This is a genomic window from Candidatus Nitrosopumilus sp. bin_68KS (assembly GCF_054095825.1).
Window position 1 is genome coordinate 162,578 of sequence record NZ_JBSWSP010000009.1, and the last position, 92,922, is coordinate 255,499.

General features: G+C 32.7%; 112 protein-coding genes (1 of these 112 running past the window's edge). 47 read left to right on the plus strand and 65 right to left on the minus strand.

Features of this window, described 5'->3' with window-relative positions:
- Window positions 1–1,297: the 3' portion of a dihydroxy-acid dehydratase gene (gene ilvD, locus ACW9W3_RS04215; protein WP_457764910.1), read on the plus strand. The gene continues 377 nt to the left of window position 1, outside the view; 1,297 of the gene's 1,674 nt are visible here — the last part of the coding sequence; its start codon lies off the left edge, out of view; its stop codon occupies window positions 1,295–1,297.
- Between the two features lie 157 nt (window positions 1,298–1,454).
- On the opposite strand, the gene ACW9W3_RS04220 is transcribed toward ilvD, so the two are convergent.
- Complete coding sequence (locus ACW9W3_RS04220) at window positions 1,455–1,652, minus strand: hypothetical protein (protein ID WP_457764911.1); 198 nt, start codon at window positions 1,650–1,652, stop codon at window positions 1,455–1,457.
- Window positions 1,653–1,707: 55 nt separating this feature from the next.
- Complete coding sequence (locus ACW9W3_RS04225; protein WP_457764912.1) at window positions 1,708–3,393, minus strand: helicase C-terminal domain-containing protein; 1,686 nt, start codon at window positions 3,391–3,393, stop codon at window positions 1,708–1,710.
- 89 nt (window positions 3,394–3,482) lie between these two features.
- On the opposite strand from ACW9W3_RS04225, the gene ACW9W3_RS04230 reads away from it, so the two are divergent.
- Window positions 3,483–3,800: a GIY-YIG nuclease family protein gene (locus tag ACW9W3_RS04230; RefSeq protein WP_457764913.1), complete on the plus strand. Its 318-nt coding sequence runs from the start codon at window positions 3,483–3,485 to the stop codon at window positions 3,798–3,800.
- A gap of 320 nt (window positions 3,801–4,120) precedes the next feature.
- Window positions 4,121–4,387 (plus strand): hypothetical protein, encoded by a 267-nt coding sequence (locus tag ACW9W3_RS04235; RefSeq protein WP_457764914.1) that lies wholly within the window; start codon window positions 4,121–4,123, stop codon window positions 4,385–4,387.
- Window positions 4,388–4,436: 49 nt separating this feature from the next.
- Here ACW9W3_RS04235 and ACW9W3_RS04240 read toward each other — a convergent pair whose 3' ends face one another.
- From ACW9W3_RS04240 to ACW9W3_RS04255, 4 genes are all read right to left on the minus strand, one after another.
- Window positions 4,437–4,970: a hypothetical protein gene (locus ACW9W3_RS04240; protein ID WP_457764915.1), complete on the minus strand. Its 534-nt coding sequence runs from the start codon at window positions 4,968–4,970 to the stop codon at window positions 4,437–4,439.
- Between the two features lie 83 nt (window positions 4,971–5,053).
- Window positions 5,054–5,260: a hypothetical protein gene (locus tag ACW9W3_RS04245; protein ID WP_457764916.1), complete on the minus strand. Its 207-nt coding sequence runs from the start codon at window positions 5,258–5,260 to the stop codon at window positions 5,054–5,056.
- 521 nt (window positions 5,261–5,781) lie between these two features.
- Entirely contained in the window at window positions 5,782–6,684 is a 903-nt protein-coding gene (locus ACW9W3_RS04250; protein WP_457764917.1) for a matrixin family metalloprotease, read from the minus strand.
- A gap of 208 nt (window positions 6,685–6,892) precedes the next feature.
- A complete protein-coding gene (locus ACW9W3_RS04255; RefSeq protein ID WP_457764918.1) occupies window positions 6,893–7,147 on the minus strand; it encodes a hypothetical protein in 255 nt (84 codons plus the stop codon).
- A 63-nt stretch (window positions 7,148–7,210) separates the two neighbouring features.
- Between ACW9W3_RS04255 and ACW9W3_RS04260 the strand changes: the two genes are divergently transcribed.
- The 9 genes from ACW9W3_RS04260 (at window position 7,211) to ACW9W3_RS04300 (ending at window position 12,029) form a co-directional block, all read left to right on the plus strand.
- Complete coding sequence (locus tag ACW9W3_RS04260; protein WP_457764919.1) at window positions 7,211–7,414, plus strand: hypothetical protein; 204 nt, start codon at window positions 7,211–7,213, stop codon at window positions 7,412–7,414.
- A gap of 40 nt (window positions 7,415–7,454) precedes the next feature.
- The gene (locus tag ACW9W3_RS04265) at window positions 7,455–8,045 is read left to right on the plus strand and encodes a hypothetical protein (RefSeq protein ID WP_457764920.1); all 591 of its coding nucleotides are present in this window, start codon (window positions 7,455–7,457) and stop codon (window positions 8,043–8,045) included.
- 33 nt (window positions 8,046–8,078) lie between these two features.
- Window positions 8,079–8,417, plus strand: a complete 339-nt coding sequence (locus tag ACW9W3_RS04270; RefSeq protein ID WP_457764921.1) for a hypothetical protein — start codon at window positions 8,079–8,081, stop codon at window positions 8,415–8,417.
- A gap of 133 nt (window positions 8,418–8,550) precedes the next feature.
- Entirely contained in the window at window positions 8,551–8,700 is a 150-nt protein-coding gene (locus tag ACW9W3_RS04275) for a hypothetical protein (protein WP_457764922.1), read from the plus strand.
- A 453-nt stretch (window positions 8,701–9,153) separates the two neighbouring features.
- The gene (locus ACW9W3_RS04280; protein ID WP_457764923.1) at window positions 9,154–9,387 is read left to right on the plus strand and encodes a hypothetical protein; all 234 of its coding nucleotides are present in this window, start codon (window positions 9,154–9,156) and stop codon (window positions 9,385–9,387) included.
- 120 nt (window positions 9,388–9,507) lie between these two features.
- Window positions 9,508–9,981 carry a hypothetical protein gene (locus ACW9W3_RS04285; RefSeq protein WP_457764924.1) on the plus strand — a complete coding sequence of 158 codons (474 nt, stop codon included), beginning with the start codon at window positions 9,508–9,510 and terminating at the stop codon, window positions 9,979–9,981.
- A gap of 379 nt (window positions 9,982–10,360) precedes the next feature.
- Window positions 10,361–11,401: a hypothetical protein gene (locus ACW9W3_RS04290; protein ID WP_457764925.1), complete on the plus strand. Its 1,041-nt coding sequence runs from the start codon at window positions 10,361–10,363 to the stop codon at window positions 11,399–11,401.
- Between the two features lie 36 nt (window positions 11,402–11,437).
- The gene (locus ACW9W3_RS04295) at window positions 11,438–11,593 is read left to right on the plus strand and encodes a hypothetical protein (protein ID WP_457764926.1); all 156 of its coding nucleotides are present in this window, start codon (window positions 11,438–11,440) and stop codon (window positions 11,591–11,593) included.
- A gap of 43 nt (window positions 11,594–11,636) precedes the next feature.
- Window positions 11,637–12,029, plus strand: coding sequence for a hypothetical protein (locus ACW9W3_RS04300; RefSeq protein ID WP_457764927.1), 393 nt, complete (start codon window positions 11,637–11,639; stop codon window positions 12,027–12,029).
- 135 nt (window positions 12,030–12,164) lie between these two features.
- On the opposite strand, the gene ACW9W3_RS04305 is transcribed toward ACW9W3_RS04300, so the two are convergent.
- A complete protein-coding gene (locus ACW9W3_RS04305; protein ID WP_457764928.1) occupies window positions 12,165–12,401 on the minus strand; it encodes a hypothetical protein in 237 nt (78 codons plus the stop codon).
- Window positions 12,402–12,471: 70 nt separating this feature from the next.
- On the opposite strand from ACW9W3_RS04305, the gene ACW9W3_RS04310 reads away from it, so the two are divergent.
- Window positions 12,472–12,822, plus strand: a complete 351-nt coding sequence (locus ACW9W3_RS04310) for a hypothetical protein (RefSeq protein ID WP_457764929.1) — start codon at window positions 12,472–12,474, stop codon at window positions 12,820–12,822.
- Between the two features lie 63 nt (window positions 12,823–12,885).
- Window positions 12,886–13,023, plus strand: a complete 138-nt coding sequence (locus ACW9W3_RS04315; RefSeq protein ID WP_457764930.1) for a hypothetical protein — start codon at window positions 12,886–12,888, stop codon at window positions 13,021–13,023.
- Window positions 13,024–13,053: 30 nt separating this feature from the next.
- On the opposite strand, the gene ACW9W3_RS04320 is transcribed toward ACW9W3_RS04315, so the two are convergent.
- The 7 genes from ACW9W3_RS04320 to ACW9W3_RS04350 form a co-directional block, all read right to left on the minus strand.
- Window positions 13,054–14,682: a gamma-glutamyltransferase family protein gene (locus tag ACW9W3_RS04320; RefSeq protein WP_457764931.1), complete on the minus strand. Its 1,629-nt coding sequence runs from the start codon at window positions 14,680–14,682 to the stop codon at window positions 13,054–13,056.
- Between the two features lie 191 nt (window positions 14,683–14,873).
- Window positions 14,874–15,275, minus strand: a complete 402-nt coding sequence (locus ACW9W3_RS04325) for a hypothetical protein (RefSeq protein ID WP_457764932.1) — start codon at window positions 15,273–15,275, stop codon at window positions 14,874–14,876.
- Between the two features lie 171 nt (window positions 15,276–15,446).
- Complete coding sequence (locus ACW9W3_RS04330; protein ID WP_457764933.1) at window positions 15,447–15,809, minus strand: hypothetical protein; 363 nt, start codon at window positions 15,807–15,809, stop codon at window positions 15,447–15,449.
- Between the two features lie 71 nt (window positions 15,810–15,880).
- On the minus strand, window positions 15,881–17,233 hold the full coding sequence (locus ACW9W3_RS04335) for an NAD(P)/FAD-dependent oxidoreductase (protein WP_457764934.1): 1,353 nt from the start codon (window positions 17,231–17,233) through the stop codon (window positions 15,881–15,883).
- Window positions 17,234–17,249: 16 nt separating this feature from the next.
- Window positions 17,250–19,424 (minus strand): M20/M25/M40 family metallo-hydrolase, encoded by a 2,175-nt coding sequence (locus ACW9W3_RS04340; protein WP_457764935.1) that lies wholly within the window; start codon window positions 19,422–19,424, stop codon window positions 17,250–17,252.
- A 290-nt stretch (window positions 19,425–19,714) separates the two neighbouring features.
- Window positions 19,715–20,380 carry a PD-(D/E)XK nuclease family protein gene (locus ACW9W3_RS04345; RefSeq protein ID WP_457764936.1) on the minus strand — a complete coding sequence of 222 codons (666 nt, stop codon included), beginning with the start codon at window positions 20,378–20,380 and terminating at the stop codon, window positions 19,715–19,717.
- A gap of 39 nt (window positions 20,381–20,419) precedes the next feature.
- The gene (locus ACW9W3_RS04350) at window positions 20,420–20,854 is read right to left on the minus strand and encodes a hypothetical protein (protein WP_457764937.1); all 435 of its coding nucleotides are present in this window, start codon (window positions 20,852–20,854) and stop codon (window positions 20,420–20,422) included.
- Between the two features lie 89 nt (window positions 20,855–20,943).
- Between ACW9W3_RS04350 and ACW9W3_RS04355 the strand changes: the two genes are divergently transcribed.
- Both ACW9W3_RS04355 and ACW9W3_RS04360 read left to right on the plus strand, forming a co-directional pair.
- On the plus strand, window positions 20,944–21,369 hold the full coding sequence (locus ACW9W3_RS04355) for a hypothetical protein (protein ID WP_457764938.1): 426 nt from the start codon (window positions 20,944–20,946) through the stop codon (window positions 21,367–21,369).
- A 56-nt stretch (window positions 21,370–21,425) separates the two neighbouring features.
- Window positions 21,426–21,626, plus strand: a complete 201-nt coding sequence (locus ACW9W3_RS04360; protein WP_457764939.1) for a hypothetical protein — start codon at window positions 21,426–21,428, stop codon at window positions 21,624–21,626.
- A 280-nt stretch (window positions 21,627–21,906) separates the two neighbouring features.
- On the opposite strand, the gene ACW9W3_RS04365 is transcribed toward ACW9W3_RS04360, so the two are convergent.
- The 10 genes from ACW9W3_RS04365 to ggt all read right to left on the minus strand — a co-directional run bounded on the left by ACW9W3_RS04365 (window position 21,907) and on the right by ggt (window position 30,119).
- Entirely contained in the window at window positions 21,907–22,338 is a 432-nt protein-coding gene (locus ACW9W3_RS04365; RefSeq protein ID WP_457764940.1) for a hypothetical protein, read from the minus strand.
- An 86-nt stretch (window positions 22,339–22,424) separates the two neighbouring features.
- Complete coding sequence (locus ACW9W3_RS04370; RefSeq protein WP_457764941.1) at window positions 22,425–24,032, minus strand: cation:proton antiporter domain-containing protein; 1,608 nt, start codon at window positions 24,030–24,032, stop codon at window positions 22,425–22,427.
- Window positions 24,033–24,142: 110 nt separating this feature from the next.
- Window positions 24,143–24,358, minus strand: coding sequence for a hypothetical protein (locus ACW9W3_RS04375; RefSeq protein ID WP_457764942.1), 216 nt, complete (start codon window positions 24,356–24,358; stop codon window positions 24,143–24,145).
- On the minus strand, window positions 24,351–24,602 hold the full coding sequence (locus tag ACW9W3_RS04380; protein ID WP_457764943.1) for an Lrp/AsnC ligand binding domain-containing protein: 252 nt from the start codon (window positions 24,600–24,602) through the stop codon (window positions 24,351–24,353). Before ACW9W3_RS04380 ends, ACW9W3_RS04375 begins: the two co-directional genes overlap by 8 nt.
- Window positions 24,603–24,688: 86 nt before the next feature.
- Complete coding sequence (locus ACW9W3_RS04385; protein ID WP_457764944.1) at window positions 24,689–25,123, minus strand: PRC-barrel domain-containing protein; 435 nt, start codon at window positions 25,121–25,123, stop codon at window positions 24,689–24,691.
- A gap of 71 nt (window positions 25,124–25,194) precedes the next feature.
- On the minus strand, window positions 25,195–25,368 hold the full coding sequence (locus tag ACW9W3_RS04390) for a hypothetical protein (RefSeq protein ID WP_457764945.1): 174 nt from the start codon (window positions 25,366–25,368) through the stop codon (window positions 25,195–25,197).
- A gap of 2 nt (window positions 25,369–25,370) precedes the next feature.
- Complete coding sequence (locus ACW9W3_RS04395) at window positions 25,371–25,835, minus strand: SHOCT domain-containing protein (protein WP_457764946.1); 465 nt, start codon at window positions 25,833–25,835, stop codon at window positions 25,371–25,373.
- Window positions 25,836–25,924: 89 nt separating this feature from the next.
- Window positions 25,925–27,709: a cation:proton antiporter domain-containing protein gene (locus tag ACW9W3_RS04400; protein ID WP_457764947.1), complete on the minus strand. Its 1,785-nt coding sequence runs from the start codon at window positions 27,707–27,709 to the stop codon at window positions 25,925–25,927.
- Window positions 27,700–28,497 (minus strand): N-formylglutamate amidohydrolase, encoded by a 798-nt coding sequence (locus ACW9W3_RS04405; RefSeq protein WP_457765017.1) that lies wholly within the window; start codon window positions 28,495–28,497, stop codon window positions 27,700–27,702. Before ACW9W3_RS04405 ends, ACW9W3_RS04400 begins: the two co-directional genes overlap by 10 nt.
- Window positions 28,488–30,119 (minus strand): gamma-glutamyltransferase, encoded by a 1,632-nt coding sequence (gene ggt / locus ACW9W3_RS04410; RefSeq protein WP_457764948.1) that lies wholly within the window; start codon window positions 30,117–30,119, stop codon window positions 28,488–28,490. The genes ACW9W3_RS04405 and ggt overlap by 10 nt, the downstream gene beginning before the upstream one ends.
- A 218-nt stretch (window positions 30,120–30,337) precedes the next feature.
- Between ggt and ACW9W3_RS04415 the strand changes: the two genes are divergently transcribed.
- Complete coding sequence (locus ACW9W3_RS04415; RefSeq protein WP_457764949.1) at window positions 30,338–30,619, plus strand: histone; 282 nt, start codon at window positions 30,338–30,340, stop codon at window positions 30,617–30,619.
- Window positions 30,620–30,744: 125 nt separating this feature from the next.
- On the opposite strand, the gene ACW9W3_RS04420 is transcribed toward ACW9W3_RS04415, so the two are convergent.
- The 5 genes from ACW9W3_RS04420 to ACW9W3_RS04440 form a co-directional block, all read right to left on the minus strand.
- The gene (locus ACW9W3_RS04420) at window positions 30,745–30,963 is read right to left on the minus strand and encodes a hypothetical protein (protein ID WP_457764950.1); all 219 of its coding nucleotides are present in this window, start codon (window positions 30,961–30,963) and stop codon (window positions 30,745–30,747) included.
- Window positions 30,964–31,054: 91 nt separating this feature from the next.
- Window positions 31,055–32,419, minus strand: coding sequence for a hypothetical protein (locus ACW9W3_RS04425; protein ID WP_457764951.1), 1,365 nt, complete (start codon window positions 32,417–32,419; stop codon window positions 31,055–31,057).
- 72 nt (window positions 32,420–32,491) lie between these two features.
- Window positions 32,492–33,217: a plastocyanin gene (locus ACW9W3_RS04430; RefSeq protein ID WP_457764952.1), complete on the minus strand. Its 726-nt coding sequence runs from the start codon at window positions 33,215–33,217 to the stop codon at window positions 32,492–32,494.
- A gap of 43 nt (window positions 33,218–33,260) precedes the next feature.
- Complete coding sequence (locus ACW9W3_RS04435) at window positions 33,261–34,340, minus strand: hypothetical protein (RefSeq protein WP_457764953.1); 1,080 nt, start codon at window positions 34,338–34,340, stop codon at window positions 33,261–33,263.
- 183 nt (window positions 34,341–34,523) lie between these two features.
- Window positions 34,524–35,546: a hypothetical protein gene (locus ACW9W3_RS04440; protein ID WP_457764954.1), complete on the minus strand. Its 1,023-nt coding sequence runs from the start codon at window positions 35,544–35,546 to the stop codon at window positions 34,524–34,526.
- A 193-nt stretch (window positions 35,547–35,739) separates the two neighbouring features.
- On the opposite strand from ACW9W3_RS04440, the gene ACW9W3_RS04445 reads away from it, so the two are divergent.
- Entirely contained in the window at window positions 35,740–36,669 is a 930-nt protein-coding gene (locus ACW9W3_RS04445) for a hypothetical protein (protein ID WP_457764955.1), read from the plus strand.
- 2 nt (window positions 36,670–36,671) lie between these two features.
- Window positions 36,672–37,601, plus strand: a complete 930-nt coding sequence (locus tag ACW9W3_RS04450) for a cation diffusion facilitator family transporter (protein WP_457764956.1) — start codon at window positions 36,672–36,674, stop codon at window positions 37,599–37,601.
- 50 nt (window positions 37,602–37,651) lie between these two features.
- On the opposite strand, the gene ACW9W3_RS04455 is transcribed toward ACW9W3_RS04450, so the two are convergent.
- The 4 genes from ACW9W3_RS04455 to ACW9W3_RS04470 form a co-directional block, all read right to left on the minus strand.
- A complete protein-coding gene (locus tag ACW9W3_RS04455; protein WP_457764957.1) occupies window positions 37,652–38,455 on the minus strand; it encodes an ion transporter in 804 nt (267 codons plus the stop codon).
- A 3-nt stretch (window positions 38,456–38,458) separates the two neighbouring features.
- On the minus strand, window positions 38,459–40,105 hold the full coding sequence (gene corA, locus ACW9W3_RS04460) for a magnesium/cobalt transporter CorA (RefSeq protein WP_457764958.1): 1,647 nt from the start codon (window positions 40,103–40,105) through the stop codon (window positions 38,459–38,461).
- Between the two features lie 84 nt (window positions 40,106–40,189).
- Window positions 40,190–41,500, minus strand: coding sequence for a hypothetical protein (locus ACW9W3_RS04465; protein ID WP_457764959.1), 1,311 nt, complete (start codon window positions 41,498–41,500; stop codon window positions 40,190–40,192).
- 61 nt (window positions 41,501–41,561) lie between these two features.
- Window positions 41,562–42,866, minus strand: coding sequence for a hypothetical protein (locus tag ACW9W3_RS04470; protein WP_457764960.1), 1,305 nt, complete (start codon window positions 42,864–42,866; stop codon window positions 41,562–41,564).
- A gap of 384 nt (window positions 42,867–43,250) precedes the next feature.
- On the opposite strand from ACW9W3_RS04470, the gene ACW9W3_RS04475 reads away from it, so the two are divergent.
- Complete coding sequence (locus tag ACW9W3_RS04475) at window positions 43,251–43,643, plus strand: DUF6659 family protein (protein WP_457764961.1); 393 nt, start codon at window positions 43,251–43,253, stop codon at window positions 43,641–43,643.
- Window positions 43,644–43,701: 58 nt separating this feature from the next.
- On the opposite strand, the gene ACW9W3_RS04480 is transcribed toward ACW9W3_RS04475, so the two are convergent.
- Window positions 43,702–48,804, minus strand: coding sequence for a hypothetical protein (locus ACW9W3_RS04480; RefSeq protein ID WP_457764962.1), 5,103 nt, complete (start codon window positions 48,802–48,804; stop codon window positions 43,702–43,704).
- 205 nt (window positions 48,805–49,009) lie between these two features.
- Window positions 49,010–49,165, minus strand: coding sequence for a hypothetical protein (locus ACW9W3_RS04485; RefSeq protein WP_457764963.1), 156 nt, complete (start codon window positions 49,163–49,165; stop codon window positions 49,010–49,012).
- Between the two features lie 67 nt (window positions 49,166–49,232).
- On the opposite strand from ACW9W3_RS04485, the gene ACW9W3_RS04490 reads away from it, so the two are divergent.
- Window positions 49,233–50,096, plus strand: coding sequence for a hypothetical protein (locus tag ACW9W3_RS04490; protein WP_457764964.1), 864 nt, complete (start codon window positions 49,233–49,235; stop codon window positions 50,094–50,096).
- Window positions 50,097–50,121: 25 nt separating this feature from the next.
- Here ACW9W3_RS04490 and ACW9W3_RS04495 read toward each other — a convergent pair whose 3' ends face one another.
- Together ACW9W3_RS04495 and ACW9W3_RS04500 are read right to left on the minus strand one after the other, a co-directional pair.
- Complete coding sequence (locus ACW9W3_RS04495; RefSeq protein ID WP_457764965.1) at window positions 50,122–50,487, minus strand: response regulator; 366 nt, start codon at window positions 50,485–50,487, stop codon at window positions 50,122–50,124.
- A 54-nt stretch (window positions 50,488–50,541) separates the two neighbouring features.
- Complete coding sequence (locus tag ACW9W3_RS04500; RefSeq protein WP_457764966.1) at window positions 50,542–52,398, minus strand: ATP-binding protein; 1,857 nt, start codon at window positions 52,396–52,398, stop codon at window positions 50,542–50,544.
- Between the two features lie 250 nt (window positions 52,399–52,648).
- Between ACW9W3_RS04500 and ACW9W3_RS04505 the strand changes: the two genes are divergently transcribed.
- Entirely contained in the window at window positions 52,649–53,197 is a 549-nt protein-coding gene (locus tag ACW9W3_RS04505; RefSeq protein WP_457764967.1) for a hypothetical protein, read from the plus strand.
- A 434-nt stretch (window positions 53,198–53,631) separates the two neighbouring features.
- Here the strand turns inward: ACW9W3_RS04505 and ACW9W3_RS04510 are convergent, their stop codons facing one another.
- On the minus strand, window positions 53,632–53,814 hold the full coding sequence (locus ACW9W3_RS04510) for a hypothetical protein (protein ID WP_457764968.1): 183 nt from the start codon (window positions 53,812–53,814) through the stop codon (window positions 53,632–53,634).
- Window positions 53,815–53,965: 151 nt separating this feature from the next.
- On the opposite strand from ACW9W3_RS04510, the gene ACW9W3_RS04515 reads away from it, so the two are divergent.
- Genes ACW9W3_RS04515 through trpA form a run of 7 tightly spaced genes read left to right on the plus strand, consistent with a single transcriptional unit; the run spans window position 53,966 to window position 60,256 of the window.
- Window positions 53,966–55,315, plus strand: a complete 1,350-nt coding sequence (locus tag ACW9W3_RS04515) for an anthranilate synthase component I family protein (protein ID WP_457764969.1) — start codon at window positions 53,966–53,968, stop codon at window positions 55,313–55,315.
- Window positions 55,312–55,914 (plus strand): anthranilate synthase component II, encoded by a 603-nt coding sequence (locus ACW9W3_RS04520; protein WP_457764970.1) that lies wholly within the window; start codon window positions 55,312–55,314, stop codon window positions 55,912–55,914. Before ACW9W3_RS04515 ends, ACW9W3_RS04520 begins: the two co-directional genes overlap by 4 nt.
- A 21-nt stretch (window positions 55,915–55,935) precedes the next feature.
- On the plus strand, window positions 55,936–56,463 hold the full coding sequence (locus tag ACW9W3_RS04525) for a hypothetical protein (RefSeq protein ID WP_457764971.1): 528 nt from the start codon (window positions 55,936–55,938) through the stop codon (window positions 56,461–56,463).
- On the plus strand, window positions 56,460–57,500 hold the full coding sequence (trpD, locus tag ACW9W3_RS04530) for an anthranilate phosphoribosyltransferase (RefSeq protein ID WP_457764972.1): 1,041 nt from the start codon (window positions 56,460–56,462) through the stop codon (window positions 57,498–57,500). Before ACW9W3_RS04525 ends, trpD begins: the two co-directional genes overlap by 4 nt.
- Window positions 57,500–58,276: an indole-3-glycerol phosphate synthase TrpC gene (locus ACW9W3_RS04535; protein WP_457764973.1), complete on the plus strand. Its 777-nt coding sequence runs from the start codon at window positions 57,500–57,502 to the stop codon at window positions 58,274–58,276. Before trpD ends, ACW9W3_RS04535 begins: the two co-directional genes overlap by 1 nt.
- A complete protein-coding gene (gene trpB, locus ACW9W3_RS04540) occupies window positions 58,273–59,463 on the plus strand; it encodes a tryptophan synthase subunit beta (protein WP_457764974.1) in 1,191 nt (396 codons plus the stop codon). The genes ACW9W3_RS04535 and trpB overlap by 4 nt, the downstream gene beginning before the upstream one ends.
- Window positions 59,450–60,256: a tryptophan synthase subunit alpha gene (trpA, locus tag ACW9W3_RS04545; RefSeq protein WP_457764975.1), complete on the plus strand. Its 807-nt coding sequence runs from the start codon at window positions 59,450–59,452 to the stop codon at window positions 60,254–60,256. The genes trpB and trpA overlap by 14 nt, the downstream gene beginning before the upstream one ends.
- A gap of 180 nt (window positions 60,257–60,436) precedes the next feature.
- Here the strand turns inward: trpA and ACW9W3_RS04550 are convergent, their stop codons facing one another.
- The gene (locus ACW9W3_RS04550; RefSeq protein WP_457764976.1) at window positions 60,437–61,252 is read right to left on the minus strand and encodes a copper-binding protein; all 816 of its coding nucleotides are present in this window, start codon (window positions 61,250–61,252) and stop codon (window positions 60,437–60,439) included.
- Between the two features lie 78 nt (window positions 61,253–61,330).
- On the opposite strand from ACW9W3_RS04550, the gene pyrG reads away from it, so the two are divergent.
- Window positions 61,331–62,932, plus strand: a complete 1,602-nt coding sequence (gene pyrG / locus ACW9W3_RS04555; protein ID WP_457764977.1) for a glutamine hydrolyzing CTP synthase — start codon at window positions 61,331–61,333, stop codon at window positions 62,930–62,932.
- Between the two features lie 78 nt (window positions 62,933–63,010).
- On the plus strand, window positions 63,011–63,166 hold the full coding sequence (locus ACW9W3_RS04560) for a hypothetical protein (RefSeq protein ID WP_457764978.1): 156 nt from the start codon (window positions 63,011–63,013) through the stop codon (window positions 63,164–63,166).
- Here the strand turns inward: ACW9W3_RS04560 and ACW9W3_RS04565 are convergent, their stop codons facing one another.
- Together ACW9W3_RS04565 and ACW9W3_RS04570 are read right to left on the minus strand one after the other, a co-directional pair.
- A complete protein-coding gene (locus ACW9W3_RS04565) occupies window positions 63,167–64,165 on the minus strand; it encodes a sugar kinase (RefSeq protein ID WP_457764979.1) in 999 nt (332 codons plus the stop codon).
- A gap of 145 nt (window positions 64,166–64,310) precedes the next feature.
- Window positions 64,311–64,511 carry a hypothetical protein gene (locus tag ACW9W3_RS04570; protein ID WP_457764980.1) on the minus strand — a complete coding sequence of 67 codons (201 nt, stop codon included), beginning with the start codon at window positions 64,509–64,511 and terminating at the stop codon, window positions 64,311–64,313.
- Between the two features lie 130 nt (window positions 64,512–64,641).
- On the opposite strand from ACW9W3_RS04570, the gene ACW9W3_RS04575 reads away from it, so the two are divergent.
- A complete protein-coding gene (locus ACW9W3_RS04575) occupies window positions 64,642–64,851 on the plus strand; it encodes a hypothetical protein (RefSeq protein ID WP_457764981.1) in 210 nt (69 codons plus the stop codon).
- A gap of 43 nt (window positions 64,852–64,894) precedes the next feature.
- Here ACW9W3_RS04575 and ACW9W3_RS04580 read toward each other — a convergent pair whose 3' ends face one another.
- On the minus strand, window positions 64,895–65,764 hold the full coding sequence (locus ACW9W3_RS04580) for a PfkB family carbohydrate kinase (RefSeq protein WP_457765018.1): 870 nt from the start codon (window positions 65,762–65,764) through the stop codon (window positions 64,895–64,897).
- Between the two features lie 340 nt (window positions 65,765–66,104).
- On the opposite strand from ACW9W3_RS04580, the gene ACW9W3_RS04585 reads away from it, so the two are divergent.
- Window positions 66,105–66,548, plus strand: coding sequence for a hypothetical protein (locus tag ACW9W3_RS04585; RefSeq protein WP_457764982.1), 444 nt, complete (start codon window positions 66,105–66,107; stop codon window positions 66,546–66,548).
- Window positions 66,549–66,585: 37 nt separating this feature from the next.
- Here ACW9W3_RS04585 and ACW9W3_RS04590 read toward each other — a convergent pair whose 3' ends face one another.
- Window positions 66,586–67,443 carry a TrmB family transcriptional regulator gene (locus ACW9W3_RS04590; protein ID WP_457764983.1) on the minus strand — a complete coding sequence of 286 codons (858 nt, stop codon included), beginning with the start codon at window positions 67,441–67,443 and terminating at the stop codon, window positions 66,586–66,588.
- Between the two features lie 165 nt (window positions 67,444–67,608).
- On the opposite strand from ACW9W3_RS04590, the gene ACW9W3_RS04595 reads away from it, so the two are divergent.
- The gene (locus tag ACW9W3_RS04595) at window positions 67,609–67,896 is read left to right on the plus strand and encodes a 30S ribosomal protein S26e (RefSeq protein WP_109877128.1); all 288 of its coding nucleotides are present in this window, start codon (window positions 67,609–67,611) and stop codon (window positions 67,894–67,896) included.
- Window positions 67,897–67,898: 2 nt separating this feature from the next.
- On the opposite strand, the gene ACW9W3_RS04600 is transcribed toward ACW9W3_RS04595, so the two are convergent.
- Complete coding sequence (locus ACW9W3_RS04600) at window positions 67,899–68,471, minus strand: CDP-alcohol phosphatidyltransferase family protein (protein ID WP_457765019.1); 573 nt, start codon at window positions 68,469–68,471, stop codon at window positions 67,899–67,901.
- Between the two features lie 121 nt (window positions 68,472–68,592).
- Window positions 68,593–68,751: a hypothetical protein gene (locus ACW9W3_RS04605; RefSeq protein ID WP_457764984.1), complete on the minus strand. Its 159-nt coding sequence runs from the start codon at window positions 68,749–68,751 to the stop codon at window positions 68,593–68,595.
- A gap of 410 nt (window positions 68,752–69,161) precedes the next feature.
- Between ACW9W3_RS04605 and ACW9W3_RS04610 the strand changes: the two genes are divergently transcribed.
- A complete protein-coding gene (locus ACW9W3_RS04610) occupies window positions 69,162–69,401 on the plus strand; it encodes a hypothetical protein (RefSeq protein ID WP_457764985.1) in 240 nt (79 codons plus the stop codon).
- 249 nt (window positions 69,402–69,650) lie between these two features.
- On the opposite strand, the gene speB is transcribed toward ACW9W3_RS04610, so the two are convergent.
- The 4 genes from speB to ACW9W3_RS04630 form a co-directional block, all read right to left on the minus strand.
- Window positions 69,651–70,526, minus strand: a complete 876-nt coding sequence (gene speB / locus ACW9W3_RS04615; protein ID WP_457764986.1) for an agmatinase — start codon at window positions 70,524–70,526, stop codon at window positions 69,651–69,653.
- 3 nt (window positions 70,527–70,529) lie between these two features.
- On the minus strand, window positions 70,530–72,395 hold the full coding sequence (locus ACW9W3_RS04620) for a threonine--tRNA ligase (RefSeq protein ID WP_457764987.1): 1,866 nt from the start codon (window positions 72,393–72,395) through the stop codon (window positions 70,530–70,532).
- Window positions 72,396–72,529: 134 nt separating this feature from the next.
- The gene (locus ACW9W3_RS04625; protein WP_457764988.1) at window positions 72,530–72,793 is read right to left on the minus strand and encodes a hypothetical protein; all 264 of its coding nucleotides are present in this window, start codon (window positions 72,791–72,793) and stop codon (window positions 72,530–72,532) included.
- A gap of 59 nt (window positions 72,794–72,852) precedes the next feature.
- Window positions 72,853–73,044 carry a hypothetical protein gene (locus ACW9W3_RS04630; RefSeq protein ID WP_457764989.1) on the minus strand — a complete coding sequence of 64 codons (192 nt, stop codon included), beginning with the start codon at window positions 73,042–73,044 and terminating at the stop codon, window positions 72,853–72,855.
- 150 nt (window positions 73,045–73,194) lie between these two features.
- Between ACW9W3_RS04630 and ACW9W3_RS04635 the strand changes: the two genes are divergently transcribed.
- From ACW9W3_RS04635 to ACW9W3_RS04655, 5 genes are all read left to right on the plus strand, one after another.
- Complete coding sequence (locus ACW9W3_RS04635) at window positions 73,195–73,659, plus strand: hypothetical protein (protein WP_457764990.1); 465 nt, start codon at window positions 73,195–73,197, stop codon at window positions 73,657–73,659.
- A gap of 330 nt (window positions 73,660–73,989) precedes the next feature.
- On the plus strand, window positions 73,990–74,151 hold the full coding sequence (locus ACW9W3_RS04640) for a hypothetical protein (RefSeq protein WP_457764991.1): 162 nt from the start codon (window positions 73,990–73,992) through the stop codon (window positions 74,149–74,151).
- A gap of 1 nt (window position 74,152) precedes the next feature.
- Entirely contained in the window at window positions 74,153–74,305 is a 153-nt protein-coding gene (locus tag ACW9W3_RS04645; RefSeq protein ID WP_457764992.1) for a hypothetical protein, read from the plus strand.
- Between the two features lies 1 nt (window position 74,306).
- Window positions 74,307–74,450 (plus strand): hypothetical protein, encoded by a 144-nt coding sequence (locus ACW9W3_RS04650; RefSeq protein ID WP_457764993.1) that lies wholly within the window; start codon window positions 74,307–74,309, stop codon window positions 74,448–74,450.
- A 117-nt stretch (window positions 74,451–74,567) separates the two neighbouring features.
- Window positions 74,568–74,744, plus strand: coding sequence for a hypothetical protein (locus tag ACW9W3_RS04655; RefSeq protein ID WP_457764994.1), 177 nt, complete (start codon window positions 74,568–74,570; stop codon window positions 74,742–74,744).
- 35 nt (window positions 74,745–74,779) lie between these two features.
- Here the strand turns inward: ACW9W3_RS04655 and ACW9W3_RS04660 are convergent, their stop codons facing one another.
- Both ACW9W3_RS04660 and ACW9W3_RS04665 read right to left on the minus strand, forming a co-directional pair.
- Window positions 74,780–75,400: a hypothetical protein gene (locus ACW9W3_RS04660; protein WP_457764995.1), complete on the minus strand. Its 621-nt coding sequence runs from the start codon at window positions 75,398–75,400 to the stop codon at window positions 74,780–74,782.
- A 76-nt stretch (window positions 75,401–75,476) separates the two neighbouring features.
- Window positions 75,477–75,812 (minus strand): hypothetical protein, encoded by a 336-nt coding sequence (locus ACW9W3_RS04665; RefSeq protein WP_457764996.1) that lies wholly within the window; start codon window positions 75,810–75,812, stop codon window positions 75,477–75,479.
- A 111-nt stretch (window positions 75,813–75,923) separates the two neighbouring features.
- Between ACW9W3_RS04665 and ACW9W3_RS04670 the strand changes: the two genes are divergently transcribed.
- Window positions 75,924–76,991: a homospermidine biosynthesis protein gene (locus ACW9W3_RS04670; protein ID WP_457764997.1), complete on the plus strand. Its 1,068-nt coding sequence runs from the start codon at window positions 75,924–75,926 to the stop codon at window positions 76,989–76,991.
- A 9-nt stretch (window positions 76,992–77,000) separates the two neighbouring features.
- Here ACW9W3_RS04670 and ACW9W3_RS04675 read toward each other — a convergent pair whose 3' ends face one another.
- Window positions 77,001–77,213, minus strand: a complete 213-nt coding sequence (locus tag ACW9W3_RS04675; RefSeq protein ID WP_457764998.1) for a hypothetical protein — start codon at window positions 77,211–77,213, stop codon at window positions 77,001–77,003.
- A gap of 124 nt (window positions 77,214–77,337) precedes the next feature.
- On the opposite strand from ACW9W3_RS04675, the gene ACW9W3_RS04680 reads away from it, so the two are divergent.
- Complete coding sequence (locus ACW9W3_RS04680) at window positions 77,338–77,649, plus strand: 30S ribosomal protein S25 (RefSeq protein WP_048116069.1); 312 nt, start codon at window positions 77,338–77,340, stop codon at window positions 77,647–77,649.
- On the opposite strand, the gene ACW9W3_RS04685 is transcribed toward ACW9W3_RS04680, so the two are convergent.
- Window positions 77,631–78,026 carry a cyclophilin-like fold protein gene (locus tag ACW9W3_RS04685; RefSeq protein ID WP_457764999.1) on the minus strand — a complete coding sequence of 132 codons (396 nt, stop codon included), beginning with the start codon at window positions 78,024–78,026 and terminating at the stop codon, window positions 77,631–77,633. The genes ACW9W3_RS04680 and ACW9W3_RS04685 overlap by 19 nt on opposite strands.
- Before the next feature lie 43 nt (window positions 78,027–78,069).
- On the opposite strand from ACW9W3_RS04685, the gene ACW9W3_RS04690 reads away from it, so the two are divergent.
- Both ACW9W3_RS04690 and ACW9W3_RS04695 read left to right on the plus strand, forming a co-directional pair.
- Complete coding sequence (locus ACW9W3_RS04690) at window positions 78,070–78,576, plus strand: DNA-directed RNA polymerase subunit K (RefSeq protein ID WP_457765000.1); 507 nt, start codon at window positions 78,070–78,072, stop codon at window positions 78,574–78,576.
- Window positions 78,577–78,627: 51 nt separating this feature from the next.
- The gene (locus tag ACW9W3_RS04695) at window positions 78,628–78,942 is read left to right on the plus strand and encodes a DNA-binding protein (protein WP_457765001.1); all 315 of its coding nucleotides are present in this window, start codon (window positions 78,628–78,630) and stop codon (window positions 78,940–78,942) included.
- On the opposite strand, the gene ACW9W3_RS04700 is transcribed toward ACW9W3_RS04695, so the two are convergent.
- Entirely contained in the window at window positions 78,939–79,355 is a 417-nt protein-coding gene (locus ACW9W3_RS04700; protein WP_457765002.1) for a transcriptional regulator, read from the minus strand. The genes ACW9W3_RS04695 and ACW9W3_RS04700 overlap by 4 nt on opposite strands.
- A 106-nt stretch (window positions 79,356–79,461) precedes the next feature.
- Here ACW9W3_RS04700 and ACW9W3_RS04705 point away from each other — a divergent pair, with 106 nt between their 5' ends.
- The gene (locus ACW9W3_RS04705) at window positions 79,462–80,406 is read left to right on the plus strand and encodes an asparagine synthase C-terminal domain-containing protein (RefSeq protein ID WP_457765003.1); all 945 of its coding nucleotides are present in this window, start codon (window positions 79,462–79,464) and stop codon (window positions 80,404–80,406) included.
- Here ACW9W3_RS04705 and ACW9W3_RS04710 read toward each other — a convergent pair.
- The 5 genes from ACW9W3_RS04710 to ACW9W3_RS04730 form a co-directional block, all read right to left on the minus strand.
- Window positions 80,403–80,549, minus strand: a complete 147-nt coding sequence (locus tag ACW9W3_RS04710) for a YHS domain-containing protein (protein WP_457765004.1) — start codon at window positions 80,547–80,549, stop codon at window positions 80,403–80,405. The genes ACW9W3_RS04705 and ACW9W3_RS04710 overlap by 4 nt on opposite strands.
- Window positions 80,550–80,648: 99 nt before the next feature.
- Complete coding sequence (locus ACW9W3_RS04715; RefSeq protein ID WP_457765005.1) at window positions 80,649–80,843, minus strand: hypothetical protein; 195 nt, start codon at window positions 80,841–80,843, stop codon at window positions 80,649–80,651.
- A gap of 66 nt (window positions 80,844–80,909) precedes the next feature.
- Complete coding sequence (locus ACW9W3_RS04720) at window positions 80,910–81,275, minus strand: DUF6659 family protein (RefSeq protein WP_457765006.1); 366 nt, start codon at window positions 81,273–81,275, stop codon at window positions 80,910–80,912.
- A gap of 67 nt (window positions 81,276–81,342) precedes the next feature.
- A complete protein-coding gene (locus tag ACW9W3_RS04725) occupies window positions 81,343–82,443 on the minus strand; it encodes an aldo/keto reductase (RefSeq protein WP_457765007.1) in 1,101 nt (366 codons plus the stop codon).
- Window positions 82,444–82,481: 38 nt separating this feature from the next.
- Window positions 82,482–83,366, minus strand: a complete 885-nt coding sequence (locus ACW9W3_RS04730) for a UbiA family prenyltransferase (RefSeq protein WP_457765020.1) — start codon at window positions 83,364–83,366, stop codon at window positions 82,482–82,484.
- An 86-nt stretch (window positions 83,367–83,452) separates the two neighbouring features.
- On the opposite strand from ACW9W3_RS04730, the gene ACW9W3_RS04735 reads away from it, so the two are divergent.
- Window positions 83,453–83,659: a hypothetical protein gene (locus tag ACW9W3_RS04735; protein ID WP_457765008.1), complete on the plus strand. Its 207-nt coding sequence runs from the start codon at window positions 83,453–83,455 to the stop codon at window positions 83,657–83,659.
- 1 nt (window position 83,660) lies between these two features.
- On the opposite strand, the gene ACW9W3_RS04740 is transcribed toward ACW9W3_RS04735, so the two are convergent.
- Entirely contained in the window at window positions 83,661–86,366 is a 2,706-nt protein-coding gene (locus tag ACW9W3_RS04740; protein ID WP_457765009.1) for a hypothetical protein, read from the minus strand.
- Window positions 86,367–86,429: 63 nt separating this feature from the next.
- Window positions 86,430–87,074, minus strand: coding sequence for an archaellin/type IV pilin N-terminal domain-containing protein (locus ACW9W3_RS04745; RefSeq protein WP_457765010.1), 645 nt, complete (start codon window positions 87,072–87,074; stop codon window positions 86,430–86,432).
- 123 nt (window positions 87,075–87,197) lie between these two features.
- Here ACW9W3_RS04745 and ACW9W3_RS04750 point away from each other — a divergent pair, with 123 nt between their 5' ends.
- Window positions 87,198–88,574: a DUF7467 domain-containing protein gene (locus ACW9W3_RS04750; protein WP_457765011.1), complete on the plus strand. Its 1,377-nt coding sequence runs from the start codon at window positions 87,198–87,200 to the stop codon at window positions 88,572–88,574.
- Window positions 88,575–88,642: 68 nt separating this feature from the next.
- Here ACW9W3_RS04750 and ACW9W3_RS04755 read toward each other — a convergent pair whose 3' ends face one another.
- The 4 genes from ACW9W3_RS04755 to ACW9W3_RS04770 all read right to left on the minus strand — a co-directional run bounded on the left by ACW9W3_RS04755 (window position 88,643) and on the right by ACW9W3_RS04770 (window position 92,814).
- On the minus strand, window positions 88,643–90,349 hold the full coding sequence (locus ACW9W3_RS04755) for a hypothetical protein (RefSeq protein WP_457765012.1): 1,707 nt from the start codon (window positions 90,347–90,349) through the stop codon (window positions 88,643–88,645).
- A gap of 77 nt (window positions 90,350–90,426) precedes the next feature.
- On the minus strand, window positions 90,427–91,128 hold the full coding sequence (locus ACW9W3_RS04760; protein ID WP_457765013.1) for a hypothetical protein: 702 nt from the start codon (window positions 91,126–91,128) through the stop codon (window positions 90,427–90,429).
- Between the two features lie 4 nt (window positions 91,129–91,132).
- On the minus strand, window positions 91,133–91,606 hold the full coding sequence (locus ACW9W3_RS04765; protein ID WP_457765021.1) for a hypothetical protein: 474 nt from the start codon (window positions 91,604–91,606) through the stop codon (window positions 91,133–91,135).
- Window positions 91,607–91,659: 53 nt separating this feature from the next.
- Complete coding sequence (locus ACW9W3_RS04770; protein ID WP_457765014.1) at window positions 91,660–92,814, minus strand: TackOD1 domain-containing metal-binding protein; 1,155 nt, start codon at window positions 92,812–92,814, stop codon at window positions 91,660–91,662.
- Window positions 92,815–92,922: the final 108 nt, after the last annotated feature.

Sequence of the window (92,922 nt, forward strand, 5' to 3'; positions counted from 1 at the left end):
CGGCACCATGATGGCAATGGCCAGGCTAAATGTACCATCCGTATTCGTTTATGGTGGAACCATCATGCCAGGAATGCTAGATGGGCAAGAATTAACAATAGTTGATGTGTATGAAGCAGTTGGAGCATATGATTCGGGTCAATTATCACTAGAATCTCTAAAAAATATTGAAAATACAGCATGTCCAAATTCTGGTTCTTGTGGAGGAATGTTCACTGCAAACACAATGGCATCAATTTCTGAAGCAATAGGGCTTGCACTGCCAGGAAGCGCTAGTCCACCTGCAGAAGATGATAGAAGAGACAAAATGGTATACGATACAGGATTTGCATGTGCAAAATTGTTAGAGATGAATATTAGACCAAAAGAAATTTTGAGTTTTGAAGCATTTGAGAATGCAATTACTATGTTAAACTCTGTAGGAGGATCAACAAATGGAATTTTACATTTACTTGCACTTGCAAATGAAGTTAACATTGATTTAACATACGATGATTTTGAAAGAATAAGAAAGAAAACTCCGCATTTAGCAGATATGAAACCTGGAGGGAATTATGTCATGAATTCATTAGATAAAATTGGTGGAATTCCTTTTGTATTAAAAAAACTTCTTGACAAAGGATTGTTAAATGAAAACTGCATGACAGTTACAGGAAAAACAATCAAAGAAAATCTCAACGCAATTAAGATGCCAGACACAGAACAACACATAGTAAGATCAGTTGAAAACCCAATTCATCAAGTTGGTACAGCAGTAATTCTCAAAGGAAGTTTAGCTCCAGAAGGAGCAGTAATCAAAACTGCAGGAGTAGAGATGACTAAATTTACCGGAAAGGCACGCGTATTTAATAGAGAAGAATATGCTTTTGATGCAGTTTCAAAAGGAGAGATAGACGAGGGACATGTAGTGGTAATCAGATATGAAGGTCCAAAAGGAGGTCCAGGGATGAGAGAGATGTTAGCAACAACAGCAGCATTAGTAGGACAAGGACTAGGTAAAAAAGTTGCAATGGTAACCGATGGAAGATTTTCAGGAGGTACACGAGGATTCATGGTAGGACATGTTGCGCCAGAAGCATATGTTGGCGGACCAATAGCTCTAGTAAAAGATGATGATGAAATTACAATAGATACAGAAACTAACATTATTGATCTTCATGTGTCAGAAGAAGAGATAGAGGTTAGAAGAAAACAGTGGTTAAAACCTGCACCAAACTATACTCATGGTGCACTAGCAAAGTATGCGACACTTGTAGGCTCAGCAGCTCAAGGCGCAATAACTACTGCAAATCCTTAGATGAACAATTTGTCCATAAGCTTTATAGATCTAGATCATTGATGATTCTTAGAGATAACAGGAAAGAAAAATAACATTATGCTATAAAATTACTGTTGTCTACTACAGGTTATTTTTGTAAATAATTTATGTATGATTATTTTATGTGAAAAAAATCTTATTCCAAGCCTTTTTCCAATCTTATCTTTCTAATGACATCTTGAACTAATTCTTCATCTTTAACAACTAAATCGTGTAGTTTTTTCTTATACCCTTCATCGCCCCATTTTTTTAATTCAAACATTTCTTTTACTAATTTTACAATTTCAGATTTATTTCGCTGATGATCACGTTTTGCTATATCAGCACCATCCATGAATTTTCTCAAATACTTGTGAATTTAAAATTATTGTACAGAATATAATTAACTGTTACTGGTTTTCAATACCTAAGACATCGTAATAGGCCTTTGGAATCATTTGTTGGCCTTTGAAAAGTACATTATTTACTGCAGTGTCCAAAACGTATGTTTTTGCCCAGTCACCATCACTTCTAATAGAACGACCAAATCCTTGTAAAATCTTTGTTAGTGTTTGGGCAGTATACCACAATGGGAATTTATTCATCTTTGCACGAGTTCTTTTTTCAGTATAATTTGGATATGGGACCTTTGCAATTATTTGAAATCGTGACAGGTCATCTTTTAGGTCAACACCCTCCCAAAGAGATGAGGACAATAAAACACCTGTAGGATCAGAGGCATGTTCGGAAATAACATCATCTTGGGATTTCCCTTCTTTATTTTTACTATGACAGATTCTAATTCTAGATGCATTTTTTGGAGACAGTGATTGAAGAATTTTTTGACATCTAGGAATAGAAGATGTCAGAATTAATCCACGTTCGTTTGAATGTTCATCTAAAATTCTGTCAATAGTTTTGATTACCTCAAGTTCATCCTCCGTAGTAGAGCCATAACTCAATCTACGAATATTTAGCAAATCAATTGTCCTATTTTCAATTGGGAATGGCGATTTTTCTGTATCAACAAATGCAACATCATCTTTTTCCAATCCCATATTTTCACAAAAACTTGATTTATCAATTGTGGCAGACATGAATAACTGATATTCAGTTTCAAAAAATTCGTTAGCAAATTTTGAAACATCAATTGGCCTTACAGAAATAGTTCTGAAATTTCCATTGAAATCTTTAACTGGATCATTTACAACAAAATTTTCTTTATCAGTCATGATGTCGATTTTAGCTTGTGCAGAACGATTATACCGTCTTTCAAGCCCACTGATCAATTCAAAATCTGGCTCTTTTTGAAATGCCGAACTTTCTTGGATATCTTTGATTTTCTTTGCATAAGAATATGCCATATCGTCAGTTAATTTTATGACAGAATCTAAATCTGTAAAATCATACTTTTCAGAATTTAGATTACATTCATCCACTTGGCCACTGAAAATATCAAATCCTACAAACTGAATAATTTGATCCTCAATTTTGTGTGCCTCATCAAAAACAGTTACCTTTCTATCAAGGTAATCCTCAAAAAGTTTTTTGTTAAATTTCATAATTGTAAAAAATGCATGATAATTCCAAAGAGAATGATTTGACGTTAGTGCATCATATTTTTGCATGTAATAATGACACGATAATGTATCCTGAGTTTTTTCTTCAACTTGTTTTATTGTTGGCTTGAATTTACAAACCTCAAAGATTTCTTTACCATTTTTGTTAATTCTCTCCTGGCATACTCCTTTATCGCAGGTCAGACCCCATCGCATTGCTCGTCGATCATTATCAACTTTTTCTGTATCCATTAATTTGAGACATGGGAAATTTTGTTTACCTTTAACAGGTTTTAAAAATGGAATATCTTTGATATATTGATCTTGTAGATGTTTTGATGCAGTTACTGTAAAAGAACTATCAAAATAACTTGAAACAGTAGCTCCTACAAGGGATTTTCCAACTCCAGTTGGTGCGCACAAAATAATTTTTTTATAACCTGATTTTAGACTCTCTTCGATTTTAGAAATGATCTCCTTTTGAATATGACGAGGGGTAAATTGAGTGGGAAATTTTTCTAAAAGAGACAGGATCAAATCTAATTTTTCTCAATATTAAAAGCATGAAGGTTCTATTGATATCATGCAGTAATCTAGTTTAATATCTAGTACAACTAACTTACAATATGGAATTATTGGATGACAAAATGAGAGTTTGGCTTGAAAGTGCTAAATTTGTAAAACCAAATGCTGGAGTCTATGTTCTCTATAATAGAAACAAAGAGCCAATATACATTGGTGAGACAGATAATCTCGAAAAGACATTTACAAAATATGTAGATACTGAATTTGATGGAAATGAATGTAAACAAAAAACCCAATCATATCAAAGAGTGTTTGCAGAAAATCCCAAAGAATTCCAATTAAAATTAATTGAAGAATTCAAAAATGAGACAGGTAAATTACCCTCATGTAATTCTGAGATTCAATTAGAAACTCCATAAGATAATTTTATCATTATCAATACACCTCAAAATCATGAAAAATAATCAACTATGAGGGGGATTTAGAGTAAATTATTAATTTAAGATCACCATAATATGGGGATGCACCAGTGTTATTATTGCGAGCAATTATTTGAATCAAAAGAACAGCTTTACGAACACGTAGAAGTTCATTCAGATATTGAGCGAAATAAAGAAATCATGAATAGAAAAAAGAAAGCCGACGAAAAACAACATCAAGGCTAAAGTAAAAAAAGTAGAGTAAAGGTCAGAATTTATCCAATTCAGGAGCAGATATAATAATTTTAATTTAATTCAATATGGATTGGGTTGAAAGAATATTGCAAAAATCATGCGACAGAACACTTACAAAAAGAGAAGTACTCCATAGTTTATTTCACATGATTGAAGTTAATGAGAACACATTAAACCACATTCAAAAAGACACCCGAGATTTTGGTCCTGAACTTGAAGACCTAAAACAAACCGAAATTAGAGACTTGGATTTTCATTTAAAGTACTATAGAAGTTTGGTGAATTACATCAATTCCATCCCAGAAAGCAAAATTATTGAGAAACAATCTTAGAATTACTATAAATACAATTTTAGAAATATATCCAGTTTACAAAATTTAATTATCTTAGCTTTGTAAACATTGAATTATATTCTGATTGTTTAACAAGATTTTGCCCAAACTCTGTTTCAGAATCATATTCTTCACGTCGTTTATCTAAAAGATGTTCTAACTCTTCAATTTTTTCTGCAATCATTCTACCAGAATCTTCTTTTGCAAATTGTTTTTGCTGGTCTTCGTTTTGACCTCTAGTGGGAAATCGTTTATCATAAAATGTATTTTGTAAAATATTCTCATTCTCACGTTTAACCAATTCTGCCAGATCAAAATGGCCCTGTTCATGTTTTAGTAAATTATCCGTGTCTTGTGAAATCCTAAACCAAGATAAATGCGGAAAGAATTCAACTGTAAGATGAATATTTTCAATAATAAATAAAATTTCATCATTTATTTTTTCAGAATTTATTGTCCATGTAAATCGATATTTTATTACACTGTGAGAATCCTCATATGTTGCAGGATTAGATTCAGCTTTAAAATCAGACCATTTAAGAAATGCCTGTTTTGTCCAAACAATTACATCATTTTCACTCATAAGATACGTCATTTATTGGAGGATAAAATTATTGAGGTTTTCACTAATCATACACAATTATATGAATTACATCATAATGAGAATCAAATTCGCTTTCCATCACGCCCACTGAATTTTCCAAATGGATGTGAGGCATCGAAACCTAGCCAATTATAATCAGCATTCTCTAAAGATTTGTGAAATTTTTGATGCTCTATTAATTCTGAATCACCCCAATTTCCTGCATGAATAAACTCACAAGTTTCAGATTTTTGATGTATAATTACCCCTTTGCACTTGATGATCAACAAATTATAGATTACAATCATGGCAGAAAAATTTATTGTAAAAGAAAAATGTTTGACGGCAAACGAATTCTAGGGGTATGGTCGGTTAAGGCAAACGTAGGAATACCGCCAAACGGATGACTCAATATACAATAAGAGTAGAAGTCTAAAAGAAACTGTGTGTGCAGTTTGAACATCTCAAATTAGGCTCAATTTGCCAAAAAATGAGAATTGGATCATTTTTTCAACCCATTTTGATCAAAATTCAAGACATGTTTTATTTTAAGAATTTTTGAATATTGAAATCAATAGAAATAATGAAAGCAAGATGATTGCTTGTTTGGAATCCAACCGTAACTCTCAAAGAGTCGATGCAAAAGGATTTCAAACTTGCTTGCTTTCATCTTCTAAATTTGAACTTAGTTTAATGACGAATCTATTAATTTTAGAAGAATTCTGCATAATCTATGAATACCAAGTTTTACATAACTATGGGGATATCAGTAGCGGCCTTGGCAGTGGGATTTATTTTATTATTTGGATAATTATTGTGAAATTTCAAAGTTGGGATTACAGCCTAATTGATTTACAATTGAATTAGCTTTGTCAATTAGAATATTCTGTTTTTGAATAATTTGATTAATCTGCTCGGTTTTATCTGTTAGATTTTTAAATAATTCAGTGGCATCTAGGTATTCATCAGAAGACAATGATTTATCTTCATAGTATTGATATTCTTTAAGAAATTTATCATAAAGTAATTTTTCATCAGATAGTTTTTTTTCCAGATACTCAATTTCGGTCGTCACTTTTTGTTTTTCTTCAAGTAAAAGATTTTGACCAACATACAATTCATCAAATCTTGGAGGAATTACATATCCCATATTATCAAATGAATCTTGAGAAGATTCATATGAATACATTAAATGACCTGTTTCATTGGTGTGGCCAAGTTTTAATGCATGACCAATTTCATGCATTAAAATATTGGAAACCATGTTCTCGTCATGCTGAATAAAATTTACGTTACAATCAACAGATCCAACTGAAATATTCAATACACAATGACTCAACATTCCAAATAAAACAGAATTGCATGTTGCAAGTCCAGTATGGGTAGAAGAAGAATATTTTTGCCACTTGATTTCAATGTTGGCGTTTTCTGATTTAATGAATTTTAATTGAGGGTTATTTGATTCCCAAGATGAAATTGCTTTGTTTACTGCATTCACTGGAATTTCCTTATCTGGAATTTCAGGTATGTTTTGGTATGAATAATAGATGATTTGATTTTCTTGAGAAACTAAAACATTGGAGATTTGTTGAATATTTTCAACTGAGGGGATGAATTTAACAGAATTTTTTTCAGAATCAAATGGCAACATATCTGCATACCATACATATCCAATTATGGCAATAATTACTAAAATTACAAAAAATCCTTTCAATATCTAGGCAAGAGACATTCAATACCTAAGGCTTTCGATGGAAAAATCAGTGAATCCAAAGATTAAATCTTTTGATGGTTTGAATCAATTTTTACATACTTTTTTTATTTTAAAGATATTATCAAATTTATGGCATTGCCATAGATATGCTGGGATGTTGGTAATCCGATACGACATTGATTACCAAGTCATCTGTGGCTAAAAGATTTCAATTTGGATGTGAGTGAGACCGATATGTTTCAAGTTCATCATTTGAATATAATCCTGTGTTGATATTTGCTAATTTTGTGACATCTTGAAACGCAGGACATTGATTATCAATACAAAAAAGTTCCTGACAGCTTGGACATTGGATAACTATATGATCTCCCCAATCACATTCAATATTATCAATTATTTCAAAAGAAACAACATTATTGCAAGTACATCTTAATTTATTTTTAAATTTATCAATTATATTCATACAAAACACTTTAAAAAATTCAAATATAATTTATTAATAATCAGTTTTAGATAAAATTTGCAATTGACTGAATGTCCCACATGCAAACTTTTGATGGAATCTCACTCTACATCAGAATTAATGGAATGTTGTATGAAGCAAGTAGGAGAAGAATTTGATGAAGAGCAAACAGGGAATTGCCCAAATTGCAAACATGACATAAAAAAGCACAACGACAAAGAATTGGCCGAATGCACAATAGAATACCTCAAATCAGGAATTAACTAGATAAGATAGGAATAAACATTAGAAAAATGAAAAACATACAATGGATCAGAGAACAAGGGAATTGATTGATGAATTTTCCCCAATGTGGACTAACAAGCAAATATGGGAATTTGAACAAATTAACGAAGAATTAAGATTCGATTTAGCCTATGCCAAACCAGGGGAATATGACAAACAATCATGGAAATCAAAATTAGCTTTTACTGATTCAGAAATTAGAGATGTAACTGTAAGAACTTTTGATAATTTGATTGAGGGTAATGAATTATGGATAGCAGGTAAGGGTCAAAGCAAACTGAATAATCAGCACATACCATACATCATGGCAGTAATGGCCGACATTATGATTGAGGAGGAAATTTGCCTTAATTTTAGAGTCGAAGAAAGTTGTTTGGTAGTGACAATAGATTCCAATGCAGATGTCATCGACTGCAAAGAATTCTTTGAGGGATTTTATCATTTAGCAACGGGTTTCAATTATGATATCAATACAGGAATTCCAGAAGATGAAACAGAAGCTGAAATCTATCTAACACGACTGCAAGAAGAATTTGATGAAAAAATGAAAGAGCGTTTAGGTGACAAATATTTACCAGGGAATAATGATCCGGATACCATTAGTGCCAAATGATTACTAAAATACCAGAAAACACCGGGAGAAATATTGTCTGAGAGAAGGCCTTTTAGAAGATTTAAAAAAGAACCTTCGCTAACAACTGAGGAAAAAATAGAACAGTTTATTTTAAGAAATTCAAGAAATGGATATTTTACCAAAGTTTCAACAATTCATTACAAATTTGAAATTTCAGAAGATTCTGCATGGAACATTGTGGGTCAATTACTATCTAGCGGTTCACTAGAATCAATTCATGATGAATTTACAGGAGAAATGAAACTGTGTGAAACTGGGAAAACATACATGATTATGGATTTGGAAAAAAGACGAAAAAGAGAAAAATTCAGTGCAGAGAAAAAGAAAAAACCCATTTCAAAAAAGAAGTAAAATAAAACAGAGTACATCAAAACTCTTTATTTAATTCAACATTGTAATAAAGTAACCATGGACAATGATGAAAATCTTCCAGCACAATGTCACCCAATAGTAAAATCAAAAAAGAAAAAGACCGGAATTAAAAATGAAACAATGTAAACTATGTGGGACTCCTCTTGGGAAAGAACCCACCACTGCAGAATTAGATAATCACTGGAAGAAACATCATAACTGGCATTGGGAAACCAATAAAGAAAAAACCCCAGAAGAAGCATTATTAAAAAAACGAGAGTAATGACGTCTTGGAATAGTGATCGTTTATAGCATGCCTAGACCACTACACGAAGTCGTCAATATAATAATAGTCTCAAGATATAAAAGAAATTTGAGAGAGTTTGCAAACATGTGTTTAATTAAAATCAAAAAATAAAACTAATTTTCAGAAATAAAGTTAAGAGATTCATCAATTTTAAAAACAAGTAATTGTTATGAGAGAAAAATTAGTTTGAGAGAGGATTTTTCAGAATATACAAATTGTGCAACATGCAATTAAGGGATAATTTTTGTGATTGTAATTGTCCCTTTTGTGAAAAGCGTGAAAAATGTGAATGTACAAAAAAGTCACTTTAATTATATTCAACATTATTTTGAAAAAATATGATTATGCCTGAATAAAAATTAATTTTAAACTAAAAACTATGATAAAATTTACTCTAAATCTGTAATAGTAATTATCACAATAAAGGATATGTCAGGGATAGAGGCATATGATATCAAGGCACGAAAAAAAGTGTCAATGAAAAACCCACAACCATATCTAATGAAAAATGGTTCATGGGCAGTCAAAGGAACTAGCGCTGAGACTGGAATCAATTTATTCAAAATTGTTGGGAGGAAGAAACCATCCATAGGGCAGTCAAAGTATGAGGCATTCAAAAATTTGTTTACAAGTAGACAATGTGAATGCGAAAAAATGTGCTAGCCAAAATTTTTTTTAATAATATTGGAGAAAAAATCTAATATCAATCAAATTTTAATACAAATGATTTACCCAAAATAGAAATTCGAAAGCATTAATTTGATATTTTTTAATTGATTAAACATGTCTTTTGATATTGATTGGCACAGAAATTTCTATGGAATTTCATGGGCATATGAAAAAGACAGACTAGTAGTATCAACAGTATTTGAAGATAAAAAAGAGGCTTTACTAATTGCCAAAGAAGTAGAAGATTGGAGTGACAAATTTACCAGACTAACAATCATCGAAAAAGATGATGATGAATTTGCTATATGCTGTTATGAAGATCCCCAAATTTCAAAAAGCGATACACATGTTGGACTTTTTAGAACAGGAATGAGACAAAGTGGAGGATATGAGCAAGCAAAACCAATGATTGAGGAAAAATCACCACTTCTCCAAATTGCGTATGCTGCAGATGTAAGAGATATGAACACATATGAGCAAATTTCAAGACTAGTTCCCATGAGAAAATGTAGAATAATATCTGAAAAAGAATTAAAAAAACAAGAGTATTTTTATGAAAAAACTGCCAGTTTACAAAATCAAGATTAAATGGTGAGATTCAAAACTTAATTGAATTGAGTATCGCACCATTTATGGTCGGGTATTAAAGATAATTTATTTTCGATATAAAGAATCACTACTAAATTGTACATAGTATTGATACTGATAAATCATTCATCTGTGTTAAATATAAAATTCTCATACTATCAGTATGCAAGATAACAATAACCAAACATCATGGGAAGAAGTAATTGGAATCTCTTGGTTAATTTCAGACGATTGAAATGCCAGGAGTTAATTTCACATGTAGTTCTAACTGTTGGTGTAAACAGAAATCAGAAAATTCTGATGAAGGACTTTAGAATTTCTAAAGCCTCATTTTTCATTCATAAAATTCATAAGGTAATTTTTTAAGAAAAGTATAGATTTGTCATACAGAGTCGTTATAGTCATTCTAATTATTGCATTATTTGGAACAATTTTACAGACATGGGGCGGTAGCTGGGACATTACCAGCCATCAATTAGGCGAACCAGAATCATTTTTCACCCCACCTCACGGAGTACTCTATTCAGGAGTTGGAATAGGATTGATTTCATCAATAATGGCAGTATTTTCATTGCTAAAAAATAAAGAAATGAGAAACGAATCATTTGTACTAGGATTAAAGTTGGTGATTATTGGAGGATTATTTCAGATAACTGCAGGTCCTGGAGATTATTTCTGGCACGAAATGTTTGGAACAGATGGGTTACTTAGCCCCACACATTTGACATTAATTACTGGAATTTTAATTCAAACTGTTGGTACAGTAATAGGATTAGCAAGATTAATTCCGTTTAATTTCAAAGTTGTCAAACCTGCATTAATTTTTGCATATGGTGTTTTATGGTTCATCACAATTGGGTTTATCTTTCAATTCACATTGCCAATATCGACAGGCGATACACTAGATTTAGATCCTGATCCATATTTAGCAGTAATAATTGCAGCAATTACAATGCCATTTTTTAGCACATTAATTTTTTGGGCTTCTGCTAAATCAGTGAGAAAATTTGGAAGTGCTACTTTAGTTACCGCTGTATTCATTACACTGAACATCACATCAAATATCATTCCAGCAGAATTTCTTTGGGGGTATCTTCCATGGTTTGTATTGCCAATGTTGTTTGCCATACTGGCAGATGCAATAATTTGTAATAAAATTAAAATCAAAAAGTATGGTGAAAATATTGCAGGTGCACTTGTTGGTTCAGTGTTTCTTGTTTTTAGTATGCCGTTAATTGGAATGGCATATATTCAATTTTACATATTTAATGATGCCTCAGGGTATGATTTACTGCCAGAATTTTCTGAAACATTAGGTATGATTTTAGGAATAATGTCCATACCAGGTGCAATAATGGGATGGTTTGCGATTAAAGTTGCTAAAAAGAAAATTCCAATACCCGTAGAATCCGTGATTTAAAGACACCAATAAATTTGAGATTAGAATAAATTCCATATGCACTGTGACGATAAAAGAACATTATACGTTTTAAAAAAAGAGATAGAAAAATCATGGGACGAATTAAAAAAATCAGGGTTTAAAGATAAAAAATTATTAAATAATCTAAATGAGGCTTTTGTAGACTATTTTGAATATAAAAATCAGGAATAATACTCTCAGAATTACTTAAGTAATATTTTGCATTATAACTTACATGAATTTTGAAAATCTCTTACAGAGAATAATGGATTCAGACATCAACATCAGACATAGTATAATAACAGATACTGAAGGAAACATTCTTGCAACAAATCACAGAGAGGGGATTACTAATTTTCTTTCTCAAGAAGAGACAAAGTCATCATTGAAAAGAGCAGCAGATGCATGGAAAGGACGAAAAGCATTGAGTCCAAAAATTGGAAACGGGCTATATGCAGTTGCAGCATTTGAAAAGATTACGAGAATAACTTTTCCTTTGGAGGATGATAATTTGATTTTTGTCAGTATGGGTTCAGATTCTGTAAGAACTGATACTCATCAAGGAGGACAAAAACAGATTGTAGAACATATCCTAAACATTCTAAGCCGTGATCCTACAAAAGCATAGCCTAAAGGATTCAAAAAAATGTCCATGATAGAACACACTAAAGAATGCAAATACAGAAATGAACATGACATGCCACACACAAATTGTTATTGTCAATGTCACAAAATAACCATGGCAGAATCAGGAAAAATGGATTCAAGAACTTTTTGATTCTTTTTGAGGTTCAAATTTATCAATTATTTCAGTTACAGATGAAAGGATTTTTTCTTTGATTTGTGTTTTTGACATACCAGAGGTATGCATTAATTTCATTTGATCTAATAGAGCAAAATGAACTCTACCCTGTAAATAGTCTACAATTCCAAAATTTTGTTTTGGAAACTCTGTAACAAATAGATCATGCTCAGATGAACTATCAGGCTTTTTACTCATAGAATAATTCTGTAAAAACTAGTTATAAAATTTCCAAATATTCATTAGACTCTATAAAAAATGAAATTCCATGACAGAATTTGTACATAAGCCATACAATAGAATTTTTGTTCGCGATATGATTAAACTAAATCTTGATGATTTGATTGGAATGATGTCCTCACTAGAGGCTGCAAACGCATATTGGGTTGACGGGGTTTTATTTGCAAGTTTTGCCATGACAGAATCTGAGGAATTGGCAAAAAAAGAGATGCAAAATGAGATGTTTCTAGACAAGATAATTTTTGCAGTTTATGAAAAGTATACAAAAACTGTTAAATCTTCAACGAATTTAGAAATTGGGGTTTTAAACATGCAAAAAAGTAGATTGTATAAGGATTTGATTGCATGGCTCAAAACCCAATCAATTTGGAATGAATAAATCAGATATTTCACAAATTAAATAATAGCGCCGGTACAAATAGGAGATAAAACAGTAGAAACTATGTCCTTATTTTGTAAAACATGTAATGATAGAAGACTTCCAAAATGGATAAAGGATGAAAACGTAACTCAATGGCTTTGTGATACATGTGGGAATTTTGTAAATGACAAAAATGAATTTATTCGTGAATCACATTAATCAAATTTTAGAATTTTCAATCAAAAAAAATCATATTCCTTCTGCAGTACCATCCCTACGGATTTCTGCAACACCCTGAAATTCATCACTTGTTTGACATTTCATTACAGCATGAATTGCACCAAGGAAAAATGAATATCGTTCTCTTGGATCAATTTTGTAGCCAAGTTTTTCCAAATATGGAACAACTTCACCATCAGCAAATCCTTCTTCGATACTTATAGTACCATTAAGAGAACAATGAATTCTAGGTTTAAGCATAGCAGTATCAATGGAATTATTCCCATCAATAATTCTTGAAAGAAAATGACTAACTACTGAAAAAATTCTTGAGCTTCCAGGACTCCCCAAAATCATTAGAGGTTTATTATCATAATTCACAATTGTAGGACACACTGATGTCCATGGTGAAGTATTAGGTCTCAAATAGAATGGATGATTAGTATTTTTAAATTCATAACATGACATGTAATTATTATAGAGGAACCCCAAACCTTCTGCTGCAGCTTTTGAACCATAAGATAATTCTATGGACTGTGTGATTCCAATTGCGTTTCCCTCATCATCCATTACAGAAAGATGTGTTGTTTCATCAGGATCTTTAGCAGGATCTTCAAATGGAAGAGAAGGATCAACAATATTTCTAATGGACCCAGCAAGAGTTCTTGCAAATGCAGAACTAAGATGAGTAGTATCTCGAGTTTGATGATATGTGTTTGGATCATAAGGTCTCTGTGATCTGTGAGATAATGCTTTCCGAAAAGTTTCAGCTACAAAATGATAAGAATTGGGATTTTTACTACGGAGGAATTCTGATGAAACATTGTTCAACATCATCAATACTAAAAGAAGTGTTCTTCCTGCTGTTGGAGGAGGCATAGTAACAATTTGAATTCCTCTGTAAGATCGTACCAAAGGTTTTCTTTCTATGGGTTCTGGAATTAATGCAAGATCATCGGCATGTAAAAATCCTTCATTTATTCGCATATCTTCATTAATTTTTTTTGCAATCATTCCATGGTAGAATGTTTGGTATCCATGCTCACTAATGTGTTTTAGAAGTTCAGTTAAATCATCTTGTACAAATAAATCCCCCACATCATATGGTACTAAACCATCTTTTAGAAAATATTTAGCACCAGATTTTGATTTTACACGAAAGAATTTTTCTAGATTTGTTGTTTGAATATCATGTTGTAATTGTGTTATTCTATATCCTCGCTTTGCAATTCTTATCGAAGGCTCAATTATCGTAGCCCAATCTAGTTTTCCATAATGTTGATTCAGATATCCAATGACGGCAGGGGTGCTGGGAACAGTAGATGCTCTATATCCAATGAATCGAGTGGATTTTTTTTCAAAAAATGATGCATGCGCAAGTGAAGGAGCACGACTAGAACCATCAAGGGCTATTGTTTTCCCATTAATGTGAATCATTGCAAGTGACTGACCTCCCAAACCAGAGGATTGAGGCTCACACACGCCTAGTGCAATTGCAGTAGCACATGCAGCGTCAATTGCATTTCCACCTTTCTTGAGCATTTCAACTCCTGCTTTTGTTGCATCAGGAAATGCAGATGAAACCATACCGTGTTTAGATTTTGAACATTTTTGATCATCAGTTGGAGTAAAAGATGATTCAATTTTTTCCAGATTCAAACGTATTCCCTCAAGTTTTTATTAATTAAATCAGTATTATACATTCAGGCCAGCAACAATTTATTTTCATTAAAATTAAATAATTTTTTCAACTATGTTAGTTTTTTCTCTCTACATATTAACTGAATATATGTAGATTTGTTAAAGTAATCTATTTACAAACAAAAAAGCACATATAAAAAATCTAAGAATTATTTATCGTGTTTGAAATACTTTGCCTTTAGTGTTGTTCCATCTGGAAAAGTATGGCCTGCAGATAAAACAGTACCAGTTGGAATATCTGCACCATCTAAAACTTTAGTGTCTTTTTCTAGTACAACATCATCACCAATCTTTACTGCATTTCCTACTGTGGCACCACCTTCAATTACAACATGTTTACCAAAAACACAATCATTTCCAACAATGACTTTTCTTTCAACAACACAATGTTCACCCATTTTCACTTTATTTCCTATAATTGCATGTTTTTCAATTACTACTCTCGGAGCTAAATCACAATCATTTCCAATATGTGCATCTCCTTCAATAACGGTATTCTCTGCCATTTTAATGCCAGTACCAATAATTGCAGTTGGATCCACATCAGCCATGTAAAAATTTAACGAATTTTCTATTTAATTATAATGCTAGTTGACTACATAGAAGATTAAGTCAATTTCAAAAAATAGCATTAATAATTTTAAATTAAAAATTTTCAGATAAAAAACAGTTTATTTTTTTACAAGTGTTATTTTTGAAATAACTTTGATTGGCAATTACAATTACTTTGGAAAAGTAGTTTCTTCATTAACTATTGTACCCTCTGGAATTGTTGCACCATCTAATATCGTTGCTTTTTGTTTTATCACAACATTATCACCTATTTTTACGCCTGTACCTATGACTGTTTTTTTCTCAACAACTACTTTTTTACCAAAAACAGAATCATTACCAATATTAGATTTTTTTTCTATTACACAGCCTTCATCAATTGTAACTTTGCTACCTATGACAGATTTTTTTTCTATTAAAACATCTTTGCCGAAAACACAATCATTTCCAACCCTTACTTCTTTTTCAATTTCAACACTATCATCCATTTTTACTCCGTCACCAATTACTGCAGTTTCATGGATTATTGCCATACAATTAATTGATTCTTGTTTATTTAAACCCAATCTAAAAAAATAATTGAGAAGATTTTTGAAAACCAAAATTATCCAGTCAAACCTTCATTAAAAAAATCTTTTACAGAACGAATATCCGATTTAATATCTACTTTTGTCAGATACTTGCTTTTGATCAAACCGATAAAAGTTAGGTCCCGTTTAAACAACAAATCTGCTAACCAGCTAGTTGCAACTTGGTATTTTTTTTCCATAGTAGGCAATTTGGATAAATAATAAGTTCTCCAAATCAACCATGCTAAAGAACCAGTTATTGGGCGACCAAATAAAACTGCGATTGCAACTTTTCTACCTAGTGTAGTCATCATGCCTTTACTTCTAAAAGAATACTCTTTAAGATCAGATTTGCCAGAAACAACTGCAAATAAATTATTTGCAACAGTTGCACTTTGATGTATTGAGTTCTGGGCAGTTGTAGGATATGCTTGACCAGTAATAGGATTTGTAATAAGAGCACAATCACCTAATGCAAATACATGGTCATGATCAATAACTCTTAGGTATTTGTCCACTTTTAGCTTGCCTGATTTTTTATGAACACAATCTATTTCAGATACGATAGGTTCCACATCAATACCTGCAGCCCAAATCAGAGTCATACATGGAATAATTTTTCCGTCAGACAACTGAACAAAATCTTCACCAGCATCTACAGCTTTAGTATTTGTAAGTACATTCACCCCAGCCTTTTTCAAGTAGTCTCCAGCAAGTTTTCCAAGTTTGGGGCCAAGTTCAGGCAAAATATAATCTTTTGAGGCAATTAAATTCATAGAGATATTTTCCTCACCAATACTAGGATAGAAATTTTTTACAGAGTCTCTAATGAGTTGATTAATCTCCCCCATTGTCTCAACACCTGCAAATCCACCTCCTACAACAGTGAATGTCATCAATTCTTTTTTAAAATCCAAATCAGATGTCTGAGCTGCATTTTCTAACATGTTGATTAGATTGAAATTAATTGATAATGCATCCTCAACTGTTTTAATGGTAAAAGCATGTTTTTCAATATTTTCATTATCAAAAAAGTTTGTATTGCTACCAAGTGTGATAACCAAATAATCATATTCCAATGCATGTACTTTACCATCAAATTCACGAGTAACAGTAACTAATTTTTGTTTCATGTCAATATATGATACTGCAGCATGATAGAATTCTGCTTGTTTACATAATTTTCTGATAGGAACTGTAATATCATTTGGATGAATTAATCCAGAAGAAACCTGAGGTAACATTGGAGTATACAAAAAATAATTATCTTGACTAACTATGCTTATTTTGATATTGGGATTATTTTTAAATTTATTTTGAATTAATCTCAAAACATTAATTCCACCAAATCCTCCGCCAAGTATGAGAATTTTCTTAATTTTTGACATTAGTACAAATGAGAAATTACTTCTCAGAGCATTTGTATAAAACTGAAGCCAGTAAAGCTGCTCTATCTAAAATACTATCGTGAAGAATATATTCTTTAATTGATCGATAATGGTGTCCCAGAGGACCAAATCCATCAAGAGCTGGAAGTTCTGTTGGAACATTGCTAATATCAGAAGAGACGATTTGACAATGTTTTTTGATTTTCATATCATGTTTTTTAGCAAGTTCTTCAACCATCTCGTAGAATTTGCTATCAGATGGCTCTTCAAGTACTGGAGGCCTAGTTTGTATTTTGTTTATTGCGACATCTAGTTTTTTAGAACCTTCTTCTCTTTTTTTCATAATTGTTTGAATTTTTGCATCAAGTGTTTCTCCAAGTTTTGCAGTTTGGTAACTGCATGTCAAAGATAATGTTGCATAATTTGGAGTATGCCCATGAGAACCTTGGGCAACAACAGATGTAGTTCTTAATTTGTAATTATCTTCATTCTTTGAGAGTTTTTCTAGTGCATGTAGTTTTTTTGCCAATACTGGAATAATCCCATGAATGTCAGATTCAGATTCAGCCTGAGATGATGTTGCAGTAAATCTAATTTGATAATCCCTTCTCCCATAACAAGTTGTAATGATTCCGCCATCCTTACTGCCAGATTTTAATCCGATTACGTATTTTGATTTTTTTGAATATTCATTGACTAGTCTCTTACTATAACGTCCTCCTAAACTATCATCAGTGGTAAGTAAGACAGAGCATCTGATTTTTCTAAGTTTTTTTGCAAAACGTAGTGAATGTAATGCCCCTAGCATCACTACCAATCCACCTTTACTTTCAGCAATACCAGAACCAATTATTTTATCATCATCTTCATGATAGCTTATCAAATCATCTGGGCCGTAATGTGAGTCAAGATGGGAAACTATGAGAACATCGTTTTGTGATTCTGCATGGTTTGTAAAATAATGAAAATCACCCACATCCAATTCTCTATGAAATTGTTCTTCAAATCCAAGATGTTTCAATCTTTTAGAAAGCATTCCCCCTAATTGATTAACATGCTCAAGATTATACACATGAGTATTTAGATTGACAAAATCCCTCAATGTTTCTTTTAGACTTTGTAGGTGACCTCTCAAGTAAGTTCTTGAAACTACACGAAGTGGTTGGGTTAAATCAGCCTCAGATTCATGTTGTGGAATAGTAGAACCAAAATATCGAATTACCGCAACATCAAGAATTTTGTTAATTAAGGATTCGTATGTGTAACCTGCAGTTTTGGCAGCATAAAATAATGATCCACCTTGTCCAAGACTGGCCATAGAGTTTAATTCAAGAATGTAAAGATTTTCATCTTTATCCATTCGGAAATCTACTCTGCTGTAATCATTTAACCCTAAACATGAAAAGGCGTTTAAACACATTTGACGCATTTCTTCTGCTTTTTCTTTAGATAATTTTGCAGGACATGTTTTTTCAACTCCACCTTTTTTCTTTTTATCAGTAATAGTTTGTATTTGATCAGGATGATCTAAATTAATTTCAACAATGGGTAAAATATCAGCATTTGGATGATTTCCTAAAACTCCAACTGCAAACTCTCTGCCTGAAATAAATTGTTCGACTAGAATATCCTGTTGAAATTTTTCAATTTGTACTTTAACTGCTGCTCTAAGATCATCCCAATTATCAACCACTTCCATGCCCATAGAAGTGGACTCAAGTTTTGGTTTTACAATAACTGGAAAAATTAAATCATCATGTTTGTCCTCAGGGGTTCGGAAAACCCAAAATCCAGGAGTAGGTATATTATTTTTCTGTAATACAATTTTAGTCATAACTTTATCTTGAACAATTGCATGTCCTGCAGGTCCAGAACCAATGTAAGGGATTCCCAACATTTCCATCATTGCAGGAACGTGAGTGTATCTATTCTGACCTTGAATACCATATGCCATATTGAAAACCATACCAGGAGTGTCCCCTGCAACTACTTTTGGCATGAATTCGCGCAATTCATCTGCAAGATGGATATCACCTTCAACTACCTTCACAGTGTGTCCGCCTTTTTCTAATGCCTGCGCAACTTTTTCAACAGCCTTTTTACTATAATGTTCTTTAGTTGTCATTCCAAAGACATTGATCACATCGTTAGGATCAATTTCATTTTCGTTATAGATTAGTGCAACTTTCATAGAAACTAAATAATTTTTGAATTATACTACATAAAGGTAATTCTATTTGACTGTAGTTAAAATGAACTCAATTAGAATCTATTCTAAGACTTCAAAGGAATTTTTATAGCAATTAGGATTTGCTTTAAGTTGAGATTCTACAATTGTTTTCGAGAAATTGTGAACTTTCATCATATGTGTAGGGATGTCATCACATTTTTTCTTGCAAGTTCTACAGAGATATTTCATCATACATTTCTTGCTTTTTTGACACTATAGAAGCCTTTGTTTTCAGATCTTGACAAATATGGTCAATTAAGACTATTCAGATAGTACTTTTCAATTCTTTCATTTACTGGTTCAATATAATCATCACATGATTTTATGAATTCTTGACGTGTATTTTTTTCACTACTAACTAGAATAACCACCTGATTGATTTTTTGGCCAGTTACTTCTTGAAACATTTGAGCATAACAGGTGGTTTGTAAATAATACTCATACATGTATTCATCCATCTGGGGTTTTCTTTTTGTCTTATAATCAATAATAGAAATTTCGCCATTATATTTTGCAATTAAATCACTAGTACCTGCTACTTTTAATTTATCAGAATACATTCTTTGTTCAATAGATATAACATTTGAAATATTTTCTAAATATGGTTTTAAATTATTAAAATGAGCAATTGGAAGCAAGTCAAATTCTTCTAATGATAAAACATTACTCAGATAGTTTTCAATAATTTTATGTGATTGAGTTCCAATATCTTGAGCTTGAGCAGTGATATATTCATGTGCAGGCTCATTTTCTCGCCAAGCTTTCAAACTATTTTGTTTGTCATCTGAAGATGTTGCAGATAAAATAGTGCTAATAGACGGATAGATTTTATCAAATTTTGTTTTATACCAATGACCATCCTCACGATCTAGTAATTCGGGTTCTCTAATCTTTAGCATTTGTGAAAAATTAGACATAAGAAAAATTATGAGATGCTGTTATTGAACATTTGGAAATTATGAATTTTCAGGATTTTTAGGAATTAATTTTTGAAATTTCTCAAATTCTGTTTTAGTTTTTATGAATTGATCGGTGATTATTTTTCTTAATGAAAAAAGATTTTCTAGTTTATTATTAATAATAAAAATAGATTCATCAAAAATTACTGTATCAATAAACTCTTCACTTGGGTATGCAGTATATTCAAAAAAATCAGAGTCAGTTTTTATCTTTAATTTGAATCCCATTAGCAGACCCAAATCATCATGTTTGTTTAGAAACCCAATCAAGCTAGCCTGTAACGTATCATTTTTAGATATTACTTGAAAACGTAGTTGATTATCAGGAGCATCGTCAAAAATACAAGCAGCTGGCTTTCCTTTAACATGTAAAATAGTCGTTTTATGAGAAGGCATGTAATGCTCAGTGTCTTTAATTTTATCTAAAGGCATATTGAAATGAAAGACAATTTCATTAATAATTATTTAATTTTGTTTTACAGTTATTAGTAGATAATTTAAGAAAACATTGGATTGAATTTATGGAAGAAACATTAGCAAAAGAACTAAATAATTTGAAGAGAAAAATCAGCAAGCAAAGAAAAGAAAAAACAGAAGAAATTATCAAAGAGAAATTAGATAAGAAAAAATTAGATTATGACACAATTGAATTAATTATTGAAATTTTTGAAAAATCAAAATTTGAATGGCATAATGAACATTTTGAGGATTTTGATTCAAAATCAAGTAGTTTCAGAGGTAAAGAATTACCAAATAATAACAGAGAATGCGTAATGCTTGGACTCAGGCTCGGAACAATTAGAAGTAAAATAATTTACAATCTTAGAGGAAGACAATTCTCCAATGAAGAAAGACAATCCATGGATGATTTGGTGTGGAATTTTGTATGGTATCAATGGAAAGAAGCAAGAATGCTCTATTACTATTCAACTAATACTAAAAAATAAAGAAAATTTCATTTGGGTTTAGAATAATAAAAATACGGGGAAGTAAAAGCTAAGATATGAGTAATCTAGATGAATCTATTGGCAAAATACTCTTAGAACTTCAAAAGGAAGATCCAGATGCTTTTAAGAAATTAATGAAACGTGCACAAAAAGAAAACCCCGAATTATTTGAGGGAGACATAGATAATGAAAATAAAGAGATAGAAGAGTACAATCTCAAAGTAGACGATTATAATAAAAAAATAGATGAAAACTAGTAAATCTATTCACTTTCAACATACATAAGGAACTAATTTGTAATTAGAATAATGGGATTTCTCAAAAGTCTAAGTAAATTTTGTATTCTCAAAAAGGTTAGAGACAGAGCCGACGAACCTGAAGAAAAATAATACAAAAAAATTTAATCATTAATCAAAAATTTATCTAAAAAATACATATCAATATTTTAACAATCTTAGAGTTGCCATAACAAACTCATCAAACCATAAAAAACTGCGATTGAAACGGCAATAACTATCACACCAATGGAGGATTTTTTCATTTTTTAACATCTGATTGTGAAATGAATGGAGATAGCCAATTATGCATAATTTTCCGATTTAAATCTACAAAAACATTTGCATTGTCATTCCATGTTTTAACATTTTGTGTGACAGATTCTATGGATGAAATTGCAATCTTAATAGATGCTAGCCGATATTTTACAATCTCTTCACCAACATTGTCAATTATTTTTTGAGTAACTTTCGGGATAGGAAAATTAAATCCAGATTTTCCTAAAATCTCTTTTTGTAATGCAATATTTGCATTTAGAGTATTCTTCCAATTCTTGTAACACTCATTTTGTAAATCAAATAATGTTTGCTGAAAATGTGGTACGGAATGTTCTATTTCTGCAAAATACCTTTGGTTAACTTTCTCAAATACTGCAAAATCATCATTTTTTATCTTTTCAGTATTTTCGGCCATCATAGTAATTCTTGGTTTATGGAATTTAAATAATTGGTATAAAATCAATGGATGTAAAAATAGTCATTGATTTTTACCTCTATTTCTTACGGTTTCTTTGGCTCCACTAACAAATTCAATATATCATGATTTGAAATTATTCCAATTACTTTTTTAATATCTTCAGGATCAACTACAGGCACCATATCAAATGGATAAGAATTCATCTTTTGAATTACAGAATAAAGATATTCACTGGGTAAAACAGTAACGACCTTTTCATACATTACATCACCAACAGTTGTGATATCACGAGTTTTTTTGTGAGATTTTTCTATTTCGCGTTTTGAAATAACGCCAACTAACACATCATTTTCATCAAAAACTAAGAAAGGTCTTTTGTCTAATTCATTATTTTCAAGAAAGTCTTTAATCGTAACGTTCTTTGTTGTTTTAAGAAATGAAGTGTTAATTACGGTCATAGCAGTCATGTCTGAAACTACTCTTCTGAAATAACCTGGAACCAATCCCATTTCTATAGTTCCAACTTTGAAATGAATAATTTTCTTTAATTTACGCTGCAGTTCAACACTGGAAATGATCATAGTCATAAGAGTTCCAAGTACCAAGAGGGAGAATAAACTATTATTCAAAATATTGACTTGCAATAATGACAACATTAATGCCAAGTCAACTGCACCTTTTGACATTACACCGTACGCAACAGTTGTTGCAGGTCTCATCTGAGCAATACGTACTGCAATGTAAGATCCGAGGAATTTCACCCCAATCATTATCACAAGAAACCCAACTATCACCCATAATTCTAAATCAAGAAATGCAGTACTAAAGTGAAGTCCAATTCCTGCAAAGAAGATTGGGATAAAAATACCATACCCCACGGCATGCATATTTTTTGAAATTTCATTATAATCTTCTTTGCTCATTCTTGAAACTGCAATTCCTAAAAGCAATGCACCTATTGCACCATGAACTCCACTAATCTCTGCAAAGTATGCAACTAATAGGATTACACCAATTACTACACCAAAATAAATTTGAGTAACACGTAGGTGTTTTTTTATGTAACGGAAAAAACGTGGTAAAATAAAAACAGACACAAGACCTGCAACTACAAAAAATATTATCATTTTGACAAATAGCCAGATAAATTCTGAAAATTCTGGGGTTTCACTAGTATTGATTTGAATCATAATACTTGTTACAATAATGGCAATGAATTCTACTATTGCAGCTACAGTAAAAATTTCAAGACCGATCGTAGATTTTAATTTTCCAAGATCACTTAGAACCTTAGCAGTAACTCCCAAGCTAGAAGCAGCTATTACACTTGCAATCGCAAATGATTTTATAAAATCCATATTCAAAGCCAAACCAAAAACACCAGCAACTATGAAAGGAATTAAAAATGCAGCTGCAGAGCCTGCAAAGATTCTACCTCTCATAACACGGAATAGTCCTGCCAAATCAATTTCTTCAAGACCAATTAAGAAAAACAGGAAAAATACACCAATTGAGATGAAAAGCTCAATTTCTTCAATAGGCTGAACAAGTGCAAAAAGCGCAGGGCCAACTATTATTCCTGCAAGGACATTACCCAAAATAGTAGGCTGATTAAGTCTATGCATGATTTCACCAAATAGTTTGGCAGCTAGTAGTAAAATTCCAATATACAAAATAGGTTCAAAGGACAATTCTCAAACAGATCTCCGAATTAGTTTCAATACTAATGACAAACGCCCATACAAGTAGTTATGGAAGTGAGTATTTCTATAAAATTTTGGACGTATAATGATCAGAATTTTTAAAAATTCAAAAGTTTTTTCTCATGAGATTCCTTCAAGATTAGAATCAGATCTTCAATTGTGCAGGATCTAAATGATTCAGGAAAATCGTCAAGATTTAGTTTTTCAATTTTCTTGGCTTTTCTTTTTACAACAAATTTTATCGGTCCTGGAACTTGTTCATGATACATAGTATTGATAAAATCAATTATTTCACATGTAGATTTCTCATTCATGGTCTATGCTCCCACCCTGACCATATAGAACATGCATGGTATAGGTATCAGTGACATCGGGGTGATTTCGTAATCTTTTGACAATCTGTTCAACCCCATTAGGGTCAGATGTCGAAATCTTGATAAAAATATCATATTTTCCCCATACACCATTAATTTCAATTATTTCATGTATTTCCTGTAATTCAGAAATTATTCTATTTTCACAACCAGTATTGCAATTTATCAAAATGTATGCTTGCACACACTTATTCTTGTTCAAAGTAAATAAAGATAATGAAAATAATATTTAAAAATCGCAAATGTTTTTTAAATCAAAAATACTGTTTTTCAGAATAGTTTTATTTTAATTTTATCGCCAACAGCAATAATTCGTTCAGATGTAACAATGACGGATTTAAATTTAGATTTTATTACAAGAGATTCAAGTTTATTCGTTTCAGAATTTAGATTTATTTGAATTACTCTGCCTATGTTTTTTCCATCTATATCTGCAACTTTATCTCCAGGTTTTATTGGGATGGTGTTTAAACTAAGCCCAGATTCATTAAATTCCTCAAAATAATCTTGTGATAAAAAATATTCCTTTGCTAATCTTTTTTTAACCAAGATTCCAGACACTGAAAATTTTCGGCTATCAATAATAATAGATTTTATTTTACCACAATTCTGACCATTACTATCAATAACTGTTTTGCCAATAAAATCTTCAAGATAACAATTTTTTGTTAATTGTGGATTTGACTCAGTAATTTTTAAACTCATAAAAACAACTAAAAATTTTTGCTAATCAAAACGAAAATCAAAGATTATTGACATAAAACATACCGTAATGTTCATTTTCTAATTTTAAAATAAATTAAAACACCCTCAATAGCAACTCCACCAATCACTATACCTAACCCAATTAACCATTCTTGAGAAAACCAATTATAATTAGTTAAAATTAAAATTCCTATCAAAATCGATATAATAATCACTAATGATGAAATAATCAGATTTTTAGCCATTATTAGATTCTCTCTAAGAGTTTTTTCTTTTTCCTGTTAAATTCTTCTTTTGTAATAATTCCAAGCTCATTGAGTTTAGCCAATCTTTCTAGGATATCAAGACTAGGAGTACCATATTGTGTACCAAGTTTTATTCTACCAACAATTGTCTCAAAAAAGTTAAAAAATGAATTAGTAATGTTCTTGTAAAATTTTGGGCTATTTTTTTTAAATTCTAGTCCTTGTTCAGAAGTTTTTTCTTTAATTTTTTGGGAACTGCTTTTCAAAGATTCCCAATAGTGTTTTGATTTAATGAGATTAACGCCGGTAGAACTTGCCTCAGAAATTTTGTCAAATGACTCTTTTCCAAAGTTTTTTGTATGCTCCAATGTTTCAGCATAGTTTTTTGTCAGAGTATCAACAAGTTTTTCTTGTTTTTTCTGTATTATTTTATCATCACTTTGAGATTTTTTGTTTTCAGTTTCCATATATTCTCAGTTTCTACATCATTAGTACAAATCGATTATTTTAACATCTTGATTCTTAGGAGATACTAATTGCCAATAACATCACAGAATTATTCAGGCTCAAAAGTTTCATCTTCTTTCATCAAACTTTCCATAATATGTCCATGAGACAGTTTTTGGAATACAAATACAGAATCTGCTATTAAAATTATTGCTATTGTAAGTCCTATTCCGGATATAATAAAGGGCAAAAATGGTAGAAGTTCTATGTCAGCAATATAAGGCTGGATGACAGCAATAATTATCAAAATAAAACCGATAAAGAAAATATTTCTCAGTAATCTATGAAGGGGTTTCTCCTCAAGACGTTGAGTGTCAGCTGGAATTAGTTTTGTAGATAAAATATCCGAAATGTTTGTAACCAAATTTTCAATTTTACCAAGCATTGCAATTACAGGATATACAATTAACAATATGCTAATAATTGTCAAAAGTATTTCAGGTTCAATTGGAAGTGGAATACCAATTGTCGAAATAATTGTCACTATATCATCATTAAAGAAATCAATGATTGCAAGAATTGCTATAACTACCATTAGATTGACAAAAAATTTCAAGCCATGTTTTTTAAGAAGTTTATTGAATTGATTGTTATCATCAGGAGTATTCATCAAATTGTTAAAGAATTTACCAACAATGTAAATTGAATTTAGAACATTCATTGGTACATGACTTGTTTTATCTGCAAGCGTAGGCAATATTTTCAGTAATAATGGCATACAAAACATCGTAGCCAGAGTAACTAACATGGTAACAGGATACAGGGTATCTCTGACAGAACCGCTATCTACAGCCTGTTTTGCCATGATAAAGGAAAACTCACCTCTAGGAACCATTACAGAACCAATGGTAGAAGAGCTTACAATACCATGACCTCCAATTGATGCGCCAAAGAAATTCCCAATGAATTTTCCAACAACTGCCAGAATGATAATTGGTATTGATATCAACGCCACTTCAGGAATGGCCATAATGTTTACCAGCATTCCAATAGATACAAAAAATATTACACCAAAAAAGTCTCTTAGTGGAAGAATTTTTTTGGTAATGCTTTCAGAATGCTTTGATGATGCAATAATCATTCCCATGATAAACGCTCCAATAGCAGAACTTTGCCCAAGGAAATGTGCCAAAACTGCCAATCCAAATCCCAAAGCAAGTGCTGTAATAAACGGCCCTTCAGGAATATCTAATCCATGTATTTTCTCTAGTAATTTTGGAATTAATTTAATTCCAAGAGCTAGTGCAATGACAAAAAATGTCAAGCTTTGTAAAATTAAAATTCCAACACCAGTTAAATCAAGTGTGGCTCCATCAGACGCATTACCTAAAATAACTAAAAGTAAAACTGCTGCAAGATCCTCTACAATTAAAATTGTAATAATAGTATCAAATTCTTTTGTTTTAACTAGCTTAAGATCTCGCATTATTCGTAAAGAAATAGCAGTACTACTGATGGACAATATACCTGCAAGATAAAGTGCCTCCAAGTGGGTCCAGCCAAATGAAAAAGCCCCAATGTAGGCCAGAAAAAACATTATAGATAATTCTGTCATTCCAACTGTGATTGCTTTCATTCCAGCTTTTCGTAATTTTTGAAGGCTGAATTCCAATCCAACAACAAAAAGTAAAATGATTATTCCTAATTCAGCTAAAAGATTGATTAGTTCAACATCATCTACAATTCCAAGTCCATAAGGCCCTGCAATCATCCCAATTAAGATAAATCCAATAATAGTTGGGAACTTTATTTTTTTCATGATTCCTGCCCCAATCATTCCTCCACCTAGAAGCAATGCTAATAGTGCAAGAAATTCTGTAACTTCTACTTCCAAGAATCTACTCCATCGAATTTTTTAAAAAAAAGATTCAATGTATTTTCAAATTTCTTATTTAGGTTTTCAAGATGTGCCGGGTCTACGGATAATTTTTCTTTGTCAAACCAAGGTTCTTCTAGGTACAAAGATCTATTCATTTCAACTTGAATCCAAGGTATAGGTTTGTTTCCATACGTCCTTGTAATATGTCCACCATGAAATGGATCATTTAATGAAATTTCATTTATCTCAATTCCATAAGATTCAGATATGCTTGAGGCCAACAACTCCATCATTTCCTGAGAGGAAGTCTGCCCATCATTATTAGATATGCAAAATTTTGGTCGTTTGTTGTCCTTTGCATCAGGGGATATTCCTGGTGCAATTGCAGCCATAGAATGACAATCAAGGCACAACTGTAATTCTAATTCATCTAGACTTTTTTGTATAGAATTATGATAAGGAAAATAATACAACTCTAGCAACATTGTTCTAAGAGAATCATCAGGTTCTTTTCTCTCATGATAAATTGGTTTTTTGTAGCATGTTGAGCTTTTAATGACACCGTCTGGATTATTTGGAGGTAAATCATCAGGTGCACGATTAAGATCAACGAACGCTCTTGCAATTTTTGATTTAATTACACGTTCAACTTTATCGCCCAAATCATACATTTCTATTACAAAAGGATCAGAATCATCAAAAAGATCTTTATTTGTAATGCAGAGATGTCCGTCCAGTTCTACAGGTTTTCTTAATCCTCCATGAGGAATTGATAATAAAACAGGTAATTTTTCTAATTTAATCCCTCGGCTGTTCCATCACGTCTAACTTCTGCAACTCCCTGAAATCCTTCTTGTGTTTGTAGTTTCATTGTAGCATGAATTGCTCCATGATAAAATGAATATCTCTCTTTAATAGAAATTTCGTATCCCATGCCTTTGAGAAAATCAATAATTTCAGTTCTAAATCCCCCATCCTCTATACTGACATTGCCTCCAATAGAGCAATGAAAACGTGGTCGTTCAATTGCCTGGTCCATTGGCAGATCACCGTCAATAATTCTTGAAAGAAACTGAGTAATAGTTGAAAAAATTCTTTGGCTTCCAGGACTACCTACCACCATCCAAAGTTTCGAATTATTAAAAATCAATGCAGGAGATACCGAAGTCCAAGGAATGGCATTTGGTCGAATATAGTAAGGATGATTTGGAGTCGAAAACTCAAATGCAGACATGTAGTTGTTGTAGAGAAATCCCATACCTTCTGCTGCTGCTTTTGAGCCATATGCTAATTCAACAGATTGAGTTATTCCAACTGCATTACCATCATTATCCATAGTTGAAAGATGAGTAGTATCTTCACCACCAAAATCAGGATCAATCATAGGCAATGTTGCATCCATGGAATTATGTATAGAGTCGGCCATCTGTTTTGCAAAAGTTCTTTGCAAATGTAATTTATCCTGAATTTGATCATAAGTATGTCGATTAAACGGACGTTGTACTCTATGCAAGAATGCTTTTCGAAATGTCTCTGCAACAAAATGATACGAGCTGGGTTTTGAGCTACGAAGAAACTTGGAGGGTAAATGATTAAGCATCATAAGAGTAAGAAGTAAAGTTCTCCCAGCTGCGGGTGGAGGTAAAGTTGATACGGTTAGATGTCGGTATTTCCTACTAATGGGTTTTCTGATCAAGGGTTCTGGGATGTATGCTAAATCTTCTTCACGAATTAAGCCATGATTTTTTTTCATATCTGCATCAATTTTTTTAGCAATGTTACCTTGATAGAATACGCGATAGCCGTATTCAGAAATAGCAGTAAGTGTATGTGCCAAATCATCTTGTACAAATCTATCCCCTACATCATATGGTACTAATCCATCTTTTAGAAAATATTTTGCGCCGGATTTTGATTTAATTGAAAGGAAATTATCTAATTCTCTTTCCTGCAAAGAATGTTGTAATTGTGTAATTTTATATCCTTTTTTGGCAATGTGAATTGAAGGTGCAATAATCTTTTGCCATTCCAATGCACCATATCGTTCATGTAAAAATCCAACTAATGCAAGAGTACTAGGCACAGTAGTTGCCTTGTATCCAAGTTTACGATTTCTTATTTTTGTGTACACTGATGAATGTGCCATTGACGGTGAACGACTAGAGCCATCTATTGCGTATGATTTTCCATTGACATGAATAATTGCCATTGATTGTCCTCCAATTCCCGAAGCCTGTGGCTCACAGACACCTAGTGCAATTGCAGTAGCACATGCAGCGTCAATTGCATTTCCACCTTTCTTGAGCATTTCAACTCCTGCTTTTGTTGCATCAGGAAATGCAGATGAGACCATCCCTTTTTTTGCAATAGAAGATTTTTTGTTTAGAGTTGGTCTAAAAGAATTTTCGATTTGTTCAAGTTTCAAAGTAACATCTCTTCCTTAGATAAAATATTAATGAAATTATTCAATTGTTTAAGATCTCAAATATTGTCATACCTATAAATCTAATTTTCAGCAATCAGGTAAATTCAAACCAGTTCAAAGATAGATCTTGAGAAATAGTAATTTGAAAAATAGGTATTTTAGCCTAAAAATATTTCACTGCTCTACTATAAGAGATAGTAAATCTCAAAAAAATCATAATGGCACAAACTAAAGCACAGAGAAGTGCAGCTGCCGTAAAAGCTGCAAGAACTAGAAAAAGAAATGCAAAACTAAAAGCAGAAGGCGCAGCTAAAACAGCTTCTAAAAGAAAGCGAACAGTAGCAGCAAAGAAAAAATCTACTGGCACACCAAAAAAACGTAGTGCACCTAAAAGAAAAACTGCAGCTAAAAAAGCAGATCCTAAGAGAAAAGTAGCAGCAAAACGCAAAGCAGCTCCAAAAAGAAAAACCACTACAAAATCCAAAGGAAGAAAGCGATAACTAAACATCAATCCATTTCCAGATTAATAAAATCTAGAAAAGGACTTTAACATGGAATCTTTTTTCCATTTTTCCTTTTTTTAATAATCATAATAAAGAAAATATTGAAAGCCGATTACCCTATTTTATTGAGTATTGACGGCTTTTTTCTGTGACCATGTCTGTTCGTTAATCGTATGGCATTTACAGTCAGCAGATTTACCTTTGCAATTTTTTTGATGTAGTGGTTTATCACATTTATTGCAATCAGGATCTCTCCAGCTTGCTTGATTTCCACAGTTTGCGCATCTCATTTTATTTACAAAGTAAGTTTGAGCGATACTTTCTATTAAACAAATCACCATTTGACTAAAAACAATACGAAATCAAATAAAAATATTTTCAAGAAAATTGATTGTGAGGTTTTATTCCAAAAGTAATTGGATTTTGTAAGGATTATTTCTTGTAAACTTCATACATAGAGCCATATAGCTGGAATTTGGCATCCCTTATTTGGTCTCGTAGTTTAATTATTTTTGCAGATAATTCTGAAACTTTCTGTTCATAGTCTACAGGTTTATCAGATTGGACAACTAGTTTGTTTAATTCCATTTGGTAAGAACTCTGTTCACCCACAAGGGCTTCAATCTGTTTTTCAAGTTCTACAATCTTTGCAGAAAGATCAGATCTATTTGCAATCTCAAGTGTTATTGTTTTTGTATCTACAGCATTAATTTTAACTGCAGACATTTGACATGAGTTTGGAATTATTTTTTCTGCTATTCTAATTACTTTTTCTTCATTATCTGACTTTATTCTAACTTCTGGTGCACGTAAAACATCATTTCCAGAACATGCTTCAAAAACTACGTTGTATAATTTTACACCAGTGGTTGTGTCAGGTGAATCAGTATTTCCAAGTGTTTGTCGAGTTATAGTTAAAGCATCGACTGAAACTCCTACAAGAGGAACTCTAGTAAATGTTAATTTTTGTTTAGTAAAATCAGAGGATTTGAGTTGTACTGGAGAATGAAGTGCAAATAGGTATTTGTTTAATTCACCTTTTGCACGATTCAAATCTGCCCTCAATTGAACTATTTCACTCGTAGAATCATTAATCATAATTTTTGAATCATCATCCAACGTTGTTGAATCTTGTTTCACAAGACCAGAAAAATTCTTTTTCAATACGGATAATTTTTGTTGAAGATCAGCAACATTTGCTTCAAGTTCAGATAGTTTATCTGAAATTACTCCTTTATTGGTAAGAGAACCAGATATTGAACTTGGGTTAGTTGCTTTGATTATTGCAGAACTACTAAAGCAAGTATTTGCCATAATTTTTTTGGCAAGTTTTACTGTTTTTACTTCACTGTCGGATGTAATCAGTACTTCTGGTGCACGTATTGTTTTGTCTGCAGCACAAGCATCAAAAACATAGATGTATTCTACTACGCGAGGATCATTTGAGAGTCTACCTTCTGAGCCAAATTTCTTTACTGTATCAAGGCCAGTAATTGTTCCAATAGGAGAACTTTGTTTGAGTGATTTTTTGGCTTCTAGTTTATCTTTTGGAATCTCGTTTGCAATCCCCATACTAATTAATTTCTCAGCAGATGAAGGTGAGAAGCAATCAATACTATCAGAATTGGTTCTATGTACTTTGACCAAATTAGTTTTACAAATTATATCTGCACTGTCAATTCCTAAAGCAGTTTGTTTTTTTGGAGGAATAACATCTGCAAAAGATTGAGATGGGATTTGAGACATCATTAATACAGATAAAGACACCAGAGTAAGAATAAAGAATACGGACTTCACATCTATTCTTAAAATATTCAATATATTAAACAGGATCTAATTCATAGGCTCAGTTTTTTGTTAATCAGTTTGTTATTCTAAAACTTGTTCTAATATTGAAATTTGGATATTAGCCACATTGTTTGCATAAAGTTGTGTCACATATGTTCTACATACATTTTCAGGAATGTCTTTGTTAGTTCCTACTTGGATTGACTCTATTGCAGATTTTACTAAGACTTTGGCTTTGTCTATTTTTTTGTCACCTGCACACACATTAAATTTGACATCATACTTTCCTTCACCTATCTTTGTTGTAGATAGAATTTTCACGCTTGGTTCAAAAGATAGTTTAGGCTTTGACTCTTTTATTTTCTGTTCAAATTCAATAAATTTTGCATTTAATTGCTCGATTCTATCTCCACCCTGATAATTCCAGATAGGATCTTGGTAGAGTTTTACACAGATGTTGATATAGTTTACATGCTGATATTTTGCAACAAATTGAGCTTTTCCAATATTTTTGTAAGATTGATATAATGTTGAGCATTGAGTGATTCGAGGTTTGGTTACACTGACTTCATTTGAGGTAATGGTAGGATCAAGAACAGAGTTTTTTTCTTTCTCATCTAAGAATAAGATTTTATTATTAATTAAATATCTAAGAGATTCCAAATATTCTGTTTCAGAAATTTTATCCTGACCATACCATAGAGCAGTATTTTTAATCCATCCAGGAACAAGAGATTCAGCATAAGTAAAAGTCACCCCCAGCGTCAAGAGTAATAATAAAGGAATGACAAGTAAGATTTTATTCATAGTTGTTGTTAAAATTTAAAGTTAAATAAACATAATCCAAGAATTATTGTCCTGTTGCTACAGAGTAGCTTACAGTGAATGGTGTGTCATTCATAGTATGAACAGCAATTGCATTTGCAGTAACTTGCCAAGTTCCCATTGAAGTATCCCTATCAATAAAGCTTAATGCGTAAACAGTCTTTCCATCAGGAGACCATGTAGCTTGTCCATGGGCTTTTACTCCAGGTTGGAATGGACCATGTAATGCTACAAGCTGAACATTTTCAGATGCAGAGAATCCCACAGTTCCAAAATATGCAGGAATTCGTGGAGGTAAAATAATTGCTAGTTGATGATTTTCATGTCCCAATCCAGGATCTTGTGTAGAGGTAATTGTTTCACTTTTTACAGTATCAGAAAGAGTTCGTTCTCTATATGCTACAGTATAAGATATGGAAAATGGATCTTCATTCGTTGTGTGTACGGCTATTGCATTTCCTGCAAAGTGCCAAGTTCCTGCCATGTTATTTACAGGAATAAAAGTCAAAGCATATTTTGTTTCTCCATCAGGAGACCAAATTGCTTGTCCTTTATCTTCTCCAGGTTTTAGTGGCCCATGAAGAACAACTAATTGAATATCTTCAGATGCAGAATATGTCAACATTCCACGATATACTTTCTCAGAGGGTGGAAGAATAATTGCTAGTTGATGATTTTCATGTCCCAATCCAGGATCTTGTGTAGAAGTAATTGTTCCAGTCTTTATTGTTCTTGGAGGTAAGGATAATTCTTCATATCTTGACTTTTCAGATGTTGCTTTATCTGCAAGTTTTTGATTTTCAGAATCTTTTTTTTCTGTCTTGACTTGCTCTTTCTTTACTTCTGTTTTTTCTTCTTTCTTTACTTCTTCCTTCTTAACTTGTTCTTTCTTTACAGGTTCTTTCTTCTTTACTTCTGTTTTAACTTCAGAGCATAACTTATCACCACATACAATTCCCTTTGTAGCAGAGCCATATTGTGAAGTTGGGACTCCTTGTCCCTTTAATGCTTCAGCAGATTGAATTATATTCAATGGTCCTGCCATTGCGCCAAGTAATAATACAGAGATAGTGAAAAATGCTGTTAAAAATAATTTATTATCCATCACATAATTTCTCATCTCCATATTACTTAAAGGATGTCATGGATGAATTATTTGATCATACTTTATAATTTCCAGTAAAATAGCACGATTGTATTGATCATCGTTGACATAAAATGTTCATGATTGAAGACATATCTCAATACTCAATGATTTATTGTAGACCTTAATTAAAAAAGAAAAAAATTATTGTGTAAGCACCATAGAGTAGCTTACAGTGAATGGGGTTTCATTCATAGTATGAAGTGCCAAAGCATTTCCTGAGAACATCGTGGAACCAGATGCCTTTGATGGAACTAATACTAGTCCATAGTATGTTTCACCATCAGGAGTCCAATAAGGCATAGTTGATAAATCACCTTTGCTCATTGGTCCAATCAAGGTTACAATTTGAACAGCTTCAGATGCATCCCATGTTAAATGACCGGAATATGTTTTACCAGTTGGTCCTAACAATATTGCAAGCTGATGTGTTTCATGTCCAACTCCAGGATCTTGTTTTGAAGTTACAGTTCCTTTAATCACCTTATCACTTGTTGGTTGCTCGGTGTATGTTACAGAGTAAGTAACAGTGAATGGTTCTGTGTTTTTAGTATGAAGTGCAATTGCATTACCTGAAAACTGCCAAACGCCTGAAGATGTTTCTCTATCAATGAATGTTAAAGCAAATTTAGTTTTTCCATCCATAGTCCATGTTGGTTGTCCCTTTGCCATTCCATCTTTTAATGGGCCATGTAATGCTACAAGCTGAACATTTTCAGATGCAGAGTATGTCACATGTCCACGATAAGTGTTTTCACTTGGTGGAAGAATTATTGCAAGTTGATGTCCTTCATGTCCTTGACCTGGATCTTGAACGGATGTAATAACACCAGTAACGGTCTTTGGAACTTTTAGAGTTGAAACTTCTTTAGCTTTTTCCATTGTTTCAGCTTTTGCGTCTTTCTTTGGTACTTCTTTAGCTTTTTCAGCAGATTCTGTTTTCTTCTCAGCCTTTACTTCTTCTTTCTTTTTTGCCTCAGTTTTTACTTCTGGAGCAGGTTCAGAACAAAGTCTATCGCCACAGACCTTTTTAGAATTAATTGCACTAGCAGAAGTCCCTTTACTTTGTAGTGCATCTGCAGATTCAATCAATCCCATTGGGCTGGCAATTGTACCTGTAAGTAAAACAGCAACTGTGAAAATTGCTAAAAGTATTGTTTTAGTCATTAAATACACCATAATCTTTTAGCATATTATAACATAATGATTATGACTTTATCCACTATAGAGTCAAGTAGTCATAATTTTATCAATCAAAGGTAAAAATCAAGATTATGAATTTTAATTTCCCAAAAAAAAGTTTTAACAGATTGGAGCGTAAGTTAGAATGCTCAAATTGAAATTATCATTTTACATATGCTTGTTATTTTTTCTTCCTATCATACCACTAGTATTTGCTACGTCTGGTGAAAATCTTGTGGGAACACCAGGAGTCTGGGCAACAATTGGCGGAATTACAATTGATGATAGTCTAATCAATCCATTAAAAAATATTGAAAATATTACAAGTCAATTTGGTATCGAAGTATCATTTACAGAGTTAATTGCATACTCAATTGGAATGGTAATTTATGGATTTTTCATTTGGAATTTTTACAGGTTTATTGCAAGACGTGAAATGATTCCATTAGGTCTTAAAAAATATCAAACAGACGGTAAAAAAATCACATCAATTATTGCTTATGTTTTAAAATATGTCATAGTTTTTCCGCTAGTTGTTTTAGTTTGGTTTGTTGTTTATTCTACATTTTTGTTCTTTATGGCACCAGATATTCCAAAAGAACATGTATTTTTAATTGTCATATCACTTGTAGTTACAGTTAGAATTTCAGCATACTATAAAGAGGATCTTGCAAAAGATTTTGCAAAATTAATTCCATTTGCATTATTAGGTATCTTTCTTACAAGTAACATTTTCTTTACACCAAATGACATCATAGATAGAGCATATGCATTTATTCCATTTTTAGGCAATATTCTAGGATTTGTAATTTATGCAATTATAGTAGAAACAATTTTACGAATTTTATTTTTGGTGAAAAGAAAGATCATTCCTGCAGTAGAGGAAAAACTTGAGGAGAAAATTGAAGAACAGATTAATGAAAAAATCAAAGTACATGTAGAAAAAATAGAAGAAAAACATGAGAATCTTGAAAAGAAAATAGAGAAAGAAACAGATGAGATTGAAAAGAAAATAGAGAAAGAAACAGATGAGATTGAAAAGAAAATAGAGAAAGAAAAAAAGTCTGAGAAAGAAAATAATTCAGGTAAGGAGGAAAACAAGGAATAGTTTTGGCAGGAGGTTCTACTAAAGCAGTTTATGCTGCACTTTTTGGGAATTTAGGAATAGCGATTACAAAATTCATTGCTGCAGGCATGACTGGTAGTGCATCAATGTGGGCAGAATCATATCACTCCGGATCAGATACAGTAAACCAAATTCTCTTATTGTTAGGAATTAGGTTAAGTAAAAGGCCAGAAACAGATTTGCATCAATTTGGTTATGGGAAATCACAATTTTTTTGGTCATTTATTGTAGCTACTATGATATTTGGAATTTCAGGAATTTTGTCTTTAGAGCAAGGATTTTCATCATTATTAGGAGAAGGACATCATTTAGAAAATCCAATGATCAATTACATTGTATTAATCATAGCTTTTGGATTTGAAGCTAATGCATTAAGAATTGCAATCATTCATTTCAAAAAACCAATTAAGGGACGCGGAGATAAAGCTAATTTTTCAAATTTATGGAAAGAATTTAAAAATAGTAAAGACACATCTCTGTTAACAGTCATAGTTGAAGATACTGCGGCACTATTTGGAATTGCGATTGCAGTAGTTGGAATTTTACTAACCGACATTACAGGAAATTCCCAATTTGACGCTGTTAGTTCCATCATCATAGGAGTCCTACTGATGTCTTTTGCATTTTTCTTGGCAAAAGAAAACAGAGGATTGTTGTTAGGCGAATCAGTTTCAGAAGAACAAAAAAAAGATATTCTATCTCTAGTAAACAAAATACCCGAAGTACACAAAGTTGTCAACATGAAAACAATGCATCTTAGTCCCACAACTGTCATAGTTGGAATCGAAGTCAACCTAATTGATGGATTAGATACAGACAAAATAGAAACAATTACAGATGAAATAGAAAGTGAGATAATGAAGATCATTCCCAAATCAAAGAAAGATTATATTTTTGTAGAGATAGAACGTTAAGTCTTCAACAAACCACCCAGAACATATTTTCTAATGTCCAATTTTTAATTTCATGTATGGTGAATATCCTTTCCACAGTGTGGACAAGTGTTGCTTTTTTGTTCTCTTTTATTTCTCAATTCCTCGGTAAATGCAGATGCCATAATTCCAGTAGGTATAGCATATACGGCTATTCCAATAACTGCCACACCGGCTGCAATTAATTTACCTGGAACCGTGACAGGATAGACATCCCCATAACCAATTGTTGTAAGAGTGACTATTCCCCACCACATGGATGCAGGAATGCTAGAAAATACGTCAGGTTGGGCTTCATGTTCTGCATTATACATCAAACTAGATGCAAAAATTAATACGATAAAGAGAATGAAAAAGGCTACTGCCAAATCACCAGCTTTTGATTTGAATACAATTCCAAGTGTTTGCATAGGTTCAGAATATCTTGAAAGTTTGAATAATCGAAATAGTCTCAAGAGTCGGATTATTCTAATGAATCTAGTATCTGTGACAACAAATGGCAAGAAGAATGGCAATATGGCAGCTAAATCAACTAACATCATAGGTGAAATTAGCAGTCGGGCCAATCCAAATTTAGAATTATTGTATTTGGGATTTAATTTGAAAACAACTACCCTTCCTAAATATTCAGCAGTAAAAATTACGACAGAGAAAATTTCAAATGGTGTAAACAAATAACCATATTCATCTAAAACAGATTCTTCTGTTTCAACTATTACAACTAGGACGTTTACAGCAATTAAAGTGATGATAAAAATTTGAAAACTCTTTGTAATTTTGTCATTATTGGTCCCCTCTAAAATTTCATATACTCGTTGAAGTATTTTATTTGTCACGCCTTAGAGCCACTTCTTTCGTTTAAACCACAACAACATAAATCCAGTAATGATACCCATAGCAGTCAGCATTGCAAAATAACTATACTCCCATTGTAATTCTGGAACATAAACGAAATTGGTTCCATAAATACCAGCTATAAATGTAATAGGAATGAAAATAGCTGCAATGATAGTAAGTGTCTTCATTACTTCATTCATCCTGTTACTGACACTGGACAGATATGTGTCAAGCATACCACCAATAACATCTCGCAATCCCTCTATAGTATCAATAACTTGGATTACGTGATTGTATACATCACGCAAATAAGTTCTAGTGTTATCTGAAATGAGAATGGTGGAATCACGTCCTAGAAAATCTATTATTTCACGAGCTGGCCAGATTGATTTTCTTAAAGCAATCATTCTTCGCTTTAATGTTTGAATTGTCTGCATTGTATCAGCTGTAGGGTTTTTCATCAATTCTTCTTCTAATTCCTCTGTAATATCACCAATTTTTTCGATAACCAAAAAATAACTATCAATTATCGCATCAATGATTGCATATGCAAGATAATCACTTTTTTGAGTTCTGATAGTACCAGTTTTATTTCGAAGTCTTTTTCGAATTTGATCAAAGAAATCAGCCTCAATTTCTTGAAATGTTATAACATGATCTTTTGCAATAACTATTGATATTTGCTCTAATTGCAGCTTCCCGGTTTCATTAATGTAATGAGGCATCTTTAGCATTATCATGATATAATTATCTGCAACCTCAATTGAAGGTCTTAACTCAGTATTCATAATATTGGATTGATGTAGAGGATGGATTTCAAAACTATTTCCAAACGCTTCAATAATTTTTGGATCATGTATTCCGATAACATTTACCCATGAAACATTTGGTTTGTCCTTTGACTCTAAACAATCTTGAATATTTACATCAGTTTTTTCATTGATTGTTTTTTCATCGTACTCCATCATATCTATTCGAACATTCTCTACTTTTTGTTCTCCAACGTGAATTAATGCTCCAGGGCTTTGGCCAATAGTATCAGATAGTGAGGTTTTTTGAGTTTTGGTTTTGTTAAGTATCTGTGAAATTTTTGTAATATCTTGTAATCCAAGATCTTTTGTTATTTCTTTGACTTTTGATGTCTTACCTGCAACTCCAACAATTATGAATCCCGCAATTATTGAAAAAACAATACTAATTCCTAACGGAGTGAAATCTCCCACAACTGCAGCTTGATAGATTGCCTCTACATCGGTAGCCGTTCCTGCTTTTGCAAATAAACCGATTATTGAATCAAGTAAGAAAAACAAAAATGAAATTAGTGCACCAATTATTATTGCAGTTACTACAGTAATTTTTGGCGGAACCTCGATATTTTTTTCTCCTTTGTAGGGTGAAATATATTTTTTATAACGAATAATCATCAAAGCCATAACAGTGATGATAATTGTGGAAATTATCCACCATGTAACAAGCCAAGGCCCTTGTTGCGAGTCTATTTGTTCAACTCCAGAAATTAGATCCTGAATGTTACCCGTTAGAGGTAATGAAAGTAGTGATGTAGCTATTCCAATTACAATTTGATACAAAAAGGCAAAAGTAAAACCATAAACAAGACGATTAATTATAATCCCAATCTTATCTCTCAATTCCTACCCACCAATTTGATTAAAGATTTGTATATTCTAATTGGTGTTGGTTTATTTTTTATGACCTCTTTATTTTGATTAGAATCAAAGTCCCAACATCAAACCATTTAGTTTAATTCTAGATTCTAGCAATTCTTTTCGTAAATCACTGATTTCCAATGCCAGGTTTGTAACTTGTTCCTCACCTACAGAGTCTAGTTGTTTTGAAACCAAAATATTCAAACTAGTACGTTTTTCACCTAATTGGAGTTGTAATTCATCAATATGTTGTTCAAGTGCAGTAATTTGTTTTGAAATTCCTGAATTTTCACTAATCTTAGACATAATTGATTCTGAATCAAGTGCATTAATTCTTGTGATTCCTACTTGGCAAGACTCAGGAACAATTCTATTAATTAATTTTACATCAACAGACTCTGAATCAGAATTTATTGTGATTAATGGAACACGGATGCTATCTTTACCAGCACATGCTTCAAAGACCACATTATACCTCTTTACATCAGGATTTGTAGAATCAGATTTTACAATACTTTCAGTGACAGATACAAGATTAGTCATCATTCCAACAATTGGTTCACCTTTAAGGGATTTTGGAATGTCAATCTTAGACACCTCAGTATTTGGGGGGACTAATAATGCAATCATATATCTCCTTAATTGATCCTCAGAGTCCTTTAGTTCTTTTTTAAGTGATATTATACTGTTCAATGTTTCAGGAGTTACAGTTTCAGCAGTTTTTGGAATTGAGTTTTTAATTGTACTAATTTGAGATTTTATGTCAGCGATTTTTGTTTCAAGCCCAGTTATTGTTTCAGAAATTCCACCCTTGTTTAGCAAAGTTGCAGTAATTGAATCAGGATCTGCAGCTTTGATAATTACAGAGCTTATGTAACAAGAATTTGGTTCAATCATACTTCCAAGTTTTACATTTTTAGTTTCACTGTCAGATGTTACAAAAATTTCAGGTGCACGAATTATTTTAGAGTTTGAACAGGCTTCAAATACATACACATAACCAGTGACGCTCGTTGAGGTTCCTGCCTTTATGGATTTTGCAAACTGTTTAACTGTTGCAACTTTTTTAATTGTTCCAGCTGGTTCACCCTTTGTAACTTTCTTTGTTTTAATTTCATCTAGTTTTTGCTCTGTTAGTGTTTTAGCCCATCCCATTTGAGAAAGTTTTTCAGCAGATGCAGGTTTTACACAAGATACATTTCCAGAAGATGCTTTTGTAATCTTTACAAAGCCTTCAACACAAACTATTTGCTCTGCAGTAAAATTAAGTTTCATTTGTTGTTTTGGTGGAATAACATCCGCAAAAGATTGAGATGTTAGAGGACTTGAAAATAATATAACAACTAAAGAAAACACCAATAAACTAGTTAATTTCACAAAATGAGTTCTAATTTCATGTATATAAAGGCAATAATTTTTGAATTTAGCCCAAACTAAATCAATTCAAATCCCTTCTATCTATTCCCAAATATTGAAGAAATTTGTTAGCCTCAACAAGAGAGTGTTTTTTAATTTTCATACGATCGTCTTTGTTGATGGATTTTGATGCTAAATGGAGTATTTCATCCATCAAATGTATTCCCCCTTGAGCCCCTTTTCTAAGTCCTAATTGATACAAAAGAGGCAGATTGGAGATGTTAGAAGGCACTTTGAGGTTAATCTCAGGAACATTTGGGAATTTTTTATCAGGAAATTCAATGTCGACAAATTTGTCAACTACTTTTGCAAGAATTACATCAAGATTCTCACTTAAATTGCGTTCTAATTTTGTGTTCTTTTCTTTTCTTGCCATCATGATGATTCGTTTAATTTTCAAAATCGCTTGATTACTTTCTACAGAATCAAAATCCCTTGCTGAAAGATTCACACCAAAATCATTCATGAATGCTGAGATAATAAAAGACAGTGCTTCTTTTCTACAAGAAGGTTTGGTCGTTCCAAATGGACAGTTATCACAATTCGTAGTAAAGTATCTTATTCCACGTTGACCAAAACTGGATAAAATAATTTTTTCTTGTTCTCGTAATTTTGAAATTGTTCTCGATACAAGACCTTCATCAATTAGCAAGGCTTGAGAAATTTCTTGGTTAGAATAAGAGCCTTCATCAATCAATGCAAGAATTTCTTTTTCTAAGTCACCTGGAGAACGCCTAGATGGCTCTTCAATGGCATCTGCCAAATAATGAGATACAAGTTTATCCTCAGGTTGATGCTTAATTGTAAATAACACTCCATTAAATTCTGCATCCAAACCAGATAATGTTTCAGCCTTTAAAATTTTCTTTAAAATTTTTTGTAAATTTTTAATTTTAAATTCTTTTAAAAGACTAGTTAATCTGTCAGTTGAAATTTTAGGGTTGCCAGATACATATTGATGATATAATGCCCATCGTACCTTTCTTTCATCACTTCTTTCAATCAAACGTAACAAGCTGCAAAAGCCATCTATCTCATCCCATTTGACATCAGAGAGTTCGTCATCAGAATTTTTTATCATCAGGGTCTTGTCAAGATTCTTTAAGAATTCTTCAAATTGTTTTTTTGTTTGAGATTGTTGTTTTGTTTGCTTTATTTTGATGCTAGAATGTATTGCATCAAAAATACTATCTTTTGAAATTGATGGATCATCTCGAAATTGTTTTGTCTCATATTTTAGAAATTCAAAAAACTCCAAAGTCTTAGTGCGAATGGAATTGGGTGGAAATATTTTCAGGCCTAAAAGTGCAGGATTTGAAAGCCCCATACAGTCATAAAGTTAATTGACTATTTATGCGTACTAAATCAACTACATTACTAAATTTGATATGAGAGTAATTAGAATAGATTTATTCACATTAAATCAAAAATAGAGTTGTTTAATACGAAATTCAATGTAATAACGACATATCTATAAAGCAATTTTCAAATAATTATTTCTATGGATTAACAGTTAAAGTTAATTTTCTAGGAAATCAAGATAAAAAACTAGAGACATATCAATCTAAAGATTCATCTGGTATTCTTATTCAAAATGGCAGAGATAATCTAAAAAGGAGTCAATATGACAACTCGTAAAAAAAGGAAAAAACTCTTCGGCGGGGACGATTATGAATAATCCTAAAATTAGAGTATACAGAAACAAATCATTATGGCATTACTATCACCAAATGATATTAAAAAATTAGATAATGCATGTGAAAAATTATCCCATGAAGATAAAGTAAGACATGTTGGAGTCATAAATGAGCTTGGCAGATTAGTAGCAGGCGGATTCAAAAAAGGAAAATCACCACTCATTGAAGATGAAAAAATTTCAATGACATACATGCAGATGCAATTAGATTTTAAGATGAGAAAGGAACTAGATGATGTGTTAGGACCAATAGATTATATCGCATCAAGAAGAACAAAGCAATTGATTATTAGCGTACCAATAGGAGATAATTTAGTATTAATTTCAGCAGAACCAGATGCTGACGATAAAAAAATTATCAAAAAATCTGAAGAGTTGTTTGATGACATAACAATTACAACAATTTAAAATGACATGTGTATTATAACACGTGTCCTACAAACAAATGAAATTTGAATGTAATTATTTAATTTTCAATAATTACGATATCCAATTTAACTGGAGGGCTTAAAGCCATAGGATTAGCCAGGCTTTGCCAAACAAAAATTGTTGCAGTATATTTTCCTGAACTATCAGGTATCCAAGATACGGATGGAGAAAATGATTGTCCCTCTAGCAAAGTTCCAGTAATCCAAGATAGCGACTCCACAGAATTGGTAGCGTTATTTATCTGAACCAAATATGTAAAAGACTGTTTTGCAATATTTTTGTTTAAAATATTTGCAGTTATTTGGACTTGTTGATCAACAGAAATTTGATTCAACATGTTTCCAAAAGAATCAACAGTTCTAGGACTTGATATTGGTATACGCTCTAGAGGAGGAATGATTGGACCAACATAAGCAGTAGATGAAATCTTTAGATCATCTGCAGTAGAATAGGGTTTTGGTAAAGTATGATCTTCATATTTTGCAGTGACAGTATCTCCGTCAGATACTCTTAGTTTATTTCCAGAAGATTGATCTTTAGAGGTAAATATAACATTTCCTTCAAATATGCCAGTTGCAGGTCCAGTTTCAATTACTGTAAGATCAATTCCGCCAAGATCTGAATCAGACCACACATCAATTGTAAATGTATTTACTGTTTCAGGATTTAGATTCATGTCAGGATCAATGACGCGAATCACACCATTACCATTAGATGAAGTGACACCCTGAATCCATTCTACAGCACCAATATTCCATCTAATCAAAGCTGATGAAGTAGTTGTTTCTCTGTCATTGAATTTGAATGATACAGTTAGTCCATCATCATTTTTAGATTCTAAAAATCCATTTGTAGGACCGCCGTTACTTTTAGGCTCTGTTCTAGGCATTGTATCATAGCCATCAATATCACCAGTTCTAGGATTACCGTCAGCGTCGTGTTTGAATCCTGTTAGTATAACTTCACCTGTAAATATTCCAGTATCAGTTCCAGTCTCTACAAGTTTGTATTGTGAAAGTTTGTTTGATCTAGTAGATACTTTGATTTCATTTTTAGCATTTTGGCCAATTGGATCAATTTTATACTCATCAAAATTATGATCAGGGGCAATAATTGTAATGTAGACTTTTTCTGTCCAAGAATAAATTTTCTTATCTAGTGTGATTAATGATTGGAGATTTGAAGTATAGAATTGCAGTTCTACTTTTTGATCAGTTTTACCAACAAAGTCGGAGCCAGAAGTACCCCAATCAGTATATGTAATTTCAATTCGTTCATCGCGGTCTACGGGTTTGTTATTAATTTCTGATGGGATTTTAAGAATAGTTTGGAATATTCCAGTGGAATCACCAGTTTCACGTAAGCCGAAAGGCTGTGAGTCAAAAATCTTTCCATTTTTCGTTATTGTCCCTCCAAGATTACCCATTGTGATCCTAGCATCATCAGAATCCCATTCTAAAACATCAAGTGAATGGGTTTCAGCCTTTTTGGAATCAAAATTAAGATCTGGATCAATTAATGTAAGTATTACATCACGTCCAATAATGTATGATTGTTTATCAGACTGAAGTGAACCTATCCTTAAATCAAATGCTGCCGAACCAGTTACAGTTCTAGGAGAACCTGAGGCATCAGTTTGATCAGAGTATTCTACTGTTATTACGTCGCCTTTCAAAATACAGTAATTTCCAGTGGATGGGGAGGCGTCAAATCGGGAGAGAACGCCAGTTTTAGAATTATCTAATTTTGTAAATGTGGTTGTAGGGGGACATTTTGTGGAGGATGGACCATCACTATATCTTAGTGGCAATTTAAATTGAAATATTCCAGAGCTTGGAGTTGTTTCTAAAATAGGACCTAATTCTCTAGTAATTCCACTTTTTGTGTTCTTTCCAATTGTGATGACACCTTGTTTTACTTCTTCGCCACCAGCAGTAGCTAAAAGCAAGCTAGAGGATCCTCTATTTACCAAAACTTTGACAGGTCCATTTGACCCTACAATATTTTGTGAAATTACATCTTCTCCATTGGGTGAAAGATTATAGTCTGAATCATGAATTTGAACATAAAGAATTGTATCTTGAGGCCCCAATTCTTCTCCAGAATCAATTACTTTTAGATCACCATTTTTTGTAATTGCCGTTAGATGATATGGAAAGATAGAATACCCATCAGGTCTAGTCGATGAAGACTTTCCAGAATCAAAAAAATCTAAAACAGAACCTACTGGTACTGGGTAACTACTTCTATCTAGTTTTACAAGACCGCTTGTTGCACCAACTGTAGCACTGGCACTAGTAACTGCAGCTTGACTAGATTGTCCACGAAAATCATAATATCGTGCACCAATGTCAACTCCAGTTGTAGATTTTACGACACCGCCATCATTTCTTGAACAGTATTGAGATGAAATCTTAAAAGTTCCTACAAACTCCCCAGTCTTTTGTCCAGTTTCAACTAGAGTAAAACCAGTTGAAGATAATCCATCACTTCCAGAAATTACAGAACATGACTTTCCATTAGATGATACTGTAGATTTTAACCAACGCTCATCATCAAATGTTATTTCCAACAGTCTTCCAAATGGTTCATTATTCATAATTCCTAAATTTGGTAATCCTATAGTATCAGATGCTACATCATTGGGGAATTTGGAAGGATCCACCACAGTATAGATATCAACAAGATCCGAATCCACATTAAGATCCTTGTCAAGTAACGTCACGCCAACTGTGTCACCAGGCTTGAATGTCTTAATGGACAAAACTACAATACCCATATGGGAAAGTACGTCTTGTTGGTCTGAAATTGCAGTTTGTACTCCGTCAGATCCTAAATCATTGAAATTAATTCTTGGAGAATCATTGCCTTTTAATTCATCAATCACAAGAAAGATAGGTTCATCATCGATTGGAATAATTTTTTCATATGTAGCAGAATTAAAAATGTTCAATTGGTTTAGCATAATATATTCCAGACTTCCTCTAAATTTTCCAGAATCTTTTGTTAATTCCTCCATTTCTACACGTACAATTTGATTTGCTATTCGTTGTTGTTTTGTAAGACCATCATTTAGAATTCCATATGAAAAGAAATCAGCAACAATAGGTCTAGTTTCCATACCAATGTTTTGAATTGGAGTAAAAGCAAACATCAAACCAATAGACTCATTTCCGGTGTAAGTTTGAGAAAACAAATTTGAATGCAAAGTTTGGGGATTGGAAACTTGTTGTGTAGAATTAAGATTAATTAAATTTTGAAGTCTAGTATCAGATACAATCTTTATTGCAGATAAATTATTTATGGGATTTCCAGTAGAATCAAGTATATCAGAAGATACTTCATTTACTAACAAGTAAACATCCACATTCGTTATGGTGTTATTTAAAGAACGGATATCATAGTTAAACATGTTTAATCCCTTGAATTTTTTTGCAGGATCAAACGGATTGTTAATTGAACCATAAAGCTCTTTGATTGGAACTTTAAGATCAATTACTAATGCATTTGCATTAGTTGACGTGGTAGGATCAATTCGTGCCCTATCACTAAATTTTTCAACGGATGTAGTTGTGGTTGTTCCCAAAATAGATGATGATAAAGTAAACTTGTTAGATACTGGAGTAAGTGTAAATCCAGAAAGAAAAGACGATTTGATTTTAGTAGTATCACCAACACCGCTCTCACCCAAAGTAAATGGATCACCAGTACTCAAAGCAGGTATTGCCTTGTATGCAGGGTTAAACAGATCAAGATCTTCTTTTTCAAGATTGTTTTTGTTTGAATCAGAATCAACTAGAATTACAGGCATCTCTTCACCAGAATTCCATTCAGCTCCTTTCAATGTTTCATCAAGAGATATTGTACCTTTACCAAATCCGATTAACAGAGTTACGGGTTTTTTGTTGTATTCTATAGTGGCAGATGTTCCTCTCTGGGCATTTTGAGTCGTGATCAGGACAGAATCATTGTTTGGATCATATGTTGTAAAAATTCCGCTATTAGGATTTGTTTCAGTTATTGTCACGGGCTGTTTACCTGCTCCAATTGAACCAGCTGATGTTGAAACAAGAGAGATTTCAATTTCCCCATCACCATTTGTTGCAGAATTATCATTATCTCTTATTGTAATTACATTTGATTGCCCTTGTGTACTAGGATTAATTTTTAAAATACCATTATCTTTGAACATCATAGAACTGAGATAAGGTACCAAGTCAACAGCACCTGCTGTCCCATCAGAATCAAGTTTGCCTGACTCCTCATAAAGTAAATAATATGTTGAAGGATTTGATGAAGTTCCAAATGACCATGAATCTTCATCAGTAGGATCTATATTCAGAGTTAGATCAGTTATTTTGAGATTAACATCAGATGATCTAGGATAGGTTGATCGGTCCAATTCATGTTTGACTAGTTTTTCTGCAGTATCAAATGTAAGCGTAGTCTGTTGTGGTCCACCACCTCTATTGTATTGGATTACTACATTCCCTCCTTTTGAAAAATCATATAGTTGAATAAAAGGCCAAAGATCTTGAGAGGCCAAACCAATTTGTCCAACTTTGACTATACTATTACCAGCATTCATTGCCTTTGGCTGTCTTACAACATTATTCACATTTTTTGAGAATGGTGAAGACAAAGAACAATCCTGTGTGATTGGATTAGGAGGATTGGCTCCATTTTCACCTCCAATACCTGAACCGCTTACAGGTATTGCAATTCCTTCTGTGTCAGATACAGAAACACCAAGAACAGAAGTATTTCTAGAACAAAATGTTCCAAAATCAAGTCCTTTTCCTGTCAAACCAACTGTACTATCTGCAATTTGAGCTTGTCTTCTATCAGAAAAATAACCATACCAATTACCATCAGTAGCCTGGATCATCCGTAGGTCTTTTCCATTAATTGTAACGTCCGGCTCTCCTAATCCCTTTCCAGTATCACCGATATTTTGATCACGTACAACAACCTCGATTACTTGTGGTCCTGCCATCCTATTCTGTGATAACGGGTTTGAAGCTGAAACATAGAGGTTGGAAGTTTGTGCTTCAACATTAGAAAAACTAGCAATAGACATACTTCCAGTAATTATTAAAATAGAAAGAAAGATTGAACAAATTTTTTTATATTGTTTCATTATGAAATTATGCCCACATATCTAGTTAAACGTATGGCATGAATCATAGTAAAAAGTTGAAGCATGTTGTGCAGTAAAGATTGGATAGATTACCATACTGCAATCCACCACTTTATTCACTTAAAATCTTCCAAGATAGCAGTATTGAATTTAATGGAATTATCTTTTTTCAAATTCTTGGAAATAGTAAATATTATTTCTCGGATCAACTATAATCATCCTCAATGAATATCCACGATAGTCCCATCACATCCATTGCAGTAGTGTTTTGTAGTGATAGTATTTCAGGTCGAATTTTTTCTCTTTCTTTTACTGGTGTTTCTACCAGACTAGTTCTAGGCTCAGATTGCCTTGTTTTCAAAGTTAGACTTTGCATTATGACTAGTTTAAGAATGGTTATTATTTGACTATGCCCAACAGGTTGTGGTATGCCTTCTAATGATCAAGGAACAATTTATGGCAATCTACATGCATACAAAATGTACACTAGACCTACAGCTCAACGACTATTTGGAACATATTCTTTTAGAAAAAAACAAGGCACAAAACACCATGAAAATGTTCAAAGAATGTTAGAAATACTTGCACTACATGGTACACTTACTACATGGGGAATAGCAAAAACACATCTTGATGATTCAAGTGGAATCAGAACAAAAGAAAAAGAATACAGAAGACTACTATTAGGAAGAATGGCAAGAGGAAAACACACTATCGGACTATTAGAATCAGGGTTAGTAGTAAAAGATGGAAAGAGTCATGTCAAAGCACCAGCTGATCAATACAGATTATCGTTACATGGAATTTTGTATAGTTTAGATGTTTTAGATTTTACAGACAAACAAATTGATAAAATTGCTGAAAAATATGCAGATGTTCTTCCAATGGTTTTTGGTAAATGGGGATATCTAAAATCAAATGTTGGTAGTGAGGTTTACAGGTTAAAGAATTTAGCTGGAGGATTGTTCATGGACAATATTCAGATTGCAAAGATTTCAAATTTTCCTGTTTATGAATTGATGACATATTTGAATGTAAAATATCAAAATAATTTTGAACAGATAGATGAAAAGGATTTGGCAAATCAAATATCAATTTGGTTTTATACCAATTTGCTAGTACCTGCAAGATTTAGAGCATCATCAAAACAATCATCATTAGAAATGAAACAATGGAAGAGAATTATCCAGGAAGATAAATCCATATCAAAATGGTATTATGAATTTGTGGATGAAGCTATAAAATTTTATAACATCAGATTTAGCAGATTAAAAAAATTAGAAAAAGTCTAATTTTGAAAAAGAGAAATTAAATTAATCACGCATGTTTGAGAACAATTTCTTCAAGTTGCTCAAAGGAATATGGTTTATGGATGGTTCCTAACAAATTCATACTTTTTGCCTTCAAATGCTTTTTTTCATCCATAGAAAATGCAGTAATTAGAACCACTTTTGCATCAGAATCAAAGTTCTTTATTTTAAAAAAGGCATCAAATCCATCCATTTTAGGCATCTTTATGTCCATGATAGTCAAATTTGGTGAAATATCTTTGTATTTAGAAACTGCATCAAGCCCATCTTCAGCTGTAACTACATCATAACCCATACTCTTTACCATGTAGGATGTATTTTCTAACAGATCAATATCATCATCTACAAGCAAAATGGTTTTTTTCTGGGACACACATCAGACTAAAAAAATCAGTATGATAAAACTTTCGGAAAAATCATCCATATGTTATTCTGAAGATAGATGCAAGGTTATGATAAAACCAGTAGGATTGTTTTGAGCAGAAATAGTCCCCTTATGTTGCTCAATAATATTTTTACATGTGGATAAGCCCAAACCAGTCCCTTTTTGCTTTGAGGTAACAAGAGGCTTAAAAATATGAGACAAGACATCTTCAGGTATATCAGGTCCGGAATTTTGAATTTTGATAATTGCGGTTGAATTTTTTTGTTCGATAAGACAGGATATACTGCCCGGATCTTTTCCTATTGCCTGAATTGCATTTAAGAATATGTTGATTAAAACAATCTCTAATTTTTCAACATCGGCATTTATTTTAAGATCAGATTGTGAAACCTCAAATGAGATATTTTCAGGAATCTCAATAGAGTTTTTTGCAGATTGTATCAAATCACAGATAGGAATCAATTTCACATCTAAGGGGGTAACTCGCACATAATTTAGGACATCATTAATTTGATGAGATATGGTATCAATAGAACGATTCATTCGTTCAATAACATCATCTAATTCTTTATCATGCTTTGAGTTTTTTTGTAAAATTTCTGCTGAACTTTTTACAGTCGCCAAAGGGTTTTTTATGTTATGGGCCATACTTGCTGAAACCTCACCTATTGCAGCTAGACGCTCATTTTTTAATCGGACATTTGCTTCGGCCAACTCTTTTTCTGTTTTAAGTAATTTTTGTAAATTTTTTGCCATATCATCAAATGATTTTCCAATGGTGTTAATTTCATCTATTTTACTAGGCTTGGTTTTAATTTTAAAATCACCTTTTGAAATAGAGTCAGCAATAATTGCCATGTGTTTTAACGGAGAGGAAACATTACTGGATATTAAAAATCCACCAATAATGGATGCAATCATACCTAAAATTGACACACCAATGATGGAATTTCGCAAGCCTACAAATTCATTAACAATTGATGAGCTATTTTGTTCAATTACAACAATCCAGCCAAATCCCTCAAAAGTTCTATACCCAGTTGATTGTGCATAAGAGATTAAACGAAAATCATCTACCTCATCATCTAATTCAAAAAATCCAACATCATTTCCCTTTAGTATTGTTGGGAAAAAGAAAACAGGAGTGTCATTTAACAAGATTTTTTGATTTGCAAAAATTTGTGTACCATCATTATCTAATAGTAGAACATCTCTGCCAGAAATTGTTAGAAGATCAGTTTCTTGAACAAAATCATTTAGTAACACATCAAGGGTAACTAAAAGTTTTAAAATTCCAATGAAATTTTCATCATTATCAAATATACTATATGCAAATTCTATAGAATAGTTTTGATAGTTTTCATCAAATTTAATTTTCCCCACATATTTTCCTGTCTCCTTTGTAATCTGCCACCATTCTTCATCGCTTTGAGAATAATCAGATGTTCCAGTTGCTAAAGCAACGTTTGCACCATATGCATTTGTAACAAATAATTCTTCAACTACATCATAGCCATATTCACCTTTATAGAATTCTATAGTTTCTAAGAGATCTCGAGTTAGTGCAACATTTGAAATTCCTCCAATGAAAGGATTATTTTCAGTAAACTCTATTTCATGTTCCTTTATTTGTAAATATGCTTTGATATTTTCAATTCTCTCAAATTCTTTATTTGATTCAGTTAGAGTGGTTCGTATTAATTCAGTCTTTGTTAATTCCTGAAAATCAATTAATCGGTTTTCTATGTGTCTATCTAAATTTTGAATTAAATTAAACGCAAATCCTTCATTTCTTGAACCCAACAATTCCTTGCTTTCCTGTACTGTCAAATCAAATGAAATCAATCCCGTAATTGTAAAAGTAAGTGATATTGCAAACATTACTACGATTATTAGCAAAGAGATTTTCAAGAGATTAACTAGACAGGATCAATTAGATATTAATTTAAACATCACTAATATATGCAAAATAAGGCATGCCACAATAATTCCGCTATAGACAAATACATTTTTGAGGTTACTACTTGCATGGAAAAACCAATTGTTCAAACTAGGGGAACATCCAAGTAGAATTACTGAAAAATAGGGAATCTAGGCATGCCACAGTCAAAAATCTTTGAATAAATAACAATAATTTTGCAGATTTTTAGTGGCTTATTTGAAGGGTAGGGGGATTGTTTTAGGATTAATGTTAATGTCAGCTATCATCATGCCAAATCTTTTGGCTGAAGTATATGGAGAAAAACCCAGCATTACTGAAATTAGATGTAAAAATCATCTTTCAAACTATATCAAACTTGGTGAATTTATCTATAAAGAGAGGTACAAAAATAACAGAATCATAGATAGTTGCATAATGTTATTCAAAGATTCAAATTCTGAACTTTATTTTAAACCATCAATCATCAAAGTTTCTCAATACAATAACATGTCATTTGAACTGACATATAACAAATCAATTGGGGAAAAATACCATCTTTTAAAATACCATGTTTGCAATGATGAACAAAAATCAAAAAACAAAATATTATTCCAATCAAATTCTGAAAAATCTTTAATTGTATTGCCAAAAAAACTATCATCAAAGCAATGTGCTGACTTTTGGACAGAAATTTCATCTGGAAGTGTGGATTCAATAAAATTATCATGGGATAATGGAAATGAAAAGTCACTCAAAGTCAGAAAAATATTCCAATAAAACTACTTCAATACTAAAAACAAATTCTACTAAAGTACATAGCATACCACAACATGAAAGTAATCATCATATAATAATAGACATTAATTGTATTCATGAATTCTTTGAGAGAAACAAGTTTCATCAAAAACCATTTCAATAATGAGAAATCTACTCCCAATGTTTCTCGCAATCAGTCCATAAACTCAAAAGATGATATAATTCTCTCAAAGAGTATTTTTTATGCTTGTAACAGATGTGATGGTGCTCTTGTTCCAATATCTGTATGCATCTTTTGTAAAAGGCCATCTTTGCGTAGTTGTACTAATTGTGACATGATAATTGATACAAGATATCATGAATCATGTAAAATATTGATAGTTTTTGGAAATACGATTTCCAAAAAAAGCATAGATGGTTTAAAGTTATGAAAAAATAAAATAAATTATTTTTGGTTATTGTAAAGAATAATGAACATCACAAAATAGAACAGTTCCATTAGGCAATGTTTTGGCAGTTATACAATGACCATCTTCTAATCCCTTACCACACACATAACACTCAATTTTTGAAACTGATGAACGTGTGGTTTTTGACTTTGAAAGACTTTGCATCATAGCCTGATTTACCCCCTGCATGGTGATTTTGATACGATCAAATATGATATAAAGGTACCGTACCATACGGTAATCTTATTATGCCTGAGAAATGAATAATTTTAAACAAAAATTACACCATCAAAACCCACTCATCAATTTAAATAATAAAGAACTGAAATTTTGTTTATGGGTGGACACCTTTGGAAATGCTCAAGCAAAAGTAATACCCCTAGATTTATCTGAAAATCAATTTCAAATTTACAATAAAATATCAAGAAACTATTCACATTCTTTTCTCTTTGAGTCATTAACGGGTCCCGAAGTTTTAGCTGAGACATCTGTAATGGGATTTGATCCTAAAATTATTCTCAAAGGATATTCAGATAAAGTAGAAATAATTTCAGAGGGTAAAACTAAAACTATTCAAACTAATGAGCCATTCTCAGAATTAAAAAAATTACTAGGGAAATCAGATGATCAAAGTTATCGATATTTAGGTGGGGCAGTAGGAGTAGTAAACTATGATGCGATAAGATTAGTAGAAAACATTGCAGATTCCCACAATTCAAAACAATCGCTAATGGAGTTTGGAATTTATGATGATGGGATATTATATGATAACGTACACAAGAAATTATTCTATTTTTATCATGATGAGAACAGATTTGATAAATTGATTATAAATGATGATGTATTTGGCGAATTCAATTCCAGTGAAATAACACCAAATATGGATGAAGATAAATTTTCTGAAATTGTAAACAAAGCAAAAAAATACATTCACGATGGAGATATATTTCAAGTAGTATTATCTAGAAAATTTTCATTTAAAAATCAAGGAGACAATCTAACACTATACAAAACTTTACGAAATCTAAATCCATCACCATACATGTATCATCTAAAGCAAGATACAAAAACAATCATCGGTGCATCACCGGAAATGTTAGTTAGAATTACAAATGATAAAGTAGAAACATTCCCAATTGCAGGAACAAGAAAAATTACAGATGATGAAGAAAAAAATAAACAACTAGCAGAAGAACTAATTCATGATGAAAAAGAATTAGCAGAGCATACCATGCTAGTGGATTTAGGAAGAAACGATATAGGAAGAGTCTGCAAGTATGGAAGCGTTCATCCAGAATCACTAATGCAGATAAAACAATTCAGTCATGTTCAGCACATAGTTAGTCATGTAGTTGGAAATTTGGCGCCTGAAAATGACATGTTTGATGCGTTTCAAGCAGTATTTCCTGCAGGTACAGTATCAGGAGCTCCCAAAGTTCGCGCAATGCAGATAATTGAGGAATTAGAGACAGAGGCCAGAGGACCATATGCAGGAGCTGTGGGATATTTCTCATATAATGGATGTTGTGATTTTGCAATTGCAATTAGAAGCATATTCATTGACGGAGATGAAGGGTTTGTGCAATCAGGTGCAGGAATTGTTTCAGATTCTATTGCAGAAAATGAATTCAAAGAGACAGAACACAAGGCAGGGGCAATGCTTCAAGCATTAAAAGAGGCATCAAAATGAAATTTCTAATTATAGATAATTATGATTCATTTGTATATAATATTGCACAGTACCTAGGAGAATTGGGAGTAGAGAGCAAAGTCATAAGAAATGACAAAATCACATTAGAACAGATAAAAGAAAATAACTATGACGGCATAATTATTTCACCAGGACCTGGAACTCCTGAAGATAAAAAATACTTTGGAGTTTGCTCAGAGGTCATAAAAGAGATTGGACCTACAACACCAATTTTAGGAGTTTGTTTAGGACATCAAGGAATAATTCATGCGTTTGGTGGTAAAGTAACTAATGCAGGATGTGTTAGACATGGAAAAACAAGTCCAGTTAATCATACAAATTCAGAATTGTTCCAAAACGTAAAGAATCCGTTTAGGGCAACCAGATACCACAGTTTGGTCGGAGATAAAACAGTAATTCCTGATATTTTACAAGTCACAGCTACAGCTGGTGATGATGGGGAAATTATGGGGATAAGCCATAAAGAATATCTCATACAAGGAGTACAATTTCATCCAGAATCCATAATGACAGAAGATGGAAAAAAAATATTGGGAAATTTTATAAATCAAGTAAAGGAGAGGAAATCAGGCTCATAATGAGCCTCGGAGAAAGATGATATGACAGAATTACTCTCTGACAGAGAAAAACTTGTTTCGGTGTACGGATTTACAAAATACTATTCAGATGAAAACATTCCAGATGATTTTATTCATATGTTAGTAGAGCAATGTGTTAAAAAAAATACCAAATTAAATTCATTTGAATTAAAAAAAGAGATTGGGGGGTTGGATAATTTCTTAACATTTACAATAGAGTCAACAATGCAAAATATTGAAAAATCAATATTATACAAAAGAGTGATTTCGGATAATCCAAAGCCCTACACTGTTGGGGAATATCTAAAAGATAACCCTAAAGAGGCATTGATCTTTGTGTATTCTGTTGGAAAAGGTATAGAGGATTCATCTAAAGAAAACAACATCCCATTTGATTTTCAAAACTATATGAAAAAATTTGATGACTGGGTATTTTATGAAAGCTTTTCAGAAAAAGAGTTTGAAAAAATTCCCAAAGACACACAAGAGTTCTTAGATACAGTTATTGAAGAAATTAAACGAAAACCAAAATCAGGAGAAAAAAAATGATTTCAGAAATCATTACAAAACTGCAACAAAAAACAGATCTGAACTATGAGCAAATGAACTCTGTTATGACGGACATTTTGTCAGGGAAAACAAATGATGATCAAAATGCAGAGTTTCTATCAAATCTTGCACAAAAAGGAGAGACTGATGATGAATTATTGGGAATGCTAGATAAAATGCAAGAATATTCACTCAAAGTTGATACAAAAAACAAAGGAACCATAATCGACATGTGTGGAACTGGAGGAGATAAACTTCAGACATTTAATGTATCTACAACTGCATCATTCGTAGTAGCAGCTGCTGGAGGCATTGTTGCAAAGCACGGGAATCGTTCAAGTTCAGGAGTTTCAGGAAGTGCAGACATTTTTGAATATTTTGGATATGATCTGAGCCTAAAGCCAGCAAGAATTTCAGAAATATTGCTAAAACACAACATTTGCTTTATGTTTGCACAAAAATTTCATCCTGCAATGAAGCATGTGTCAAAAGCAAGAAAGCAGATAGGGAAACGAACTGCATTTAATTTACTAGGACCATTATCAAATCCAGCTGGAGTGAAAAATCAACTAGTAGGAGTTTTTTCGATAGAATATCTCGATAGATTACCTGCAATTCTAAAAAGAAAAGGAGCAGAAAATATTATGACAGTACGATCAGATGATGGAATGGATGAATTCTCAACTAGTGCAGTTAATCGAGTATGTTTCTTAAGAAAGGATAGGGTATTGATGAACGCAATTGATCCTGAAGTAGTAGGACTGCATAAATCAAAACTAGAAGATATTCAAATTAAAACTAAAGAGGATGCAATAAAATCATTCGTGGGAGTACTAAACAATACAGCAAGCCAAGCAATGATTGAGACCACCGCACTAAATACCGCAGGAGGATTGATTGTTGCAAATATTGCAGATAATTTTGAAGAAGGAGTAGAGATTGCATTAAACACAATTAAAGATGGGAAAGCATTTTCATTATTAGAGAAATTTGTTAAAGATACAGGTGATATTTCAAAATTAAAAGAGATGGTATAATGGCAGAAAATATTCTAAGAAAACTAGTAAACAATTCTCAAATGGCAATAGATGATGGAGTGTATGAGATTGATGCAGATTTACAAAAATCAAACAAAGACTTTGTACAAATAATTAAGACAAATCAACATGCAACACTTTTAACAGAAATAAAATTTGCGTCACCATCTCTTGGAAAAATCAGAACTACGTCAGATCCAGTAAGCATTGCAAATCAAATGATTGCAGGAGGGGCAAAGGCATTATCAGTTTTGACTCAACCACATTTGTTTAATGGCTCACCAGAATTTTTTATGAAGGTAAGACAAGCCGTAGATGTACCATTATTAATGAAAGACATCATGATTGACAAAGTTCAGATTGATACGGCAAAGAAGATAGGAGCAGACTATATGCTTGTAATTCAGTCACTATTTGATCAAAAATTCCTCAAAGATATTGATGATTTTATCAGTTATGGGCACAAACAAGGACTAGAAATTCTCCTCGAAGTCCATACGAAAGAAGAATTTGAAAATGCACTAAAGACTGAAGCTGACATCATTGGAATTAATAACAGAAATCTAGATACACTAGAAATTGATCTGAAAACTACGGGAAGAGTCCTTGACGGATATAAAAAATCAAGAATAATTCTATCAGAGAGTGGAATTGAAACTCCAGAAGATATCAATTATCTAAAAAAGTTTGGTGCAGATGCATTTCTGATTGGTTCAAGCATAATGAAAAGCGACAACATTCAAGAACAAGTAAAAAAATTGGTGAATGCATATTGAAATATCCTAAAAATGGCAGATTTGGTGAGTTTGGTGGAAAATACATTCCAGAGACATTGGTTCCTGCAATTGAAGAGTTAGAGGAGAATTATCTTAAATTCAAAAATGATAAAAATTTCAAAAAAGAATTAGACTATTATCTCAAAGTCTATGCAGGACGTCCCACACCATTATACTATGCAAAAAATTTATCAGAAAAACTAGGTGGTGCTAAAATCTATCTAAAACGAGAAGATCTACTACATGGAGGGGCTCACAAAATCAATAATACATTAGGACAAGCATTATTGGCAAAAAAAATGAACAAAAAAAGAATCATTGCTGAAACTGGTGCAGGGCAACACGGTGTTGCAACAGCCATGGCATGTGCAGCTTTGGGAATGAAAGCTGAGGTGTACATGGGATACAAGGATACGATTAGACAAAAACTTAATGTCTTTAGAATGAATTTACTTGGTGCAAAGGTGCATCCAGTAAAATCAGGTTCAAAGACACTCAAAGATGCAATTAATGAGGCAATTCGAGATTGGATTACAAATGTAGAGACAACATACTATCTTCTGGGGTCAGCTGTTGGCCCGCATCCATATCCAGTAATGGTAAGAGATTTCCAAAGTGTGATTGGGGAGGAAATCAAATCACAAATGAAAAAAATTAACAACAAAGTACCAGATAGTGTAATTGCATGTGTTGGAGGAGGCTCCAATGCGATAGGAACATTCTATCCACTAGTAGACACTAATGCAGAAATTATCGGAGTGGAGGCAGCAGGTAAAGGATTAAAGTCAAAAATGCATTCAGCAACGCTTTCTGCAGGTTCCAAAGGAGTTCTACATGGTATGATGACATATCTTCTTCAAGATGATGAAGGGCAAATTACTGAAACACATAGTATTTCAGCAGGATTAGATTATCCAGGAGTTGGACCTGAGCATTCATACTATAAGGATACAAAGAGAATAAAATATCATTCAGCAACAGATGTCGAAGTAATTGATGCATTCCTAATGCTTACAAGAACAGAGGGGATCATTCCAGCTCTTGAATCAGCTCATGCGATTGCGGAGGCAATCAAAGTAGCAAGGAAAGGAAAGAAATCCGAATCAATTGTAGTGACACTTTCTGGAAGAGGAGACAAAGACGTAGAAGAAGTACAAAATTATTTGAATAAACATGTCAAAGATTAAAGAGAAGTTTGCAGAGTTGGAGAGGAAAAATCAGAAAGCTCTGATTGCATATATCATGGCAGGGTTTCCAAATGAAAAGGCTACAATTTCAACTGTTAGGGGATTAGTCAAAGGAGGAGTAGACATTATTGAATTAGGATTTCCATTTTCAGATCCACTAGCTGATGGCCCAGTAATTCAGAATGCCAGTACAGTCTCATTAGATAAAGGAACAAAGATTAGCAAATTTTTCATCCTAGTTAAAAAAATTAGAAAAGAGACAGATACACCACTAGTACTAATGACATATACCAATATTTTGTATCATAAAGGATATGCAAAATTCATCAAAGATGCAAAAAAGGCAGGAATTGACGGATTCATCCTTCCAGACATGTCTGTTGAAGAATCAAAAGAATATGTTGATGCGGCAAAAAATAACGCAGATACAATATTTTTAATATCTCCAAACACCTCAAAGAAAAGAATAGAAAAGATTTCTAAAGTTTCAACTGGATTTTTGTATCTAGTAGCAGTATTTGGCACAACAGGAATCAAAACAGGAATTAAAAATTATACATTAAAAGCAATAAGAGAGGTCAAAAAACAAACAAAGGGAAAAATCCCCATAGGAGTAGGATTTGGAGTTTCAACGCCTGAGGATGTAAAAAAATACATCAAAGCAGGAGCAGATGCAGTCATTGTTGGTAGCGCGTATCTAAAATTGATAGAAAAAACACCTCAAAACAAATTAGAATTAAAGATCACATCATTTACAAAAAATCTAAAAAAGAATACAATTCTCAAGCAATAACGATGCCGTCAAAGATATGGTGGTCAAGTTCTTAAACTGTACTGAGGGGAACTCTATTTCAGTTATGACCACCAAACTAGATAGTCATCAATACCTTATGCACTAAGAAAAATAAAAAACAATCGTCTAAAATTTCTAAATGTTGTTTAAAAAATGAATTATTTTTGTACGGTTGTATAGTTATCTAACAAAAGAAAATTTTGATCTTGCAATGAACAGAGTTGAGAAAAACCCTACACCCAAAATAGCCATTGCCAAAAATCCAAATTCAGGAATTACATAAGATCCCATAACTTTGATTTCTTTTGAGTGAGGTTTAATTGGGATGATCAATTTTGAACCAGAAGATGTCTCCTCTGTTTTAATTTCTACCATTTCTCCATCTACCCATACAGTATTGGGATTTTCAATTAATTTAGGAGGTAAAATAAGAGTAATTTGCTCGTTTTCAGTATTACCAAGAATAGTAAATGTCAGAGAACGTCCGTCAGGATCAACATGAACTGCTTTTGCAAGAGGAGTATCTAAAATGTATTTCACTTCAAACCCCAAACCATCATCACTATATCCAGAAGCAATACGAGAGATTGATTGAACACTTCCAGGATTCTTTATCACATGAACAACCCCATTCATCCAAGGATGAAGGCTGCAATAATAATAGAAATCTCCTAGTTCATCAAATTGTCTTATGTAAGAATCACCTGCGGTAAAAAAACCACTATCAAACAGACCATTTTCTTCCCCAGACTGAGAAACAGAGGTAATTGTATGAAATGCAGTATCAGCATTTTTCCAAGTAACAGAATCACCAGGATAAATTGTAATTATCCCAGTAGTCGTACCAGTTGTTTTTTCAGACCAAAAGAAAGGAGCACCAGGATCAGATGCACCTGAAGGAATCTTGATTTCATAGGTAGTCTCTGCAAAAGCAAGAGCAGTAGAACTGAGAATAAACACAGTTAAAATTGATAAGGCAAAAAATGTGAGTTTCACAATGAGATTACAACAATCTATTATTTCAATCATTATGATCGTCAAAACATACAAAAACCAGATGTTCGTTTCATTAATGTGCAGACAAAGTTTATTTTTGTTACAGGTGGTGTTATGTCTGGCCTTGGAAAGGGCGTCACTACCTCATCGATTGCAAAGTTATTACAGTTAGCAGACCAAAAAGTTTCTTGCATAAAGATAGATCCCTATCTAAATTATGATGCAGGTACAATGAATCCAGTAGCTCATGGTGAAGTCTTTGTCACAGAAGATGGAGGAGAGTGCGACATGGATATTGGGAATTATGAAAGATTTCTAAATCAAGACATACCTAAAAGCCACAACATCACAACTGCTCAAGTATATTCATCAGTAATTGAAGCAGAAAGGAAAGGAGAGTATCTAGGAGCATGTGTGCAAATCATCCCACATGTAACGGATGAGATAAAAAACAGAATTAGAAAAATTGCAGAGGATGAAAAACTAGACTTTTTGATTGTAGAATGTGGAGGAACAGTAGGAGATATCGAATCACTACCATTCTTAGAGGCACTCAGACAACTAAGAGTTGAAGAGGGTCCTCAAGGAGTAATCTTTGTTCATGTCACATTAGCACCATCACTAGATGTTGTTGGAGAACAAAAAACAAAGCCCACACAGCATAGTGTACAAGAACTCAGAAGAATTGGTATTCAGCCTGACTTTTTAGCAGTAAGATGTACACTTCCACTAGAAGAAAAAACAAAAAAGAAGATTGCAATGTTTACAAATGTTACACCAAAAGATGTGTTGTCATGTCATGACGCAAATTCAATTTTTGAAGTTCCACAGATACTATATGATCAAGGAATAATGGATTCAATATTTACAAAATTCGGCAAAGTTGGAATGGTTAATGCATCTACAAATTGGGATAAATGGAATGAAATTGCTCAAAACATGGTAAATCATGAAGATCAAAAGGTAAAGATTGCAATGGTTGGAAAATATGTAACACTTACAGATAGTTATGTGAGTGTAAATCATGCACTAAAACATGCAGGTGCAAAAATAGGAAAATCAGTAGATATTGAGTGGATAGACTCTGAATCAATTTCAGATTATAGCATTTTATCAAAATTTGATGGCATTTTAGTTCCAGGAGGATTCGGCACAAGAGGATCAGAAGGAATAATCAATACAGCAAATTATGCACGTGAAAAAAATATACCATATCTTGGAATTTGCTTTGGATTTCAATTAGCTGCAATTGCATTTGGTAGAAGTGTATTGAATTTAGAAGATGTGAATTCTACTGAAATTAAACCAGATACCAAAAATCCAATTGTAGATTTACTTCCAGAACAAAAAGATGTTTCAGATATGGGCGGTTCACTAAGATTAGGAGCAAATGAAGTAAAAATCAAAGAGAATACAAAAGCACATAAAATTTACAATTCAAGTTCAATCAATAAACGTCACAGACACAGATATGAAATCAATAGTAAGTATATACCAGAATTTGAAAAAAATGGATTGATATTTTCAGCGGATAGTGATGAAGGGAAAAGAATGGAAATATTAGAAATTCCAGCCCACAAGTTCTATCTTGGAGTTCAATTCCACCCAGAATTCAATAGCAGGCCAGGATTCCCAGAAGAATCTTTTTCAGCATTTCTTAAAGCAGCGTCTGAAAAATAGATTAATTTTGACACAGTTCCAATACTGGGAATTTTGCGTTTTCACTAAATAGAGAGTAAAAAAAAGTCAAAACAATTCATGAAAAAATGCAAGTTATGTGGAAAAGATTACGAAGTAGGAGTCAAAGACTGTTGTTCTGATGAGTGTTTCAAAGAAGACATACAAAAAAGAGCCAAGATTGCAACAGAAGATGATGTATCCCATACAAAAAAAATATCACGAGATTATCCTTAGTTATTCGATTTTTGATATTTCATAAATTTTTTGTCTGGCATCTCGAATTGACACTTTCTTTTTGACATATCCTTTTTTCAATAAATGACTTAATGCCAATCTAACAGTTCTGTCTGGAAGTAATGTTTTATTTGCAAGATCCTTTTGTGTTAATGCACCCTCATATTCCAATGTCTTTAATAGTAATTTTGAGCTTGGAGGCATGCTAAGTAGTTCTTCAGCCAAATGAACTTTTTTTGCCAGTGCAGAAATTGCAGTAGAGTCTTTTTTTAGACGAATAATTTTTGCAGGAGGGAAAAATTGAGTGCACTCTACTATTTTCTTTACTTTGAATCTATCAAGACCATCAAGCACAGCTTCACAGTGTAATCTTGCAGAAACATCATCAATTTCAATTAAACTTTCATTTGATACAATAATTGGTCTTCGTGTTACATCAAGAGAGTTTACTGAAATTATTTCAAATACTTTAGAGTCTTGAAACAGGACAGGGCCTCCTGCAGACATCGAATATGCGGAAGAGCCAATTGGAGTAGAAACAATTATTCCATCACTATTATCGTGCCAAACTTCTTCACCATTTACTCTCAATGAGTGCTCCATAAGCATGGCACTCTTGGATGAAAAGACAGCTACATCATTTAAAACAGGATAAACATTTTTGCCATCAATCTTTACACCGAGCCGTGGAACTTCTTCAACAGTGTAATTTTGTTTTTTTAAAATTCCAACAAACGAGGAAAATTCTCTTAGTTCAATCTGTGCCAAAAATCCACTTGCTTCGCCTTCACTAATTCCTAGAACAGGAGATGTAGAATCAAAAGTCCTATGAAAATAATTTCTCACTCCCTTGTCACCCCCCAATACAATAACACAGTCGGTGATCTTTCCTTTTGATTTGGTCATCGGAAATGATTTAATTCCATTTTCATCTAAAATTTTTTTGATTATCTTTGCTGCATTTTCTGCAGTTCCAGAACCATAGATCCCTATTTGCACAGAAGAAACAATCAATTCAGTAGAATAAAAGAATAATGACTACGCTGGTCACGCAATTATCCCAATTTTAAGGATTGTTCTTTTTGAAGACTTGTTAATAGATTTTTTTAAGGATAATGAACTTAAGCGTGTTGAGATTTAAAAATTAAAACCCATCTCTAGTGCAACCACACTTTACATATACTACCTTGAATTCCCCATCAGATTTTACATTATGAGACATGGGTTTTCTGCAATGCTGGCATTCTACAAACCCATGATATTCTTCAACTACAATCATCTTGTATTTCCAAGATTTGGTACTCTCATCCCAATAGACAGAATTAATCTCTGACGGATTATCCATGAGTTTGATATAATGAGTTTTCAATATTTGTCTTTATTGATTTTCAATAAAGGGTAAATCCACATCAATACAAATTACTAGAAATATTCTAAACAATAAGCTTAAGTTTAAAAATTTACAGAGCAAACTTGTGGATATTTCTTCAAAAAAACTACCCATAATTTTGATCATAGTTCTTTTAGGAGTTCTAATGTTACAAATTGTTACCAATAATGCAGATAGGAAATTCATTGATGCTCAAACGTGTGAAATTTGGGTTGAAGATACACTAACTAAAAAACCAAGATATCTAAATGAGTTTGATTCCAAATGTCTTGATTTTAAAAATTTGAATCCATAATCTAAAAGTCTAACTCAGAATTTGGATTTTTTAAAAAAGTGAATTATAAATTCCTAAATTTTATTAAATTGTAAAAATATACTGCATTGTTTTGAACTATACCTTTTGAAGGTATTTTTTGTAGGCCCACATTTTTTGAATCAAGTGCGGCCTGAGCAGCACCTCCAGCAAATGAAAGTGCCCACAAAAAATCTTTCTCTTTTAGAAGTGTGCATGTAAAAGTAGCACAAAAAATATCCCCAATTCCAGTTGTATCATGAATATTTTTGTTTGGAAGAGTAATAGAGTAAATTCTATCTTTTACCAAAAGAGAAACATCAGTCTTATTGGTCAAGAGTACATGTTCGATTCCTTTTTTTTGTAATGCCAACATCATTTCATCATGAGTACCATTTACAAGACATTTTCCTTCTTCAGGATTAATCTTGATGGCGTTTACATCAGATAAATCAAGTTCGGTGTTTTTTAAAATAATATTATTTTGAGTATCCTTTTGTCTTAAAAATCCTTGAGGGTCAACAAAGAGAAAATTTGAATTGTTTTTAATTTTTTTAAAAACATCATTTGTTATTTCATGATATATTGGACTAACAAGGTGACCATCGGCATCCACTGATGAATAATCTACAGCACCACATTCATTTTCAAGTTTAAGCGTTCTATCAGAACCAGAAATACTAATTGCAAATTTGGTAGTATTTTTTTCAGATTCTGAATTTATAAAATTTATTTTATTTTCAGTAAGGTATTGCTTTGGGAAATCAGAACCGAATTTGGTAAACAAGTCAACATCAAATTTGAATTGTCTTGCAGTTATGCCACAATAACAGGCAGAACCTCCAATTTGTTCATAATTAGTCTCATCCAAAGTAATAGTATCAATTGCACAATGTGCAAAGACTGCCAATTTCATTTTTTTATTTTTAGATAGTAGAGATTTAGTTTTTTGCATTTTTTTTGGCAAAGCAGTCTTTGCAAATAATCAGACCCTTTTCTACAACTAATTCAACGCCTGATCTAAAGCAGTTATGACAAAGCCCATGCATTACCATCATTTCAAATAACTCGATCTAGAATTAAAACATGGATCAATTTTATTAAAAAATAAGCATATTTTCTGAAATTTTTGATTGTAAAATATTACAAACATGGTCTTAATTGAAAACATACACTAGATCTAGAAATGCTTGTTTTGAAGAAAGAATCAGATTTTCAAATAAGACAAAATAAAGACAACGACAGGAGTAGAAAATTTGGGTAGCATCATAATTTATTTTATTGTAGGAATGGTAATTTTAGCGACATCGTCGTTAGCTTTTGGAGCTAGTATTTCAACACCACTTTCATTCAATTTGATTGGTGCAAGCGACAATGTAGAGGTACCAGCCCCAAGTGTAAACATAACATCAATTGATTTTATTCAAGAAGTTGCAGAAAATGGTGTAATTGAAACAGATGCAATAAATTTTTCAGTAGGTAATGAAGACACACTAAATTCACATTCGTATGAGGTGTGTCTTGTAATAGAAGGTCCAATAGGAGTATACAATCCATCTGCAGGAAGTACTCCAGCATGTACTACAACATCATCCATTCCAGCCAACAGTATTATCATCAATCAATTAATTTCCATGACAAATGCAACTACAATCAATGATCTGCTCAACATTAGTGTGTCAGTAGAAGAGTTATCATAAATGGATATTCTAGGAATTATTTTATTAAAATATTTTATTATTTTAGATTTATCGGAGAAGACACTTCCCACAAAAATTGACATAATTTTGATATGTTATGCGTCATTTCTGTTGCATCAGTACATAATGAAATATCAGAGCTTTCATCCATAAAGTCATTAGAGTTTGTAGAATCAGACATAAACATTTGTTTATTTTCAAATGCCAGGATTCGCCCATTTGATGGGAGTTTACCAATTTTCACTTCTGTGGCATTTAGTCGTTTAATGTATGGAATCATTTTTTTCTCATCAGAATTTGTGATCACAAATACTTTGCCACCATTTTGTGTAGACAGTTTAATTTTTTCAGGGATATCACTATGATACATTCGAATAATATCTTTGATAGTGGTTACAATGTAGACCACGCCTTTAGAATTTTCTATCGACATACCAATACTAGAATAGACATTATTTAATCCCTGAATTACCCGGAATGTTGGAATAGACGTTCCAAAAGGAGCAGCAACTACACTCTCAATTTTTTGTATAATTTCTTTTTTAGATTTATTTATTTTATCTATCTCTTTTTTCTTTTTATGTAATACTAGTTCAATTGCATTTTCAGGTTCTGTTGCAATACACAGTTTTGGACTTGACAGAGTCATTGAAACAAAACCCGAATTTACCAAATCATCAATAATCCTGTAGATTTTGTTTCGATCAATTTTCATCTCTTTTGCCAATGCACCAGTGGTAGTAGGTCCTACTCTCAGCAAATTCATGAAAATCTGCCCTTCCTGAAAATCCAATCCCAGCATAGAAGAGAACTCCAAACTCACATCGTTGATGTGCTCAATGATTCCCAGTTCATTCTTTTTGAAGTTTTTAGTGTTTAGATCCTGCTCTTGCATTAAATCTAGTATGAATTTTGTATTAATACCAATCAAGGTGATCAAAATGATCAATCGTGAGCATCTATCCTCAAAATTTTGAAAATCTCAGAATAATCAGACAACTCCACAAACAGGCATTATTTTTGTCCACAAGATTATAAGTAGGCAAAATTGTTTATTTTCATGCCACTTAAGCGTGCAAGTAGAGGACGTACTAAAGGAGGAAAAGGATCTTCTGGTACAGTTCAATGTACAAACTGTGGTCAAACAGTTCCAAAAGACAAAGCAAAAAAAGTTACATCTAGATTAAATTTGGTAGAACATACTTTAGCAAAAGAGCTACGTGCACAAGGAGCATACATTGCATCCCCAACAGTTTTGAAATGGTATTGTATTTCATGTGCAATTCACTTTAAGATTCTTAAAATTAGATCAGAAGACAGTAGAAGAAAACGTGGAAAACTTCGTTAGAATTATTCTGTAATATTTTTTGCAGTAAAAATCATTCTTTGAATTAGTGTAACCCCTGCGATAATCACAACAATTACAACTGCAATATCCATAAAACCAATGATACCTATAACAGCAATTACCAATAATCTCTCTGCTCTTTCACCAATGCCAATGCCTTGAAGTTTGATTCCTATTGCATCAGATTTTGCTCGAGCATAACTTACCAATAAGGACAAAGTGATTGCAAGCAATACAAGATAAGGTTCAGCATAACCACCAACTAAAATTCCTAAAAATATCGCAACTTCGGCAATTTTATCAAACATTGAATCAAGATATGAACCTTTTTTTGAAGTTTTTCCAGTAACTCTAGCAACTTGACCGTCAACCATATCAAAGAATCCTGAAACAAGTAACAAAATACCTCCAAGTATTAATCCAAATTCAATTCCAAGACCATAAACTATTGCAGAAATTAATGCAATCACAAGACCTACAACAGTCCAAAAATTAGGAGATAAACCAGTAGATGCAACCCCTTTTCCAATTTTTTCAAGTGTTGGTCGAAGAGATTCCCTTAGATTATTTAGCACGGTATAATCCGGCAAACCTCACTGTTATTAACAGTACGATTCCTAAAGGATTCTTAATCGAGCACGAATTATTGACAAAAGCGCAGTCTACTTGTCAGACTCAAAGAACTCTTAGAATACCTTATGGAAATCTTCCTTCATTGATCAATTCTTTGTATATTGCAGATTCAATACGAGTTTGTTCAGAACCACATTTACTGCACATACCTGTTTCATCAGGATTCTCTTTCATGTTCTTCTCACATTCTACACATTTGTTAATACCTTTTTTGAATCCCATGTGAGAATTTTTTCAATCTTGATAATAACTATATCTGAAACTCTTGATTTTTAGGAATCCAAAAAAATCCATACCCCTTTCATACATAAAAACAGGTATTTTGAGTGTATTTTTTGAACATCACTTAGAATATATTCATAATTTAAGAATAAACGAGTAACATCATGTCAAAACAATCAATCTTGGAACATTTAGGAACAGACATGGACTTGACTGACATTGATGAGTATGATTGCTAGTTAGATTCTAAACTCTTTATACAAATTATCACACATTATCTTATGCTCAAACTCATTACAGTTGGAGTGGTGGGATTAGGGATTTTTCTTGTAATTATGATGATCATTTCAGGAGTGAAACCTTGAATCCTACTTCAATAGGCATAAGTTCAAAACTCTCGCAAAAAATTCATGACAGGTGAGAAAAAAATAAAAATTCTTTGTAAATGGTGTAATGTTTCTAAAACATGTCATATTGTTAGTCAAGAAACTACTGATCATCAAGGACAATATGGGATAGATAGTGTAATGATGGCCAAAGTCAAAATTCACAAGCATTACAAAGCAAAAAATCATTGTAAAGGTTCAGATAGAACAGTGATTGTACCACTAGACAAGATACTAAAAGATAATGAAAAGAACAGAGATTAGATTCTAAATATCACTATTCAAAAAATTAACAATTATTCAGATAATTTCTTAATCTCTTGTTTTAATTCTTCCATCATTGATTCATCAAATGAATCCATAACTTGACTAAATAATTCATGCATGAGTTACTTTGAAATTAATTTACTCATAAGAGATAGTTTGTTCAGAGTAGACAAGAAAATAATAGAAATTATACAACTCTAATTATTAAAATTAAGACTAAAAAATGGAATTTTATGGAAATTAATTTTATTGGTTTGGAGAAAGATTCATGGCAATTAATGTAGAAATAATTTTTGCTGCAAGTGATGCAGTAGAGCCATTATCATGATAGGGATTCAATTCTACAATATCGGCTCCAATCACCTTGGTTTCTTGGAAGGAATAAATCATGTCAAATAGCTCTCTGGATGTAATTCCCACTGCCTCAGGATTACCAACACCAGGTGCAAAAGCAGGATCAAGAACATCAAGATCAAAACTAGAATAAATTGCATCAAAAGTAGAGACATAGTCTTTTACCAATTGAGGTCCTTTTCCATCTCTAATTTGCCTATCAGAGATTGTTTTGATATTATTTTCTTTAAGAAATTCCAGTTCCTCCTTAACAAATGCGCGAGCACCAATATGCAAGATATTATCAGAGCCTCTCTCCTCCACTATTCGTCTAAGATAAGAGGCATGGCTTAGTTTGATATCTGCAAATTCATCACGTAAATCATAATGAGCATCAAATACAATGTAGCCTGTTTCTTTTGGAAAACTTGTGTATGTACCAAAAGTAATAGAATGCTCACCACCCAAAATGAAAAGCTGTCGTTGTTTTGCAACAAGTTCAGTAGTGATTTTCTTTACCATGTCAATCATTTCAGATGCAACTACAGTGTGTCGAGTATTTCCAAGATCCTCAATGTTTACAGTTTCTAAATTTACTTGAAGATCAGGATGAAATATCTCAATGTTGTTAAATGAATCACGAATTGCATCAGGTCCGAATCTGCAACCAGGCTTGTAAGAGTGAGTGGAATCAAAAGGAACACCAAAAATAGTAGCTACTGGTTCAGTGTCATCATCAGAGGAAGTAATGAGAGGATTCCTGTTCATGTATAAATCAAAAAAACTCATTTTTTACACCATTAGTTGAGGTCTCTTTGAGAGATATTTTGGCAAATTCAAACCCGTGAAAGGTTTTCCCTTGGTCTGCTCATTTATTTCATCTAGGAAATCATCAAACGATATTTCACGAACATCACCTGTTTTTCTATCACGGATGCTCAGATTTTGAGAATTTGTTTCTTTTTGACCAATTACCAAGATGTATCTAATCCATTCTTTTTCAGCTTCACGAATTCTTTTTCCAATACTTTCATTTCTATCATCAATGTCCACACGAATATTATTTACAGATATTCTTTCACATAGTTTTTTACAAAACTCATCGAATTCAGCATTAAGCGGAATGATTCTCACTTGTGTTGGTGCCAGCCACAATGGGAATTGTGGCTTTCTTCCTTCTTTGGAGTCTTTTGCAGCCTTTTCAAGTAGTGCATAAATAATTCGCTCAATAGCACCACTAGGAGAATTGTGTAAAATTATCGGATGTTGTGGAGTATTATTTTCATCAATGAATTCAATTCCATATCGATCCCCATTTTCCACATCAATCTGGTCTGTAGATAGAGCAGATGCTTTTCCCAGTCCATCAACAAAGTTAAATTCCCACTTTAGAACAAAATAAAAGAATTTTTCAGTCCACATTTCAACCAACACTGGCTTTCCATGTTTCTTTACTAATTCCTCAATGGAAGATTTATTTTCATTGTAGAAATCTTCAGTGAATCTAATTGCCATGTCATAGTCATTTTCATCAATTCCAAGATTGGTAAGAACACTTTGAGACAAATCAAATCTCACCTTAATTTCCTCAACTGCTTGTTCCATATCTTTGCAAAATGCATGACAGTCAGGCATTGTAAAAGCTCTAAGACGTCGAAGACCAACAAGTTCGCCAGATTGTTCTCGTCTAAAGCTGTATCTTGTAAGCTCATACAATCTGTAAGGCAGATTCTTGTAAGACATTTGATATTGATTAGCCATCAAGAATTGTCCAAAACAAGCTGCAAATCTTAAAAATAATTTTTTGCCTTCTGAATCAATATTGTATTGTCTTGCAGGAAATCGATTAAAGTAACTAACCATACTTGGATGTTCAGAATCATACATGATTGGTGTTTCAACTTCATACCCACCATAGTCTTTTACTCTATCAGTCACATAGCGTTCAATTAGAGATTTTATCAATCTACCATTTGGATAAAATCTCATATTGCCAGAATCAGAAGCTGGTTCATAATCTGCAATTCCCATTTTTTTCATTAAAGCAACATGTGGGGGAGGCTCATCAACACGACGCTGCTTTGCAGATTCATATTTTGCCAATGATTCTAGTTTTTTATGATTTGTAAAATCAAAATCCCCAATGTTAGACATTGTTCCATCAGGAGACATTATCTTCCAAATAGATCTAATTTTTGATTCACCCTTTAATGCATCTGAAGTGAGTTCTTCAGTTTGTGAACTAGCAGAATCTTTTGTTACAACTTTGGAGCTTTCAGCCAACGGATGTCCCTTTACTTGAAGCTTGTAGGATTTTGTCCATCCAAATGGAGAATGAGAAACTTCAAGATCAGATGCAGAAGATTCCATCTCTTTGAGTAAAGAAATTGCAGTGGAGGGTTTTGCAAGATTGGAGCTAAGATGAGCATAGGGATATAACAATAATTTTTTACAGCCAATTTTTTCCATTGAATTTTTTATTTGTGAAATAGCATCCTGAGCTACAGAAGAATCATCACCATCTTCAATTGCAACAAATACAACTACCAGTTCTTCTAATCTCTGAGTTTCGGTATTTTCAATATCTTCAGCAGATTTGATCTCCTTTTTTGTTGGAGTGTATTCAATGCTGTCACAATGAAGTTGTAATATTCGCATAAGTACCAAGTCAATTGTTTGGGTTTAAAATTCTTGGGGTATGGACTCACTGGTACTCAATGTCAAATTGGAGATAGAGATAGACACAGATAGACTTGCATATCAAAAAGTGAAAATCATGCAGGGCATTCAAGTCACTCAAAATCCCATTCAGGAATAAAGATAATTTCGTCTCGGCCTAAATTTAACATAGAAAAAGGCATGTTTTTGGTTAATCTCATCGATGGTTCATACGAGTTCAGGCAATTACAATCTAAACAAATCCAACTTCCACCATCAACATGAGTCATAATCATTTGAAGATCATCCCCATTACAATTGTAACAGGTTTCAGGAATTTCATCTAATTGCTTAGCTCTTGAAATTATCAATCTACCTGCTTCATCATAATCAGCCATCTAAAACATAAGATAATGAGAGATATGAAACTATTTTGATATTCTCCAGAGTTTAGAATCTAAGGAGTGTCAAAACCAACAGTTCTCATACCAGCACAAGGTTTTTTTCCTTTACTCCAACATTTACAAGAACAAGAAACGGCTTTTCCTGTTTCCAAGTCCTTAACAACTTTATGAAAAACGCCCTCTCTAACTTTTGATTCAATGGATATTGTTTCATACTTGCCATGATCTTGTTCATAATCCACCATGACTGTAATCTAATAATTATGAACTTAAGCGTATTGGAGTTTAGAAATTAAAAATAGTCAGAATGCTAGTCATTCATGATAATAAAAATGCAGAATCAATTGAAAAAGAGTTAGAGACATGTTGAATAAGGGTTGACTTTGGGTCATCACATGATAAAAGAGATAACTCATTTAGAATTTAATCATAATCAAAATGAATCACAAATGAACGAAACGACACAAACACAAATCAATTTGGGTGATTACAATAAGCCACAAGAACAAACCAAAGCAGTGGGAATAGGCAAGATTTTAGGCAAAATCATCAACATCAAAGATTTTCGTACTAATCGAGGCAGACCATCACCATATACTCCAAAGGATTCGATTGGAGATGATGGCCTGACAGATTACAACGTCATCGATACTGTGGAGAAATTTGATGTAAATAATCAAATGGTAAATTCATTTTTTGTAACACCAGCAATAGTCAAACAGATTCAAAGAGTCCCAAATTACCAGTCAGAATTATCTGCTGGGAAGGTATTTGGACCATGTAAAATAGGTCAAAAAAAATCTTCAAAGACTAATGCAAACTATTGGTGTCTTCTTTTCCCAGGAGAGGAAGGCTACTAGTATTTTTTTAAAATAATACACTCAGTTCTGAGACATATATTGAAAAAAGGGTTAAAAAAAATTAAACTAAACCATGATTCTTTCAAAATAAAAATAAAAACAGACAAATTTAGCTAAAGATCAAACATACAATACTCTTAATACACGAATCAGCATTAGAAAGATGTGTCAAATCAACTATACTGTGATGTATGCCATAAGCTAAAATATCCTAGATTTGAAAAACAGCAAAAATGTGAATGTGTAATTACATAAACATCTGATTAATAAAAAATATTTTCTAAAAATATATCAAAAAGATTATCATATTTACTACATGGAAAATTTGACTTGGAAATTACTCCCAAAGGAACTAACATTCCAGGAAAATACAGAAAGTGTGAGGAAGGGAATTGTCTCAGATTAGTCCCATGTCCCAATGTAAGATGTCAAAATCATCGTACAGATATGGCGATTCAAGATTGGATAGTAATCCACATGGAGCCAAAATAAAATGATCAAAGAAGAATCATCGAAAAGCACCAAGTTCAAAATATCATTATCGTCAGAGGATATAGATAAAATAGATGAAGAAATCAAAAAAATTGAAAATGATTTAACAAAGAATATCAATAAATCAGGAACTACACATAGTAAAGAGGAATAGATTGACTGACGAATTAGATGAAAATACTATCAACAGGTTGATTTTACAAAACACATGTGAAAATTGTGGGAATAAATTCAAACCCATAAACAGTATGACATTTGAAAAATTATGCAGTTCATGTTCAAAAATCAAATCAAAGTAGGTTTGGACAATTTTTCATCTAGTTTATAGGACATTAAGAATAAAAGAGCCTTATGACAACAAAGTGCATATTCTATGTATCGATATTTCAACACATAAAATTGGATGAGTCTTAATTATGGTAGGATATCTTGGAAATAAATCAGACATGGTAGTTCATGATTTAGGAAAGATGATTCCAGATTGTCAAATATACTATGTGAAAAAAGAGGATAAAACATACTTTGTTCCAGATATTCTAGAAGAAGCAATTAAAGAGAAATTTTCCCCTTGCAAACACTGCGTACAATGTTAGAGAACATATTTTCTGAAAATAAAAAGAAAGAGGGTTTACTCCTCAATGTTTATTTCACTTTCTAAAGCAGTTAATTCCTCAACGGACATTATTGACTTTACATGAATTACACCGTCTTGTGATAATGGAATTCTAAATCCATTTTCCATGTTTTGTATTTTAGCCATTGACCAGTCAAGTACGAAATCTCCCGGTTGGTCATAGATTGGAGCATAGTTACCTCTTAGAATTATTCTAAATGGTTCTCCCCCATCCAATGTTCCAGTTCCATGTAGTCGAAGTTTTCCATCAACTGCTTTTCCTTTCAATTCCAAAGTAGCATATCTGTTTTCTACAGCAATGTCAGCTATGGATTTAACTTTCCAAACTCCATTACCTTGATGAACTGCTTTTCCGGTAATTCCAATTTTTGAATCATATGCTTGTCCGCCTATGATTGCCCATCCATCAGTACCACCTCTGAATTGAACTACAGCTTTATCTACTGGAGATTCAACAGATACATCTAAAAATGCATCAGTCTTTTCAAGTGAAACAATATCTGGAACAATTCCAAAACTTGCAGCTTCTGCAAACGCATTAGAAGTTCCAAAAACAAGTGCTGCAAGCACAGGTAGTGCCAATAGCAATGAATGTTTTTTGGTATTTTGTTTCATATGTGCAAAAAACAGAATTTTCTACTTAAGGAACAAGCAGAAATCATCAGTAAGAATACTATGTAGAAATTTGGAATTAATCAAATTTGTCACGCAGGCAAATTATTGAGCGCAAAATCAAAGCAGATATTCCCAAATTAGAAATTAAAAATTCTCTAGTTCTTTTCAAAGGGTTATCACCACGAAATCCCTCATCATAAATCATTTCCACAGAGCCTTTGTCAGTCTCTACAAAAGAGGTAATCAGAGAGAAAATTCCCAATTCATCATCAATCCGTTCATTGTAAAGACGCAATTCCACTTTAGAAATTACAAACTCATCTTGAATGAAATTTCCTGATGACATCAAAATTTCAACATCGTCAGGAGATTTGTCAACTCTTCGAGGATCATGTAAATCGATTATTTTCATTTAGTATTATTTTAGATCATTCCTAATTAAGTAATATTTCAACGAAAAGGTAACTCATACAACATAGTCCTTTCCGCAAGTATTATTTAGAATGAAAAATTATTTTCCAAAGTGGACCCACATGAATTTCATGGTAAAGATATCCCTCACATTAAACTAGATCCAAATATGACTATAGAGGATTTAGTTGATGTCTTTGCAAGTACAGGATATAATGGTAGACAGCTTGGAGATGCAGCTAAACTTTATGCAAAGATGATCGAGGAAGATGCCACAATTTGTCTTACAGTTTCAGGGGCAATGACACCTGTCGGGTTTGGTGGAATAATTAAGACACTTATTGAAAGAGGATTTGTAGACTGGATAATTACAACGGGTGCAAATGTATACCATGAAGATCATTTTGCATGGGGGTTACCAGTAAAACAAGGAAGTTTTGATGTAGATGATATGAAATTGTATGAAAATGAAATTGTAAGAATCAGAGATGTGTACATTAAATTTCATGAAACATTAGAAGCAGAAGATGAATTAATTCAAAAAATGTTTGGCGACGACTTTCCAGATAAACCATTTACAACTGCTGAATTTTGTAATTTAATGGGAAAGATAAGCAAGGAGAAATCAAAACATCCTGAAAAAAGTTTTGTTACATCGGCATATGATTATGATGTGCCAGTGTACATATCTACGATAAAGGATTCATCATTAGCCTTGAATTTAGCAGTTCATAGGCTTAAAGACAAAATTTACAATTTAGATTTTGTAAGAGAGATTATAGAGCAGGCAGCTATTCTTTATGACTCAAAGAAATCAGGTATTTTAGAATTGGGAGGCGGAGTTCCAAAAAATACTGCTCAGCAAACAGGTCCATTATTAGACCAAATTCTAAAAAGAGATGATGGTGGACAAGATTACATTATTCAAATTACTGATGCACGCCCTGACACTGGAGGATTGTCAGGGGCAACACTTCAAGAAGGAAAAAGTTGGGGCAAAGTTCAAGATGCACATAATGGAATGGTTACAGTATATGCTGATGCAACAATTGCATTTCCAATTATCGCATTGTATGTATTGAGTAACCAGAAAAAAAGAGAACCAAAAAGACTCTATAAAAAATTAGATAAACTATATGAGAAACTCAGAGAAGATTATTCTAAAAATCCTTCAAACTAACATAGGAATCTAAAATTTATCAAATCTTGCACGTTCAAGATCACGATCATCTTTAGATTCTTTTTTCCATTCTTTATAGTGCTCTTTGCAAAGCACTGTTTTTTTACCTGATGAAGTTACCCTAAGACCGGCATTTTCCACCTTTGCAGTGTTTAAAGAACGAGCACCATCTTGATCACATCCATCAACATTACATTTTGCACCTTTAGATACAATACCCATAATTAATGATAGGAAAGATGTTATTTATACTTGAAAAGATTTTAGAATTTTTCAAATAATTAATAAAAATTTCACACATCAAAGTTCTTCATCGTTTATAAGAGGAATATTTTTTTCTAGATTTATGGGTGGAGCAAAAAAGCCAACAGCTGCAAACAAGGATAAATCAGCTGGAAGTAAGGATACAAAAAAGAGTAAAAAAGACAAAGGCGAGAGTGGCCCAAAGAAAGCAGAGATCACAGTTCAGGTCAATGAGCAACAAGCCATGAAAATTATTCAAAATTCCAAAGTAGTCACAGTCCAAGATCTTGCAAGACAAACAGGTGTTAAAATATCTGCAGCAAATGCATTTCTAAAAAATTCTGCAATTAAAGGAACAGTGAAAAGAGTCGGCGGATATTCAGGACATCATTTGTATCAAGCAGTATCTTCATAGATACTAAGTATATCTCCAGATTTAACATTCTTTAGTATATCAACATCATCGCCTAACTTTCCAATTGGCGTCATAGTTTTTCCTGAAACTACATCATTTAGAAAAAAGCAAATACTTCCAGAAGATGGTAAAAATGCCACATCACCTTTTTTGAATTCAGATCTTGACCTCTCCGTTCCAGAGTCAACACTAGTTTCAAAATACAAAATACTTTTTCCCAGAAGATGTGCATTTCCTTCCAAAGGCAAAGATCTCATTATTGTTCCAACAGTTCGTGGAGACAAATGACGTTTTAGATCACATGAAATTTTTGCTTTTCCCCGAATTTCTAAAATTAGTTGTTTTCTGGAAACAGAAGATGTGTTCAATTCGTTCATTAAAATGATTAGATTATATAACGTTTTAAGAAAATTTTATTACTTGTCTGATGTTAAAGAAGCCCCATTGTTAGATGTACCTCAAACTGAGGAAGTTTCAGAAACATCAGAAGAAATTATTCCAGAAGAAAATGCTGGACTAAACAAAGCACTAGATACTTATCGAAAATTAATAGAAAAGAAAGGAGGTCTTGAACCACTAAGTGAAAAAGATCAAGAAAGTCTTGAAAAAAGAATCAAAGAGATTGAAAGTAGAGAGGTTGTTGAAAAAGTTGAAGAGCACGAGCCAGAAGAAATTCCTTGTGAGAAAGGAAAAATAACAATTGGTCCTCCAACACTTACAAGATTTGAAAAGGCAAGAATTATGGGAGCAAGAGCTCTGCAATTATCATTAGGAGCTCCACCATTTATTCCGATTCCAAAAACTGCAAGAATTTCATTAGATATTGCAATGGAGGAACTAGAACAAAGAGTGATCCCAATTACAATTAGAAGGGTCCTACCAAACGGAGATTTTCAAAATATACCAATTGATTACTTTGAAAAATGAATCAATGGTCGATAAAACTTAAAAGAACAAAAAATTGCTGATTGTTGAATAATGCTCATGGAAGAGATATCTGAACCGTATGGTCAAGAGCAGACCGAAAAGTCTGAAGGCACCATCATAAACATTGGAAACGATCCTGTAATGCAATCAGCTATTGATGTTTTGTCAACTTTAGGAAGTAAACATGAAGTTATTTTAAAAGCAAAGGGAAATTCAATTCCAAATGCAGTTGCAGTTGCAAATATCATTACTGAAAAAATGCTAAAAGGTAATTCCAAAATTCAAAAAATTATCCTAGACACAGCAGAAGCTCCAGGAATTGGAAGTATGACATCTACAATTGAAATTATTTTAAATAAAGTTTAGTAAACGCTTCCAGGACCTTTGAGAAGCATATTTTCACATTCTTTGCACACCTGCTCATCAATGTTTGATTCAAGATTATGATGTATCTCACAAATTAATAGACTAGATTTAATATAATTACAAAGACCTATGAATTTTGAAAGACTGGATGGAGTATATGCCATATCTGATGAAAGACTATCGCTTAGTTCATTAATCATTATTGCAACTTGTTTTTCTGCCAAAAGTTTTGCAATTAAAGAGGGATCACCTCTTGTTCCACGAATGTAATTACTAATAGCTGCTTGAGTAACGCCAAGCATTTTGGAAATTTCATCTTCTCTAATATTATGATCTTCTGCTAGTTTTTTGGCAAGTATTGCACGTAATGCAGGAATTAGAGTTTTAGATTCAATTTCAGCAGGAAGAAGCATTAATTGCCAAAAACCCTATAACATATTTTAAGTTTGCAATAAAATACATGTTTAATCAGAAAATCTGAATAGGCATAGATATTTTAATTTCAGAGAAAACTGAGTAATGTTGGATAATGCTTCCAAGGAACTCTACAAAATTTTAGAAGAGTCATGTAATTCTTGTAAATCAAATTTAATAGCATTATCAGGAGGATTGGATAGCTCCATCATAGCATATTTCTTAAAAAACAGAAAACCAAAAGCAATAGCAATTATTGCAGAAGACTTTGTTTCAACAGACCTTACATATTGTCAAAGAATAGCAAAGGAATTTGATTTGCACCTTACGATTTTTCAGGTAAAAACTTCCATGATTCTTGAAGCAGTTGAAGAGACAATAAAGATTTTAAAAAATTTCAACGATATCGAGATTCGAAATAATGTTGTAATGTATCTTGCCATAAAATGGGCAAAAGACAACGGAGAGAAATCCATCATTACTGGTGATGGTGCAGACGAATTATTTGCAGGGTATAATTTTCTCATAAATAAACCTGAAAATGAATTAGAAGCAGAGATCACCAGAGTTTGTTCAGTAATGCATTTTCCCACTCAAAAAATAGGCAAAGAAATTGGAATAAACATAGAATCACCATTTTTAAAAGATACAGTAATGGAACTTGCCAAAAAGATTCCAGTAGATATGAAAGTTAGGAATGAAAATAATCAAAGACATGGGAAATGGATACTTCGTAAGACATTTGAGAGATTTCTTCCTCAACAGATCACATGGAGAGAGAAATCACCAATGCAAGATGGTTCAGGAACTTCCGGACTAACTAATTTGTTTGAATCTATTATTAATGAAGAAAAATATGTGGAAAAAAAATTAATCACTGAAAAAGAAGATGGCGTAGTCATCAGAACCAGAGAGTCAATGCATTATTATGAGATTTACAAGAAACTGTTCGGAGTTCCTAAAAAAAGCTCAGAGGATGCATGTCCGTATTGTAAACACGAAGTTAAAAACTCTAAATTCTGTAGAATGTGTGGTGCTTTTCCAATCTAAATTTTATTTTTGTATTTACGAGGTTTTTTGATAAAAATACGTCTACAACCATTGCAACAAAAATGGAATTTTTTTCCATCATATTCATGAAGTAATGCAAGTTCCTCATCAAGTTCAATTCCGCATACAGGATCTACTGGCACAAAATTTGTCTTTTTAATTTCTATTTATAGATACAGTTAGAAATCCATCTTTACAAGGAATGAAAGTAGAAATATTTCAGAGTTCAGGAAGGATAGCGATTATACTGTTAATTCTTTGAGTTGTGGACGAATTTTAGAGGTAACATCAGAAGTAATTCTCAAGATATGTTCTACATCGTATGGAGACAATTCTTTGTTCCCACTATCAAAAGATCTTCTAACAATTGAATTAATCTCAGAGGTTAATTCTGTAATTGCCAAATAGTTTGTATTTAATTTACTATTTACTGCCATGTTAGTATCTAGAGATTTTGATTGCTAATTAATAAGATCATAAATTCCCAAAAATGGAAATGGATTCTATGAATGAACTATGTCAAGTATTTTCTTAGGCAATACACCATAATCAGAATCAGGTTCGGATACTACGTAAAGAATATCATCATTTATCAATACGCTAATAGCTAAAGCACGTTCTCGTGAAGCCATAGCAAAATTTACGAGACCTAGTTGCTTATCAAACTCTTTTCTCATTTTGACACGTAAAGCCAATTCCATGAAAATCATTTCGTCGTCTTTTTCACTTTCTAATGGTTCAACATTCTCCCGCATCCCACCAGCAACCAATCTGCCCCTTTCATTAATAACACCTGCAAATCGAATTTTAGGGTCAATTAATAAAACAGATTCACATATTTTGGTATAATCATAAATTTTAGCAGACATGTATTTAGTTCACAATATTGGCTCATTTATTATTTTTCTATACAAATTTTTGAAAATTAAACAATAATCATGAAGTGAGTTTTTTTACCAAGGCTAGAAATTCATCTTCAGATATAGGAGGAATTTTCATAATTTCAAGATTTTCAGAAACATGTTGAGATGATTTCTGTCCAACCAATGGGGCTAAAACTCCTGGAGATGAGCGAATAAATTGTAAAGCACGCAATGAAGGTTTTAGCTCGTTGAATTCAGGCATTACATCTGGAGCAAGTAATCGTCCTTGCATAAATGGAACACTAGTGAACACACCAATTCCCAATGACGAGGATGCCTCCAAAATTGAAACTTGTTTGTCATTAATCATTTGAGTTTTTCCAAGAAGTGCTTGATCATAATGCATATTGAAAGGTAATTGAATAAATTGGAACCCATGATTTTCTCCGCCAACTTTTTTAGCTATATCTACAGTATCCTCAAGAGAAAGGTATTGTGGATTATCTTTTGGAACACTAAAACATTCCCAGGTTGCCATCCCATAGAATTTAATTTTTCCCTCATCACGTTTTTGCTCATATAATTCAAAGACAGATTTTAAATTTTCTAAAAATTGTTCTTTAGAGACATCTTTTATTTGTCCCTCTACGGCATTGTGAAGATACATCAAATCAACACAATCCATGTTTAGATTTTTTAAACTACGGTCTAGTTGATCAGAAAGATAAGGAAGTGTCATACAGTGATATCCAGATGTAACATCACCTTCTTTGATTACTCCTTTTTGAGAATATTCTTCTTTGACATATTCCCAAAAACCTAATTGAACATCTGCATCATTTGTGACATATCCATTTTTAGTACTTACAAACAACTGATCCCTAGATATTTTTTCATCTTGAATTAATTCAGATACTGCTTTTCCGACAGAACGTTCTGCTTTTTGAGCACGATAGTTTATTGCAGTGTCTATAACATTAACTCCAGATAAGATGGATTGTTTTACTGCATTTGTAACTAATTCATCAGTTTTTGAATCTGGATCACCAAGATAGGTTCCAATTCCAACATTTGAAAGAGTAAGATTTGCAAAATCTTTGAAATTTGCTTGATTTACGCCTGAGTTTTGAGCAAATTTTTCGGTTCCCTCTTTAGTTGCAAATCCTGAAATCATGTAAATCATAAAGAACTGCTAAATTTATGTCTAAAGCGTCAAAAATCAATTAAGAAACTAGCCACAAACAATGCACCAGTAATTCTACTAAACATCAAAGTAGAGGACATGAAAGGCACTAATCCATCAACAGCATCATAGTTTTTTTGTAATCCAAATCCAGATTTTATCATTAATGGTATGCTAAGCAGACTGATCAAGGATAGTGATGGGAATAGATTTACAGATACTCCAGCGATTATTACACCATACGATATTATTGGAAAAGTCCAAAATAAACATGATGCTTTTTTCTTTCCAACTGCAATAACCAAAGTCTTTCTACCTTTTGACTTGTCTGCATCATGATCTGGAAATGATGCGATGAATAATACTAAAGCAGATAAAGAGCCAACTACAATTCCACCAAGTATTGATTCTATGTTAATTTGTCCTGATTGAATAAAAAATGTACCAATTACAATCATTGAGCCCTTTACTGCTACAAAGAATTCACCTAATCCAGAATCAACAATTTTTGTAGAATAAAAATAGATAGACAATATTGCAAATCCCAAAATTATTGCAATTAGTATTCCATCTGTAAAAACAAAATATCCACCAATCAGTGAACCGATAATTAAAAATGCAATTCCTGCACGATATACAGAAGATGGTTTAAGTAATCCTTCAGGCAACACACCAGTACCACCACTCATTTTAGTTCGTTTAGTTTTAGTATCAATTCCTCGTTTAAAATCCCAAAAATCATTTAGTAAGTCAACACTTGCATGAAGTGCCATTACTCCTGCAAACGTCAATAGCATATCAAGTAAATCTATTGAAGAATTTTGCGACCAATTCAGTGCCAAACCTACAGAAACTGCAATGACCGATGCAAGAAGGAATCTAACCCTAATCACTCGAAACCAAACAGAGAGCATAAGAATAGTCATGATTTTTCAATATAATATTCATGAGTTTTGAGTCTCATCATTATTTATATCAAATAAAATCATTAGATGAATCTATGATAATTGGCAGAATTTTGGAAAATGAAAAAAGAGTAAAATTCAATGTAGAGATTCATTGTAACGTTTGCGGAATATTAGTTCCAGGAGGATTACAAACGGGTGAATCATACTTTCAAACAGATGATTTTAAAAATGAATTAAAAGAGTTTAAGCGAAATTATCTTTGTGGAATTTGCAGAGATAAAAAAAGAGTAAAAAAATAAATTATATTTCTTCTTCCTCTTCCCAATCTTCTTCCAAGTCGCCTTTTGATTTCTTTAAGAACATAAAGACCACAACAACAATCATTAAAATTCCTCCAATTACAAGATAAACAATCCATTCAGGCAACTCTAGATCAATTGCGCTGAAGGTCTTCTCTGGTGAATCAACATTTACAGTGAAAGAATCCTTGCCTTCTGCATATCCTTCAGCAGTTGCAATAATATCAAATGAAATATTTGGTCCTTCAAAGGCAGTTAAACTTACAATTGCGCTTCCATCAGAACTTGTTCTTACCACTTCAGGAGTAATTACTGCATCACCTTTTGTGATTATTTTTAATGAAGCTCCAGATACAGATTCTTCATTTTCATCATCCACAAATAATCTAAATTCAATTGGATTATCAGCAGTAATTTCATTATCTAGTCCACCAGTAAATACTTGTAATTGCATTTGAGACGAAGCAGAGTTGATAGGAAATGAAGTTCCATTAACACCCTTGGCACTTGCAGAAATTATTGCATTTCCAACATTACCTGTAGTTTTAATTGGAAATGTTGCATATGAAGAACCTTTAGGAATTACAGCATCTTCAATAATCTTAACTATCGTATCTTTTGAAGATACAATCTTAGATTTGACATCAAATTTTGGGATTACTGGGTTTCCTTGAAAATCAACGAGTTGAACAGTCCCCATATTTTGTTGGTGATTTGCATTAATTTTTTCCAGAGGAAGTGAAACTTTCATTTGAGATGTAGGATAAGTAACGAAAGTTTTACTTCCTTCCAAGTTTAAATTAGCATGTTCACCAATTGGTTCAACAGTTAGAATAATTTTTGTTTCAGAATCAGAAATATTAAAAGAATCACTCCTAAGTTGAGAAAAGGTAAATGTTGAGCCTTTATCGATTTCAATCAATCCATTTGTAGGGGTTATCAGATATTTGCCAGTCTCCTTTAGAATTTTCGGTCTTTCTTTTTCATCTAGTGCAATCAAAAACATGTCAAAAAATCCATCACGATCAAAAATGATGCTATCTTTGCCTGTTGGAGAAAATAATCGTACCTCTTTTTGCTCCAATGTGTTAATCACTTGAGAAGTAAATGAACCAGTTCCCATACCATTAATAGATGCAGATATTTTAACAGGACCAATTTTTTGTCCTGTAGATATTTTTGCAGTTCCATATGAATAAGAACTAAGAATTTTTCCCCCATTCTCAATTGTAGCTAATTTATCATCACTAGAAATGACATTGATTTTTTGGACAAACCCATCAGTATACAGATTTTCATTTGATTGTACAGGATAAAGTTCTCCATCGTCTAAACAATCAATGGTGTACAATATCATATCTTCAGGATCTAACTCAGTATTACGAGTTATATCATCAGAATTGATCGATCCAGAATTTCCTTCATCAGATTCTTCTGCACAATCAGGATGAATTTCAACTTTAGTTCCATCAGGTCTTATTCCATCATCATCCTCATCATCCTCAATCAAGGATAACTGATATGTAAAAAATGCCGTTGCATTACTAGGGATTTTATCCAATCCAAAAACATTTACTGTCGTATCATAATCCTTTTCATCAAAATGATAATTTGTTAAACGTTGGTTTTGATCCATTTCAATTGATTCACCGACTGTACGGAAAGTGTCAGTTGCAGTTCCAAGTCCTGAAGAGCTTACTCCGATTAGAATATCATTTGTAAGTAAATTTTGTAGACTGTATTTTTGTTGTAGCAGATAACCAAACTGATCTTTTTTGATTGTTGGTTTTTCAGATTTTCCAAATTTGTCCAGATTGTCACCAATTGGGTATTGCTCACTTGAGAAAAAATCAAGTGGGATGTCATTCGGAGTTTTTGTCGGATTTCCATCAGAATCAACCACACTAACAAAAATATCCAACGTTCTATCAATTTCTGCAGGAATTAATTTTGGAAATATTGTTAATTTCAATCCAGCAGGAAGGGTAGATGAAATTTGAAGACTTTTTGCAACATCAAGACCAGAATCTTCATGAATTGCACGTAGGAACGTATTTCCAACTTTATCATGAGCACGTAAAGTTCCCCATGCATAATAGTCTCCTTTCTTGATGGTCAATATTTCAGAATCACTTGATGCTAAAAGTTCATCAAATTCCAGAAGAATGTCAACATCATTAGGAGCACGGATGTTTACACCATCCAAAGTTTTTAAAAAAACTGTAAATGGCATTTCAGAATTAACATGCATTTTATTTGTTGGGAGGTTTAGTTCTAGAATCAAGTCATCAGGAAGATATGTTTGATCAGTCCCTACCTCAATTTTTTGAAATGTAATCTTTCCATTGAGATTAGCGGTAATTGTTGTAGAGCCAGACTTTTCAGTCGTCGTTACTGGAAATGATACAAATTCATCATTTGCTTTTAGAATTATTTTGTTTGGAACAGATACAATAGAAGGATTATCAGAACTTAGACTAACGGGTACATCATATGATGATGTGATAGGAACGCCATGTTTGCTTAAAACAAAAAGATATCCAACTTGATGCTCTGCTATACCACTCTCCAAATGTGAAGGGGATATTGCCAGTTTTATCGAATAATCAGATAGTGCTTCTAAATTTTGTGCTGATGCTGAATGTAGATTTCCTCCAAATACTAGAGATAAAGTGAGTAAGAAAAGAAGGGGGTTTTTTGCTTTCATTTTTTTCTCCATTTTTCATTTTTTACTCCGTTTTTTTTTCGTAAAAAGGAAAAAAGGGTGGAGTTATCCACTTTGCTGACCTGCAATAACAGTTCCAACGAAGACTGCACCGTTTGTTGTAGTTAGTTTGAATTGTGCATCTCTACCTGTTTTGATGTTTTCATCAAGCTCAAGTATGATTGTGGCCTGTTGACCTGGTTGAATGGTTCCAGAAGTTGAATCTAGAATTACATCATCACCTTTTGTCAGGATTACATATCCTGCACCTGCAGGAGTTCCAATAATTCCATCGTCAAGTGCTGGAGTCCAAACATCTAATGTAGGACCTGAATTTGCCACAAAGTCATAGACTGTGCCCCCTAATCGAAGTTCGCCTAGTGTTGCTTTACTTACACCATTGTTTTGAATATATATCGCAATACGTTCTCCTTCGGCTAATCCATCACCTGTAGCTCCTGATAGTACTGAGGAAACAGTTCCATCATGAATTTGTAAGGCGGTGCCATCAGTTGCGTCATATCCAATGATCCTCAATGATTCAATGTTTGGAGAACCACTAACTTGAGCAGAACTAAAGAATCCTTGTGAAAACACAAAGACAATACTTCCACCAACTACTGCAATTGCTACCAAAAGAAGTGTTGCTATAACTGGAGCAACTGCTCTTCTTGAAGTTAACTTGTTTTGTTTTGACTGTAGTTTTGTCATTCTAAATGTATTAAAATCAAAAGAGATGTTAAAGCAATTTGTGTTCAAACAACACATCAGCTTCAAATGTTGTTCAAACATTACAACATTGCTCATTAGTAGTCACGTAAACATGTCTATGCAATGACAAAATTAAAGACGACTTTGACAATCTCAGCAATTACATCGATTTTGATTATCGGTGGATTTGTAACAGCAATTCCAAATGCATTTTCAACATATGGTGGTCATCATGATGACGATGATTGCGGTCACGGGTATTATGGATATAATCATGATGACGATGATTGTGGTGAAGATGTTCCAAAAGATCCATGTGATTGTGAGAAGCCAGACACATTAAAGTTCAAATTTTCTACCCCAAGTTCAGAAATAGACAGTGAATTTAGAATTGAAATTTACAAAAAAATCAACGACATAGGCAATAATGATAAAAAATTAACAAGTATTGTAGATGTCACCAATATGGGAGATTATCAGATTGAATCATCCAGTTTTGGTAAAGAAAAATTAAATTCAAACACAGTCTTTGCTATTTACAAAATAGTAGAAAACGATGATGAACTTGTGTCATCAATTGAAATACACACATCTTGTTCGCAGGATCTTTACATTGGACAAACAGAAAGTGATAATGGATATTCATTCGAAATCACAGACGGTTTGAAAGATGGTGAAACATCAATTTCAGCATCAAATCCTCTTACATGCGGAGATGAGCCAGAACCAGAAAAGACAGGAACGATTGTGATTAGAAATGCACTCACACAAGACAATGGCGGTCAAGCCATGCTCGAGGACTTTTCATACAAAGTAACTGATGAATTAGGTTCAACATTTGATTTAGTTCAAGATTCACTTGATCCATTCACACATGTTGCCGAAGTTCCAAAAGGAGCATACACATTAAGTCAAACAATTGCATCAACAGTCACAGAATCATATACAGAAGTTCTCATTACAGGAGACAGTAAATGCCCAACAACAACCAATGAATCATTCATGATTAAAAAAGACAAAACTATCTCATGTACAATCTATAATGATGATAATGGTGATGGTTCAGGTGGACCTGGAGGCATAGTTTTCCAAAACAATTCAATGGAGATTGAAATTAACGAGGACGGAATTGGTCTTGCAACAAAAGATAGTTGTGATCATTATGTAGATGGAATCAAAACAGAACCATGTATAGAGATAATGGGAACCGAAGGAAACATAGGAATTGTTGATTCTGAATTAAGTTCAACTACTACAATTGTCTTATTCAGTGTAGTGGAAGAAACTCTTGATCCACTCATAGGTGCTGAGAATGCTGAATGTACGCTAGAGAGAATAATACCTCACAACAGTGAATCAGAATTCCTATATGATGATGATGATATGCCACCAGATGAACCAACAGAGAATCTAATGGTATTTCTCGGATGTGCAGAGCTTAACGCTGGCAAAGTCTACAAAATCAATTATGTTATGATTGATCCAACTATGGGTCAATAACACCATTTTTTCTTTTTTCATATTAGAATAAGAATAAAGTAATTTTGAAAATCACTTGAAAAAAATATTCATGGGATTACTTGTAATATTATTTCAGCTAATGGACCGATAGCTACATCCCCGCTGCTGATTCCATCGGCTAGAACATACATGACATACAGTTGTGTAGAAGTTACAGTGGGAGCAGTTACTTGAAATTCTATGGTTTGAGTATCTGCAGTACTAGCAATATCAGAATTTAGAACTCCAACAATTTGCGAAGAGCCATCTGCAAATGTTTCAATAGGATCCATTGTGAATCCAGGGGCATTAATTATGGAAGGAGACGACCAACCTTTTGGAATATTGATTATCAATCTAGAATCTATTGCCTGAATTACATGGTTAAGATTATCATCAAAGTCAGTTAGAGTGGCATTTAGTTTTATGACACTTCCACTAGTAATGCCATCTATACTTGAAAGAATGTTTGCATTACTAGAAGATCCAGGAACATCTGTTAGATACACGTTTGGCAATGTTGTAGACCCTTCATTATATGATGTGCCATATCCAGACTTTCCAAATTGCCCCAATGTAGTATAGACACTCACGTCAACAGGAACGGTTTCAAGGAAATCACCACTGCTTCCAATGAATCCAGGTTCAACTAAAGCTAAAAATGGAACATTGGATAAACCAGGAACAGAAACAGGATTACTAAGACTTTTCCACATCAATTGATTAGGCATAGGACAACTCCACGTCCCACCCAAGCTTAAATCAACGTGTTCAGCCTCACATGCATTACCATTATTATCAGTAAAAATTTCATCCCCACCAGTATATCTTGTAGATGTTGCAGTAATCACAATTTTGCTGACTTCAAGATCTTTTTCAATAGGATTAACCACATTTATTCCCCATACACCTTGTTGCCCAGATTCACCAAATGGTGCAGGCATTACAATAAACAGTTCAGGCTTTGCTAAAAGATCTTGTGTTAGAACAATTAATTCCTCAGAACCAGAAGTTGAATTTGCACTATCTCGCAAAATAGTTTTGTCGGATGCAATATTGCTCTGAATGAAATTATTATTTACATCTAATCCTGTTGCAAAATTTGAAAAATCAATACTAGTGTCTGCTGTTCCATCAATATTATAATCCCACAAAAACAAAAATGATTCTCCAGGAATTAAATCAACTGAAGGAAGATTAGGGCCAGAAGTTCCAACAACAACGCCGGGGGGATTAACAGATATGTTTGAAGGAGATACATCATTTATTTTTAATTGACCTGTATTAGTAACAACCATTCCAATTGTCACATTTTGTCCCAAAATAACATCAGGAGGATCAGTCACAAGTACAGAACGTAAATTATTAACTGAAGAACCTCCAGGACCTACAACCAATTCTGCAATTTCAATAGTACCTAAAGAAGACATTACTTTGATATCATATGAGTCAGGAATCATGTAAAATGCTTGAGATGCAAGTATTGATGAAGGGATTCCACCAGTAACAAAAGAATCATCATAATTTACTGAATATCGAGTAGCGGGTTGAGTAGCTAATGTTTTGTTAATTATCCAAAAACTAGAGATTTCAACAGGATTTTGACCAAAATTAGTCACAGAAACATCTAATTTATTTGCAGAATCAGTAGATACTGCAATTCCAAATCTTTCTTGCTGTTTTTTTAGTTCAACATCGGAAATGATTCTCTGAGTAGTAACAATATCAGTTTGAGCATCCAATGCCAAACTCAAAACTGAGAAACCAGCAACCATCAACACAGTAAAGAATAATGCACCTACAACAGAAGAAAGACCACGTCTATTTTTTGTAATATTCTTTGAATGTGATTTTATTGTGCACCACCACTTTCAAGTAAAAATTCAGCAGGTTGAATTTGTCCCGAATTTAGAAGTAGTCTAATCCCTTTATTCAATGAAATGTCAGAACCAACAGAATCTAGTTTTACAAGAAGATTTACAGTTTGACCACTCTGGATTTCAATATTTTCGTTTTGAATGATTGGCCCCACTGTTACAGGTAAAATTGAAAACATTCCATCAAATGGATATTTGCCATTTGTTAATGGAACAGTAGTATCAAGGGTCATGCCAGATGTAGAAATATCCCAAGAGTAACGTTGACCATTTATAGAAAGATGTTCTAGAAAAATTGAATTAAGATTATTATTTTGAATTTGAACAACAATAAATTCAGTACCCCCATTAGCAGGAATATTATTTGGATTACTACTGCAGCTTGTACGGCACAAAAGAGAATCATATTTGTTGTCAACATCAGTCAATGTCAGTAAGCCTGTAGAATCACGTGTATCATATGCTAAAAGAAGAATATTCAATGATGATGCTTCAAGTGTTGAAGTAGTCCCTAAATTTCCTGAAAGAAATGCATCGTTCATAAAATAAGTTAACGTGCTAGCACCAGTAACAGTTACAGCCATTAGCATCATGGTACTGATAATATCAGTAATTCCTCGTCTATTTTGTAATCGAGAATTTTTTTTCTGTTTAATACTAGAATTTTTTGATGTCATTTTTTTATGTATTAAATGGACTAGCTACAGTTGTGAAGAAATTCCCCCTAGTTGTTGTCAATGATATTCTATATTCAGAATTAACATATGCAGGATCATTCCACGTTCCAGAACCTTGAACCAATAAAATTTGAGTGTCGTCTATGAGATCCAAAATAATTTGTCGATTATCTTTTATCTGAATAGTTTGATCAAGATCTACCCAATTTGTAATAATTTCCTGATTGTCGATATTTATGATAGTGATACTAGCGATTGTGGATTCAACAGAGCCAATATTTGCCAAATCAATCTCTAAATTATCAGTATTAGGCTCAAATCGGACATGTTCAAATACTAAATCTTCTCGATGGATTTGGTTTTTTGATGCTTCATGAAAAGAAAGATCATAAGTAAATGCACTAATGCTATTCATCCCATTAAACAAAATTACAGATCCGACTGAACTAACAATTCCTAAAATCACCACACTTCCCATTACCTGACTAACAGCTCGACGATTTTTTAAGAAATGATTTGAAAAGACATTTTTCACTTTTTGCCACCATTCTCAGAATACCAATCAGAAGCAAATTTTTCCACGCGTGTAATAATTTGGGAGAAATCAGATTCAACAATTAGATTAATCCCATAATGTTTTGCAAGATTTTCAACCCCATCATTAATCCCAGATACGGTCAAAAGCAATGTCTTTGTAGGATTAATGTCTAGTTTTGGAACCAATATTGAATTCATATCAGACTGATTAATTCCATCAGGTTGATTTTTTATAAAGATCAGTATCGATTCATCAGTGATGTCACTTTTTCCATAAATTGGAATTTCATGAATGTTGTTACTCTTACCTTTAATCTGAATATTGAGATTTGCATCAAAATTGAATCCCTGTAATAATTTTAGTAAATCGTCTTTTATTTGATTAGTATCAGAATTGATTGATGATTCAGAATTTTTTAACTTATAGCAATATGTTGGAACAAATTGTCCAGAATTTGTATCAAAATCATGTTCATATTTTCTACAATGTAATTTGATAACAGCATTATCAAATTTCTCAACACAGTCAATGCATTGATACCACATTGCAGGTACGCGTATTTCTTTTTCAAAAATTTTAATTGATTTTTTACATGAAGGGCAACGTGAATTTTCTGGATCTGTGAAATCAAAATTTGTGCTTTCTGTGATGTATCCACATATTTTATGCTCAAATAGATTTAGTTTTTCAACATTCATAGAATGGCATTTGGGGCAATAAAGACGAACACTAGATGAATGAGTATCAGGATGAATTGGGCAAACAATTAATTTTTCATATATTTTTTTTTCCAAAATTCCATCTGAGACCAAATCATCCAGACATGAAATATTGTCTTGTAATTCCCCTATTTTTGAGAGGGTTGGATAGAAAATTAGACCTTCATTGTAATCTACAAATGGAGTTATTGTTCTATCTTTTAATTTTTGAACTTCTTGGATTAGTTTTACTGCCTTGCTGGTAGAAGGTTTTGGTGAATCAGAATCATCAATTCGAATAATTTCTTCAGGTATTTTATCAATTTTAGGCTTAATTTTTGAAATATTTGAGTTTCCTTTGAAAATAGAAGAAATGTTATTTAGCCCAACTAATTTGTGACCGGACTTTGATTCAAGTTTTGAGTTATCATTAGATTTTTTCCTAAACAATTTTTTTTACCTCATAAAGTATGAACATATCAGCCATCTCAGTTGTTTTCTTAAGCAGATGAATAGTAAAAGGAAAATGCTGTTCATATGAACGAACATGCGTTAAAA

Excerpts from the sequence above, each read along its gene's own strand:
- ACW9W3_RS04725 (WP_457765007.1), bottom strand. The coding sequence starts at position 82,443 with ATGATTTCAGGATTTGCAACTAAAGAGGGAACCGAAAAATTTGCTCAA.
- ACW9W3_RS04705 (WP_457765003.1), top strand. The coding sequence starts at position 79,462 with ATGTTGGATAATGCTTCCAAGGAACTCTACAAAATTTTAGAAGAGTCA.
- ACW9W3_RS04590 (WP_457764983.1), bottom strand. The coding sequence starts at position 67,443 with ATGCAAGAGCAGGATCTAAACACTAAAAACTTCAAAAAGAATGAACTG.
- ACW9W3_RS04680 (WP_048116069.1), top strand. The coding sequence starts at position 77,338 with ATGGGTGGAGCAAAAAAGCCAACAGCTGCAAACAAGGATAAATCAGCT.
- ACW9W3_RS04580 (WP_457765018.1), bottom strand. The coding sequence starts at position 65,764 with ATGAAATTGGCAGTCTTTGCACATTGTGCAATTGATACTATTACTTTG.
- ACW9W3_RS04635 (WP_457764990.1), top strand. The coding sequence starts at position 73,195 with ATGATAAAAGAGATAACTCATTTAGAATTTAATCATAATCAAAATGAA.
- ACW9W3_RS04560 (WP_457764978.1), top strand. The coding sequence starts at position 63,011 with ATGAAAAAATGCAAGTTATGTGGAAAAGATTACGAAGTAGGAGTCAAA.
- ACW9W3_RS04415 (WP_457764949.1), top strand. The coding sequence starts at position 30,338 with ATGGCACAAACTAAAGCACAGAGAAGTGCAGCTGCCGTAAAAGCTGCA.
- ACW9W3_RS04605 (WP_457764984.1), bottom strand. The coding sequence starts at position 68,751 with ATGGGATTCAAAAAAGGTATTAACAAATGTGTAGAATGTGAGAAGAAC.
- ACW9W3_RS04695 (WP_457765001.1), top strand. The coding sequence starts at position 78,628 with ATGCTCATGGAAGAGATATCTGAACCGTATGGTCAAGAGCAGACCGAA.
- ACW9W3_RS04230 (WP_457764913.1), top strand. The coding sequence starts at position 3,483 with ATGGAATTATTGGATGACAAAATGAGAGTTTGGCTTGAAAGTGCTAAA.
- ACW9W3_RS04595 (WP_109877128.1), top strand. The coding sequence starts at position 67,609 with ATGCCACTTAAGCGTGCAAGTAGAGGACGTACTAAAGGAGGAAAAGGA.
- ACW9W3_RS04255 (WP_457764918.1), bottom strand. The coding sequence starts at position 7,147 with ATGAATATAATTGATAAATTTAAAAATAAATTAAGATGTACTTGCAAT.
- speB (WP_457764986.1), bottom strand. The coding sequence starts at position 70,526 with ATGAGTTTTTTTGATTTATACATGAACAGGAATCCTCTCATTACTTCC.
- ACW9W3_RS04375 (WP_457764942.1), bottom strand. The coding sequence starts at position 24,358 with ATGAATGAGAAATCTACATGTGAAATAATTGATTTTATCAATACTATG.
- ACW9W3_RS04750 (WP_457765011.1), top strand. The coding sequence starts at position 87,198 with ATGACAAAATTAAAGACGACTTTGACAATCTCAGCAATTACATCGATT.
- ACW9W3_RS04310 (WP_457764929.1), top strand. The coding sequence starts at position 12,472 with ATGACAGAATTTGTACATAAGCCATACAATAGAATTTTTGTTCGCGAT.
- ACW9W3_RS04305 (WP_457764928.1), bottom strand. The coding sequence starts at position 12,401 with ATGAGTAAAAAGCCTGATAGTTCATCTGAGCATGATCTATTTGTTACA.
- ACW9W3_RS04715 (WP_457765005.1), bottom strand. The coding sequence starts at position 80,843 with ATGGCAGTAAATAGTAAATTAAATACAAACTATTTGGCAATTACAGAA.
- ACW9W3_RS04630 (WP_457764989.1), bottom strand. The coding sequence starts at position 73,044 with ATGGTGGATTATGAACAAGATCATGGCAAGTATGAAACAATATCCATT.
- ACW9W3_RS04395 (WP_457764946.1), bottom strand. The coding sequence starts at position 25,835 with ATGGAAACTGAAAACAAAAAATCTCAAAGTGATGATAAAATAATACAG.
- ACW9W3_RS04240 (WP_457764915.1), bottom strand. The coding sequence starts at position 4,970 with ATGAGTGAAAATGATGTAATTGTTTGGACAAAACAGGCATTTCTTAAA.
- ACW9W3_RS04440 (WP_457764954.1), bottom strand. The coding sequence starts at position 35,546 with ATGACTAAAACAATACTTTTAGCAATTTTCACAGTTGCTGTTTTACTT.
- ACW9W3_RS04285 (WP_457764924.1), top strand. The coding sequence starts at position 9,508 with ATGTCTTTTGATATTGATTGGCACAGAAATTTCTATGGAATTTCATGG.
- ACW9W3_RS04610 (WP_457764985.1), top strand. The coding sequence starts at position 69,162 with ATGACAGGTGAGAAAAAAATAAAAATTCTTTGTAAATGGTGTAATGTT.
- ACW9W3_RS04645 (WP_457764992.1), top strand. The coding sequence starts at position 74,153 with ATGATCAAAGAAGAATCATCGAAAAGCACCAAGTTCAAAATATCATTA.
- ACW9W3_RS04340 (WP_457764935.1), bottom strand. The coding sequence starts at position 19,424 with ATGAAAGTTGCACTAATCTATAACGAAAATGAAATTGATCCTAACGAT.
- ACW9W3_RS04480 (WP_457764962.1), bottom strand. The coding sequence starts at position 48,804 with ATGAAACAATATAAAAAAATTTGTTCAATCTTTCTTTCTATTTTAATA.
- ACW9W3_RS04620 (WP_457764987.1), bottom strand. The coding sequence starts at position 72,395 with ATGCGAATATTACAACTTCATTGTGACAGCATTGAATACACTCCAACA.
- ACW9W3_RS04360 (WP_457764939.1), top strand. The coding sequence starts at position 21,426 with ATGAGTAATCTAGATGAATCTATTGGCAAAATACTCTTAGAACTTCAA.
- ACW9W3_RS04510 (WP_457764968.1), bottom strand. The coding sequence starts at position 53,814 with ATGCAGGGGGTAAATCAGGCTATGATGCAAAGTCTTTCAAAGTCAAAA.
- ACW9W3_RS04430 (WP_457764952.1), bottom strand. The coding sequence starts at position 33,217 with ATGAATAAAATCTTACTTGTCATTCCTTTATTATTACTCTTGACGCTG.
- trpA (WP_457764975.1), top strand. The coding sequence starts at position 59,450 with ATGTCAAAGATTAAAGAGAAGTTTGCAGAGTTGGAGAGGAAAAATCAG.
- ACW9W3_RS04720 (WP_457765006.1), bottom strand. The coding sequence starts at position 81,275 with ATGTCTGCTAAAATTTATGATTATACCAAAATATGTGAATCTGTTTTA.
- ACW9W3_RS04660 (WP_457764995.1), bottom strand. The coding sequence starts at position 75,400 with ATGAAACAAAATACCAAAAAACATTCATTGCTATTGGCACTACCTGTG.
- ACW9W3_RS04335 (WP_457764934.1), bottom strand. The coding sequence starts at position 17,233 with ATGTCAAAAATTAAGAAAATTCTCATACTTGGCGGAGGATTTGGTGGA.
- ACW9W3_RS04700 (WP_457765002.1), bottom strand. The coding sequence starts at position 79,355 with ATGCTTCTTCCTGCTGAAATTGAATCTAAAACTCTAATTCCTGCATTA.
- ACW9W3_RS04300 (WP_457764927.1), top strand. The coding sequence starts at position 11,637 with ATGAATTTTGAAAATCTCTTACAGAGAATAATGGATTCAGACATCAAC.
- ACW9W3_RS04765 (WP_457765021.1), bottom strand. The coding sequence starts at position 91,606 with ATGGGAAGTGTGGTGATTTTAGGAATTGTTAGTTCAGTCGGATCTGTA.
- ACW9W3_RS04330 (WP_457764933.1), bottom strand. The coding sequence starts at position 15,809 with ATGGCAATAATCCATGAAACTGCAGTAATTGGTGACGGAGTAAAAATG.
- ACW9W3_RS04625 (WP_457764988.1), bottom strand. The coding sequence starts at position 72,793 with ATGGCTGATTATGATGAAGCAGGTAGATTGATAATTTCAAGAGCTAAG.
- ACW9W3_RS04665 (WP_457764996.1), bottom strand. The coding sequence starts at position 75,812 with ATGAAAATAATCGATTTACATGATCCTCGAAGAGTTGACAAATCTCCT.
- ACW9W3_RS04490 (WP_457764964.1), top strand. The coding sequence starts at position 49,233 with ATGCCTTCTAATGATCAAGGAACAATTTATGGCAATCTACATGCATAC.
- ACW9W3_RS04675 (WP_457764998.1), bottom strand. The coding sequence starts at position 77,213 with ATGGGTATTGTATCTAAAGGTGCAAAATGTAATGTTGATGGATGTGAT.
- ACW9W3_RS04735 (WP_457765008.1), top strand. The coding sequence starts at position 83,453 with ATGATAATTGGCAGAATTTTGGAAAATGAAAAAAGAGTAAAATTCAAT.
- ACW9W3_RS04365 (WP_457764940.1), bottom strand. The coding sequence starts at position 22,338 with ATGGCCGAAAATACTGAAAAGATAAAAAATGATGATTTTGCAGTATTT.
- ACW9W3_RS04570 (WP_457764980.1), bottom strand. The coding sequence starts at position 64,511 with ATGGATAATCCGTCAGAGATTAATTCTGTCTATTGGGATGAGAGTACC.
- ACW9W3_RS04520 (WP_457764970.1), top strand. The coding sequence starts at position 55,312 with ATGAAATTTCTAATTATAGATAATTATGATTCATTTGTATATAATATT.
- ACW9W3_RS04525 (WP_457764971.1), top strand. The coding sequence starts at position 55,936 with ATGACAGAATTACTCTCTGACAGAGAAAAACTTGTTTCGGTGTACGGA.
- ACW9W3_RS04685 (WP_457764999.1), bottom strand. The coding sequence starts at position 78,026 with ATGAACGAATTGAACACATCTTCTGTTTCCAGAAAACAACTAATTTTA.
- ACW9W3_RS04235 (WP_457764914.1), top strand. The coding sequence starts at position 4,121 with ATGGATTGGGTTGAAAGAATATTGCAAAAATCATGCGACAGAACACTT.
- ACW9W3_RS04420 (WP_457764950.1), bottom strand. The coding sequence starts at position 30,963 with ATGGTGATTTGTTTAATAGAAAGTATCGCTCAAACTTACTTTGTAAAT.
- ACW9W3_RS04315 (WP_457764930.1), top strand. The coding sequence starts at position 12,886 with ATGTCCTTATTTTGTAAAACATGTAATGATAGAAGACTTCCAAAATGG.
- ACW9W3_RS04760 (WP_457765013.1), bottom strand. The coding sequence starts at position 91,128 with ATGACATCAAAAAATTCTAGTATTAAACAGAAAAAAAATTCTCGATTA.
- ACW9W3_RS04295 (WP_457764926.1), top strand. The coding sequence starts at position 11,438 with ATGCACTGTGACGATAAAAGAACATTATACGTTTTAAAAAAAGAGATA.
- ACW9W3_RS04390 (WP_457764945.1), bottom strand. The coding sequence starts at position 25,368 with ATGGCTAAAAATCTGATTATTTCATCATTAGTGATTATTATATCGATT.
- ACW9W3_RS04345 (WP_457764936.1), bottom strand. The coding sequence starts at position 20,380 with ATGTCTAATTTTTCACAAATGCTAAAGATTAGAGAACCCGAATTACTA.
- ACW9W3_RS04265 (WP_457764920.1), top strand. The coding sequence starts at position 7,455 with ATGGATCAGAGAACAAGGGAATTGATTGATGAATTTTCCCCAATGTGG.
- ACW9W3_RS04325 (WP_457764932.1), bottom strand. The coding sequence starts at position 15,275 with ATGGCTGATGTGGATCCAACTGCAATTATTGGTACTGGCATTAAAATG.
- ACW9W3_RS04275 (WP_457764922.1), top strand. The coding sequence starts at position 8,551 with ATGAAACAATGTAAACTATGTGGGACTCCTCTTGGGAAAGAACCCACC.
- ACW9W3_RS04350 (WP_457764937.1), bottom strand. The coding sequence starts at position 20,854 with ATGCCTTTAGATAAAATTAAAGACACTGAGCATTACATGCCTTCTCAT.
- ACW9W3_RS04355 (WP_457764938.1), top strand. The coding sequence starts at position 20,944 with ATGGAAGAAACATTAGCAAAAGAACTAAATAATTTGAAGAGAAAAATC.
- ACW9W3_RS04475 (WP_457764961.1), top strand. The coding sequence starts at position 43,251 with ATGGCATTACTATCACCAAATGATATTAAAAAATTAGATAATGCATGT.
- ACW9W3_RS04435 (WP_457764953.1), bottom strand. The coding sequence starts at position 34,340 with ATGGATAATAAATTATTTTTAACAGCATTTTTCACTATCTCTGTATTA.
- ACW9W3_RS04740 (WP_457765009.1), bottom strand. The coding sequence starts at position 86,366 with ATGAAAGCAAAAAACCCCCTTCTTTTCTTACTCACTTTATCTCTAGTA.
- ACW9W3_RS04385 (WP_457764944.1), bottom strand. The coding sequence starts at position 25,123 with ATGAGTTTAAAAATTACTGAGTCAAATCCACAATTAACAAAAAATTGT.
- ACW9W3_RS04730 (WP_457765020.1), bottom strand. The coding sequence starts at position 83,366 with ATGCTCTCTGTTTGGTTTCGAGTGATTAGGGTTAGATTCCTTCTTGCA.
- ACW9W3_RS04470 (WP_457764960.1), bottom strand. The coding sequence starts at position 42,866 with ATGGGGCTTTCAAATCCTGCACTTTTAGGCCTGAAAATATTTCCACCC.
- ACW9W3_RS04220 (WP_457764911.1), bottom strand. The coding sequence starts at position 1,652 with ATGGATGGTGCTGATATAGCAAAACGTGATCATCAGCGAAATAAATCT.
- ACW9W3_RS04535 (WP_457764973.1), top strand. The coding sequence starts at position 57,500 with ATGGCAGAAAATATTCTAAGAAAACTAGTAAACAATTCTCAAATGGCA.
- ACW9W3_RS04755 (WP_457765012.1), bottom strand. The coding sequence starts at position 90,349 with ATGGTTGCTGGTTTCTCAGTTTTGAGTTTGGCATTGGATGCTCAAACT.
- ACW9W3_RS04655 (WP_457764994.1), top strand. The coding sequence starts at position 74,568 with ATGGTAGGATATCTTGGAAATAAATCAGACATGGTAGTTCATGATTTA.
- trpD (WP_457764972.1), top strand. The coding sequence starts at position 56,460 with ATGATTTCAGAAATCATTACAAAACTGCAACAAAAAACAGATCTGAAC.
- ACW9W3_RS04745 (WP_457765010.1), bottom strand. The coding sequence starts at position 87,074 with ATGACAAAACTACAGTCAAAACAAAACAAGTTAACTTCAAGAAGAGCA.
- ACW9W3_RS04280 (WP_457764923.1), top strand. The coding sequence starts at position 9,154 with ATGTCAGGGATAGAGGCATATGATATCAAGGCACGAAAAAAAGTGTCA.